Here is a 115343-nt window from a genome sequence, read left to right as displayed (position 1 = left end):
GATCGCGTCGACGCCGTTCGCGTCGAGCTCGTCGCCGAGCGAGACGCCGCCCTTCGACTTCGACATCTTCGAGCCGCCGGAGAGCACCATGCCCTGGTTGAGCAGCGCCGAGAACGGCTCGGTGAAGTCGAGGTAGCCGAGGTCGAACAGGACCTTCGTGACGAAGCGCGCGTAGAGCAGGTGCAGGATCGCGTGCTCGATGCCACCGATGTACTGGTCGACCGGCGCCCACTTCCGAGCGGCCTCGGGGTCGAACGCCTGCGTGTCGTCCTGGGCCGACAGGAAGCGCAGGAAGTACCACGACGAGTCGACGAAGGTGTCCATCGTGTCCGTGTCGCGGAGCGCCGGGGAGCCGTCCACCGGGTTCGGCACGTTCACCCAGTCGGTCGCTCCACCGAGCGGCGAGGTGCCCTTCGGCTTGAGGTCGAGGCCCTCGGTCGACGGCAGGCGCACCGGCAGCTGGTCCATCGGGACCGGGTGCTCGGTGCCGTCGGCGCCGTGGATGATCGGGATCGGGGTGCCCCAGAAGCGCTGACGGGAGATGAGCCAGTCGCGCAGGCGGTAGGTCTTCGCGGCCCGGCCGGTCCCGCGCTCCTCGAGCAGGGAGATCGCCGCGGTGATGGCGTGCTGCTTCGACATGCCGTCGAGCGGCCCGGAGTTGATCATCCGGCCCTGGCCGGTGAGCGCCTCGCCGGTCGAGACGGGGTCGAGCGCGGGCAGGTCCTCGAGCGTCGCCCCCTCGGGGATGACCGGGATGGCACCGGTGACCGGCTGGTTCGTGTCGACGACGACCTTGACCGGCAGGTCGAAGGCCCGGGCGAAGTCGAGGTCGCGCTGGTCGTGCGCCGGGACCGCCATCACGGCGCCGTGGCCGTAGTCGGCGAGCACGTAGTCGGCGGCCCAGATCGGCAGGCGCTCCCCCGTGAGCGGGTGGATCGCGGAGCGGCCGAGCGGCACGCCGGTCTTCGGCCGGTCGGCGTTCTGCCGGTCGATCTCCGAGGTCTTCTGCGTCGCGGTCAGGTACGCGTCGAAGTCGGCACGCACGTCGTCAGGGGCGGCGGAGACCAGCGACGCCGCCAGGTCCGAGTCCGGCGCCACGACGAGGAACGTCACCCCGTGGATGGTGTCCGGACGTGTGGTGAACACGGTGACGGGCTCGTCGTGCCCCTCGATGACGAAGTCGACGTCGGCGCCGACCGAACGGCCGATCCAGTTGCGCTGCTGCGCGATCACCTTCGCCGGCCAGCGACCCTCGAGCTGGTTGAGGTCGTCGAGCAGCCGGTCCGCGTACTTCGTGATCGCGAAGTACCACTGCGTCAGCTTCTTCTTGACGACGACGGCGCCGGAACGGTCCGAGGTGCCGTCGGGCAGCACCTGCTCGTTCGCGAGCACGGTCTGGTCCACCGGGTCCCAGTTGACCCAGCTGTCCTTCCGGTAGGCCAGGCCCTTCTCGTACATCTTGAGGAACAGCCACTGGTTCCACTTGTAGTACTCGGGGTCCGACGTGTGGATCTCCGTCGTCCAGTCGAACGACGGCGCGTAGCGCTTGAACGAGGCCTTCTGCTGCTCGATGTTCGCGTAGGTCCACTGCGCCGGGTCGACCCCGCGCTTGATCGCCGCGTTCTCGGCGGGCAGGCCGAAGGAGTCCCAGCCGATGGGGTGCAGGACGTTGAAGCCCTGCTGCCGCCAGTAGCGGGCCACGAAGTCGCCGAGTGCCCAGTTCTCGGCGTGCCCCATGTGCAGGTCGCCGGACGGGTACGGGAACATCTCGAGGATGTACTTGCGCGGGCGCGAGTCGTCGAGGTCGGTCGTGAAGAGGCCGAGCTCCTCCCAGCGGGGCTGCCACTTCTCCTGGATGCGGCGGAAGTCGTAGGCGTCGGGATCGACGGCTGCGGGTCCGGCGGGGTGCTCGGTTGCGTTCGCAGTGGAGTGCTCGGTGGTCACGATCACCAAGGGTACAAGGCCTGGAGGCCCGCCCCGGTCCCGCCGACGCATCCTCCGTCCGGCAGGCGGTCACCCCTCGGCGAGGCGCCCGTCACGCATCCGCAGGGTCCTGTCCACCAGGTCGGCCGGGACCGGCACGTGGGACACGACCAGCACGGTGCGTCCGGCCCGCCGCGCCGCACCGACGAGGTCGCGGAGCACCGCGTCGCCGAGGTCGGGGTCGACGTCCGCGGTCGGCTCGTCGAGCACCAGCACCGGGAACGCGTGCAGCAGCGCCCGGGCGAGCGCGAGGCGGTGCGCCTGCCCGCCGGAGAGCAGCCCGCCGCGCTCCCCCACCGGGGCGTCGAGCCCACCGCGCCCCGCGACCCACGGGCCGAGCCCGACCCGGTCGAGCACGTCGCTGAGCTCGGCGTCCGTCGCGGTGTCCCGCGCGAAGAGCAGGTTCTGCCGCACCGACTGGTCGAACACGAACGGGTCCTGCTCCACGAGCCCGACCCGTGCGCGCACCGCGTCCGGGTGCATCGACCGCGTCCCGACCCCGTCGAGCGTGTACGACCCCTCGTGGTCGACGAACCGCACCAGGGCGTCCACGAGGGTGGACTTCCCGGCACCGCTCGGCCCCTCGAGCACGACGACCTCACCCGGGTGCAGGTCGAACGACACCCGGTCCACCGCGGGCGCCGACGCGCCGGGCCACCGCACGGTCAGGTCCCGCACCGCCACCCGCACCGGCCCGTCGACGACGAGGTCCGACGGGTCGGCCGGCACGTCGGGCTCCGGCACGATGCCGGCCGGGAGCTCCGCGGGGACGACCTCCTCGACCCGTTCCGCGGCGGCGCGGACCCGGCGCAGCGTCAGGACGGCGAGCGGGACCCCGCCGACGACCTCGAAGAGTGCGAGCGGCACGAAGACGGCGAGCGCCCAGAGCGGTCCGTCCAGCGCGCCCGAGACGACCGCGGGAGCACCGACCGCGAGCACCCCGACGACGGCGCCGCCACCGACCAGGCCGACGAGGGCCCCGACGAGCGACTCGACGGTCGCACGACGCCGGACGGCGCGGGTCACGCGGGCGTCGAGCGCGGCGATGCCGGCCAGGCGGTCGGGCAGCGTGCCGTACGCGGCGAACACGTCGAGGGTCCGGACGGTGTCGAGCACCAGGTCCGCGACCCGTCCGCGTTCGGCCGCCGTCTCGCGGTCCGATCGCCGCGCGACGGACAGGGTCGTGACCGTCCCGAGCAGCGCGGCGACGGCGAGGGCGACGACGAGCACCACCGCCGCGGGCCACCAGACCACCGCGACCGCGACGACGGAGAGCAGGGCGACGACCCCGGCCGACACGAGCGGGCCGACGACGCGGATCGGCAGGTCCTGCAGCCGGTCGGTGTCCGTGACGAGCCGGGTGAGCAGGTCACCGCGCCCGGTCGCCCCGAGCCCGGCCGGGGCGACCGAGGCGAGCCGTCGGTACATCTCGGTCCGGACGACGGCGAGCTGCCGGAACGACGCGTCGTGCCCGGCGAGCCGGTCGACGTAGCGCAGCGCGGCCCGGCCGAGGGCGAACGCACGCACCCCGACCATGACGAGCGTCAGGTAGAGGATCGGCGGCTGCTCGGCCGCGCGGGTGATGAGGTAGCCGCTCGCCGCCAGGAGCGCCACCGCACAGACCGCACTGAGCGTGCCGGCGGCGACCGCCTTCGCCCAGCCGGCCCCGTGCGGGAGCGCCAGCCGCAGGACGGGGGTGGGACGGGTCTCCCGGCTCACGAGCGTGCCTCCTGTCGGTGCGTCACGGTCACCGCTCCGCCGGTGCGGAGGTCGACGCGGACGTCGGCGGCGGCCAGCACGGCGGGGCGGTGGCTCGCCACGACGACGACCGCGCCGTCGGCGGCGAGCGACCGGACGACGTCGACGACGATCTGCTCCGCGTCGGCGTCGAGGGCCGACGTCGGCTCGTCGAGCAGGACGAGCGGGGTGCGGGCGCGACGCGCCCGGTACAGGGCCCGGGCGACCGCGACGCGCTGCGCCTGACCGCCCGACAGACCGGCTCCCCCGGGTCCGACCGGGAGGCTCGGCTCGACACCCAGCCCCGCCTCGCCCAGGGCGCGGCGCACGTCGTGGTCGTCGGGTCGCGTGTGCAGGGCGACGTTCTCGGCGACCGTGCCGCGCACCAGGCGCGGACGCTGGTCACCCCACGTCGTGCGGTCGGCGCGGGTGGCGTCGGCCGGGCCGGGCACCGTCACCGTGCCGTCGTGGGCGAGGACACCCCGGATCGCCGCGATGAGACTGGACTTGCCGGACCCGCTGGGCCCGGCGAGGCCGACGACGGTGCCGGGCGCGACGCGCAGGTCGAACGGTCCGACGACGACGTCGGGGCGACGGACCACCACGCCCTCGAGCACCAGGTCGGTGGCCGCGGCGGCCGGGGTGCCGGGCGCAGGTGCGCTGGTCGACGTGTCGCGTCCCCGGTCGTCGAGGACGTCGAGCACGGCGCCGGACGCCTCGACGCCGTCCTGGGCGGCGTGGAAGTCGGCACCGACCTGGCGGAGGGGTGCGAACGCCTCCGGGGCGAGCACCAGGACGAACATCGCGGCGCCGAGGCCGAGCGAGCCGTCGACGAGTCGGACGCCGATCGACACCGCGACGAGGGCGACGGACAGGCTCGCGGCGAGTTCGAGGGCGAAGCCGCTGACGAAGGACAGACGCAGGACGCCGATGGTGCCGCGGCGGTACTCGTCGGTGACGGTGCCGATGCGGTCGACCTGGCGGCGGGCACGTCCGAAGACCTTGAGGGTGGCGAGGCCCTCGACCGCCTCGGTGAAGGCGCCGCCGAGGCGGGTGAGCGCGTCGGCCTGCCGCCGCTGCAGCGCCTGGGTCGCCAGACCGATGAGCACCATGAACACGGGGATCACCGGCATCGCGAGCACGATGACGACCGCGCTCGTCAGGTCACCGAGCCCGATCGCGACGAGGAGCGCCGGGGTCGCGACCGCCGTGAGCGCGAGCTGCGGGACGTACCGCCCGAAGTAGGCGTCGAGGGCGTCGAGCCCGGGGCCGAGCGCGGTGGCGAAGCCGGCGCTCGACCGGGCGGCGAGCCAGGACGGTCCGCGCTCGGCCGCCCGGGAGAGGACGGTCGCACGGAGCTCGCTCTTCACCGTCGCCCCGGCCCGCGCCGCCAGGTCGTCCGTCGCCCACGCGGCGACGGCACGGACGACGAACGCACCGGCCAGCAGCGCCAGCGTCGGGACGAACGTCTCCGGGAGCCGGCCGTCGCGCACCGCGTCGACGCCGAGCGAGACGGCCGCCGCGATCCCCCACGCGACACCGATCGTCGCGAGTGTGCGGACCAGGCCCGTCCCCGCGGACGCGACGACGGACCAGCGCGCGGCACGCGACAGGCGCAGCAGACGAGGATCGAGCGGCTTCACCGGGAGCCCCTAGTGCGCGGCCTGGTCGATGTGGGCCCGCGAGACGCGCTTGCGGAACACCCAGTAGGTCCAGGCCTGGTAGGCCAGCACGAGCGGGACGAAGATCAGCGCGACCCAGCTCATCACCGTCAGCGTGTACTGCCCGCTCGACGCGTTGACCACGGTCAGGCTGTTCGCCGGGTCGTTCGACGCCGGCATGACGTCGGGGAAGATCGCGGTGAACATCGCCAGGACCACGGCGGCGATCGTGACCGCCATCAGCGTGAACGCCCGCCCCTCCTTGCCCCACGCGGTGCAGAGCACGGCGAGCACGAGCGCGAGTGCCGCGACGACCGAGAGCACCAGGGACGCCGGCGTCGCCCGCACGAACGCCATCGCCACCAGGAACGCGGCACCGACGACGATCGTCAGCACGCCCGCCCGGGTCGCCAGGCGCTTCGCCCGCACGCGGATCTCACCCTCGGTCTTCAGTGCGACGAACACGACGCCGTGCGTGAAGAACACCATCAGGGTCGCGAGGCCGGTCAGCAGCGCGAACGGGTTGAGCAGGTCGAGGAACGTGCCCGTGAAGTTGTGCCCGGCGTCCATCGGGATCCCGCGGACGACGTTGCCGAACGCGACGCCCCAGAGGAACGACGGCACGGCGCTGCCGATGATGATCATGAGGTCGAAGCGACGCTTCCACTCCGGGTGCTTCCGCTGGTGCCGGTACTCGAACGAGACCCCGCGGGCGATGAGCGCCACGAGGATGAGCAGCAGGGCGAGGTAGAAGCCGGAGAACATCGTCGCGTACCACTCGGGGAACGCCGCGAACAGGCAGGCCCCGGCGACGATGACCCAGGTCTCGTTGAGGTCCCACACCGGGCCGATCGTGTTGATGAGCACACGGCGGTCGGTGTCGTCCTTGCCGAGGAACGGCAGGGACATCCCGACACCGAAGTCGAACCCGTCGAGGACGAAGTACCCGACGAAGAACAGTCCGACGATCGCGAACCACAGGACTGGCAGATCCATCTCAGTACACCGTCACTTCGTGCTCGACCTCGCCGGTGACCTCGTCGACCTTCGCAGGGGCGGCGGGGCCCTCCTGCGCGACCTTCTTGATGAGCCGGAACTCGACGACCGCGAGCGCGCCGTAGATCAGCGTGAACACGACCAGGGAGATGAGGACCTCGACCCCGGTGACGTTCGGCGAGACGCCGTCCGCCGTGCGGAGCAGACCGAACACGAGCCACGGCTGGCGGCCCATCTCGGTGAAGACCCAGCCCATGATCATCGCGGCCATCGGCAGCGGGACCGACCAGGTGGCGATGCGCCAGATCCAGCGCTGCGTCGGGAACCGGCCCTTGCGGGTCAGCCACAGGCCGACGACCGACACGAGCACCGCCCCGACACCGAGGGCGATCATCCAGCGGAACGACCAGTAGGTCACCCAGATGATCGGCTTGTAGTCGCCGGGGCCGTACACCTGCGTGTACTGCGCCTGCAGGTCGTTGATGCCCTCGACCGTGCCGGTGAAGGTGTGCGTCGACAGGAACGAGAGCAGGTACGGGATGCGGATCGAGAACAGTTCGTGCACACCGTCGGGGGTGCCGAGCGTGAAGATCGAGAACGAGGCGTCCTTGCCCGTCGAGGTGTTGTAGAGCGCCTCGGCCGCGGCCATCTTCATCGGCTGGGTGTCGACCATCGTGAGCCCGAGCTGGTCGCCGGACAGCACGGTCAGCGCGCCGGACGCCAGCATCGTCCACATGCCGAACTTGAGCGCCGGCATCATCGTCTCGAGGTTCTGGTTGCGTGCGAGGTGCCACGCCGCGACCGCGATGATCACCGAGGCGGCGACCATGAAGGCCCCGAAGAGCGTGTGCGGGAAGGCGGCCAGCGCGACCTTGTTGGTCAGGACGGCCCAGATGTCGGTGAGCTCGGCGCGGCCCTTCGCCTCGTTGATCGCGAAGCCGACGGGGTGCTGCATGAAGGCGTTCGCCGCCAGGATGAAGTACGCCGACATCATCGTGCCGACGCTGACGCACCAGATGCTCGCCAGGTGCAGCGCCCGCGGCAGGCGGTCCCACCCGAAGATCCAGATGCCGATGAACGCCGCCTCGAAGAAGAACGCGAGGATGCCCTCGAGCGCGAGCGGGGCACCGAAGACGTCGCCCACGAACCGCGAGTAGTTCGACCAGTTCATGCCGAACTGGAACTCCTGGACGATTCCGGTGACGACGCCCATCGCGAAGTTGATGAGGAAGATGCGCCCGAAGAAACGGGTCAGCTGGAGGTAGTGAGCGCGCCCGGTCCGCACCCACGCCGACTGGAAGACGGCGACGACGAGCGCCATGCCGATCGTCAGCGGGACGAAGAGGAAGTGGTAGATCGTCGTCAGACCGAACTGCCACCGCGACAGGATCAGGGGATCGAGGATGTCGTTCATGCGGCGTGTCCGAGCCGGTCCGCCGCGCGCTGTTCGTGCACGAGAGATGCCTCTTCCGGGAGGAGGAACTGGTACTTGTCACCCCATCGGGACATCTCAACGCTACCGCCGGGACACCTGCTTCGACAAGTTGTAGAGGGGCACTCTGCACGAACGTGCACGAGCATTGGTCGGCACAACCGTGCGGAACGACGGTGCCCGAGCGCCCTCCGCGTGAACGACGACAGGTGCCGGGCCGAAGCCCGACACCTGTCGTTCAGTGCTGATCGGCGCCGAGCGCCGACCGACTAGAGCAGACCCTCGTCCTGGAGGAACTGCTTCGCGATCTGCGAGGCCTTCTCCTTGTCCGTGACGCTCTTCTCGTTGAGCTCGATGAGCTTGTCGGTGGTGAGCTTCTCGTTCACCTCGTCGATGGCGTCCGCAGCCTTCTCGTCGACCTTGTCGGAGACCACCGGGATGACGTTCTGCGGCAGGATCAGGTTCTCCGGGTCCTTGAGCGAGACGAAGTCGTTCGCCTTGATGCTCGGGTCCGCGCTGTAGATGTCGGCGAGCTGGACGGTGCCGTCCTTGAGCGCCTTCACCGTCAGGGCGCCGCCGGAGTCCTCGACCGCCTTGAAGTCGACGTCCACGCCGTAGACCGACTTCAGGCCCTCGGGGCCGTACGGGCGGGTCTGGAACTCGGAGTTCGCGCCGACGGTCAGCTTCTCCTTGACGTCCTTCAGGTCGGCCAGGCTCGTGACGTCGTTCTCCTCGGAGAACTGCTTCGTCACGGTGTAGCTGTCCTGGTCGGTGGCGTCGGCCTCGTCGAGGACCCGCAGACCCTTCGGCAGGGCCTTCTCGAGCGCCTCGTCGATCTGGTCCGCGCTCTTGGCCGTCGACTCCTTGTCGAAGTACTGCAGCAGGTTGCCGCTGTACTCGGGCATGACGTCGATCGCGCCCTTCTCGAGCTGCGGGATGTAGACCTCGCGCTGCCCGATGTTGAAGTTGCGCTCGACGGTGAAGCCGTCCTTCTCGAGCACCTGCGCGTAGAGCTCGGCGATGATCTCGTTCGAGTAGTACTGCTGCGAGCCGATGACGATCGTCTTCGAGTCGGACGAGGCGCTGGAGCCGCTGCTGAGCGGGTCACCAGAGGAGCAGCCGGTCAGGGCTGCGGCGACGCCGAGTGCCGTTGCGGCGGCGAGGGCGACGCGGATCCGTGCTGTGATCACGATGGGTTTCCTTCCGGGATGGGATTGCGGGCTCGCTCGCGCGATCCCTGGCGCTGCCGCGCGGACGGGTCGAGGGTGCCCTTCGGCACCGACGCCCGCTGCAGCGCGGCGAACACGATCTCGAACGCGATCGCGAGCGCGATCACGAGGACGGACGCACCGAGCATCTCGGCGTAGTCCTGGGTCTTGAGGCCGAGGAAGAAGTAGCCGCCCAGTCCCCCGGCGCCGACGTAGGCGGCCAGGGTGGCGGTGGCGACGACCTGGAGCACGGCCGACCGGACGCCACCGATGAGCAGCGGCAGCCCGAGCGGGATCTCGACCTTCCAGAGCACCTGCCACCCGGTCATGCCCTGGGCCTTCGCCGCGTCGATCGTGACCGGGTCGACGGACTCGATCCCCGCGTAGGCACCGGCGAGCACCGACGGGACGGCCAGGACCACGAGCGCCAGCAGCGGTGCCTCGAGCCCGATGCCGAGCAGCAGGCCGAAGAGGGACAGCACGCCGAGCGTCGGCAGGGCCCTGATGCCGCCGGACAGCGCGATGGAGACCCCGCGTGCCCGGCCCGTGTGCCCGATCGCGTACCCGATCGGGACCGCGATCACGGCCGCGATCACCACGGCGAGCAGGGTGATCCAGACGTGCTCCCACAGCCGCTCGGGGATCGCGTTGACGCCGGTGTAGTTGGCCGGGTCGAACACCCAGCCGAACGCCTGTCCGATGATCACGAGGCGACCTCCGCTCGCTGCAGGACCCGACGCGCGGCGCGACGGCTCCGCGGCGCCCGCCGTGTCCACGGCATGACGAGCCGTCCGAGCAGCACGAGCAGGCCGTCGAGGGCGAAGGCGAGCACGAGCACCATGACGATGCCCGAGAGGATCTCCTCGTAGATGCCGCGCGCGAGTCCGTCGGTGAACAGCGAACCGAGGCTCTGGATGCCGAGCACCGCACCGACGGTCGTCAGCGAGATCGTCGACACCGCGATCACCCGCAGGCCGGCGAGCAGCACGGGACCGGCGAGCGGGAGCTCGACGCGGAAGAAGCGCTGTACGCCCGAGTACCCCATGGCGGTCGAGGCTGCCTTCGTGCCGGCGTCGACCGAGGAGAGGCCGTCCACCGTCGACCGGACCATGAGCGCGAGACCGTAGATCGTCAGGCTGATGATCACGTTGACCGGGCTCTGCAGGCTCGTCCCGATGATGCCGGGCAGGGCGACGAACAGCGCCAGCGACGGGATCGCGTAGAGGAGACCCGCGAAGGTCACGATGCCGCTGCCCAGACCGGCGGCGAAGCGGGATCCGCCCGTGCGCTGCAGTCGGACCACCACCCAGCCGATCGGGATGGAGAGCAGGAAGCTGATGATGATCGGTGGGATCGCGATCGCGAGGTGCGCGATCGTGGCGTCACTGATCGTGTCGAGGTTCGACAGGATCCAGTTCACCGCGGTCCCCCACCCTGCGCCGGAGCACCCGGGGCGGTGTCACGCGCCCCGGCCTCTGCTGCCTGTGGCACCGCGGCTGCGGCGTCGACCACCTGGACCGGACCGGTGAGCACTCCGGCTGCCCGGCCGTCGCCGTCGACCACGATCGGGCCGGTCGGCGTCTGCTCGACGCGCAGGGCACGCCGACCGCGGCCGGCACCGATGAAGTTCGCGACGAAGTCGTCCGCCGGTTCGGCGAGGATCTCGGCGGGGGTCCCGAGCTGCGCGATCTCGCCGCCCTTCTTGAGGATGACGACCTGGTCGCCGAGCTTGAACGCCTCGTCGATGTCGTGGGTCACGAAGACGACGGTCTTGCCGAGCTCGCGCTGCAACCGGATCAGCTCGTCCTGCAGGTCGTTGCGGACGAGCGGGTCGACGGCGCCGAACGGCTCGTCCATGAGCAGGACGTTCGGGTCGACGGCGAGGCCGCGGGCCACGCCGACGCGCTGCTGCTGTCCGCCGGAGAGCTGCGAGGGGTACCGGTCCGCGAACGCCCGGTCGAGACCGACGGTGTCCATCAGTTCGAGCGCCCGGGCACGGGCCTCGCCCTTCGGGACACCCGTCAGGAGCGGCACGGTCGCGATGTTGTCGGCGACCTTGCGGTGCGGCAGCAGGCCGGCGTTCTGCATGACGTAGCCGATGCGGCGACGGAGCTGCACGGGGTCGACCCCGGCGACGTCCTCACCGTCGATCTCGACGGTCCCCGACGACGGGTCGACCATCCGGTTGATCATGCGGAGCAGGGTGGTCTTGCCGCAGCCGCTGGAGCCGACGAAGACCGTGGTGGTCCGCGACGGGATGACGAGGCTGAAGTCGTCGACCGCGTTGGTGCCGTCCGGGTACGTCTTGCGCACCGAGCGGAACTCGATCATGTGGGTGCCCTTCTGTTCGGAGGTAGCCCGACTCCGCACGAGCGTACCCGCGCATCGAGGACAGCGTTCCACCGTGACCGGTCATGACGGCTCGCGGACAACGACGCCCGCACTCCCTGTTCGGGAGCACGGGCGTCGGTGGATGGTCCGGTGCGTCGGTCGGGCGCGTCGCGCGTCCGGCCGATCGCGGTTCAGGCGGCTGCGGCGACCGCCTCGAGGTGCGCCCGGCTCATCGTGCGGTACTCCTCGATGAGCGCGGTGTCGGGAGCGGTCCGGTCGCGGAGCGCCCGGGCGATCACGGCGTGCGCGGACTCGGCCAGGACGACCCAGGCGCGCTCCGCACGCTCGCCCAGCGGGTAGCCGAAGCGGTCGTGCAGGACCTGCGCGACGGCTGCCCCCAGCGCAGCCATGCGGTCCTCCGCGTCACCGGTGCCGGTGTCCGCGGGGTCACCGAAGCGGATCGCGCGGAAGCCCGGCTCCGCGCGGTACATCTCGACGGTCGCGTCGATGAGCGCGTCGTGCGCGTCCTGCCAGGTCGTGGCGTCGCTCTCGTCGAGGGCGGTGAGGAAGCGCTCGGCGAGCCGCTGGGTGCTCCGGATCGCCAGCGCCTCGACCACGGCGATGCGGTCCGGGAAGTACCGGTAGACCGTGCCGATCGACGCCCCCGCGCGCTCGGCCACCATCGCGGTGGTCAGTCGCTCGAACCCGATCTCGTCGATCACGGCAGCCGCGGCGTCGAGGAGTCCCGCGAGGCGCGCCGAACTGCGGGCTTGGACCGGCTCGTTCCTGAGCAGTGATGATCCCCCCGGCAGTGCGTTCGATACCTCGGTGACGAGCACGTGTTCTCCTCTTGCGCTCCCGGCGGAGCGCGGTCATGTGGGATGTGACGGGAAGGACTCTCGCACAGACCGGCTGGATCATCGCTGCGACTCACCCCGTCGTGGTCGTCCACCGCCCGCCGCCGGGGTCCCGCGCGTGGGAGGATGGGGCCATGCCCGACCCGACGCCCCACGAGCCGTCGTTGGCCGAACCGATCCTCCACCGGGCCGCTCGGATCGAGGACGCCGTCCAGGAGTTCCGCGAGCACCGGGCCCGGCGTCGCGGGCTCGTGCCGACCGTGATCCCCTACACGGGCTACGGCGCACCGGGCTGGATCCGCGTGCTCTGCCGTGTCCTGCTGACGCGACGCGGCCTGGCGTCCGACGCCTCCTACTACGGCGTGCGTGGCTGGCGGAGCTTCACGAGTGTCGCCGTCGACGACGCCGAGGTCACCGTGACGGCCGGCGGCACGACCCACGTGGTGCAGTCCGACCGTGGCGGCGTGGTCGACGTGAAGGTCCCGATCGACCTCGAACCCGGATGGCAGACGGTGCGCCTTTCGGCCGGTGGGATGCGCGACGTCGAGGCCGACGTCTTCATCGTGGACCCGGACACGCGCTTCGGTCTGCTGTCCGACATCGACGACACGGTGATGGTGACGTCGCTCCCCCGCCCGATGCTCGCGGCGTGGAACTCCTTCGTCCTGACCGAGCACGCCCGTCGCCCGGTCCCGGGCATGTCCGTGCTGTACGAACGCGTACTCGCGCAGCACCCCGGCGCTCCGACCGTGTACCTCTCGACCGGGGCGTGGAACGTGGCGCCGACGCTGCAACGCTTCCTGACCCGGAACATGTACCCGACCGGCACGCTCCTGCTGACGGACTGGGGGCCGACCCACGACCGCTTCTTCCGGAGCGGCCAGCTGCACAAGCAGCAGAACCTCCGGCGACTCGCGAGCGACTTCCCGGACGTGCAGTGGCTCCTGGTCGGCGACGACGGGCAGCACGACGAGACGCTCTACGGCGAGTTCGCCCGGGAGCACCCCGAGAACGTCGCCGGTGTCGCCGTCCGGCAGCTGTCCACGAGCGAGGCGGTCCTGGCCGGTGGTCGGTCGCGCGCGCAGGAACGGACGCGCGCCGGGTCCGCACCGTGGGTGTACGCCCCGGACGGTGCCGGCATGTGGTCGGAGCTCGCTCGCGTGGGCCTCGTCGACGCCGACCCGTCAGCCCCGCTCTGATCCCTGCACCGGCAGCTCCGTCGGCTGCGCTGTGCACACCTTCAGCGCTGCCGGGCCGCACGGCGGTCGCCGGTGCCAGGATCGAGCCATGAGCACCGTCACCCCGCCGAACCGCATCGAGGACCACGCCCTCATCGGGGACACCCACACGGCCGCACTCGTCGGCCGCGACGGGACGATCGACTGGGCGTGCCTGCCGCGCTTCGACAGCCCGTCGACCTTCGCCTCACTGCTCGGGACCGAGGACCACGGGCACTGGTCGCTCTGCCCGACGGACCCGGACGCCACGAGCACCCGGCACCACCACCCGGACACGCTCGTGCTCTCCACCGTGTGGACGACGTCGACCGGCGTCGTCGAGGTCACCGACCTCATGCCGATCGGCGCCCACCGCGCGGCGATCATCCGACGGGTCCGCGGCCTGCAGGGCTCGGTCGAGGTCGAGCAGACGCTCCGCATCCGGTTCGACTACGCCCGAGCGCTCCCCTGGGTCCGGCAGATCGGCGGTGACGAGGACCCGGCGCTCCTCGCGACCGCCGGCCCGGGCTCGGTGGTGGTCCGTGGCGTGCGCTTCCGGGCCGACGACCACCGGCACACGCACACCGTCACGGTGCACGACGGCGACGTCGTCGACACCGTGCTCACCTGGTACCCGTCGCACCGCGAGCCGCCGGAGCCGCTCGACGTCGACGCCGCACTGCAGGCGACGGAGCGCTGGTGGCGCGACTGGATGGCGACCGCGCACACCGAGGGCCCCTACGCCGAGGCGAGCCGACGGTCCCTGCTGCTGCTCCGTGCGATGACCCACGGCCAGACCGGCGGCGTCGTGGCGGCCGCGACCACGAGCCTCCCGGAGGACCCGGGTGGCGAACGCAACTGGGACTACCGGTACGTCTGGCTCCGCGACGCGTCCCTGGCGCTCGCGTCGCTCATCGCCCACGGCTACCGGGACGAGGCGATGCACTGGCGCGGGTGGCTGCTCCGTGCGATCGCGGGTGACCCTGCCGACGTGCAGATCATGTACGGCATCGCCGGCGAACGCGAACTGCCCGAGCGCACGCTCGACGAGCTCCCCGGCTACCTCGACTCGACGCCGGTCCGGCTCGGCAACGGCGCGTCGACCCAGTACCAGGGGGACGTCTTCGGCGAGGTGCTGGCCGCCCTGCACGACGCGCGCGAGCTCGGTGTCGAGGAGAACGCGGACTCGTGGGCCCTGCAGCGTGCCCTGCTCGGCTACGTCGAGGAGCACTGGCAGCACCCGGACAACGGCATCTGGGAGATGCGCGGACCGCGGCGGCACTTCACGCACTCCCGGGCGATGATCTGGGCCGCCTTCGACCGCGGGGTGGCGGCCGTCGAGGAGTTCGGCCTCGAGGGCCCCGTCGACCGGTGGCGCAGCCTGCGCGACGAGGTCCGCGCGGAGATCGAGGAGCACGGCTGGAACGCCGAACGCGGCAGCTACCGGCAGCACTACGACACCGACGAGGTCGACGCGAGTCTGCTCGTCCTGCCGCAGATCGGGTACCTGCACGCCGACGACCCGCGCATGACGGGGACGGTCGCAGCGATCGAGCAGGACCTCCGCGTCGGCGAGCACGGCCTGGTCCTGCGGTACCGGACCACCGCGGGCTTCGACGGGCTGTCCGGCTCCGAGCACCCGTTCCTGGCGTGCTCGTTCTGGCTCGTCGAGCAGTACGCCGCCTCCGGGCGCATCGCCGACGCCGAGCGGCTGATGGACGTCCTGGTCGGTTACGCGAACGACGTCGGCATGCTCTCCGAGGAGATCGACGTGGCGACCGGTCACCACATCGGCAACACGCCGCAGGTGCTGTCGCACCTGACGCTCGTGTCCGCGGCCGACGCGATCGCCCGTGCACGCGGAACCACGTCGGGCCACCGGACGCGGCTCGCCGTGCACGACGGCGGGACGCGGTCGTCGACCGGCGGTGGGCGGCGGGCCGGCGCCCCGTCCTGACCGGCCGGCGGCGCGACGCGCCGCGTCGTGCTGGGCGCACCTGGTCGTTCCGGGCGCTCCTGGTCCATCCGGGCGTACCTGGTCCATCCGCGCGTACCTGGTCCTGCTGATCCGGCAGGTACGCCCGGTTCCGCACGGCACGTCGCGCGTTCCGGGGAGGAACGGGCAGACGAACGGACGGGAGGCACGGTGCCAGCCGGCACCGCGCCTCCCGTCCGTCAGGTGGCTCCGTCAGGAGACGGCGTCGGTCAGGACGACGACTCCCAGTCCGCGGGACCGCGCGAGCCCGCGCGGTACTCCTCGAGCGGCACGTCGCCCGACTTCCAGGCGTCCACGACCGGCTCGACGATCTCCCAGCACCGCTCCGCGACGTCGCCGCGGATCGAGAGCAGCGGGTCGTCGTGGAAGATGCCGTTGAGCACCTCGCCGTAGGGGGTGAGCTCGCCGTCGTCGAACGACGAGGACAGGGTGACCTGCCCCATCTCGAACGGGTTGCCGCCGCCGTTCGCCGACACGCTCAGCTCGATCTCGTCCGGGTTGAGGACGATGCGCAGCGTGTCCGCCTTCGGTCGACCGGACAGGCCGGAGGGCAGGCGCGTCACGGGCTTGAAGGTGATGAGGACCTCCTTGCGGCTGGCGCCGAGCGCCTTGCCGGAGCGGAGGGTGAAGGGGACGCCCTTCCAGCGCGCGGTGTCGACCTCGACCTGGATCTCGGCGAGGGTCTCGGTACCGCGCGACTTGTCCACGCCGTCCTCGTCCTGGTACGACGGCAGCTCCTTGCCGTCGATGGTGCCGGCCGTGTAGACGGCGCGGCGCGAGGCGATCTTCGCGTCGTCGCCCTTGAGGCGGGTCGACCGGAGGACACGCGCGAGGGACGACCGGAACTCGACCGCGTCGATCGCGGACGGGGCGTCCATCGTGACCAGGCCGAGGATCTGCAGCAGGTGCGACTGGATCATGTCGACCAGGGCGCCGGCCTCGTCGTAGTACTGCGCCCGGTTCTCGAGCCCGAGGGTCTCGTCGTAGAAGACGTCGACCTTCTCGATGTTGTCCGCGTTCCAGATCGGCTCGAACAGGCGGTTCGCGAAGCGCAGACCGATGATGTTGAGGACCGTGGTGCGACCGAGGAAGTGGTCCGTGCGGTGCACGCGCTCCTCGGGGACGAGCTCGAGCACGGTCTTGTTGAGGGCCTCGGCGCTGGCGACGTCGGTGCCGAAGGGCTTCTCGAACGCGAGGGTCGTGCCCTCGGGGAGCTCGACGCCCTGCAGCGCCTCGCAGATGTCCGAGGCGATCTGCGGCGGGAGCGCGAAGTAGAGGATGGGCTCGGCCTCGGCCGCGTCGAGCAGCGCCTTGAGGTGCTCGGGGTCGGTCGGGTCGCCCTGGATGAAGGTCGTGGACTCGAGGGTCGCGTCGACCTCGGGACCCTTGACGTCCTGCGACGCGAAGGACTTCGTGACGACGTCCTTCCACTGCTCCGCGCTGCGGGCGCTGCGGCCCGTGCCGATCAGCTGGACGGGGACCGCTCGACCGCTCTGCAGGAACGTGCCGAGTCCCGGGAGCAGCAGGCGGGAGGCGAGGTCGCCCGTCGCGCCGAAGATGATGAGGGTGCGCTTGTCGGTCACCGGAGGTGAGTCCTTTCGCTGTGGTTGCGGGGTCCGCACGGGTCAAGCCGCGCGCGGGCCGGTTGATTCCCTGTGACTTCCGGGATACCCGCTCCGGGCCGAGAGCTCGGGCCGGGTGGGGTACGGGCCCCGGACGCACCACGGGCGGCACCGGATGTGGTGCCGCCCGAGGTGTCAGGTGGATCGGATCAGTGTCCGAAGTTGCCGCGGTAGTACTCGTAGACCCAGCCGACGAGCGTGACCGTCACGAGCGCGAGCCCGATCGGCACGATCCAGAGGCCGGCCGCGAGACCGAGGAAGCAGATCGCGGTCGAACCGGCGAGCAGGATCGGCCACCACGACCACGGGCTGAAGTGCCCGAGTTCGGCGTCGCCGTCCTCGATGTTCGCGTCGGGGCGGTCCTCGGGGAGGACACCGCCCTGCGAGGACATGACCTTCCCGAGGTAGAACGCGATGAACGCGGACATGATCCCGGTGAGGCCGATCGCCACGGTGCCGACCCACTCGGGCCGCCCGTAGTAGATGAGCGCCCAGATGGTGTACGCCGCGTCCGCGAGGACGAAGAAGACGAACAGGATCCAGAACAGGTTGGTGTTGGCGCGCATGGCGTTACTTCACCTCGCCCTTCGCGGCGTCGTAGGTCGGGGCGTCCGGAGCGTCCTTCGCCGGACCCACACCGATCGGCACACCGGCCTCCGGGTGGTTCAGGTCGAACGCCGGGGACTCGGAACGGATCCGCGGGATCGACGTGAAGTTGTGGCGCGGCGGCGGGCAGCTGGTCGCCCACTCGAGCGAGCGGCCGTAGCCCCACGGGTCGTTCACGGCCACCTTCGGGGCGTTCCGTGCGGTCACGTAGACGTTGAAGATGAACGGCAGGAACGAGATCGCGAGGATCATCGAGCCGATCGTCGACAGCTGGTTCATCCAGGTGAACCCGTCGTTCGGCAGGTAGGTCGCGTAACGACGCGGCATGCCGATGACGCCCAGCCAGTGCTGGATGAGGAACGTCGTGTGGAAGCCGATGAACAGCAGCCAGAAGTGGATCTTGCCGAGGCGCTCGTTGAGCATGCGACCCGTCCACTTCGGCCACCAGAAGTAGAAGCCGGAGAACATCGCGAACACGACGGTGCCGAAGACCACGTAGTGGAAGTGCGCGACGACGAAGTACGAGTCGGACACGTGGAAGTCGAGCGGCGGCGACGCCAGGATCACGCCGGTGAGACCACCGAACGTGAAGGTGATGAGGAAGCCGACGGCCCACAGCAGGGGGGTCTCGAACGTGACCGAACCGCGCCACATCGTGCCGACCCAGTTGAAGATCTTCACGCCGGTCGGGACCGCGATGAGCATCGTCATGAGCGAGAACCACGGGAGCAGGACGCCACCGGTGACGTACATGTGGTGCGCCCACACCGTGACCGAGAGGGCCGCGATGGAGATGGTCGCGTACACGAGGGTCTTGTAGCCGAAGATCGGCTTGCGGCTGAAGACCGGGAAGACCTCGGAGACGATGCCGAAGAACGGCAGCGCGATGATGTACACCTCGGGGTGGCCGAAGAACCAGAAGAGGTGCTGCCAGAGCAGGGCACCGCCGTTGGCCGGGTTGTAGATCTGCGCGTCGAACACGCGGTCGAGACCGAGGCCGAACAGCGCGGCGGCGAGCACCGGGAAGGCCATCAGCACGAGCAGCGAGGTCACGAGGGTGTTCCACGTGAAGATCGACATGCGGAACATCGTCATGCCCGGGGCGCGCATCGTGATGATCGTCGTGATGAAGTTCACCGCGCCGAGGATCGTCGAGAAGCCGGTCATGCCGAGGCCGAAGACCCAGAGCGTCCCACCGAGACCCGGTGTGAACGTCGTGTCACTCAGTGGCGCGTAGGCGAACCAGCCGAAGGACGCGGCACCCTGCGGGGTGAGGAAGCCGCCGACCGCGATGAGCGATCCGAAGAGGTAGAGCCAGAAGGCGAATCCGTTCAGACGCGGGAACGCGACGTCCGGCGCACCGATCTGCAGCGGCATGATCGCGTTCGCGAAGCCCGAGAAGAGCGGCGTCGCGAACATCAGCAGCATGATCGTGCCGTGCATCGTGAAGAGCTGGTTGTACTGCTCCTTCGTCTCCACCACGTGCAGGCCGGGCTCGAAGAGCTGCGCACGGATCACGAGCGCCATGACGCCCGCGAGCAGGAAGAAGACGAACGAGGCGATCAGGTACATGTACCCGATGGTCTTGTGGTCGGTGGAGGTGATCCACCGGACGATGATGTTGCCCTTCCGACCGACCTTGGACGCCTGGAAGTCCGGCGTCGTCGGCGCTGTCGGCTGGCCGACGAGTGACGTTGTCATCTGACGGACCCCTACTTGTTCTCGCTCGACGCCTCGACCGGCGCCTGGTTGTTCGGTTCGTTCGTGTTGGTGTCGTACTCGTTGCCGAGCAGACCGACCTTGCCCTGCTCGCGCAGCGTGTCGAGGTACTGCTGGTACTCGGAGTCGGAGACGACCTTCACCTGGAAGAGCATCAGGGAGTGGTACTCACCGCAGAGCTCGGCGCACTTGCCCTGGTACGTGCCTTCCTTCTGCGGGATGAAGTACTCGTAGTTGGTCTTGCCCGGGAGCATGTCCTTCTTGTACAGGAAGTCGATGACCCAGAAGGAGTGGTCGACGTCGCGCGAGGAGAGCTCGATCTCGACCTTCTTGCCGACCGGCAGGTACAGCGTCGGGAGCTGCGACTCGTCGATCGCGCCGTCGCCGTTCTCCTCTTCCTGGGCCTGGATGCCCTGGTAGTAGACGCTGTCCTTCGGGTTGTCCTTGTCGATGTAGTTGAAGTCCCAGGCCCAGCGCTTGCCGTACACGTGGATCGTGGCGTCCGGGTCGTCGAAGGGCTTCTCGATCGCGGACTGGTCCTTCGCGGTGAACGCGAAGAAGCCGAGCACGAGGATGAGCGGCACGATCGTGTAGAAGATCTCGAGCGGCATGTTGTACCGCATCTGCACCGGCAGGCCGGTCTGGCCCTTGCGACGGCGGTAGACGATCGCCGCCCAGATGATCAGGCCCCACACGATGAGACCCACCGCGAGCAGGACGATCCAGCTGGTGGTCCACAGGCCGACGATGCGGCTCGTGTGGTTCGTGACGTCCTTCGTCTCCTCCGTGCCGGGGAGCCATCCGTTCATCTGCTGCTGCGTGCAGCCAGCCAGTGCGATGACCAGACCGACGGCCACCGGGACGGCCGCCCAACGTATACGGCGATTCGAACGCACTGTTACCTCTCGGAAGACGTTGCTGAGGCACCGGCGGTGCGACCGTGCCGAGCACGGAGGCCGCTCATTGCTGGTTCCCAGCTTGATTGGAACACTCCTAGCTTACTCGCAGCCGGTGACGTCTCGCGCACACCGGGCGCGGTCCGGCGCGGCATCGTCGACCCCGGCGCACCGCTTTCCCCCGGTCGGGCGGGCTCGGGCAGCGCGGGGGACGACGAACGGGGAGCGACCAGATCGGTCACTCCCCGCTCGCGTGTCGGTTCGGTCGGCGGACAACCGCCCGCCGTGGCGTCAGTGGAAGCTGTCGCCGCACGCGCAGCTGCCCTGCGCGTTGGGGTTGTCGATGGTGAAGCCCTGCTTCTGGATGGTGTCCTCGAAGTCGATGGTGGCGCCGTCGAGGTACGGGACGCTCATCTTGTCGACGACGACCTCGACACCGCTGCCGAACTCGGTCGTGGCGTCCCCGTCGAGCAGGCGCTCGTCGAAGTACAGCTGGTAGATCAGGCCCGAGCAGCCACCGGGCTGGACCGCGAGGCGCAGGCGGAGATCGTCGCGCCCCTCCTGCTCCAGCAGGCTCGCCACCTTCGCCGCCGCAGCGTCGCTGAGCGCGACCCCGTGGGCACGTGCGTCCGTCGCCGGTGCGTTGTCGGTGATGGTGTCGCTCATCCGCGCGTCTCCCTCCGGGCGGTGTCGGTCACCGCGCCTGAGGTCGATTGTAAGCACGCGAGCCGACAGGACGGGCCGTCCGTCCACAGGGCGGGGCCGGACGACGGACGGGAGGCCCGTGGCGGCGTCGCCACGGGCCTCCCGTCCGGCACTCCCCCGGTCCCCACCAGCGGTGGGGACGCGTCAGGCGCGCGTCGCCAGGCGCGCCAGCAGGATCGTCTCCGATGCGATCGCGCGGTGCAGGACCCCGAGGTGCTGCGACTCGTTCGGGCTGTGCGCCCGGGTGTCGGGGTCCTCGACACCCGTCACCAGGATCTGCGCCTCCGGGAACTCGGCGGCCAGGTCGGAGACGAACGGGATGGATCCGCCGATGCCCTGCTCGACGGCGGGCGCGCCCCAGCCCTCGTGCATGGCCGTGCGGGCCTCCTGCACCGCCCAGCCGGCGGTGTCCACGAGGAAGCCGTCGCCGGTGTCCACCTCGGTGACGTCGAGCTTCGCGCCGAACGGCACGTGGGCGCGGAGGTGGCGTTCGACGGCCGCGTACGCGTCGGTCGCCGACTGTCCGGGGGCCACGCGGACCGAGACGCGGGCGGCGACGGTCGGCAGCAGGGTGTTCGACGCGTTCGCCACGCTCGGCACGTCCATGCCCGTCACGGTGATCGACGGCTGGAACCACATCCGGGACAGCACCGGGCCCGTCCCCACCGGCCGGACGCCCGCGAGCAGTGCCGCGTCGGTGGCGAGCTCGGCCTCGGAGCGCTCGGGCACGTCGGCGTCGTACGCGGTGAGCCCCTCGACGGCGACCGAGCCGTCATCGTCGTGCAGCGAGGCGAGCAGCCGGACCATGGGGATCATCGCGTCCGGCGCCGCACCGCCGAACATGCCGCTGTGGCTCGCGTGCTCGAGGGTCGTCAGCGTCGCGCGGAACGTCACGTTGCCGCGGAGCGAGACGGTGATCGACGGGACGTCGACCGACCAGTTGTCGCTGTCGGCCACGACGATGACGTCGGCCGCCAGGTGCTCCTTCTGCTCGCTGAGGAAGGTGCGGAACGAGCGGGAGCCGAACTCCTCCTCGCCCTCGACGAAGAGCACGACACCGAGGTCGAGGTCGTCGCCGAACTGCGCGTGCAGCGCGCGGAGCGAGGCGACGTGGGTCATCACGCCGGCCTTGTCGTCCGAGGCGCCGCGACCGTACAGGCGGTCGCCGCGGAGGGTCGGCTCGAAGGGCGGGGTCTCCCACAGGGCGTCGTCGCCCTGTGGCTGCACGTCGTGGTGCGCGTAGAGCATGACGGTCGGCTTCCCGTTCCGCGCAGGACGCACCGCCAGGACGGCGGGCTGCCCGAGCTCGCGGCCGGCCTCCTCCGCGCCAGCGGTCTCCCCCTCGACCGCGGAACGGACGATGCGGACGGCGTCGTCGGCGAAGACCCCCGTCGACCGGGCCAGGTCCGCGACCGCCTCGGCACTCGCCTGCACGTGCGCCGGGTCGAACGCCGACCAGGACACCGACGGCAGCCGGACCAGCGCGGACAGGTCGGCGATCGTCGTCGGCAGGCCTCCCTGCACGTGTTCGCGGAGGGCGTCGAGGAGCGCGGGGTCGGTCGCGGGGCTGTGCTGGTCGGTGTCGGTCATGTCCCGTAATCTAGAGGAGATCCAGCACGCAACCGCAGTCAGGAACGCACCGTGGCGAAGGCAGCCCCCAAGACCAACACGACCGTCAACCCGTCGGAGGAAGAACTCCTCGAGTCCGGCAAGGGTCGTCCGACGCCGTCGCGTCGTGAGCGCGAGGCAGCCAACCGTCGCCCGCTCGTCGGCAACAGCCCGCAGGACAAGAAGGCCGCTCGCGCGCGGCTCAACACGGAGCGCGAGAAGGCCCGTGTCGGCATGGCGAACGGCGAGGAACGCTACCTCCCGGTGAAGGACAAGGGCGAGCAGCGCAAGTTCGTCCGCGACTGGATCGACGCGCGCTGGAACGTGGGCGAGGTCATGATGCCCGTGCTCGTGCTGTTCCTCATCGTCGGGTTCGCCGCAGCGCAGACCGTCCTGGCGTCGTACTCGCTCCTGCTGGTGTGGGCGTTCGTCGCACTGTTCGTCCTCGACTGCATCGTGCTGTGGCTGTCGCTGCGCAAGAAGATCACCGCGAAGTTCGGCGACATGCAGCGCGGGACGTTCTTCTACATCCTGACGCGGGCGTGGCAGCTCCGCTTCCTGCGCCTGCCGAAGCCGCAGGTGCGCCGCGGGGAGTACCCCTCGCTGTAGGCGCACTGCCACGAGCGCCGTCCGGCCGAGCCGGGCGGCGCTTCGTCGTTCCGGGTTGCTCCGGGGTGTTCCGGGGTCGCGCGGTGCCTGACGGTGTTCGTCGACCGGGCCAGATCCGTCTCGGTCGGCGTCGCGCGCCGACGGATCACGCCCGAACGCCGAACGCGAGCGGCGTGTCCTGCTCGGTCGGCTCGGTGCCCTCCGGACGGCTGGCCTTCCGGTGCTCCGGGGTCCCGGTCCCGGGGTCCCGATCCCGCGGTGCTCCGGTCGCTCCGACGCTCGGCGGTCCCGGTCCTGGTCCCGGTCCTGCGGTCTCCCGGTCGCTCCGACGCTCGGCGGTCCCGGTCCGGCGGTCTCCCGGTCGCTCCGGCTCTCGGCGGTCCCGGTCCCGGTCCCGGTCCTGCGGTCTTCCAGTCGCAGGACATGCCGCACCGAGCGAACATGAGCGGCAGGTCGTGCGACGAGAGCGGCAGCGGGCGGCGGGTCCTGCGACGAGAGTGGGCGAACCGGCGGGCCGGCCAACCGGCGGACCGACGAACAGCCCGACGGGCAGTGGGCCGTGTGCGGAGCACCGACACCACGGTCGGCGCAGAGCGAGTGCCGCCTGCCGCTACCGCGCTGCGCGCCGCAGCCGCCGACGCCGCAGCCGGTTGATGCGCATCGCCCAGGTCGGCCCCTCGTAGAGGAACGCCGTGTACCCCTGCACGAGCGTGGCGCCCGCGTCGATGCGGTCCTGCACGTCCTGCTCGCTCGTGACTCCCCCGACGGCGACGACGCAGAAGTCCTGCGGCACCGCGGCACGGACCCGACGCAGCACCTCGAGCGACCGAACGGCGATCGGGGCACCCGACAGGCCGCCGGCACCCATGGCCTCGACCTCGGCGTCCGGCGTGGTCAGCCCGGTGCGGGCGATCGTCGTGTTGTTGGCGATGATGCCGGCGAGTCCGAGGTCCACCGCGAGCCCGGCGATCGCATCGATCTGCTCGTCGGTCAGGTCCGGGGCGATCTTCACGAGCACCGGGGTCCGCCCCGCAGCGTCGCGGACGGCCGTCAGCAGGGGTCGGAGCTGGTCGGCCTCCTGCAGCCCGCGGAGACCGGGCGTGTTCGGCGAGCTGACGTTGACCGCGAGGTAGTCCGCGAACGGGGCGAGCAGGCGCGTCGACTCGAGGTAGTCGTCGACCGCGTCCTCGACCGCGACGACCCGGCTCTTGCCGATGTTGACTCCGATGACCGGGCGACCCGGGTGCCGTCGTGCCCGTTCGAGCCGCCGTGCAGCCCTGGCGGCACCGTGGTTGTTGAACCCCATCCGGTTGACGAGCGCCCTGTCGCGGATGAGCCGGAAGAGCCGGGGCTTGTCGTTGCCGGGCTGCGCCTTCGCGGTGATCGTGCCGACCTCGACGTGCCCGAACCCGAGCAGCCCGAGTCCGGCGATGCCCTTGGCGTCCTTGTCGAAGCCGGCCGCGAGACCGAAGCGCGAGGGGAAGTGGATCCCCATCGTCGTGATCCCGTCGGCAGCTGCTGGCCTGGCGTAGCGCTCCACCGTGCCGTTCAGGAACGGCACCCTCGGCAGTGCGCGGATCACGGCGAACGCGACGTGGTGTGCGCGCTCCGGGTCCATGTTGGCGAACACCGTCCGGAAGACGACCGCGTACCCGTTCCGGACGAGGCGCTCCGCGACCCCGCTCACGCGCTGCTGCCCGAGCCGGCACCGCCGGACGCTGCGGCCCCGGCTGCGTGGTGGTCACGGCGCAGCTGCGCGATCGCGTCCTCGAAGTCCTCGAGCGTGTCGAAGGCCTGGTAGACGCTCGCGAACCGCAGGAACGCCACCTCGTCGAGCTCGCGCAGCGGCGGCAGGATGGCGAGACCGATGTCGTTCGCGTCGATCTGGCTGGACCCCGACGAGCGCACGGTCTCCTCGACGCGCTGTGCGAGCACGGCGAGGTCACCGTCGGTCACCGGGCGTCCCTGGCACGCCTTGCGCACACCGGAGACGATCTTGTCGCGGCTGAACGGCTCGGTCACGCCGTTGCGCTTCACGACGTTCAACGACGCGGTCTCCGTCGTCGAGAACCGGCGCCCGCAGTTCGGGCACTGGCGTCGGCGACGGATCGAGGTGCCGTCGTCGCTCGTGCGGGAGTCGACGACGCGGGAGTCCGGGTGGCGGCAGAAGGGGCAGAACATGTCGTGTCCCAGGCTATCGGCTCGACGACGCCCACAGGGCGCGGTGACGACCCTGTGGACGATCGGCGGCGCTCAGGACCGCCCGGTGCGTTCCGTCACCGCGGCACCGTGACCGGGCAGCTGTTCCTCGGTCGCGAGCGCCACGATGTGCGGCGCGACCTCGGCCAGCGCGGCGGACGTGTAGCGGATGACCTGCTGCGGTCGGAGGAACGTCGAGGCCGACAGTCCGGACCCGAACCGTGCCTGTCCACCGGTCGGCAGCACGTGGTTCGACCCGGCGAGGTAGTCGCCGAGGCTCACCGGGGTGCTCGGCCCCACGAAGACGGCTCCCGCCGCGTCGATGTCCGCCAGCACGGCGTCGTCGTCCGCCGTCTGGATCTCCAGGTGCTCAGGCCCGTACGCGTTGCTGACGGTCGCCGCGTCGGCCAGCGAATCGACGAGCACGATCGCGGACTGCGGGCCGTCGAGTGCGGTCTGGAGGCGCGCAGCCGTCCCCAGCGCCGCCACCCGTTCCGGGATCGCGGCCTCGACCGCGTCGGCGAACGCGGCCGAGGTGGTCACCAGGACGCTGCCGGCCTGCTCGTCGTGCTCGGCCTGGCTCACCAGGTCGGCGGCGACGTAGCCGGGGTCCGCGGTGTCGTCGGCGATGACGAGGATCTCGGTCGCGCCGGCCTCGGAGTCGATGCCCACGACCCCGCGCACCAGGCGCTTGGCCGCTGCGACGAAGTTGTTGCCCGGACCGGTGACCAGGTCGACCGGCTCGAGGCCGATCTCGGCGACGCCGTACGCCAGCGCACCGACCGCACCGGCCCCGCCCATCGCGTAGACCTCGTCGATGCCGAGCAGTCCGGCCGCGGCGAGGATCGTCGGGTGGACGCGCCCGCCGTGGTCGCGCTGCGGCGGCGAGACGAGGGCGATCGACCCGACGCCCGCGACCTGCGCGGGGACCACGTTCATCACGACGCTCGAGGGGTAGACGGCCTTGCCGCCCGGCACGTAGAGCCCGACGCGACGCATCGGCTGCCATCCCTGGTGGACCTCGGCGCCGTCGGCCAGGCACGTGACCGACGCAGCCGGGACCTGGGCAGCGCTCGCAGCACGGACGCGGCGGATGGCCTCGTCCAGGGCCTCGCGCAGCTCCGGCGTCAGGCCGGCGACGGCCGCGGCGATCTCGGCGGCGGGGACCCGGACGTGCTCGGGGGCTCCTCCGTCGAACCGCTCCGCCTGCTCGCGGAGCGCGGCTGCCCCGTCTTGCCGGACCGCGTCCACGAGGTCGCGGGCGGCGTCGACGGCGTGCGAGACGTCACCGACGGCGCGGGGCATCAGGCGGAGGAGGTCGGCACGGGCGGGCAGTCCGGCGCGGAGGTCGATTCGCTGCATCATCAGGCGTCAAGCGTACCGGCGGCACCCGACAGGATCGCCGTCGCGAGGGGGCGGTGCCGCTCGGCGTGGTCGTCGTCCCACACCCCGAGCACGTGCAGGACGAGGACGCGGAACGCCAGCGCCCGGACGAGCAGCTGTGGCCAGTCGGACACCGCGGCGAGCTGCCCGAGCGCCGGCAGCCGCTCGACGGGGACCCCGTGCCAGCAGACCGCGTCGACGACGGCGATCGCAGAGGCGTACCCGGCCGGGCGCCACGAGGGTGCCCAGTCGAAGACGGCTGGTGGCTCCCCGGCGGCGAAGAGCACGTTGCCGAGCAGGTCACGGTGCACGACCTGCGACGGCGCTCGGACCGGCCGGAACGCCGCAGCGAGCCGGTCGAGCAGCGGCCCCGACGGCCGCAGCGTCCCGGCCCAGACCATCCGGTCCGCCCGACTCCACGGGTCGTCGACGAGGTCGAGGAACGCCGGGCGGGGCAGGTGGGCGACCGCTCGGTGGAAGGCATCGCCGGCGGCGAGGACCTCGTCGACGCGGCTCGGGTCGGTCGCGCCCGGCAGCCACTCCCATGCCTCCCACCCGCCGACGAGCCAGGACCCGTCGGCCGACGCCACGGGACGCGGCGCGCGGAAGCGGTCGGAGTGCGCGAGGCGGGCCAGCGTGGCGGACCGCCACCGGGCTTCCCGGGCGTCCCCGTGCGGCCGCAGGACGATCCCGCCCGCGCGCCACGTCGTGCCCTGCCCGCCGGGCAGCAGCAGCGGGCGCCGCTCCCCCGCTCCGAACGCCCGGAGCACCACGGCCGACGGCCGCGGTGCTCCGGGAACGATCACGTCGACCGCCTCAGACCAGGCAGCGCGGTCCGAGCAGGCTCTTCAGCTCGCCGAACAGGTCGGGCGTCAGGCTGACCGGGAACGGCAGCTCGAAGGTCCGCGCGACGTCGTCCTTGAGCAGCTTGAGGCGGACCTCGGTCTCCCCCTGGTGCCGGCCGAGCACCGCGGCCAGCTCGGTCACCGTCGAGGTCGTCGCCCGGCGTTCCGGCAGGGACAGGGTCAACGGGCCGGACCCCATCGCGTCGCCGACGTTCGGCTGGAACATGCTCACGGCGTGCAGCGCCTTGCCGTCGTCACGCACGTTGACCCGGCCGCGCAGGACGACGATCGAGTCCGCCACCAGGGACGGACCGAACTCCTGGTACGTCTTGCCGAGGAACATGACGCCGATCTCGCCGCCGAAGTCCTCGATCTGGACGATGCCGTACGGGTTGCCGCTCGACTTCGCGACCCGGTGCTGCACGCTCGTCAGGAGCCCGGCGACCGTGACCGTCTCGCCCTCGATGCCGTCGTCTGCGGCGATGAGGTCGGCGATGGTGATCGACTGGTGCTTCGCGAGCTCGATCTCGAGACCGGCGAGCGGGTGGTCCGACACGTACAGCCCGAGCATGTCCCGCTCGAAGGCGAGCTTGTCGCGCTTCGCCCACTCCGGGCGGTCCGGCACCTGGGACACCGGCGCTGCAGCGGGGGTCTCCTCGGCCACCTCGGCGAAGAGCGAGTCGAAGTCGAAACCGATGTTGCCGTTGGCCTCGTCGCGCTTGACCTTCACCGCGCCCTCGACCGCGCCCTCGTGGATCTCGACGAGCGCACGCCGGGTGTCACCGAACTCGTCGAAGGCACCCGCCTTGATGAGCGACTCGACCGTCCGCTTGTTGGCCGACGAGATCGGGATCTTCCGCAGGAAGTCGTGGAAGGACTCGAACGCGCCCTTCTCGGTGCGCGCCTTCACGATGTCGTCGACCACGTTGAAGCCGACGTTGCGGATGGCGCCCATGCCGAAGCGGATGTCGTCACCGACGGCGGCGAAGAAGCCGATCGACTCGTTGACGTCCGGCGGCATCACCCGGATGCCCATGCGGCGGCACTCGTTCAGGTACAGCGCGAGCTTGTCGCGGGCGTCGCCGACGCTGGTCAGCAGCGCCGCCATGTACTCCGCCGGGTAGTGGGCCTTGAGGTAGGCGGTCCAGAACGACACCACGCCGTACGCCGCCGAGTGCGCCTTGTTGAAGGCGTAGTCGGAGAACGGCAGCAGGATGTCCCACAGCGTCTTGATCGCCGCGGCCGAGTAGCCGTTGTCCTGCATGCCCTTCTCGAAGCCGGCGTACTGCTTGTCCAGCTCGGACTTCTTCTTCTTGCCCATCGCGCGGCGGAGGATGTCCGCCTGTCCGAGCGAGAAGCCCGCGACCTTCTGCGCGATGGCCATGACCTGCTCCTGGTAGATGATCAGGCCGTAGGTCGTGCCGATGATGTCCTGCAGGGGCTCCTCGAGCTCCGGGTGGATCGGTGTGATCGGTTGCTCGCCGTTCTTGCGGAGCGCGTAGTTCGTGTGCGAGTTCGCACCCATGGGGCCGGGGCGGTACAGGGCGATGAGCGCGGAGATGTCCTCGAAGTTGTCCGGCTTCATGAGCCGGAGCAGGCCGCGCATCGGGCCGCCGTCGAGCTGGAAGACGCCGAGGGTGTCGCCGCGCTGGAGGAGCTGGTACGCGGCGTCGTCCTCGAGGCCCATGGTCTCGAGGTCGAGCTCGATCCCACGGTTCGTCTTGATGTTGTCGAGGGCGTCGCTGATGATCGTCAGGTTCCGGAGGCCCAGGAAGTCCATCTTGATCAGGCCGAGCGACTCCGCTGCCGGGTAGTCGAACTGCGTGACGATCTGGCCGTCCTGCTCGCGCTTCATCACCGGGATGATGTCGATGAGCGGTTCGCTCGACATGATCACACCGGCGGCGTGCACGCCCCACTGCCGCTTCAGGCCCTCGAGCCCGAGCGCCGTGTCGAAGACGGTCTTCGCCTCGGGATCGGTCTCGACGACCGTCCGGACGTCGACCGCTTCCTTGTACCGCGGGTGGTCCTTGTCGAAGATCCCGGTGAGCGGGATGTCCTTGCCCATCACGGGCGGCGGCATCGCCTTGGTGAGCTTCTCGCCCATGCCGAACGGGAAGCCGAGGACCCGCGAGGAGTCCTTGAGCGCCTGCTTCGCCTTGATCGTGCCGTAGGTGACGATCTGCGCGACGCGCTCGGACCCGTACTTCTCGGTGACGTACTTGATCGCCTCACCGCGGCGCCGGTCGTCGAAGTCGACGTCGAAGTCGGGCATGGAGACGCGGTCCGGGTTGAGGAAGCGCTCGAAGATCAGGCCGTGCCGGATCGGGTCGAGGTCGGTGATGCGCATCGCGTACGCCACCATCGAGCCGGCACCGGACCCTCGGCCCGGACCGACGCGGATGCCGTTGTTCTTCGACCAGTTGATGAAGTCCGCGACCACCAGGAAGTAGCCCGGGAAGCCCATCTGGTTGATGATCCCGACCTCGTAGTCGGCACGGTCCTGGACCTCCTTCGAGATGCCGCCCGGGTACCGGTACTGCAGCCCCTTCGCGACCTCCTTCTCGAACCAGGAGTGCTCGGTCTCACCCTCGGGCACCGGGAACTTCGGCATGTAGTTCGCGGCGGTGTCGAACTCGACGTTGCACCGCTCGGCGATGAGGAGGGTGTTGTCGCAGGCCTCGGGGTGGTCGCGGAAGACGTGGCGCATCTGCTGCGGCGTCTTGAGGTAGAACTCGTCGGCGTCGAACTTGAAGCGGTTCGGGTCGTTGAGCGTCGACCCGGACTGCACGCAGAGCAACGCTGCGTGCGACTTCGCGTCGTGGGAGTGCGTGTAGTGCAGGTCGTTCGTGCCGACCAGCGGGATGCCGAGGTCCTTCGAGATGCGGACGACGTCCTCGATGACCCGGCGTTCGATCTCGAGGCCGTGGTCCATGATCTCGGCGAAGTAGTTGTCCTTGCCGAAGATGTCGCGGTAGTCCGCCGCCGCCTTGAGCGCCTCGTCGTACTGCCCGAGGCGCAGGCGCGTCTGGATCTCGCCCGAGGGGCAGCCCGTCGTCGCGATGATCCCCTCGTGGTACTGGTCGAGGAGCTCGATGTCCATGCGGGGCTTGAAGTAGTACCCCTCGATCGATGCCCGGCTCGACAGGCGGAACAGGTTGTGCATGCCCGTCGTGTTCTCGGCGAACATCGTCATGTGGGTGTACGCACCCGAGCCGGACACGTCGTCACCGCCGCCGTCACCCCAGCGGATGCGGGTCTTGTCCGACCGGTGGGTCCGCGGCGTGATGTACGCCTCGGTGCCGATGATCGGCTTGACGCCACCGGCCTTCGCGGCCTTCCAGAACTCGAACGCGCCGAACATGTTGCCGTGGTCGGTGACCGCGACGGCCGGCATGCCCTGCGCGGCGGTCTCGGCGACCAGGTCGCTCAGCCGGGCGGCGCCGTCGAGCATCGAGTACTCGCTGTGCACGTGCAGGTGGACGAAGGAGTCGGAATCCGACACGGGACCTCCGGTTTCGACGGGGACTGCTGCGGGGCGGGACAACTCTAACCGCCGGCACCGACGTCCCCCGCGTGTCCGGCGTGCCCGCCGACCGGCGTCCGGCGGTGCCGCACCGCGAGCGGGCAGGACACGCCGCGCGTGTTCCGCCGGGCGGGCCGAACACGTCGGGCGAGGGCACCGAGCGCGACAGATCTGGCCCGCTCGGAACCCGACGCGGGACGCCACCCGACGGCGGACGGGAGGCTTGCGGCGGGCCCGCCACGCGCCTCCCGTCCCGACGCGCGCCGCGCTGGCCCCGCCCGAGCGGGCAGGACACGCCGCGCGTGTTCCGCCGAGCGGGCCGAACACGTCGGGCGAGGGCACCGAGCGCGACAGATCTGGCCCGCTCGGCGCGCCCGCCCGCGCCGCCGCCGGCCTACGCCGAGGCGGCGCGGATGCGGTCGAGCGCCTGCTGCAGGTCGTCCGGGTACTCGGCCCGGAACTCCACCCACGCGCCCGTCCGCGGGTGCTCGAACCCGAGTCGCACCGCGTCGAGCCACTGCCGCGTCAACCCGAGCTCGGACGCCAGCACCGGGTCGGCGCCGTACATCGTGTCGCCGACGAGCGGGTGCTTCGTCGCCGCCATGTGCACGCGGATCTGGTGCGTCCGCCCGGTCTCCAGGTGCACCTCGAGCAGGCTTGCCGACCGGAACGCCTCGAGCGTCTCGTAGTGCGTCACGCTCGGCTTGCCGTCAGCCGTGACCGCGAACTTCCAGTCGCTCGACGGGTGCCGTCCGATGGGTGCGTCGATGGTCCCCGAGGTCGGATCAGGATGCCCCTGCGCCAGCGCGTGGTAGACCTTCTCGACGGTGCGCTCCTTGAACGCCCGCTTGAGGTGCGTGTACGCGAGCTCCGTCTTCGCGACGACCATCAGGCCCGACGTCCCGACGTCGAGCCGGTGCACGATCCCCGCCCGCTCGGCGGCGCCGGACGTCGCGATGGTGAAGCCGGCCGCGGCGAGCCCGCCGGGCACCGTCGGCCCGTCCCACCCGGGCGACGGGTGCGCGGCGACGCCGATCGGCTTGTCGACGACGACGATGTCCTCGTCGTCGTGCACGACCCGCATGCCCGGGACCTCGACCGGCACGATGCGCGGGGGCTCCTTCGGGGACCACTCGACCTCGAGCCAGGAGTCGGCGTGCAGCCGGTCGGACTTGCCGACCTCGACGCCGTCCACGCGGACGCCGCCGGCCGCGACGACCTCGGCCGCGAACGATCGCGAGAACCCGAGGAGCTTCGCGATGGCCGCGTCGACCCGCTCGCCGGCGAGGCCGTCGGGCACGGGCAGGGAACGCTGCTCGCTCACGTCGCGTCGTGCCCGAGGACGTCACGACCGTCGCGCGGCGCGCGCGGGTCGGGCTCCGCCACCACCGGACGGGAGGCGCGGGACGGCTCCGCCCCGTCGGCGACCGAGGAGCGGGCCGCCCCCTCCGCAGCGCGCTGCTGCTTCGCCGAGAGGGCACGGGTGCCGTCGAGGTTCACGCCGACGATGACGAGCAGGACGAAGACGACCATGCTCACGCAGATGAACGAGTCGGCGATGTTGTAGATCGCCGGCATCATCCACGGCGTCGAGATGAAGTCCACCACGTGACCGCGGCCGAAGCCCGGTTCGCGGAAGAGCCGGTCGAGCAGGTTGCCGAGCGCCCCGCCGAGGAGCATGCCGAGCACGATCGCCCACCACATGGACCGGATGCGACGGGCGAACACGATGATGCCGACGACGACCGCGGTCGACACGATCGAGAACACCCAGGTCATGTTCACCGCGAAGGAGAACGCGGCACCGGGGTTCCGGACGTAGAGCAGCTGGAGCGCGTCACCGAGGACGGGGACCACCTGTCCGTACGGCAGGTGCGCGACGACGAGCGCCTTCACGCCCTGGTCGAGCGCCACCACGACGACAGCGGCGAAGGCCAGTGCCGCGATCGCGCGGACACTGACCTTCGCCGTTGGTGCTGGTCGGACCAACGTCAGTTGCCGAAGCCCTGCGCCGATGCCGGCGCGGGGGTGAGGCCGGACTCCTGCGAGCCGGACCCGTCGAGCTCGGCGAGCTGACCCTGGATGTAGCTCTTGAGCTGCGCACGGTAGTCGCGCTCGAACGTGCGGAGCTCGTCGATCTTGCCCTCGAGCTGACGCTGCTCGCCCTCGAGCACGGCGACGCGCTGGCGGTTGGTGTTCTCGGTGTCGGCGATGATCTGGCGCTGCTTGGCCTCGGCCTCGGAGACCAGGCGAGCTGCCTGCGCGGTGCCCTCGGCGATGAGCGCGTCGCGCTTCTCGATGCCCTCGCGGACGTGCTCCTCGTGCAGACGACGAGCGAGCGTGAGGAGGTTCGTGGTGCCCTCGGTGTCCTCGTCGGCCGGGACGGTCGACGGCGCCGGAGCAGCGGCGGCGACCGGCGCGGGCTCCGGAGCAGCGGCGACGGGGGCCGGCTCGGGCTCGGGGGTCGACTCGGGCTGCTGCTCGACGGACTGCTCGGCGGCGGCCGGCTTCGGCGCCGACTCGGCGGCCTGCAGGCGCTGGCGGAGCTCGTCGTTCTCGGCCGTCAGGCGGCGGAGCTCGACGACGACCTCGTCCAGGAAGTCGTCGACCTCGTCCTGGTCGTAGCCCTCGCGGAACTTCGTCGGCTGGAACCGCTTGTTGACTACGTCTTCCGGCGTCAAAGCCATTGCCGTCACCTCAATAGAACTGCTGAACGTGTGGAACCACTTGCGTCGCGACCGAATCTACCAGCCACCACGAGCGGTGCGGATGCCCGCCGGAGCGGACATCGATCCCGACCACCGTACACCGCGGCCGGAGGGGAACCGCGACGTTCGTCGCGGCGTGGCGCGTGTCGCGGTGGGCGCGGGCTCAGAACCCGCGTGCGAGACCGCCGACGATCACCCGGAGGATGATCACGACGAGCATGACGATCGTCCACCCGAAGTCGAGCGCCACCGGCCCCAGTCGGAGCGGCGGGAGCAGGCGTCGGACGAACCTGATGGGCGGATCGGTCAGCGTGTACACCACGTCGGCGACCACGAGCAGGGCGCCACGAGGACGCCAGGACCGGTTGTACGCCTGGACGATGTCGAACGCGAACCGACCCCACATCACGAAGAAGTAGAGCAGGAGGGCGAAGGAGAGGATCCCGAAGACCACGGACACGATGGGGCTCGCTCGGCTCGGGTGCGTCCGCTGTCAGGGCGACCGCACGGGGCGGGGTGAACCGGGGTACGGCTCAGGACTGGGCGAAGAAGGACGCCTCGATGTCGGACTCTACCTCAGCGGGCTCACCGCTCACCGCGACGTGGGCCGGCGACAGCAGGAAGACCTTGTTGGTCACGCGCTCGATCTTGCCGTACAGGCCGAGCGACAGGCCCGACGCGAAGTCGATCATGCGGCGGGCGTCCGACTCGGTCATCTGCGAGAGGTTGATGATGACGGGGATGCCGTCGCGGAAGCTCTCGGCGATGGACTGGGCGTCCTTGTACTCGCGCGGGTGGACGGTGAGGATCTCGTTCATTTCCTGGACCGGGGTCGCCTTCTGTGCGGTCGTGTGCGAGCGGCGGAGCGGGGTGACCTGGGCGCCGCGCTGGTGGGTGTGCGTCTTGGGCTCGGCGGGGACCGCTGCGGGAGCTGCTGCCGCCGGGGCAGCGGCTGCGGGCGCAGCGGCGGCCGGAGCCTGAGCGGCCGGAGCTGCAGCGGGAGCCGCGGCAGGGGCGGCGGCCTGGCGCGTCGGCGCGGCCTGCTGCTGCTGCTCGTCCTCGTACAGTTCCTCGTCGGCGAGGCCGAGGTAGACCATCGTCTTCTTGAGCGGGTTCGCCATGGTTCCTCCGGAGGTCGGTGCTCGTGGGTGCCCTGCAACGAGGCTAGGGCGCGGCCGGCCGGTTTCCCGTGATTGCGGTCCCGATCCGCAGGTGTGTCGCGCCCTCCGCGATCGCCTCGGCGTGGTCCCCGCTCATGCCGGCCGAGATGTCGGTCGCGTCGGGGGCGATCGCCGCGACCCGGTCGGAGACGTCGCGGAGCCGCGCGAAGGCCCGTCGGGGCTCCTCGTCGAGGGGCGCGACCGCCATCACGCCGCGGAGTCGGATCGTCCCGGTGCGCAGGACCCGTTCGACCATCGCCTCGACCGCGTCCGGGTGGACGCCACCACGATCGGGGTCGTCGGTCAGGTTGACCTGCACGAAACCGTCGACCACCCGGGGATCCGGCTCGGTCTCGGTCGGCGCGAAGGCATCGACGACGGAGTCGCGGTCGAGCGACTGCACGACGTCGGCGTAGCGGCGCACCTGCCGCGCCTTCTTCGACTGCAGCTGCCCGACGAAGTGCCACGTCAGGTCGAGGTCGGCCAGCTCGGCGGCCTTGGCCTGCGCCTCCTGGTGCCGGTTCTCCCCCACGTCGGTGACCCCGAATGCGGCGAGCTCGCGGACCAGCGACGCCGGGTGGTACTTCGTCACGACGACGAGCGTGAGGTCGTCGGCCGAGCGCCCGGCGGACCGGGCGGCGTCGGCGACGGACGCGCGGACGGACGCGAGACGCGCCTCCAGTCCGTCACGGTCGACGGTCTGGAGGCGCGCATCACCTGCCATGGGTCGGCTTACTTCAGGAAGTCGGGGACGTCGAGCTCGTCGTCGTCGTCGAACGCCGGGTCGGCGGCACGACGCACGGGCGCCTCGTGCTCCTGCGTCGACCAGGACGGCGCGCTGGTCGCGGTGTCCTCGATCGCGCCGGTGCCGGCCGACGACGCCGCGGACGACGTGCCGGAGTCCGCCTCGACCCAGCTGGAGCGACGCTCCTTCTGCTGCGCGCCCGGCTCGCCGCCGTCGAAGCCCGCGGCGATGACGGTCACGCGGACCTCGTCGCCGAGGGTGTCGTCGATGACGGCACCGAAGATGATGTTGGCCTCGGGGTGGACGGCCTCCTGCACCAGGCGGGCGGCGTCGTTGATCTCGAAGATGCCGAGGTTCGACCCACCCTGTATCGACAGGAGCACACCGTGCGCGCCGTCGATCGAGGCCTCGAGCAGCGGCGACGCGACGGCGAGCTCGGCCGCCTTGATCGCACGGTCCGCCCCGCGGGACGAGCCGATGCCCATGAGGGCCGAACCGGCACCCTGCATGACGCTCTTGACGTCCGCGAAGTCGAGGTTGATGAGACCAGGGGTGGTGATGAGGTCGGTGATGCCCTGGACACCCGCGAGCAGCACCTGGTCGGCGGTCGCGAAGGCCTCGACCATCGAGATGCCACGGTCGCTGATCTCGAGCAGGCGGTCGTTCGGCACGACGATGAGCGTGTCGACCTCGTCCTTGAGTCCGGCGACGCCGTTCTCGGCCTGGGACTGCCGACGCTTGCCCTCGAAGCTGAACGGCTTCGTGACGACGCCGATGGTGAGCGCACCGATCGACTTCGCGATCCGTGCGACGACGGGCGCACCGCCGGTGCCGGTACCGCCGCCCTCACCCGCGGTGACGAAGACCATGTCGGCGCCCGCGAGGGCCTCCTCGATCTCCTCGGCGTGGTCCTCGGCGGCGCGACGGCCGACCTCGGGGTCCGCGCCGGCGCCGAGGCCCCGGGTGATCTCACGACCGACGTCGAGCTTGACGTCGGCGTCGCTGAGCAGCAGCGCCTGCGCGTCGGTGTTGATCGCGATGAACTCGACCCCACGGAGGCCCAGCTCGATCATGCGGTTCACGGCGTTCACGCCGCCGCCGCCGACACCGACGACCTTGATGACGGCGAGGTAGTTGTGGTTCGTGGTCACGTCAGTCGGGCCTCCGGTCGAACCCTCAACCTCTACTTGAAGTTCAGGGGCAATGCTGGTAGTTGCGGTGCTTCCACGACGCTACGGGTGCGCTCCGCGGGCTGTCGCCCCGCCACGCCGCGTGTCGCGGATCGCGTCGCCGAGATTCCCGCCGCGAGCGGCTCGGCGGTGGTCGTCGGACCCGCCGCTCGTCACTGCGCCGGTCTGACGATGCCGTTGTCCGGTGCCGAGACGTCGAACTCGACCTCGGTGTCGGGATCGCGCGACGCGTGGTCCGCGACGAGGGCCGCGAGCAGCGACGCCTTCGCGTCGGAGGCGTCCGGGCTGCCCCAGACCACGGTCGACCCGTCGTCGAGCGTGAGCGTGACGTCGTCGGCGGTGGTCGCCCGGACGTCCGTGACCTGCCGACGGATTGTCGACGGCAGCGACAGCACGACCTCGGTCATCGTCCGGAACACCGGCGAGCCGAGCTCGGCGCGCTGCACGTCGGCGACCGGCACACCCTCCGGACGGTCCGGCGACGACTGCACCACGATGCCCGCCGGGTCGACCAGGTCGAACGAGTCCCCCGAACGGACGGCGACGACGGGCGTCCGCTCCGTGACGGTCACGACGAGGGTGTGCGGCGGGACCTCCTCGGTGACGTAGCTCTCGATCAGCGGGAAGCCGGCGATGTCGCGCTTGACCTCGCCGAAGTCGATGCGGGCCAGCGGGGTGCCCACCTGGTCGGAGAGCGCCCGGCGGAGCGCGGTCGCGTCGACGCGCTCGGTGCCGCGGACCTCGATCGTGCGCAGGGCCATCAGCGGCGAGTAGACGGCGACCAGGATCGACGCGCCGAAGACCACCACGACGGTGCCCGCGGTGATCCAGGCAGCACGGCGGTGTCGTGCACGCCGGGTGAAACGCCGGACCTCGGCCCGCTCGAGCAGCCGACGGCGACGTCTCGCCACCCGTGCCTCGCGCGCGGTCTCGGCAGCGCGGACGCCGGCACCGATCGGGGACCCGTGCTCGTCGTCGGCCGCCGGGCGCGCAGCACCGGGCGCGTCGATCACGTCGGTGACGGTGGCCGCACCGGTCGCGTCGTCCGGGGCCGGCTCCTCCGTCGTCGGGTCGGCCGTGGTCGCGCCCGCACCGCGGGGCGCGGTGTCCGCACCGGGGCGCGACGCGGCGCCGCCGTCACGGGCGCCGGCGGACGTCCTGCCCGAGTGCTCCTCGTCCGGGGTGTACTCGCGCAGGCGCTCGGCCACGGTCGACCAGCCGGCGCCGAGGCGGCGGCTGGCGGCGCCGGCGAGGGCGCCCGCGCGCTCGCGCTGCCCCTGTGCAGACGTCGGCTTCGACGAGGATCTCGGCGTGGCGGGGTGCTCGTCGGGGCTCGGCGCGGCGGTGGAGGCGACCGGCTCGTCGGCGGGGGGCGGCGGGGCGGTGGCGGGGCGCGCCTCCCGGCCGTCCGCCGCCGCGCCGCGTGCCGGTCGACGCGACGTCAGGGGACCACGGCGCTGCCGCGGGGCGCGGGCACCGTCGGCCGGGGCCTCCGGTTCCTCCGGACGCCCGTCGAAGCCCTCGGGACGCTTCACTGCGCGCGGTCCCCGTCGCCGTCGTGCCGCAGCGCGCCGAGCACCTGCGGGATGATCCGGTAGACGTCGCCGCAGCTGAGCGTCATGACGATGTCGCCGTCGCGGGCGACCTCGGCCGCGCGTGCAGCGGCGTCGTCCCAGTCCGGTAGGAACTCGACCCTGGACTGGTCCACGAAGCGCTCCTGCACGAGGGCACCCGTGACGCCGGGCTCCGGGTCCTCGCGGGCGCCGTAGACGTCGAGCACGACCGTGTGGTCGGCCAGCTCCTCGTAGACGCGGGCGAAGTCGCCGGCCATGAGCCGCGTGCGCGAGTACAGGTGCGGCTGGTGGATCGCGATGATCCGACCGTCGCCGACGACGTTGCGTGCTGCGCGGAGCGCGGCCGCGACCTCCGTCGGGTGGTGCGCGTAGTCGTCGTACACCGAGACCCCGCGCTCGACACCGTGCAGCTCGAAGCGACGCTCGGTGCCGCCGAACGCCTCGATCCCCCGGATCGCGTCGGCGGGTGCGACACCCAGCCCAGTGAGCACCGCGAAGGCGCCCACCGCGTTGACGGCGTTGTGGCGGCCGGGCACCCGGAGCGTCATGTGGTGCTGTTCCCCGCCGGCGCGGAGGTCGACCTCGACGCTCGCCGCCTCGACGATGCGCTCGATGCGGACGTCGGCGTCGGCGGCCTCGCCGAACGTGACGACCTCGGGCGCGTGCTCGCGTGCCCGCACGCCCTCGGTGACGCGCTTCGCGCCCGCGTCGTCGCTCGACACGACGATGCGCTCGCTCGCCTTCGCGGCGAACTCGACGAAGGCGTCGATGAAGGCCTGCTCGCTGCCGTAGTGGTCGAGGTGGTCGGCGTCCACGTTCGTGATGAGCGCGACCGCGACGTCGTAAAGTAGGAAGGACCCGTCGGACTCGTCCGCCTCGACGACGAACAGGTCGCTGGCGCCGGGGGCCGAACTCGTGCCGAGCGACTGGATGACGCCGCCGTTGACGAAGCTCGGGTCGAGGCCGAGCTCGACCATCGCGGTCACGATCATGCCCGTCGAGGTGGTCTTGCCGTGCGCGCCCGCGACCGCGACGAGGCGGTGCTCGGCGATCAGCGCGGCGAGGGCCTGGGACCGGTGCAGCACCGGGAGCCCGCGACGCTGCGCCTCGAGGAGCTCGGGGTTGTCCGGCCACAGCGCGCTCGTGACCACCACGGTGTCGGCGTCGGCGAGGTTCGCGGCGTCGTGGCCGATGTGCACCTCGGCACCGAGGTCGCGCATCGTGCCGGTCGTCGCGGTCTCGCGGGAGTCGCTGCCCGTGACCCGGTGCCCGGCGGCCAGGAACATCCGCGCGATGCCGCTCATCCCGGAGCCGCCGATGCCGACGAAGTGGACCGTGCCGAGGTCGTCCGGGATCGGCTGGGTCAGGTCCGGCTTGATGGTCATCGTTCCTCCGTGGTGCTGGTGCTGGTGCGCTGCGCGGCCTCGCGTACGAGGGCCGTCATCCGGTCCGCCCCGTCGCGGTGTCCGACGCTGCCGGCTCGGACGGCCATGTCGGCGATCCGCGCACGGTCACGCAGGATCGGCAGCAGCTGGAACGTCACCCACTCGTCCGTGAACGCCGCGTCGTCGACGAGCACCGCTCCCCCGGCGCCGACGACGTCCGCCGCGTTGTGCCGCTGCTCGCCGTTGCCGACCGGGTACGGCACGAGCACGCTCGGCAACCCGACGGCCGTCAGCTCGCACACCATGCCGGCACCCGAGCGGGACACGACGAAGTCGGACGCGGCGTAGGCCAGGTCCATGCGGTCGCAGTACGGCAGGACGTGGTAGCCGTCGAGGTCGCTCGGTCCGATGTCCGACTTGCCGCCGACGACGTGCAGGACCTGCCACCCGGCGTCGACGATCGCCGTCGCCGAGCGGTTCACCGTCGTGTTGATGCTCCGCGCACCGGACGAGCCGCCCGTGACGAGCAGCACCGGGCGGTCCGCGTCGAGGCCGAACTCGGCCAGGCCCTCGGCCCGCGCGGCACGGCGGTCGAGCGTCTCGACCTCCCTGCGGAGCGGCATCCCGACCACGCGTCCGTGGCGCAGGTGGGTGTTCGAGAACGTCAGGCCCACGTGCCGGGTCAGCAGGGCGGCGAGCCGGTTCGCGAGCCCGGGCTTGGCGTTCTGCTCGTGCACGACGATCGGCGTCCCGGTCCGCTTCGCAGCGATGTACGCCGGCGCCGCCGCGTAGCCGCCGACGCCCAGGACGACCTCGACGTCGTGCTCGCGGATGTAGCGCTCGGTGCGTCGGACCGCACCGAGGAAGCCGCCGGGGAACCGGAGCGCCCGGGCGTCGAGCCGGCGCGGGAAGGGCAGGCGCGGGATCGTCAACAGCTCGTAACCGCGCATCGGCACGAGTCGCGACTCGAGCCCCTCGGCGGTGCCGAGGACGAGCACGCGGGCGTCCGGGTCCTGTTCGGTCAGCCGGTCGGCGACCGCGAGCAGCGGGTTGACGTGTCCGGCGGTGCCACCGCCGGCGAAGAGGTAGGTGCTCACCGGAGCACTCCGTTCTGTGGTGCGGAGCCGGCGCGCGGTGCCGCGGTCCGGCCCTTGCCGGGCAGTTCGCGGGCGAAGGACAGCACGACGCCGATCGCCACGAGGGTCATGATGAGGGCCGATCCACCGGCCGAGATGAGCGGCAGCGGCACGCCGAGGACCGGCAGCAGGCCGAGCACCACCGCGATGTTGACGAGCGCCTGCCCGATGATCCAGGCCAGGATCGCGCCCGTGACCGTCCGGACGAACGGGTCGTCCGACTGGCGGATGACCTTGATCATGCTGACCGCGAGGACGATGAACAGCGCCAGCACGACCACGGCGCCGATGAGCCCGAGTTCCTCGCCGATGATCGCGAAGATGTAGTCGTTGTCCGCCTCGGGCAGCCACGACCACTTCGCCTTCGAGTTGCCCAGGCCGACGCCGAACACGCCACCGGACGCCAGGGCCCACATGCCGTGCACGGGCTGCCAGCAGAGGTCCTGGTACTGGTTCGAGTCGGTGCAGCCGGAGAGCCACGCGTTGATGCGGTACTGCCGCGAGGCCGACGCCATCGTGACGAACGGCAGCACGACGGCGACAACCCCGAGGATGACGAGCAGGTGCTTCGCCCGCGCGCCCCCGATGAAGAGCGCACCGAGCAGCAGGACCAGCATGATCATCGCGGTTCCCTGGTCACCGCCGAGCAGCACCATCCCGAGCGGCAGCACCGTCGCGATGCCGACCGGCACGAACAGTTCCTTCCACTCCCGCAGCCGGTCACGCTTCACGTAGATGATCGCGCCGACGGCCAGGGCGATGCCGAGCTTGACGGCCTCGGACGGCTGGGCGCTGAACGAGCCGAGCTTGATCCAGTTCCGGTTGCCCTGGATCTCGATACCGAGCGGCGTGTAGACGAGCAGCTGCAGGACCAGCGCCGCGGCGAGGATCCGCATCGCCCACTTCCGCCAGAGACGCGCGGGGACGCGGCTCGCGACGAGCATGAGCGGGACGCCGAGCACGGCGTACAGCCCCTGCTTGGACGCTGCGCCGAAGAAGTCGTGGGTGGCGGCGTACTGCTCGACGCTCGACGACGACAGCACCATCACGACGCCGAACACGACGAGGAAGAGCGTGACGCCCAGGATCGTGTAGAAGGTGCTCGACTCGGCGACGAAGACGTTCTTGACCGCGACGACGGCGCCCCGTGCACGGCGCTGCGGACCGGCGTGCTCGCCGCCCGCGGACGCGGTTCCCGTGTGTCCGGTGCTGCCCGTCGTGCGGCCGCCGCTACGGCCGCTCGGGAGATCCGTGGTCGCCATCGGCTGTGCCTCCCAGGTGTTCGTGGACCGCCGCCGCGAACCGGCGCCCCCGGTCCGCGTACGAACCGAACTGGTCGAACGACGCCGCCGCGGGGGCGAGGAGGACCGTGTCGCCCGGTCGTGCGACCGATGCGGCATGCCGGACCGCCTCGGGCATGACGTGATCAGTGTCCGTCGCCTCGACCTGCAGGACCGGGACCGTCGGCGCGTGTCGCGCGAATGCCTCGAGCACCGGTGTGCGGTCCGTCCCGATGACGACGACCGCTCGGGCCGTGGGGCCGAAGCGCTCGACGAGGCCGTCGATGTCGACGCCCTTGAACTGCCCGCCGACGATCCAGACGACGGTCTCGAACGATGCCAGCGATGCCGTGGCGGCGTGCGGGTTGGTCGCCTTCGAGTCGTCGACCCAGGCGACGCCGTCCGCCGTCGCGACGTGCTCGGTCCGGTGGTGGTCGGCGCGGAAGCCCTGCACGGCAGCGCGGATGTGCGCGGGCTCGACGGCGGCAGCACGCGCGAGGGCGGCCGCGGCGAGGACGTTCATGGTCATGTGCGGACTGGCGAGCCCGGCCTGCTCGAGGTCCGCCACGGTGGCGAACTCGAGCGCGCTGTTGCGCCGGTCCTCGGTGAAGGCGCGGTCGCAGAGCACGTCGTCCACGATCCCGACGTCGCCCGGCGCGGGGACCCCGGGCGTGAAGCCCACGGCACGGCACCCCTCGACCACGTCGGCGCCCTCGACCATGCGACGGGTCGCCTCGTCCGAGGTGTTGTAGACGCAGGCCGACACGGTGCGCTCGTAGACCTTGGCCTTCGCCGCGCGGTACGCCTCCGCCGACCCGTGCCACTCGAGGTGGTCGTCCGCGATGTTGAGGCAGGTGCTCGCGAGCGGCACGACGGCACCGTCGCCCGAGGTGGGCATGTAGTGCAGCTGGTGGCTCGAGAGCTCGACGACCAGCACGTCGAAGCCCTCCGGGTCACGGACGACGTCGAGCACCGGTACGCCGATGTTCCCGCAGGCGACCGCGCGGAGCCCGGCGGCCGCGAACATCGCGGTCGTCAGCTGCGTCGTCGTGGTCTTGCCGTTCGTCCCCGTGATGGTCACCCACGGTGCGGCGATCGGGCCACGGACGACCTTGTCGCGCACGCGCCAGGCGAGCTCGATGTCACCCCACACGGTGCTGTGCTCGACCGCCCAGCGGACCGTGGCGTTGTGTGGCGGCAGACCGGGCGACACGACGACGACGTCCGGGGCCTGGGCCACGAGGGCGGCCGGCGCGGTGTCGAGCGACGTGCGCTCGAACCGGGCGCCGATCACGTCGAGCAGCTCCACGGTGTCGGCGGGTCCGTCCGGCGCGAGGACGACCACGTCGCTGCCGAGCTCCACGAGCGTGTCGGCGACGGAGAAGCCGGTCGAGCCGAGGCCGAGCACGGCGACCCGCAGCCCCTTCCAGCCCTCGGCGTACCAGCTGTCGAGTCCTTCGAGGCGGGCGTCAGCCGACACGGGCGATCCACTCCAGGTAGAAGAGCCCGACACCGGCCGCGACGCAGAGCCCCGCGATGATCCAGAACCGGACGACGACGGTCACCTCGGCCCACCCCTTCAGCTCGAAGTGGTGGTGCAGCGGGCTCATCCGGAAGATGCGCTTGCCGTGCGTGATCTTGAAGTAGGCGCGCTGCAGGATGACCGAGCCGGTCACGATGAAGAACAGGCCACCGATGAGGATCAGCAGCAGCTCGGTGCGGCTGAGGATCGCCAGGCCGGCCAGCGCTCCGCCGAGGCCGAGCGATCCGGTGTCGCCGAGGAAGATCTGCGCCGGCGAGGTGTTGTACCAGAGGAACCCGATCAGGCCACCGCAGACCGCGGCCGCGACGACCGCGAGGTCGAGCGGGTCGGACGTGCTGTAGCAGGCGTGCGCGGTGCTCTCGTCGAGTCGGACGCCGCCGCAGATCTGGTTCGACTGCCAGAAGCCGATGATGACGTACGACCCGATCGCCAGGATGCTCGAGCCGGTGGCGAGGCCGTCCAGCCCGTCGGCGACGTTCACGCCGTTCGACGTGGACACCGTCAGCAGCACGATCCACGCGAGGTACAGGATCGTCCCGATGACGGTTCCGAGCACCATGAAGTCCAACCACGGGACGTCGCGGATCGCGGAGATCATCGTCGATGCCGGGGGCTTGCCGTTGCCGGTCGGCACCACGAGGGCGATCGTCGCGAACACGACGCCGACGATGACCTGCCCCAGGACCTTCGCCCAGCCGCCGAGCCCGAGGCTCCGCTGCCGACGGACCTTGAGGAAGTCGTCGATGAACCCGACGAACCCGAGCCCGACCATGAGGAAGAGCACGAGCAGCCCGGACAGCGTGACCGAGTCGCGGCCCACCAGGTGTCCGACGAAGTAGCCGAGCACCGCGCCGATGATCAGGACGATGCCGCCCATGGTGGCGGTGCCGCGCTTGGTGTGGTGCGACTGCGGGCCGTCGTCACGGATGAACTGTCCCCAGCCGAGGCGGTGGAACAGCTTGATGAAGAGCGGTGTGAGCAGCAGTGTGAACACCAGCGCCACGGCGCCGGCGACGAGGAGCGCGATCATGCGGTGACACCTCCGAGGCGGTCGCCGAGGAATCGCAGTTCGGCGGACTTCGAGGACTTGACGAGGACGACGTCGCCGGGGCGGACCATCTCCTGCAGGGCGTGGACGGCTGCGTCGACGTCCTCGATGTACACGGACTCGCCGTCCCACGATCCCTCGAGGGTGGCGGCCTGGTGGATCGGCGCGGCGCCGGGTCCGACGACCACGAGCTGTCCGATGCCGAGACGGACGACGAGCCGACCGATGCGGTCGTGCTCCTCCGTCGAGAACTCCCCGAGCTCCGCCATCTCGCCGAGCACGGCGACGGAGCGCTCCCCCGGACGCACGACCTGCGCCAGGGTGCGGAGTGCGGCGGCCGTCGAGTCCGGCGACGCGTTGTAGGCGTCGTTGATGACGGTCACGCCCTCCGGTCCGCCCTGGAGGAGCTCCATGCGCCAGCGCTCGGCCCGCGTCATCGACGCGAGCGCCTCGGCGCCGGCGGCGAGCGGGACGCCCCACAGGTGGGCGACGGTGAGGGCGGCCGACGCGTTCATCGCGTGGTGCTCGCCGAGGATGGCGAGGCGGACGTCGACGGTCTGCGGGACCGGGGACGTGCCTCCAGGACGGTCCGCGGCGGCCTCGGCCGGGACGGGAGGCGCGGTGAGCGTGAAGCGCGTACCGCTGCGGTCCGTCTCGATGCCGGAGACGCGGTAGTCCGCGCCGGCGGACGTGCCGAAGCCGACGACGGTCGCGTCGGTGAGGGCACGCATGGACGCGACGCGGTCGTCGTCCACGTTGAGCAGTGCGGTCGCGGTGGCGGGCAGGTCGGTGACCATCTCCGACTTCGCGCGCTGGGTCGCCTCGATCCCGCCGAACTCGCCGGCGTGTGCGAGCCCGACCTTCAGGACGACGCCGACGTCCGGCTCGGCGATCGCGACGAGCTTGGCGATGTGCCCCTGGCCGCTGGCACCCATCTCCACGACGAGGAACCGCGTGTCGTGGGTGATGCGGAGCATCGAGACGGGGGCGCCGACGTGGTTGTTGAACGATCCCTGCGGCGCCACGGTCGCACCGTGCTGCTCGAGGATCGTGCGGAGCATGTTCTTGGTGCTCGTCTTGCCGTTCGAGCCGGTGATCCCGACGACGCGCAGCGGCGCCGGCCGTCCCTGCTCGTCGACGCGGTGGGCGCTCGAGGCGCGGACCCGCGCCACGACCTCGTGCGCGAGGGCGGCGAGGGCGGCGTAGCCGTCGGACACGACGACCTGCGCGGTGCCGGCGCCGTCGGGCAGGTCGACGGCGCGCTCGGTCACGACCAGGGCCGCACCGGCCTCGACCGCGTTCGGCACGAAGCGGTGGCCGTCGGTCTCCTCCCCGAGCAGCGCGAAGAACACGCTGCCGGTGTCGACGAGGCGCGAGTCGGTCTCGACGCTGCCGTCGACGACCTGCTCCGGGGCACCGCTGACGAGCTCGCCGCCGATCGCGGCGGCGATCTCGGCGAGGGTCAGGGCGATCATCGGGTCTCCTCCGCCGGGCCGGAGTTCGGCTCCCAGCCGGCCTCGCGCAGTGCCTGCCGGGCCTCGTCACGCGCCGAGTAGGGCGTCCGGACGCCCGCGATGTCGCGGTAGTCCTGGTGGCCGGGGCCGGCCCAGAGGATCGAGTCTCCGTCGCCGACCAGGCTCACGGCCGTGCGGATCGCCGCCTCCGGCGGGCTGACCTCGTACGTCTCGTGGTCCGGGTAGGCCTCGCGCGCGGCGTCGACCAGGGTCTTCCGGATGGACGCGGCGTCCTCGAAGCGCGGGTGGTGGTCGGTGACGACGAGGATGTCGCTCCCCGCGGCGGCGACGCGCGCCATGTCGCCGCGCTTCGTCGTGTCGCGGTCGCCGTCGGCGCCGAAGAGCATGAGGACCTTGCCCGGCGTGAACTGCCGGACGGCCGCCAGCGTGTTCTCGAAGGCGTCGGCGCTGTGGCCGAAGTCGACGTAGACGCTCGGGCCGGCGTCCCCCGACACCCGCTCGGTCCGACCGGGCAGGTAGCACTCGATGGCGCTGACCGGCTGCTCGTCGGTCTCGTCCGCGTAGTGCCGGTGGTTCGAGCCGAGGGCGTGCGCGATGGCGCCGAGCTCGAACCCGCCCTCGACGAGCATCACGATCGCGAGCGCCGCGTTGGCCGCCATGTGCCAGCCGATGAGCGGCACACGGGTCGTGAGCTCGCGCCCCTCGGGCCCGGTGAGGCGGAACTCGGTGTAGGCGGCGTGCGCCTCGACGATGTCGACGTGCCACTCGGCCTCGACCTCGGGGTGCACCGTGATCGTCGTGACGGGGATGCGGGAGTCCTGCACCACGCGGTGCCCCCAGTCGGTGTCCAGCGAGACGACGCCGCGACGGGCGTGCTCGGGCTGGAACAGCGGGAGCTTCGCCTGGTAGTACTCCTCCATGTCGGCGTAGTCGTCGAGGTGGTCGTGGGACAGGTTCGTGAACCCGGCGACGTCGAACACGATGCCGTCGACGCGGTGGCGGCTCAGGGCCTGGGCGCTGACCTCGACGGCGACGGCGCGGACCTCTGACTCGCGCATGCGGGCCAGGAGCGCGTGCATCTCGCTCGCCTCGGGGGTGGTCAAGCGGCTCGTCACGCTGAGCGAGCCGATGTGGCGCTCCGCGGTCGAGCTGAGGCCGGTGACCAGGCCGAGCTGCTTGAGGATGCCCTCGAGGATGTACGACGTGCTGGTCTTGCCGTTCGTGCCCGTCGTCGCGAAGAGCTGCGGCAGGTCGGTGGCCTCGTCCGGGTGGGTGCGGTAGACCCACGCCGAGACGTCGCCGAGCGCGGCGCGCGGGTCCTCGACCACCAGCACCGGCAGGCCGGAGGGCTCGGCGAGTGCGACGCCGTCGGCGTCGGTCAGCACCGCGACGGCACCGCGTTCGGCGGCCTCGGTCGCGAACTGGGCGCCGTGTCGGTTCGCGCCGTGCACGCCGACGAACAGGTCACCCGGCTGCACCTCGGCAGCGCTCAGCGTGACGCCCGTCGTCTCGACGGCGTCGACGGAGCCGACCACGCGCATGCCGAACGCGTTCGCGAGTTCGGCGACGCTCCTCGGGGTCGGGTGTTCGGGTCGGAGGACCGGGGGGATCCGTGCGGACAAGTGCTCCTTCTTCCTCACCACGTGGACGGGTACAGCTGCGCCTCGGCCGTGGAGGGGGCTACTCGGTACTTCTCGAGCACCTGGGACATGAGAGTGCGGAACGCCGGAGCCGCTCCGCTGGACCACTTGTTGGTCTGCGGCTTCGTGAACGTCACCGTGACAACATACTGGGGGTCCTCGGCGGGTGCCATTCCGGCCACCGAGGTGATGCGCTGGCCGCCGTAGCCCTTCCCGCCCTCGGCGACCTCGGCGGTACCGGTCTTCGCCGCGATGTTGTAGCCGGAGATCGGCTTCATCCCGACGAGCGTGCCGCCCGTGACCACGCTCTGCAGCATCTTGACGGTCTGGTCGGCTGCCGCAGCGGACACGACGCGCGTGCCCTCCACGTCGGGCGCGTCGATCATCTTGCCGTCCGAGGTCTTGCAGCCCTTCACCATGTGGAGCGGGATCCGGACACCCTGGTTGGCGAGGGTCTGGAACACGCTCGCGACCTGGACGGCGGTCGTCGAGATGCCCTGCCCGAACATCGAGTTGATGTTCGTCTGCTGGTCCCAGTCCGGGCTCGCGCCGTACTGCATGCCCGGCTGGCCGGGGTACTGGATCGCCGACTCGGGCTCGAACAGGCCGAACTTCTTCATGTAGTCGTACCGCTGCTGGGTCGACAGCCGCTCGCCGAGCTCGGTGATGCCGACGTTCGAGGAGTTCTGCAGGATGCCGGTCAGCGTCAGGTTCTCGGTCGGGTGGAGCTCGGAGTCCTGGATCTTGCCGCCCCACGGGAAGGACCGCGAGTACGGCACCACCGCTCGGTCGGTCGGGCTCGACTTGCCCTGGTCGATGAGCGCGGCCGCGATCGCCGCCTTGATGGTCGAACCGGGCTCGTAGGTCGAGGTCAGCGCACGCGAGCCGTACGCACCCTTGTCCGTGGTCGCGTCGACGTCGTTCGGGTCCACGGTGGGCCAGTCGGCGACGGCGAGGAGCTCACCGGTCTTGACGTCCACGACGGTCGCGGTCGCGGACTCCGCCTGCAGCGACTGCGCCGCCGACGCGATCGTCTGCTGCGCCATGTACTGCAGGTCACTGTCGATGGTGGTCTCGAGCGTGCCGCCGTCCTTGGCCTGCTCCGTGGTCCGGGTGCTCCCGGGGAGCTGCACGCCGTCCTCGCCGCGCTCGTACGTCTCCGAACCGTTCTTGCCCGCGAGGCACTGGTCGTACGAGTACTCGAGGCCGGCCTGGGCGCCGTCGGTGCCCATGAACCCGGTCAGCGCACCGCCGGTGGCACCCATCGGGTAGACGCGGGCGGACTGCTGCTCCTTGTAGACCCAGGGGATGCCGAGGGCGACGACCGCCTCGTAGTGCTTCACGTCGAGCCCCTTGACCAGGTAGGCGAAGTCCGACTTCGGGTCGGCCGCGATCGCCTTCTGCATCGCCTGCACGTCACCGCCGGACGCCTTCGCCAACGCCTGCAGGGCGTCGTCCACCGAGACCTTCTTCGTGCGCTCGCCGCCGAGCTTGCCGTCGAAGCCCGCGACGAGTCGTGGCGAGGTGACGATGTTGTAGCGGTTGACGCTCTCCGCGAGTTCGGTGCCGTTGCGGTCGACGATCGCACCGCGGTTGCCGTAGATGGTGACCGGGATGCTCCGCTTCGCCTTCGACGCCTCGTTCAGCGCCGCTGCCTGCACCACCTGGATGTCGACCAGTCGGATCACGAAGACCGCGACGAGGGCGATCACGGCGATGATCACCACGCTGTAGCGCAGTCGAGGGTTGCGGATCGTCTTCGTCACGCGGTGCGGTCCTTCCCGGGTGGTGCGGCAGTCTGATCCCGCCCGCAGGTCACCGGGTGGTGGGTGCCTGGAGCGGGTTCGCGTCGGACTCTACGTCGGTGGTCGAGCCGGTCCGTCCCGACTCGCTGGTGCCTGCGCTCTTCTCAGTGTCGGCCGTCGCAGCACCCTGCTGGGCACCGGTCGCCGACGTCCCGCCCGCGCTGGTGTCCGTGCTGCCGCCGGTCGTGCTCGTGGTGCCGTCGGCCGGGGTCGCACCGGTGCCGGCGGCACCGTCGGTCGTGCTCGCCCCGCCGGCGGACGCGTCCGGGCCGGCGGCGAGCGGGACCGGGTCGAGGAGCGCGTTCGGCACCTGGTTGTCGCCGCTCGCGGTCGCCTCGTCGGGGGCCGCCGGGGTCGGCGTGCCGTACACGTGGCCGGTCTTCGGGTCGAGGTACACCGGGGTGGAGTTCGCGATCATCCCCAGCGCCTTGGCGTTGCGCGCCAGGTTCTGCGGCGAGTCGAGCACCCGCAGCTCCTCGGACAGCGACTGCTGCGTCCGGGAGAGCCCCGTCTGCTCGGCGCCGAGCGAGTCCAGCGTGTACGCCCCCTGGCTCAGCACCATGCTGATGCCGAGCTGCGCGAGGAGCAGCACACCGAGCGACACGACGCCGACCACCGCGTAGGCGATCTTCGGCCGTGCTCGGCGCTGCGCCCTGGACGGCGCGACCTCGACGAGCTCGGGTCGCTCCCGGCGCGGTGGGTGCGGGGCACGGGTCGGTGCGCCGACGGGGTCGACGAGTGCGAGGTTCGTGCTCATGTCACTTCCGGATCCGCTCGGCCGCGCGCAGGCGCACGGGGATGGCTCGGGGGTTGGCGGCGCGTTCGGCCTCGTCGGCCAGTTCCGCGCCCTTGACGACGAGGGAGTAGGTGGGAGCGTGCTCCGGCAGCTCGACGGGTAGTCCTGCCGGGGCGCTCGAGGTCGTGCGCTCGACCAGTGCCCGCTTCACGAGGCGGTCCTCGAGCGACTGGTACGACTCGACGACGATCCGGCCGCCGACCGCGATCACGTCGAGCGCGGCGGGGATCGCCCGCTCGAGCACGGCGAGCTCGGCGTTGACCTCGATGCGGAGCGCCTGGAACACGCGCTTGGCCGGGTGCCCCTGCCGCTGCACGGCCACGGGTGTCGCGTCGTGCAGCACCTGGACGAGGTCACCCGACATCGCGAACGGGCGCTCGGTGCGACGCTCGACGATCGCACGGGCGTACCGGCCGGCGAGCTTCTCCTCGCCGTACCGCTGGAAGATCCGGCGCAGCTCGCCCTCGTCGTAGGTCGCGAGGACGTCGGCGGCGGTCTGCCCCTCGGTCCGGTCCATCCGCATGTCGAGCGGGGCGTCCTGGCTGTAGGCGAACCCGCGCTCGGCACGGTCGAGCTGCAGCGAGCTGACGCCGAGGTCGAACAGCACGCCGTCGACCTGACGGAAGCCCTCACCCTCGACCGCGTCGACGATCCCGTCGTACACGGTGTGGACGAGGCGCACGCGGTCGCCGAAGCGAGCGAGCCGCTCCCCCGCGATGCCGAGGGCGTCGGTGTCCCGGTCGAGCCCGATGAGCGTGAGCTCCGGGAACCGTTCGAGCAGCGCCTCGGAGTGTCCACCCATGCCGAGGGTCGCGTCGACGACGACCTTGCCCGGGCCGTCGAGGGCCGGGACGAACAGGTCGACGATGCGCTGGAGCATCACCGGCGTGTGCGGGAACTTCGGCTGGTCTTCGGCCATGTGCAGCCCCTGTGACCGTCTGGGCCACGCACCCGGATCCCCATCCATGCGACCTGACACCGGGGAAGGTGTGTCAGGGCACCACGGCTGGGAGTCCCGATCCGCGGATCAGAAGATCCCCGGGATCACCTCCTCGTCGTTGTCGGCGAAGCCCTCTTCGACCTCGGCGTAGTAGGCCTCCCACGCGGGGGTCGACCAGATCTCGGCACGGTCACCGCTGCCGATGACCGTGAGGTCCCGTTCGAGCCCCGCGTACTCACGGAGGTTCTGCGGGATCGTCACGCGGTTCTGCTTGTCCGGGGTCTCCGCGCTCGCTCCGGAGAGGAACAGGCGCATGTAGTCCCGGGTGCGCTTCGACGTCATCGGAGCCGTCCGGATCCGTTCGTGCAGTTGCTCGAACGTGTCCGCACTGAAGACGACGACGCAGCGCTCCTGCCCACGGGTCATCACGAGTCCGCCGGACAGTTCGTCCCGGAACTTGGCGGGGAGGATCACGCGACCCTTCTCGTCCAGCTTCGGGGCATGGGTACCGAGCAGCACGTCGGGGCCTCCCCTCCGCTCCACCGGACCGTCGTTATCCCCACTTTACTCCACTTCGCTCCCCGCGGAACGGTCGGCGCTCCCGAATCTGCCCCGATCCCCCGATCTGGGGTGGTCACCTGAGCTCGTAGCTCGCCTCTCTGCGCGTCACTTCCCCGGAAGCACGCGGACGTGGAGCGGAGTGGAGGGGGTGGAGGGAAGTGGAGGACATTCGCAGGCTCGGGAGCAGCCGAGGGCGCGCCGGACGGGAGGCTCGGCGCACGACCGCCCCGCGCCTCCCGTCCGATGCGTGCTCACGCCCATCGCGCCCGTGGCGCACGTCGCGCCCCTCGCGAGATCGCGCCCCTCGCGCCGTCGCGCCGTCGCGCCCGTTCCTTCCCATCACACCCGCGATGGCAGGCGGAATCGGGCATACCTGATGGTTCCGTTCGACCCGGTACGCCCGGTTCCACCAGCTATGCCCGGTTCCACCAGGCACACTCGAGCGCGCCGGCACCCGCGAGCCCGGGACGCCCGGTTCGACCAGGCACGTCCGGATTCGCCAGGGACAGCGGCAGGAGCACGGGGTGCGAGGGCGGGCACGGGTGCCACGGGCGGGTGTCACTGGCGGGCGGACGGCGCGGAGCAGCGGCCCCGAGCACGACCGCGACCCCGGACACGACGACGGGGCCGGTCCCGAAGGACCGGCCCCGTGGAGGCGTGTGGAGGGCGTGCGGTGCGGCTACTGCTGCCCCGGGTCGTTGCGCTTGTCCCAGCGCTCGTTCAAGCGGTCCATGAAGGAGCCACCGGAGGAGGACGGGCGCGACGGCCGACCCGCGGACTGCCCCTTCGCCCGCGGCGCCTTCGCCCCGGACTTCGACATCCGCATCCCCGGACGCAGCGCGTAGAGCACACCGGCGAGCATCACCACGAAGCCCGGCAGCCCGAGCCACGGCTGCTTCACGACGAGCGCCACGATGACGATGGCGATCCCCACGAGGGCACCGAGCACACCGATCGTGATGGACGTGTAACTCGCACGTCCCTGGCGGCGCGTGACACGCGCCACGAAGTCGGAGTCGTTCTGGTAGAGGCTCCGCTCCATCTCTTCGAGGAGTCGCTGCTCTTGCTCCGAGAGTGGCATCTCGTTTCCCTCTTGTTCCTGGGGATGCTGTCTGACGACCGCTGGTGTGCCGCGCTGCCGCCGGGTTGTGGCATCGCTGAAGTGGACCGATTCTATGACTCGACCGCTCCACTAGGGTAGGAGTCGTGGCTGAGAGTACGCGATTAGTGGACCTCGTTTCGGCACGGGTCGGACGGGCACTCGACGAGCAGCGTGATCGGCTCCTCGCGATCAGCCCGGACCTCGCGCCGTTCGACCGGTACGCCCGTGACCTGCTGTCCGGCGGCAAGCGCTTCCGAGCGCTGTTCTGCTACTGGGGATGGCAGTCCGTGGCCGGCCGCTCGGGGTCCTTCGACCCCCTCGCCGAGGGCTCCCGTCAGACCACGGCCGAGGCCGTCGTCACGGTGGCCGCCGCGCTCGAGATCTTCCACGCCGCCGCCCTGGTGCACGACGACATCATGGACCGCTCGGACACCCGTCGTGGTCGTCCCGCCGCGCACCGGCGCTTCGAGTCCCTGCACGAGGAGTCCGGCTGGGTCGGCGACCGCTCGCTGTACGGCACGAACTCGGCGCTGCTGCTCGGGGACGTCCTGCTCTCGTTGAGCGACTCCGTCTTCGACGAGGGGCTCGCGCTCCTCGACCCGGCGCGCGCACGCATCGTCCGCCAGGAGTTCCACACGATGCGGCTCGACGTGACCGCGGGGCAGTACCTCGACGTGCACGAGGAGACGGCCTGGCCGACGATCGACGAGACCGAGCACCTGGTGCGGGCACAGCGGGTCATCGTCTTCAAGTCGGCGAAGTACTCGATCGAGGCGCCGCTCGTCATCGGAGCCCTGGTCGCCGGCGCCTCGGAGGCGCAGCTCGAGGGCCTGCGGTCCTTCGGCCTGCCGCTCGGCGTCGCGTACCAGCTCCGCGACGACGTGCTCGGTGTGTTCGGCGACCCCGAGGTCACCGGCAAGCCCGCCGGCGACGACCTCCGCGAGGGCAAGCGCACCGTCCTCATCGCCTCGGCCCGCAAGGCGCTCCCGCCCGGCCCGAGGCAACTGCTCGACGAGCTGCTCGGCGACCCCGACCTCGACGAGGAGCAGGTGCAGATGCTGCGCGCCACGCTCACCGAGTCCGGGGCGGTCGCCGCCGTCGAGCGCTCGATCGACCGGCACGTGCAGCGCGCGAAGGCAGCGCTCGAGGCCGCGCCGTTGACGCCGTCGGCGCGCGACCAGCTGCTGTCGCTGGCCGACACGGTCAGCAGCCGCGTCGCCTAGACGCCGACCACGACGACGGACGGGAGGCCCGTGGCGACACCGCCACGGGCCTCCCGTCCGTCACCCGATCGTCCTCACCGGGGCGGCTCCTGCTGCGCGGGCCAGCCCGCCGGGACGGGTCTCCGGTCCAGGGCGCCGGGTCGGCTCCCGGGCTCAGAGCAGGGACTGTGCGACGCGGCGCACCTCGGCCTTGCGGCCGGCGCGCAGCGCGGCGATCGGCGAGGTGCGGAGTGCGGGCTCCTCGGAGAGCATCCAGCGGACCGCCTCGTCGTCGGAGAACCCGTTGTCGCCGAGGACGATCAGCGTGCCGCGCAGCTCCGGCATCGGCTCGGAGCCGTCGAGGAACTCGCTCGGCACCCGCAGCACGCCGCCCACGCGGGCAGCCAGCAGTGTCTTCTGCTCGAACAGGCGGTGGATGCGCCCGGGGCTCACCCCGAGCAGGTCCACGAGGTCGGGCACCGTCAGCCAGCGCTCGGAGAGGGTCGTGTCGTCGGTGGGTCCATCACTCACCCGCCCCATGTTGCCAGAGCACCGGCCTGCGTCGTGCCGTCACGCTGATCACACGAGTCACACGCGCAACACGCGGCTCTCTGGTTGACTTGGGAATCACGCCATGTCAGCGTGGAGCCACCTGTGAGTACCCGCTCCCGCGCACGGCTCACCCAGGACAGGAGACAACCCGTGGACAACGCTGCAGACGACGCCGCCCGGCGCGCTCGATCCGCCCGGTTCGCCACCATGCCCATCGTCCTCGCGGGCACGATCGCCGTGACCGCCGGCCTCACCGGCCCGGTGGCGCACGCCGAGCCCCGGCACGACGACGCCGCGAAGAAGCGGCACGTGGACGAGGACCGGAACGTGGGCCAGCGCCCGGTGTTCGGCACCGCCGTCGCCCGCCCGTCGACCACCACCGTCACCACGGTCGCCGCGGTGTCGAAGGCCCCCACCACCTACACGGTGCGTCAGGGCGACACCGTCTCGGGCATCGCCGCGCGCTTCGGGCTCTCGGCGCAGGAGGTCCTGGTCCGCAACGGCCTCGGCTGGAACACGATCATCCACCCCGGGCAGACGCTGCACCTGTCCTCGACACCCGCCGCCCCCGCAGCAGCACCCGCGTCGTCGAGCACGAGCGGCAGCTACCACGTGAAGTCGGGCGACACCGTGTCCGGCATCGCCGCCCGCGTCGGCGTGTCGACCTCGGCGATCCTCGCCGCGAACAACCTCTCGCAGCGCTCGCTGATCTACCCGGGCCAGACCCTGACCATCCCCCGCGCCGGGACGGCACCCGCCGCGAAGCCGGCGCCTGCCGTGAGCACCGCGCCGGCCGCACCTGCCCGGGCGTCGAGCGTGAAGATCGTCGCCGGCGACACCATCGGGGCGATCGCGGCGAAGCACGGGGTGTCGGTGAAGGCACTCCTCGCGGCGAACGGCCTCAGCTACACGAGCACGATCTACGCGGGGAAGACCCTCGTGCTGCCCGCTGCGACCTCGAAGCCGACGACCACGCCGACCGGGGGTGCCGTGACCACGGCCGTCGGCAGCGTCAACGGCGTCGAGCTGACCGGTGAGCAGCGGCGCAACGCGGCCACCATCGTCAGCGTCGGCCGGACCCTCGGCGTCCCCGACCGCGGCATCGTGATCGCCCTCGCAGCGGCTCTGCAGGAGTCGAGCCTGCGCAACCTGTCGCACGGCGACCGCGACTCCGTCGGCCTGTTCCAGCAGCGTCCGAGCCAGGGCTGGGGCACGTCGGCAGCACTGCAGGACCCGGCCACCGCCGCCGAACTGTTCTTCGTGGGCAACCCCGGCAAGACCCGCGGCCTGCTCGGCGTGCGTGGGTGGTCGTCGATGGCCCTGACCGACGCCGCCCAGGCGGTCCAGGTCTCCGCGTACCCGAACGAGTACGCGAAGTGGGAGCAGACCGCGCGCGCCCTGCTGGCCTCGCTCTGAGGTCCCGCCCGTCTGGTCGGCCGGACAGCCGACTCATCCTCGAGATCGAGATTGGGTCACGGTCGGTGCGTCAGGTCGGACCGTACCGGCAGCCCTTCGTAGAATGCCGCCGATGACCACGAACGCCGCAACGGACCCGATGATCGGTCGCATGATCGACCAGCGGTACCGCGTGCGCTCGCGCATCGCGCGCGGGGGCATGGCGACGGTGTACCTCGCCACCGACGTCCGGCTCGAGCGTCGCGTCGCGATCAAGATCATGCACGGGCACCTGGCCGACGACCAGGCCTTCCGTGAGCGCTTCATCCAGGAGGCCCGCTCGGCGGCCCGGCTCTCCCACCCGAACCTCGTCGGCGTGTACGACCAGGGTGCCGAGGACGACACGGCGTACATCGTCATGGAGTACATCCCGGGCATCACCCTGCGCGACCTGCTGCAGGAGCACCGGGCGCTCACCCCGGAGCAGGCCACCGACATCCTGCGCGCCGTGCTCGCCGGCCTCGCGTCGGCGCACCGTGCCGGCATCGTGCACCGCGACCTCAAGCCCGAGAACGTCCTGCTCGCCGACGACGGGCGCATCAAGCTCGGCGACTTCGGCCTGGCGCGGGCGACCACGGCGAACACGGCCACCGGAGCAGCCCTGCTCGGCACGATCGCGTACCTGTCCCCCGAGCTCGTGACGCGCGGCGCCGCCGACTCGCGCAGCGACATCTACGCACTCGGCATCATGCTCTACGAGATGCTCACCGGCGAGCAGCCCTACAAGGGCGACCAGCCGATGCAGATCGCCTACCAGCACGCCAACGACACGGTCCCGGTGCCGAGCGCCGCGGAGCCGGGCGTCCCGCCGGAGCTCGACGACCTGGTCGCCTGGGCCACCGCCCGCGACCCCGCAGACCGTCCGCGTGACGCCCGCGAGATGCTCGACCACATGTCGGGCAACCAGCAGCGCGCGACCGGCCAGTACCGCACCGCGGTGCTGCGTCCGGAGAACGCCACCGCGATCCTGCCGGCCGGCAGCGCGTCGCCCTCCTCGGCCGATGCGTCCGGACGGTGGGACGGCCCCGAGCAGGACGACGCCACCCGGGTGATCGCCGACACGACCGGCGGTGCGCCCGCTGCTCCGGCCCGCCGCGGTGCGCCCGGCCCCCGACGCACGGGAGCCCAGCCCGGGACGCTCTCCCCGGCGGCGCAACGCCTCGCCGACAAGTCCGTCAAGCGTCGGAAGCGCGGGTGGATCCTGCTCGCGGTCGTCGTGGTCCTCGCGATCATCGCCGGCGTCGTCGGCTGGGCCCTCGGTCCGGGGCCCTGGGGCAACGTCCGCATCCCCGAGGTCGCCGGGAAGTCCGTGGCACAGGCCCGGCAGCTGCTCCAGGCACAGGGGCTCCAGCCCACCGCCGAGACCGACAGCCGGTACGACGCCGTCGTGGCGAAGGGGCAGGTGTCGACGACCAAGCCGGCGGCCGAACGCGAGGTCCGCAAGGGCACCCCGGTGCGGATCGTCGTGTCGGACGGCCCGCGGATGATCGCCCTGCCCGCGATCGTCGGGCAACCGCTGTCGACCGTGACGGCCGCACTGGACGACGACTTCCAGCTGCAGGACGACCAGTACGAGTTCTCGGCCGACGCTCCGGAGGACACCGTGATCGCGGCGAAGGGCCTGGGCACCGACGGGCAGACGGTCGACCTGTCCTCCGTCGGCGAGTACGCCGAAAGCGGGCCGGTCACGCTCACGGTCTCGCTCGGCGCCGTCCCGGACGTCACGGGCAAGACCCTCGACGGCGCGACCGCCGCGCTCGACGCCGTCGGTCTGGTCGTCGGGGCGCAGCAGGAGCGCTACAGCGACGACGTGCCGAAGGGGCAGGTCATCTCGTCCAGCGTCGAGGACTCCCCCGCCGTGCAGGGCTCTGCCGTCGACCTCGTGCTCTCGAAGGGCCCGACGCCGATCACGCTGCCCGACGTCGCCGGCAAGACCATCGACGAGGCGACCTCCACGCTCGAGAACCTCGGCCTCGACGTGAAGGTGCCCGACTGCACGAACGTGCTCTGCCGCTTCTACGACTGGAAGTCGGCGCTCCCGGTCACCGCGACGGACCCGGTCCAGGGTTCCACGGTGTACCGCGGCGACACGATCACGCTCTCCTACGAGCAGTAGCCGCCAGGCGGCCGCTCGGCTGCTCGACCGCTCGCCGGTTCCGGTCGCACGACGTGCCGTCCGCGGTCGCTGCGGTCGCGCGACGTGCCGTCCGCGCGGAACGTGAGCGGCAGGTCGTACGACCGGAACCGGGCAGGACGTGCGACCGGGGCCGGGCAGGACGGGCGGGCGACGAGCGGAGGGACGGGAGGCGCGGTGCCGGCTGGCACCGCGCCTCCCGTCCGGCGTGCGGTCGCGACTACGGCCGCTGGTAGGGGTGGGCGCTCAGCTCCTCCGCCACCAGGAAGGCGAGCTCGAGCGACTGCATGTGGTTGAGCCGCGGGTCGCACAGCGACTCGTAGCGCGTCGCCAGGGTCGCCTCGTCGATCTGCTCGGAGCCGCCCAGGCACTCGGTGACGTCGTCACCGGTGAGCTCGACGTGCATGCCGCCCGGGTAGGTGCCGACCTGGCGGTGCGCCTCGAAGAAGCCGAGGACCTCGTCCACGACGTCGTCGAAGCGACGGGTCTTGTAGCCCGTCGGGGTCGTCAAGCCGTTGCCGTGCATCGGGTCGGTCACCCAGAGCGGGTTCGCGTCCATGCCCTTGATCGCCTCGAGCAGCTTCGGCAGCTCGTCGCGGATCCTGCCCGCACCCATCCGGGTGATGAACGTCAGACGACCGGGCTCGCGCTCCGGGTCGAGCGTGTCGACCAGGGCCTTCATGTCGTCCACGGTCGTCGTCGGGCCGAGCTTCACACCGATCGGGTTCCGCACGCGGGACAGGAAGTCGACGTGGGCGCCGTCGAGGTCGCGGGTCCGCTCGCCGATCCAGATGAAGTGGCCGGAGGTGACGTAGGCGAGACCGGAGCGCGAGTCGATGCGGGTCATCGGCCGCTCGTAGTCCATGAGGAGCCCCTCGTGCGAGGCGTAGAACTCGGTGTGCTTCAGCGCCTCGAAGTCGGCTCCGCAGGCGTCCATGAAGCGGATCGCGCGGTCGATCTCCTTCGCGAGGTGCTCGTAGCGGGCGTTCGCCGGGTTCGACGCGAAGCCCTTGTTCCACGAGTGCACCTGCCGCAGGTCGGCGAACCCGCCCTGCGTGAAGGCACGGACCAGGTTCAGCGTCGACGCGGCCGTGTGGTAGCCCTGCACCAGGCGGCGGGGGTCGGCCTGGCGGCTCTCCGGGGTGAAGTCGTAGCCGTTCACGATGTCGCCGCGGTACGCCGGCAGCGTCACGTCGCCGCGCGTCTCGAAGTCGCTCGACCGCGGCTTGGCGAACTGCCCCGCCATGCGTCCCATCTTGATCACCGGTGTCGAGGCACCGTAGGTGAGCACGACGGCCATCTGGAGGATGGTCTTCACACGGTCACGGATCGAGTCCGCCGTGGCTCCGGCGAAGGTCTCGGCGCAGTCGCCGCCCTGCAGCAGGAACGCCCTGCCCTGCGCCGCTGCGGCGAGCCGGTCACGGAGCTTGTCGACCTCGCCCGCGAAGACGAGCGGCGGCAGCGTCGCGATCTCGGCGGACGCCGCCTCGGCCGCGGCGCGGTCGGGCCAGGTCGGCTGCTGCTTGATCGGCAGGGTGCGCCAGTGGTCGAGACCCTCGATCACGTCCGGATCCTGCAGGGCGACGACGTCGGTCGACTCGATCAAGGCGGTACCTCGGTGTTCTGGGTCGGGCGGGAGCGGGAGGCCTGCGCGCAGGCCGGTCCGGCCGGGGCCGGAGTCCTCAGATCCTACCGTCCGCGCCCGACCCGCCGCTCCCGCGTGACGCGGGGGCGACGACGGCGGTCGCCCGTCAGGCGGTCGGCGTGCGGCGGTCCTTCATGACCTGCTCACGAGCGCTGCTGGCACGCTCCTTGACGCTCGTCGCGTAGACGTCGACGTACTCCTGGCGGCTCAGTCCGGCGAGTTCGTGCATGACCTCGTCGGTGACGCTGCGCAGGATGAACCGGTCGGTCTCGAAGCCCTCGAAGCGCGAGAAGTCGAGCGGCCTGCCGAAGACGACGCCGACGCGCTTGAACTTGGGGAACTTCTGGCCGATCTGCTGCACCTCGCGCGTGCCGACCATCGCGACCGGCACGACGGTCACCCGGCCCTCGAGGATCATCCGGGCGATGCCGGTGCGGCCGCGGTAGAGCTTGCCGTCCGGGCTGCGGGTGCCCTCGGGGTAGATGCCGAGCTGCTCGCCGCGTGCCAGGACCTGGAGCCCGGTGTGGAGCGACGCCTCGGACGCCTTGCCGCCGGAGCGGTCGATGGGCAGCTGCCCGATGGCGTTGAAGAAGGTCTTCGTCGCCCAGCCCTTGAGGCCCCGACCGGTGAAGTAGTCGCTCTTCGCCAGGAAGGAGATCCGCCGGTCGAGCACCGCCGGCAGGATCACCGAGTCGATGAACGAGATGTGGTTCGACGCGAAGATCACCGGGCCCTTCGCGGGCACGTGCTCACGGCCGACGACCCAGGGTCGGAAGAGCGTCAGGATGAGCGGGCCGAGCAGGAAGTTCTTGAGCAGCCAGTAGGTCATCGTCGACTCCAGTTCGGGACGCGCGTACCGTCGGGGTGACCCTACGCCGTGCGGGCGTGGATGCGGGCGAGGTCGGCCGCGCCGACGACGCCGGCGTCGTTCACGAGCTCGGCGATCACGAAGTCGGGCTCCGGGTGGTACCCGCGCGCCGGCAGGTTGTTGAGGTAGGCCTGCTTGATCGGCTCGAGCAGACGGTCGCCGGCGCTCGCGACACCGCCGCCGAAGACGAACAGCTGCGGGTCGAGCACCGCGGACAGCGACGCGCAGGCCTCGCCGAGGTGGCGACCGAGGCGACGGAGCGCGGCGAGGGCGCCCGGGTCGTCGGCCAGGATCAGGTCGCCGACGATCGCGCCGTCGAGCTGCCCGCCGTTCTGCTCGCGCGCGTCGGCGAGTGCCGAACCGATGCCGCCGGCGTCGGCGACGTCGTTCGCCATGCGCTGCAGGGCACGGCCGGAGCCGTACTGCTCGATGCAGCCGCGGGCGCCGCAGCCGCAGGGCAGGCCGTTCGGGACGATCCGCAGGTGACCGATCTCGCCGCCGGTGCCGAAGCCGCCGCGGAAGAGCCGGTCCTCGGTCACGATCGCGCCACCGACACCGGTCCCGATCGTGAGCATCGTCATGTCGGACACGAGGCGACCGGCACCGAAGCGGAACTCCGCCCAGCCGGCGGCGTTCGCGTCGTTGTCGACGGTGATGTGCAGGTCGCCGAGGCGCTCCTGGAGCTTCTGCCGGAGGGGCTCGTTCCGCCAGCGGATGTTCGGCGTGTAGTAGACGATCGACTGCGACGCGTCGATGAAGCCCGGTGCCGCGACACCGACCGCTCCCACGTCGTGGGCGGCTCGCAGACGGGTGACCATCGTCACGACGTCGTCGAGCATGGCGTCCGGGTCCGCCGCGTTGGTGGCGACGCGGTCCTCGGCGAGGATCTCGCCGAGCTCCGAGACGACCGCTCCCGCGATCTTGGTGCCCCCGATGTCGATTCCGATGGCATGCACGAGGGTCGAGCCTACCGTCTCCGCGTGGTGACGCCGAACGCCGGCAACGCGACCGAGGTGGGCGCCGGGCACCGCTTGCCCGCACGGCGCCGGCCGACGACGCCCGACGGCTGACGAGGTGCTGCGAACCGCACCGCGGCCCGTCCGTCCGGTGCCGCTCCGCCCGTATGCTGGCGGTGACGTCTCATCGTCGAGGCGTCCTCGTATCGCACCGGCCGACAAGGGAGTCAACCGTGAACGATCAGCGGCAGCCCGCACCCAACTCCGCACCCGACCACGGCTCCGCCGCCCGACTGCTCTCCGACCGGGCGCGTCGGACGCCCGACCGGCCGATCCTCGCCCAGCGGCACGGCGACACCTGGACGACCGTCAGCGCCGCGGACACCCTCGCGCGCGTCCGCGGGATCGCGAAGGGCTTCGTCGCCGCCGGGCTCGCCCCGGGCGCGCACGTCGCCGTCCTCTCCCGCACCCGCATGGAGTGGACGCTCGTCGACTTCGCCGTCTGGACCGCGGGGCTCGTGTCCGTGCCGGTCTACGAGACGAGCTCCCCCGACCAGGTGCGCTGGATCCTCTCCGACTCGGAGACCGTGGCGATCGTGGTCGAGCAGGAGGAGCACGCACGCCGGGTGGCGTCGATCGCCCCCGACCTGCCGCACCTCGGACAGCACTGGACGATCGACGGCGGCGGTCTCGACGACCTGGTCCGCCTCGGCGAGACGGTCACCGACGCCGAGCTCGACGCCCGCACGGCGGACGTGCACGGGCACGACGACGCGACGATCATCTACACGTCGGGCACCACCGGACGCCCGAAGGGGTGCGTCCTGCGGCACGACAACTTCACCGGGACGGTCGAGGGCGCCACCGAGGCGATGCCCGAGGTCGTCGCCGACGGGTCCTCCACGCTGCTGTTCATCCCGATGGCCCACGTCTTCGCCCGCTTCATCGCGGTCATGTCGATCTCGACCGGGGTGCTCGTCGGCCACGAGCCGGACACCCGCGACCTCATGCGCGCCGTGTCGACGTTCAAGCCGACCTTCCTGCTGGCGGTGCCCCGCGTCTTCGAGAAGATCTACAACTCGGCCGAGCAGAAGGCCGACCTCGGCGGTAAGGGTCGGATCTTCCGTGCCGCGGCCGACGTCGCGGTCGCCCACTCCGAGGCGGTGGCCGCGGGACGGGTGCCCCTCGGCCTGAAGCTGCGGTTCGCGCTGTTCGACAAGCTGGTCTACGCCAAGCTGCGCGACGCGATCGGTGGACGCGTGCAGTACGCGATCAGCGGCTCCGCTCCGCTCTCCCCGCGCCTGTCGCACTTCTTCCGCTCGATCGGCGTGCACATCCTCGAGGGCTACGGCCTGACCGAGACGACCGCGCCCGCGACCGTGAACCGGGCGCGCGAGCTCCGCATCGGCACGGTCGGTCGAGCACTCCCGGGCGTCGAGGTACGGATCGCCGAGGACGGCGAGATCCTGATCCGCGGCGTCGACGTGTTCGACCGCTACTGGCACAACGACGAGGCGACCGCGAAGGCCTTCAGCGACGGCTGGTTCCGCACGGGCGACCTCGGGCGGCTCGACGCCGACGGGGTGCTCACGGTGACCGGTCGGGCGAAGGAGCTCATCGTCACCGCGAGCGGCAAGAACGTCGCGCCGGCGCCGCTCGAGGACGGCATCCGCGAGCACCCGCTGGTCGGGCAGGTGGTGGTCGTCGGCGAGGGCAAGCCCTTCGTCGCCGCGCTCGTCACGCTCGACCGGGAGATGCTCCCCGGCTGGTGCGAGGCCCGCGGCATCACCCCCGCGCTCACGCCGCGCGAGGCCGCCTACGACGAGCGCGTGCACGTCGCCGTGCAGGAGGCCGTGGACACCGCGAACCAGCGGGTGTCCCGGGCCGAGTCCGTGCGGTCCTTCACCATCGTCGACACCGAGCTGACGGAGGCCTCCGGCCACCTCACCCCGAAGCTGACGATCAAGCGCGCCGTCGTGCTGCGGGACTTCGCCGCGGACGTCGAGCACATCTACTCGGGGTCGAAGGTCCAGACCACGGCCACCCCCGTGGTCGCGTCCCGACGACGGGGCCGCGCGTAGGGACGACGGACGGGAGGCCCGGTGCCGGTCCGACGGACCGACACCGGGCCTCCCGTGTGTCGTCTGCGCGCGGGGCGCGACCCGTCGCCGGGTCCGCGGACGCGCTTCCGGATCAGGCCTCCGGGGCCTGCACCTCCGGCGCGTCGAGGACGGCGACCGACGACGTCGTCGGCGCGGGGTCGGGGCGGCGGTTGGTGCGGGTGCGGTGCGAGCTGAGCTCGTCGTTCTGAACGGTCATGCTGGGTGTCCTGAGGGTGTGGGAGCCGTGTCGGTGGGAAGCCGACGCGGACACGGTACCTCGCGACCGGGACGTTCGGACAATCCCGCGAAGGGGTGTCACGCCCTGGTCGCCGGAAGCGGCCCGACCGCGTGCGCCGTCGATCGCGGGAGCGGCCGGGGCGCGGTCGCCCGCGTGCACGGAACGCGGTCAGTGGAACCAGGACTGGGCGCGGACGTCACGCAGTGCGGCGCGACGGACCTCCGGGGCGAGGGTCATCACGTAGACGGTGCCGTCGAGGTGGTCGACCTCGTGCTGCAGCGCCTCCGCCATCAGCCCGGTGCCCTCGAGGACGACCTCGGCGCCGTCGACGTCGACGCCGCGGACCCTGGCCCACGGGTGGCGTGGGGTCGGGTAGGAGAGCCCGGGGACGGACAGGCAGCCCTCGTCCATGAGCTCGACCTCGCCGCGCACCTCGACGACCTCGGGGTTGAGCACGTACCCGACCTCGCCGTCGACGTTGTACGAGAACGCGCGCAGGCCGACACCGATCTGCGGAGCGGCCACGCCGGCACGACCGGGCTCGCGCACGGTGTCCAGGAGGTCCTGCACGAGGTCGCGCACGCCCGGCGAACCGAGGGCGTCCGGTGCGATCGGGTCCGCGGGGGAACGGAGGACGGGGTCGCCGAACAGGCGGATGGGACGGACGGTCACGTTACTGCAGCACCACCAGGAGGTCGCCGGCGTCCACCTGCTGGGTCACCGGGATCGCGAGACGGCCGACGGTGCCCGACACGGGCGCCGTGATGGCCGCTTCCATCTTCATCGCCTCGATGCTCGCCACGGGCTGACCAGCCCGGACGACGTCACCGACGGCGACCTTGAGCGTCACCACACCGGAGAACGGTGCGGCGACGTGCTTCGGGTCGGACGGGTCCGCCTGCTCGGCGACCTTCGTCGCGACCTCGACCGAGCGGTCACGGACGGCGACCGGGCGGAGCTGCCCGTTCAGCGTCGTCATGACCGTGCGCACGCCCCGCTCGTCGACCTCGCCGATCGCCTCGAGCCCGACGAGCAGCTCCACGCCGCGCCCGAGCGGCACGACGTGCTCCTGCCCGGGACGCAGACCGTAGAGGTAGTCGAGGGTCGGCAGCACCGAGAGGTCGCCGTACTGCTCCCGCACCGCGGCGAACTGCCGGGTCGGCTGCGGGAAGAGCAGTCGGTTGAGGGCCTGCTGCCGCTCGGGTCCGGCGGTCGCGAGCGCGGCGCGCTCCGACTCCGGCACGGGGGTCGTCCCGACGTGCACCTCGCGACCCTCGAGCACCTTCGACCGGAACGGCTCCGGCCACCCGCCGGGCAGGTCGCCGAGCTCGCCGGCCATGAAGCCGATCACCGAGTCGGGGATGTCGTACTGCTGCGGGTTCTGCTCGAAGTCGTCGGGGTCGGCGCCGACCGCGGCCAGCTGCAGCGCCAGGTCGCCGACGACCTTCGAGGACGGCGTGACCTTGGTCGGGCGGCCGAGGATGCGGTTCGCCGCGGCGTACCAGTCCTCGACCTGCTCGAAGCGGTCGCCGAGTCCCAGGGCGATGGCCTGCTGCCGGAGGTTCGACAACTGCCCGCCGGGGATCTCGTGCTGGTACACGCGGCCGGTCGGACCGGGCAGGCCGGACTCGAACGGGGCGTACGCGCGACGGACCGCCTCCCAGTAGGGCTCGAGCGCGCCGACCGCGGTCAGGTCGAGGCCGGTGTCGCGCTCGGTGTGCGCCAGCGCCGCCACGAGCGCGGACATGCTCGGCTGGCTCGTCGTCCCGGCCATCGGCGCCGCCGCGACGTCGACCGCGTCGGCGCCGGCCCGGCTGGCCGCCAGGAGCGTCGCGAGCTGCCCGCCGGCGGTGTCGTGCGTGTGCACGTGCACGGGCTGGTCGAACCGCTCACGCAGCGCGCCCACGAGCCGCTCGGCCGCTCCCGCACGGAGCAGACCGGCCATGTCCTTGATGCCGATGACGTGCGCGCCGGCCTCCACCATCTGCTCGGCGAGCCGCAGGTAGTAGTCGAGCGTGTAGAGGTCCTCTGCCGGGTCGAGGAGGTCGCCGGAGTAGCAGAGCGCCGCCTCGGCGACGGCCGTGCCGGTCGCGAGCACGGCCTCCAGGGCGGGACGCAGCTGGCTGACGTCGTTCAGCGCGTCGAACACGCGGAAGACGTCGACGCCGCTCGCGGCGGCCTCGGCGACGAAGGCGTCGGTGACCTCGGTCGGGTACGGGGTGTAGCCGACCGTGTTGCGCCCGCGCAGCAGCATCTGCACCGGGATGTTCGGGATCGCCCCGCGGAGTGCCGCCAGGCGCTCCCACGGGTCTTCGCCGAGGAAGCGCAGGGCGACGTCGTAGGTCGCTCCGCCCCAGGCCTCGACGCTCAGCAGCTGCGGGGTGAGCCGGGCCACGTGCGGCGCCACGGCGACCAGGTCCTTCGTCCGGACGCGCGTGGCGAGCAGCGACTGGTGGGCGTCACGCATCGTCGTCTCGGTGACCGCGAGCGCGGTCTGGGCGCGGAGCCGTCGCGCCCACTCGGCGGGGCCGACCTGCAGCAGCAGGTCGCGCTGCCCGGACGGCGGCGCGGCGGACAGGTCGACGGCCGGGAGCTTCTCGACCGGTTCGACGGTCTGCGGGCGACGCTCGCCGTTCGGCTTGTTCACCGTCACGTCGGCGAGCCACCCGAGCACCTTCGTGCCGCGGTCCTTCGACACGTGGCCGCCGAAGAGCTGCGGGCGCTCCTCGATGAACTGCGTCGAGACGTCACCACGGGCGAAGTCCGGGTCGTCGAGCACGGCCTGCAGGAACGGGATGTTCGTGCTCACGCCGCGGATGCGGAACTCGGCCAGGGCACGCTTCGCCCGGGCGACGGCCGCCGTGAAGTCCCGCCCACGGCAGGTCATCTTCGCGAGCATCGAGTCGAAGTGCGGGCTGATCTGCGCACCCGTCGCGACCGTGCCGCCGTCGAGCCGGACGCCCGCGCCACCCGGGCTGCGGTATGTCGTGATGCGTCCGGTGTCCGGACGGAAGCCCTGCGTCGGGTCCTCGGTCGTGATGCGGGTCTGCAGCGCCGCACCGTGCACGGCGACGGTGTCCTGCGCGAGCCCGAGGTCGGCGAGGGTCTCCCCCGCGGCGATGCGCATCTGCGACTGCACGAGGTCGACGTCCGTCACCTCCTCCGTCACGGTGTGCTCGACCTGGATGCGCGGGTTCATCTCGATGAAGACGTGCTGACCGGCACGCTCGCCCTCGGTGTCGAGGAGGAACTCGACGGTGCCGGCGTTGACGTAGCCGATCGACCGCGCGAAGGCGACCGCGTCACGGTGGAGCGCGGCGGCGATCGCCGGATCGAGGTCGGGCGCCGGTGCGATCTCCACCACCTTCTGGTGGCGGCGCTGCACCGAGCAGTCGCGCTCGAAGAGGTGGATCGTGCCGTCGTCCGTGCCCGTGGCGTCCGCGAGGATCTGCACCTCGATGTGCCGCGGACGCAGGACGGCCTGCTCGAGGAACATCGTCGGATCGCCGAACGCGCTGTCGGCCTCGCGCATCGCGGCCTCGAGCGCCTCGCGGAGCTCGGCCTTCGTCTCCACGCGGCGCATCCCGCGCCCACCGCCGCCGGCGACCGCCTTCGCGAAGACCGGGAACCCGACGGCGTCGGCACCCGCGAGCAACTCGTCGACGTCGCGGCTCGGCGGGGTGCTCGCGAGGACCGGGACACCGGCGGCGATCGCGTGCTCCTTCGCGGTGACCTTGTTGCCGGCCATCTCGAGGACGTGCTCGCCCGGCCCGATGAACGTGATCCCCGCAGCGGCGGCAGCGGCGGCCAGCTCCGGGTTCTCGGAGAGGAAGCCGTACCCCGGGTAGATCGCGTCGGCACCCGACTCGCGGGCGACACGGATGATCTCGGAGACGTCCAGGTAGGCACGGACCGGGTGACCCGGCTCGCCGATGACGTAGGCCTCGTCGGCCTTCAGCCGGTGCAGGGATCCGCGGTCCTCGTACGGGTAGACGGCCACCGTCCGGGCCCCCAGCTCGTACGCGGCACGGAACGCGCGGATGGCGATCTCGCCACGGTTCGCCACGAGGATCTTGCTGAACACGACGTCCCTTTCAGCCCGGGTTGAGGTGTCACAACCTTACTGGCGGTAACGTGGCTCACCGTGCATGTACTCAGCGTGAGCTCCCTCAAGGGTGGTGTCGGCAAGACGACGGTGACGCTCGGCCTGACATCGGCCGCGTTCGCCAAGGGACTGCGCACGCTGGTGGTGGACCTCGACCCGCAGTCCGACGTCTCGACCGGCCTCGACATCGACATCTCCGGCCACCTCAACGTCGCCGACGTCCTCGAGAACCCGAAGGAGAAGATCGTCCGCCAGGCGATCGCCCCGTCCGGGTGGACGAAGGGCTCGCAGGGCAAGGTCGACGTGCTCGTCGGGTCGCCGTCCGCCATCAACTTCGACGGTCCCCACCCCTCCATCCGGGACATCTGGAAGCTGGAGGAGGCGCTGGCGAACGTCGAGCAGGACTACGAGCTGGTCCTCATCGACTGCGCCCCGTCGCTCAACGCCCTGACCCGCACCGCCTGGGCTGCCTCGGACCGCGTGACCGTGGTCACCGAGCCGGGCCTGTTCTCCGTCGCCGCCGCGGACCGCGCACTCCGTGCGATCGAGGAGATCCGCCGCGGGCTCTCCCCCCGCCTGCAGCCGCTCGGCATCATCGTGAACCGGGCGCGCGTGCAGTCGCTCGAGCACCAGTTCCGCATCAAGGAACTCCGGGACATGTTCGGCCCGCTCGTGCTCTCGCCGCAGCTGCCGGAGCGCACGTCGCTGCAGCAGGCGCAGGGCGCGGCGAAGCCCCTGCACGTGTGGCCCGGCGAGTCGGCGCAGGAGATGGCGAAGAACTTCGACCAGCTGCTCGAGCGCATCATGCGCACGGGCAAGATCGGTCCGTACGCCGAGGGCGGCGCCGCCTAGGCGCTGCCGCCTCTCCGGGCCGGCTTCCTCCCCCGGACCGGCTTCGCGCTGGGCCGGCCGTCGAGCGCGCAACATCTGTCACGCTCGCCGTCCCCGGACCGGCTTCGCGCTGGGCTGACCTTCGAGCGCGCAACATCTGTCACGGTCGAGGTCCCCGGACGACGGATCCCGCCCGCGCCGTGACGACCCGGCGGCATGTCGTGCTCGCTCGGATCGGCGCGCACTGAAGCCGATGCGCACCGAGGCGAGCCCTCGACCGTTCGGGCCCGTCATCCGCTGAACGGCCGAGATGTCGCACGCTCGACTCGATGCAGTCGTCGACGGTCCTGGTCGCACGACATGCCGTCCGCACGGGAGCTGAGCGGCAAGTCGTCCGACCGAGACGGACACTCGCGGCAGTTCGCGCGACCGGAACCACCCGCCCGGGGGCCGGGGCCCGGGCTCGGGGCTCGCGTCCCGGGGGCCGGGGCTCGGGGTCGGGGCTCGCGTCCCGGGGGTCGGGGCTCGGGTCTCAGCAGCCGAAGGTCGGTGCTCGAACGCCGAGTGGGCAGGACACGCGGGCTGTCGGCCGCCGGGCGGGGTCTGCCGAGTGCCGAGTGGGCACGACACGCCGCTGGTGGGACGCCGAGTGGGTCCGGGACGTCGTCGGACGGCGCGAGCGTGACAGATCTGGCCCGGTCGAGGGCACCGACGACGCACCGACGACTCACCGGACGAGCCGGACGAGCGGGAGGGCGAGGAGCGGCTAGGACGCGCGGTTCGCCCGGCGGGCGGCGAGCTCGTCGGCGGGGTCCGCAGCGGGGGTGGCGTCGAGCTCGACCAGGGAGCTCTCGACCTCGCGCAGGACCTTGCCGACCGCGATGCCGAACACGCCCTGGCCGCGGGACACCAGGTCGATGACCTCGTCGTCCGAGGTGCACAGGTAGACCGACGCCCCGTCGGACATCAGCGTCGTCTGGGCGAGGTCGGACACGCCGGACTCGCGGAGCTGGTTCACGGCGGTGCGGATCTGCTGCAGCGAGATCCCGGTGTCGAGGAGTCGCTTGACGAGCTTGAGCACCAGGATGTCCCGGAAGCCGTAGAGCCGCTGCGACCCCGACCCGGCAGCGCCGCGGATGGTCGGCTGCACGAGCTCGGTGCGGGCCCAGTAGTCGAGCTGTCGGTACGAGATGCCGGCCGCGCGTGCGGCGACGGTGCCGCGGTAGCCGTTCTGCTCGTCGTGCTCGGGGAGGCCGTCGGTGAAGAGCAGGCCGAGGTCGTACCGAGTCATCTCGGACTCGGTACCGGGGGTGTCAGTCCCACTCATGTGCATGCCTTCCACGACGTTCGAGCTCCCACCAGAAGGTTCAACGACGGGTTGAGAGTTGTTCCGAGGTCCACGGTAGCGACTCGGACACGGTCTGCCCGGCACATCCGCACCGGCGCGTCCGGCGTGTCGAGGATACGCCCCGACCACCGACGGTCGACAGGGCGCAGCCCCGGTCCGGACACCGACCGGTCGCCGGTCATGCGTCGAGTCGGCCGATCGCCGTGCGGATCAGGTTCGACCGGACGACCTCGAGCTGCCCGGCGATCTCGCGCGCGAGCTCCGTCGCCTTGGCCCGCGAGGTGGCGTCACCCCGACGGGACACCGGCATGAGGGCCGACTCGATCAGGCCGACCTCGCGCTCGACGACACCGCGCATGGTGCGCAGGTGCCGCGGCTCGATGCCGGTGCGCTGCAGTTCGACGAGGGCCTTGAGCACCGCCACGGCGTCGTCGCCGTAGGTGTCGGCTGCGGGCAGCAACGACGCCGAGACCGCGTCGGTCAGCAGCATCGGCGAGGCACCTGCAGCGCGGACGGTCTCGTCCCGCGTGTACCGACGCTCGCGGCCGAGGATCGACGGCCTCGGGGCGTCACCGCCGCCGGGCAGGACGGGCTCGCGCCCCGCGTCGAGATCGGCGAGGTAGTCCTTGATGACCTTGAGCGGCAGGTAGTGGTCACGCTGCAGACCGAGCACGATCCGGAGCCGCTCGACGTCGGCCGCCGAGAACTTCCGGTACCCGCTGGCGGTGCGGATCGGCGTGACGAGCTCGCGTTCCTCGAGGAAGCGGAGCTTCGAGCTCGACAGGTCGGGGAAGTCGGGCTTCAACCGGGCGATGACCTGCCCGATGGTGAGCAGGTCCGGTACCGCAGCACCGGCCCGGGCTGCGGCGGACCGCGCAGCCACTACGCGGTCGCCAGGCGCGCCAGGTCGACCCGGGATGCGTAGAACGTGAGGCGGAACTTGCCGACCTGCACCTCGGCACCGTCGGTGAGGAGTGCCTCGTCGATGCGTACGCCGTCGAAGTAGGTGCCGTTCAGCGACCCGTTGTCCTTGACGCTGAAGGCCGTGCCGTGGCGGAGGAACTGCGCGTGCTTCCGCGACACCGTGACGTCGTCGAGGAAGATGTCGGCAGCGGGGTGCCGACCGGCCGTCGTGACGTCGGAGTCGAGGAGGAACCGCGCGCCGACGTTCGGACCACGCCGGACCACCAGCAACGCCGAACCCGAGGGCAGGGCGTTGATCGCCTCGCGCTCCTCGGTCGAGACACCGGACTCGGCCGTCAGGGCCGCTCCCATGTCCATGCTGAAGGTCAGGGTCGTGTCGACCAGCCGCTGTTCCGGAGTCTTCTGACCACCCGGCTGCGGGACCACTGGCTCTGGCATCGTGGACCTCCTCCTCTTGGCGCACCAGCGTATCGGAAACGGGTGACCTCGCGGGAGCCCCGAACGGGGCTGGGGAGAACTCAGGAGCACGCGCACAGCGAACACACCGCCGTGACCCAGCCGACGGACGGGAGGCACGGGGCGGACCCGCACCGTGCCTCCAGGCCGGACCGGATCACGGGGTGCGTCGTCACGGTGCCGGCGTCGCCGTCGCGGTGGCGGTCGGCGCCGGCTCGCCCGAGGCGAGCCCGTCGAGGATCCGACGCACCTCGGCATCCTTCAGACGGACCCAGGGCGACCCGTCCGGGTCGCTCGTGGACGCCTCGGGGCTGTCGCCGGTGTTCCACCACTTCGACTGGTACGGGATGCCGTGGAACAGGACGCGGGCGCCCGTGTCGTACTGCTTGGTCCCCGACCACGCGGCGTAGGTCCCGTCGGGCAGGGTCAGCGGTTCCACGGGCTTCTCCCCCGGCAGGACCGGGCCGATGATCTGCCACGGCGTCTCGTACGCGCTGAGCACCGGATCGTCCGGCAGGTCGCCCGACGTCCACCACTTCGCCTCGTAGACGTTGCGGTGCCACACCACCTTCGTGCCCTCGAGGTAGGACGCGTCCTGGTCCCAGACCGGGTAGGGACTGGTCTTCGGGTCGTCGGTGGGTTGCTCGGTGGCGGAGGGCTCGGCCTCCGTGACGTCGGAGGCCGCCGCGACGATCCCGCCGCCGAACCCCTTGCCGAGCACGTCGGCGAAGAGCAGTCCGTCCTGGTCGACGCCGGAGCACGAGTTCGAGACGGTCGACAGGTTCACGTAGTTCGACCCACACGTGGTGTCACGGTTGAGCGACCACATCGACATGCGCCCCAGCCCGCGGTCGCGCGCCCAGGCGTTGAGCTTCCGGGCATCGCTGAGCGAGAACACCTCGTCACGGACGTCGTTCTGCCCGATCATGGGCGTCGCCCCGACCTTGTGCCAGAGGGTGCCGTCACCGAGGGGCGTGCCCGCGCGCTGGTACAGGACACCGAGCTGTCGCTGGACCTCCTGCAGCGCCTGCACCGATGCCGAGTACATGCTCTGGCTCGACCCCTTGGCCTCGCCGTAGTCCATCGTCATCGCGTTCACCCCGGCGAGGTCCACGCCGGCGGCGAGGAACTGTGCGACCGCGGTGGTCCCGTCGGACGTCAGCCCCGAGGGCGCGGCCGGCAGGGTGAGCCACACCGCGAGCGGGTGACCGGCGGCCCGGCGCTCGTCCTGGAGCGCCGCCACCGCCTTCGCACGCCGCTCCCCCGCAGCGCGGTTCGTGAGGTCGTCGCCCTCGACGTCGAAGTCGACGGTCGACAGGTCGTAGCGCTGCACGACCTGCCGGTAGGCACCCAGCAGGGCGGACGCCTTCGTGCAGGTGGTGGCGAGCTCGTCGTTCGCCAGGCCGCCGAACGACACCCCGACCTCGCCGTGCTGCTGCTGCAGACGGGCGACACGGCGGTCGAGGTCGAGCTGGTCCGCCGCACCCTGCAGCGAGTAGTACGAGCCCCAGGTCGGCGAGCAGGCGTCGTCGTGGTCGGCGACGACGAAGGACAGCATGACGTTGCGTCCCTTGGCCGACTTGACGTCCTCGAACGCGAAGACCGGGGTCGCGGTGACGTCGGTGTACGCGGCGAACCACGCTGGTTGCCGTTCGGTCGCCTGCGCCGAGTGCCAGCGGTCGAAGCCGGCGTACCCGGCCACGGCGACGGCGGCGGCGACCACGACCGCGATGGTGACCCGGACCGGGGAGAGTCGTCTCGTCGTCGACATCAGGCTGCGCTCCGTTCCTGGCGCGGGCCGGTCGCGTCGGCCTGGGCGGACGCGGTGGCACGTGCGCCCGCCGCTCCGACGACGTCGGCGTCGTGCCGGACGGGCAGGTTGCCGCCGCCGTGTCCGAAGTACAGGACCGCGTGCCAGTCCTCGAGGACGGGCTCCGGGACCGGGCGGACACCGCCGCGACGACGTCCGCGCCGACGGTCGGTACGGGCGGCCGCACGAGCGGCACGACGAGCGGCACGACGGGCTGCGCGCGCCGACGGGTCGTAGTACATCCAGCGCGTGGCCCACAGCCAGACGTCGACCACGGAGTTCCACACGCCGATGTAGGCGACGATCGCGTAGGTGGCGAGGAGTGCGTTGAAGGCGGCGAAGACCGCGTTCCCCCAGTTCTGCGCGCCGTAGTCGCGGACGAAGGTGAAGACCGAGAAGGCGACGATCGCGTAGGGCGCGAGGACGTAGAGCGCCGGCGAGGCGGTGCGGTCCCGCACCTTGGGCGTCCGCGCGAACGGGATCTTCTTCGCCGTGAGGGCCTGCTGGATGCTCTTGAGCACGCCCGCGACGTTCACCGGCGTGAGGATGAGGTTGAAGCCGTAGATGCGGAAGACGTCCGTGCGCTTGTAGCCGCAGTACCGCAGGTCGCTCGACAGCAGCCAGAAGTAGGGCAGCGCCGCGAGCAGCACCATCGGGCTGAGCAGCCGCGAGTCGTACGGGTACGCGAGCAGGAAGACGAGCCCGAACGACGCCCAGGTGATCGACGCCATGTAGTTGACGCGCAGCGCCATCTCGACGAGACCGACCCGCTCGCCTCGTGCCCGGCGCTCACGGACCTGGCGGACGTACTTCGGCAGGATGAGGAGTCCGCCGTTCGCCCAGCGGCGGCGCTGGACGACGAGCGACCCGAAGTCCGGCGGCGTGGCGCTGTACGAGAGCCGCTCCGGGTAGTTGACGAGCGTCCAGCCGTGCATGCCGAGGTCGACGCTCGACTCGGTGTCCTCGATCACGGTGCGGTCCTGGACGTAGCGCTTCACCTCGAAGCCGCCGACGGTCTCGACCTCCTCGATGTCACGGAGCGCCTGGGTGCGGATGACGGCGTTCGCCCCGACCCAGAACGTCGCGTCGTACCGGGACATCCCCTGGTGGAGGATGTGCTGGATGTCGGTGGTGGCCCCCGCGAGCCGCTCGATGCGCGTGGCGGCACCGCGGAAGGACGAGTACGGGGTCTGCGTCACGGCGACCCGGGCGTTCTCCGGCTGCTCGAGGAAGTAGACCAGGCGCAGGCAGTAGTCGCGGAGCAGGACGGAGTCGGCGTCGAGCGTCAGGAGGTAGTCCGACGCCGGGACCACGAGGTCGGCCGCGTCGGCGTCGTCCACGGTGCGCAGGACGGTCCCGGACGCGGTCTCGTCGAACGCGTACGCCCCGCCCATCAGGCCGATGTAGGCGTTGAGGTTCATCGCCTTGTTGGCCTCGTCGGAGAGGTTCACGTACCGCTTCCGCTCGAACGTGGTCAGTTCCGCCGTGAAGGTCCAGGCGAGACGGCGCTGCAGCTCGAGCGCCCGCGCCGAGGTCACCTCGCTGAAGTCCTGACCGAGGGCGACGGCGTCGGCGATGGCCGCTTCGAGGGCCTCGGCGGTCAGCCGGAACTCGTCGGCGAGCCCGACGAGCACCTGGTCGTGGAAGAACCGGTCGACGTGGTCGGCGACCTCGTGTTCCCGGGCGTTCCGGCGGAGCCACGCGTCGGCCCAGCGGTGGTGCTCGACGAGGGTCCGGAGCGCGTGCGTGCTGGCGAACGGTGCGGCGTCCGCCTCGACCTCGGCCGAGAAGAGCGCTTCCTGGAACCGGCGCGAGGGGACCTCGAGCTGCGCCTGGATGCGGTCCGCGACCGCGCGCGTGCGCTCCAGCTTGTCGAGCGTCGCCGGGTCGGTCGGGAACGGCGCGTCGTCGACGAGCAGGACGACGCGCAGGGACGGGTACTCCTGGAGCGCTGCCGACCAGAGCGTGGTCGCGACGACGTCCGGCTCCTCGGCGTAGCTCGGGACGAGGACGGTCATCGGCGCCTCGTGGCCGGAGGCGAAGTGTCGGTCGAGCTCGGCGCGCGGGACCCGCACGTGGCTCGCGAACCGCTCCATCGCACCCTGGCGGGCCACCAGGTGCATGAGCGCGGAGAAGGTCAGGAAGGTGACGACGACGAGGTACGAGATCGCCTCGGTGGTGAAGCGGAAGCTCTCGGTGCCGTAGTCGAGGAACTGGCGGATCACGGTGTAGACGACGTACGCCAGCCAGAAGGCGACGGTCAGGATGATCGCCACGCGACCGGAGACGAGCTTCCGGTCGGAGGGGCGTGCGTGCAGGGTGTCGAGCGGACGGGTCCGGCGCTCGGCACCCCACTGACGACGGCGCGTCGGTGCGCCGGCAGACGGATCGGGCATGGCAGTCCTTCGTTCCTTCCGGACCAGCACTCCGTCGGGTCGGGCGCTGTCGGGGGTCCGGTCGGTCGGGACGACGGTACGAGAGATCCCGCAGGCCGCCGACACCCGAACGGGGGGTCCGGGCGGTTGTGTGCGGCATCACGCAGCGCGGTGCGGCATCGCGGGACCGCGCGCGGTTTCCCGCACGGGGCGGGGGGGGCACGCCCGCCGCTTCGGCCGGCACCGCCCCGCGTCACCAGCGCCACCAGCGCCGCCAGCGCAACCAGCGCCACCAGCGCCACCAGGGCCGCCAGGGCCGCCAGCGCGACCATGCGACGGACGGGAGGCGCGGTGCCGGCCCGCACCGCGCCTCCCGTCCGTCCGTTCCGTGCGCCCGTTCCTTCCCAGAACGGGTGGGATGCCTTGCGGGAACGGGCGTACCTGGTGGACCAGGACGATCAGGTACGCCCGGAACGACCAAGTACGCCCGAACCGACCAGGCATGCCCGGAACGACCAGGTACGCCTCGCAGGGCCGGGTACGCCCGGAACGACCAGGTACGCCTCGCAGGGCCGGGTACGCCCGGAACGACCAGGTACGCCCGGAACGACCAGGCACGCCCGGCAGGGCCGGGTACCGCGCCTACCGCCCGCGTGCGAGGAGCCAGAGCAGGTACGGCGCCCCGACCACGCCCGTGACCACACCGACCGGCAGGGCGTTGCCGGGGATCGCGAACTGCGCCAGCAGGTCGCTCGCGAGCGTGACGACCGCGCCGACGGCCGCGACGACGCCGAGCGCGACCCGCCCGTTGCCGACGAGACGGCGTCCGATGGGTGCCGCCATCAGCGCGACGAAGGCGACCGGGCCCGCCGTCGCGACCGCTCCCGCGGTGAGGCCGACGGCGGTGAGGAGCAGGAGCGACTTCGCGCGGTCGGGCCGGAGTCCGAGGGCGGCGGCCACCTCGTCCCCGAGCGCGAGGACCGTCAGCCGGCGGGACTGCGCGAGCGCAGCGGCCAGGAGCAGGACGACGGCGACCGCGAGGATGCCGACGAGGGTGCGGTCCACCGCGTTCAGGCTGCCCGAGAGCCAGAGGAGCGCGGTGCCCGCCTGCTGGACGGTGCCCGCGGTCAGCATCCAGCCGGTGATGCTGAGGCAGATCGCCGCCACCCCGATGCCGACCAGGACGACGCGGTTGCCGGTGATCCCCCGACGCCAGGAGAGCGCGGCGATGACGACCGACACGAGCAGGGCGCCGACGACGACGGACCCGAAGAGCACACCGCCGCTCGCCCCGAAGAGCACGATCGCCGTCAGCCCCGAGGCACTCGCGCCCGACGTGATGCCGATGACGTCGGGGCTCGCGATCGGGTTGCGGACGACGCTCTGCACGATGCCGCCGGCGGCGCCCAGCGCGGCACCGACCAGCACGGCACCGGCGACCCGGGGGCCGCGGAGCTGCCCGACCACGAAGTCCGAGACGGTGTCGCCGTGTCCGACCAGGGCGCCGGCGACCTGCAGCGGCGAGAGCGGGATCTCCCCCACCCCGAGCCCGACGAGCACGAGGGCGACCAGGAGCACGACCACCGCGCCGAGGACGGCGAGCTCGCGACGGACCGCGGTCACAGGCCGGTCACCACCCGCGACCGGACGAGCCAGATGAACACCGGGGCACCGATGAGCGCGGTCACGATGCCGACCTGCAGCTCCCCCGGGTACGCGACGACCCGCCCGATCACGTCGGCGACGAGCAGGAGCGCGGGTGCGACGAGGGCGGACAGGAGGATCGTCCAGCGCTGGTCGGGCCCGCTCAGTCGGCGGACAGCGTGCGGGACGGCGAGGCCGACGAACGCGATCGGTCCGGCGGCTGCCACCGCGGACCCCGCGAGCAGGACCGTCACGAGACCGCCGACGATGCGGACGAGCACGACCCGCTGGCCGAGCGACGCGGCGAGCTCGTCCCCGAGCGCGAGGGTGTTCAGGGAGCGTCCCAGCCCGGCGGCCACGACGAGTCCGACGAGGACGGGGACGGCCACGACGCCGGCGGTGCCGAGGTCCTTGCCGGCGAGCGCTCCGACCTGCCAGAAGCGCAGCTGGTCGAGCAGGCTCTGGCTCGACACGAGGACCGCCGTGGTGACCGACGACAGGGCGGCGGCGACGACCGCTCCGGCGAGCGCGAGGCCCACCGGCGACAGGCCCCGCCGGGCGACGGCCGCGATGCCGTAGACGAGCAGCGCCGCGAGCCCGGCCCCGACGAAGGCGAAGGGCAGGTACGCGGCGGTCCCGCTGATGCCGAACACCGCGATCCCGACGACCACGGCGAGGGCTGCTCCGGCGTTGATGCCGAGGATGCTCGGGTCGGCCAGCGGGTTGCGGGTCACGCCCTGCATCACGGCGCCGGCCACCCCGAGCGCGGCGCCGGCGAGCAGCCCCACGACGGTGCGCGGGACGCGGTTGCCGAGCACGATGAGTCCCACCTCGTCGTCCCGGTGCGGGTGCAGGACGACGTCGAGGACGGTGCCGAGCGGGATCGGGCGCGAGCCGAACGCCACGGAGAGCGCGACGGCCACCACGAGGACGGCGACGGCGAGCAGCGCTGCCCCGACGAGACGGGACCGCGAGGCGGGTGCCGGGCGGGGCCGGACTGCAGGGGTGACGGGTGAGGACGCGCGCATGGGAAGTGCGGCAAGCCTAATCCCGCCCCTCGTTCGGCGGCCCCCGAGGAAGCCCGGAGCCGGCACAGGGTCCGTTCATAGGGTCGTCATGGGTTCGGCTCCTGTACTGGTCTCCGTCGACGCCCGACCGGGTCGTCGAGGAACGAACCGCCACCCCTCGGGTGGTCGAGGGACGACCGGAGAGCACCCATGAACGAGAACCCCGCCGACGACCAGCGCGCGACCGACCGTCCCGGCTGGGAGGCCCCGCACGCCGACCGCGACACCCTCCGCCCGGCGTACGCCTTCGACGGCAGCGGCCCGTGGCTGTACGGCACCGACGGCTCGGGGCCGTACGCCTACACCCCGGACGGTCGCGGCCCGTACCTGCTCGGCAGCGCGGCCCTCGGCGGTCCCACGGACCCGCGTCCCGGTACCGCGAGCACGAGCACGGCGGCAGCAGGCGCGACGGCCGGCAGCACCCCCTGGGGCTGGACCTCGGGCGCGGCGGCAGCGAACCACCCCGGCGCGAAGCGCCCCCGGCGGCTCGGACTCGTCATCGGCTCGGGCGTCGCGGCGCTGGCGATCATCGGCGCGGCCGGCGGGACGGCGCTCGGCCTGTCCTCGCAGGGCACCACGACCACGTCGAGCCAGTCGCAGGGCACCACGACGCTGCCGGGCGGTGGCTCCGGCACGAGCGGTGGGACGAACGGTTTCACCGTGCCCGGGTACGGGAACGGCTCGGGCAGCGACGGCAGCAGCGGCAGCGGCAGCGGCAGCAGTACCGGCACGGGCACGGGCACGCAGACCGCCGCGACCCCGGCGACCGCGGCCCAGACGAAGGGCGTCGTGACGATCGACACCGTGATGAACTACGACACCTCGTCGCAGGCCGCGGGCACCGGCATGGTCCTCACCTCGGACGGCTTCGTCCTGACGAACAACCACGTGGTGCAGGGCGCCACGAGCATCGCGGTCACCGACGAGACGACCGGCAAGCAGTACCGGGCCGAGGTCGTCGGCACCGATGCCACGCACGACGTTGCCGTGCTCAAGCTGCAGGACGCGTCCGGCCTGTCCACGGTGACGCTCGACGACGACGGCGAACCGTCGACGGGTGACCCGGTGACCGACGTCGGCAACGCGGAGGGCACGGGCAACCTCGTCGCCGCCGCGGGCACGGTCACCGCCCTCGACCAGGACATCCAGGTGCAGAGCGAGTCCGGCACGGGCACGGAGTCGTTGCAGGGCCTGATCGAGGTCGCCGCGCAGATCGTCCCGGGCGACTCCGGCGGTCCGGTCCTGGACAGCGAGGGCGAGGTGGTCGGCATGGCCACCGCGGCGTCGTCGGGCTCCGCCGAGGTCACCGGGTACGCGATCCCGATCACGACCGCGAAGGCCATCGCGGACAAGATCCTCGCCGGGGAGTCCTCGGACACCGTCACGATCGGCCTGCCGGCGTTCCTCGGCGTCGAGGTCGGCTCGACCGCGACGACGCAGACCACCGCGGGTGTGCCGGTCGCCGGGACGGTCGACGGTTCGGGCGCCGCAGCAGCGGGACTGGTCGCCGGCGACACCATCACGAGCCTCGACGGCACGGCGGTCACGAGCAACGACGCGCTGACGTCCGCGATCCGCTCGCACGCCGTCGGTGACCGGGTGCAGGTCGGCTACACCGATGCCTCGGGCACGGCGCACACCGTGACGGTGACCCTGACCGCAGGCCCCGCCGCCTAGCGAGGGCGCCGCGCGAGCGCCAGCGACAGCAGCGGCAGCAGCAGCGGCAGCAGCGGCAGCGGCAGCGGCCTCAGCCGAGCAGCGCGCGCACCACGGACCGGTACACGTTCGCCGGGGAGTCGGACCGGAAGGCCGTCTCCCCGGCCTCCGTGCGTCCGACCCGGGCGAACCCGATGCCCTCAGCGTGCACGACGACGACGGGGGCCGGTCGACCCGGGCGACGGATCGACGAGACCGTCCACGGCGCGGCCCAGAAGCGCGCGAGCCGCGGGTCGGCCTCGGCGACGGCCACCGGCAGGTCCGGCGCGGTGTCGGCCGCACCCGTCCTGCGGGCCAGCAGGTCCGCGTGGAGCGACCCCGTGCGGAAGGGGAAGGTCCACGACGGGCGGATGCCGAGCCTCCCGGCCGCCAGCGCGACCACGCGCTCGACCGGCAGCCGGGCCACGGTGCCGCCCGTCTCGTCCGTCCCGTCCACGACGGTCTCCGACCAGGCCTGGAGGCGCGTGGTCCGCCCGTCGGGCAGGCGCTGTTCGAGGGTGACCGGCCGGGTGTCGTCGGCCCACGGCGCGAGGAGCTCCTGGGTGGTCTCGGGGAGCGTCCCGAGGCGGCCGACGAGCCCCGTCTGGACGAGCTCGCGACCGGCGGGCGAGCGCAGGAGCATCGGGTCCCACCGGCGTCCTGCCAGGCTGCGCAGGGTCGTGAGCGCGTCGGGCCCGACGTGCGTCCCGTCGAGCTGCGGGACCGGCGCCGCGACCGGCAGGGCCTCGAGCTCGCGCTGCGGGCGGGCGGGTGCCGGCTCGGTGGCACGGACCGACTCGAGCACGGTCGAGACCAGGTCGTCGGTCGCGAGCATCCGGGTGAGCGGCCGCTCGACGGTCAGGTCGACCCGGTGCCGACCGGTCACGAAGAGCAGGTGGGCGCCCGCGACGTCGCCGTCCTCGTCGGGGCGGACGTACTCGACCAGGCGTGCCGGGGCGCCCGCGGTCGTCCACGGGTCGCAGCCGATGAGCCGCAGGCCCTCGACCGACCCGGGCAGGCGTTCGAGCAGGCTGGTGTGCTCCTCGGCGACGGTGCGCTCCGAGGGGCGGGACCGGACGGTCAGGACGACGTCGTCACCGGTCAGCCGGAGGTCGGCCTGCGGGGAGTCCTCGCGGCGCCAGCGGTCGGGGCGGCGGAGCGTCAGGCGGGAGGTTCGGTCCTCGGTACCGAGCGGGACGGGGACGGCCATGGGTCGAGGCTACGTGGCGACGGCTGCGGGGACGGCGACGGCTCGCCGGTGCGCCGCGCGGGCGGAGCCTGCTCGCCGTCGGGCGAGGTGGGTGGAGCTGCGTCGCGGGCTGCGTCGCGAGGCTGCGTTGCCGGCCGCGTCGCGGGCTGCGTTGCCGGGCTGCGTCGCGCGGCTGCGTCCCCTGGCCCTTCAGGGGCGGCGCGTCCGCGGTGTCGGCGGCGGGGGCACGTGCTTCGCCGCGACCACGTCGGCGAGCGGGACGTCGACGTGCCCCCGTCGCGTCTCGATCGTGACCGTGTCGACGGTCCGTGCGGACAGGGTGCCGAGGGCGTCGCGAGCGCCGTCCCCGACCCGTGCCCGCACGACGAGCCGGTCGCCGGGGGACGCCGCACGCAGGACGCCGAGCGCCAGCGCCCGGGCGAGGGCATCCTGCTCGCTCGGAGCCCGGCCGTCCGGGTCCTGCTGCCGCGGTTCCTGCACCCGTCGAGCGTACGGCCCGGTCGCACGGCTCGGGTGTCGGCCCGCTCGGCTCCCCGGCGCGGGCTGCTCGCAGGGCTGCGCCGCCTAGGGTGGTGGGATGGAGAAGGCGCGCGTCGACAGCTGGATCTGGGCGGTGCGGATCACGAAGACCCGGTCCGCCGCGACCAGTGCGTGCAAGGCCGGCCACGTCCGGGTGAACGGGGAACGTGCGAAGCCGGCGCAGCCGATCGCCCCCGGGGACGAGGTGCGGGTCCGTCAGCACGGGTTCGACCGCATCGTCGTCGTGACGGGCATCATCCTCAAGCGGACGAGCGCGACCGAGGCGGCGAAGCACTTCGAGGACCGGACCCCGCCCCGGCTCCCCCGCGAGGAGGCCGGGTTCGTCCCGACCCGGGACCGAGGCGCCGGTCGTCCGAGCAAGCGGGAGCGCCGCGACCTCGAGAAGCTCCGCGGCCACTGACGCGACCGGGCGTCGCGCCGCCGTCAGACGAAGCGGACGGTCTGCTGCAGGCGGTCGCGGACGTCGAACACGTCGACCGAGCCCTCCGGGGAGAACACCCCGTTCAGGACCTGACCGAGCGCACTGCGACGGACCACGAGCGCGGTGGGCTTGCGCGCCGACCCGACGACCTGGACGTCCTCGTCGACGGCGGAGTCCGGCACGACCATCAGCCGTCCGGTGAACTTCACGCGGGTCTGCTTCTGCACCGCTCGGGCTGCCCGCACGAGCTCCTTGACCGGACGCTCGCCCGGCGCCAGGGTCTCGCCGGCGATGTCACCGTGCTCGATGCGCACGGGAGCGCCCCAGTCGATCGACTCGACGGCCCAGAGTCCGCTCGGGGTCAGCACGGCGTGGTCGAGCTTGCCCTCGGCACCGGCGTCGAGGTCGTGCCACACGGTCACACCGATGCCCATCCCCGCGATGATCGACGCCGTCGCCTCCTCCGCGAGGGCCTCGGCGAGCAGTCGGCGGATGTGCCGCGGCGCGGAGCGGACCAGCGCCGGGTCGTACGGGTCCTCGACGGGGTCGCCGAGACCGACCCACTCGCGTTCGGCCTGCAGGAAGACCTCGCGGGAACGACCACCCGGGTGCCCGTACGAGCGCGCCCGCGGCCGGGAGTCGCGCCGAGCCGTCGGGGGCGCGAACCCCTCGCCGTCGTGCGACCAGACCGAGGACCCGGACGGACCGGGCGCCGCGCTGGGGGTCGACGTGCGGGAGCCCGCGTCGTAGGCCCGGCGGGCAGCCGGGGTCCCGATGCGCTCCCACGCGATCTGCACCTGGCGGAAGCGCCGGGCGTCACCACCGAGGTCGGGGTGGGTCTCGCGGGCGGCACGACGGTACGCACGGCGGAGCGCGTCGTCGTCGGCGGTCGCGGGGACGCCGAGGACCTCGTACGGGGTGGCGTCGGCCGGGCTGTCGGTCATGGCCCTGCGACACTACCCGCTGGAGCATCGGAGTCCGCCGCGTGCGGGCTGGGAGCTGCCGGGAGGCCCGGTGCACGTCCGACGCGCGCGTCGCGCCCCGAGACGCCGGCGTCTGCGCGGGACGCCGCGGTCCGACGCGCGTCCCACACCGGCGAGACGACGGCGTCGGTGCGAGACGCCGTCCGCCGGTCGAGACGCCGCGGGATCCGGCGGCGTCTCGACGGCTCCGCGGCGTCCGGCACCGACGCCGGCGTCTCGACGGCTCTGCGGCGTCCGGCACCGACGCCGGCGTCTCACGTGCACGGCGGTGTCCCGCACCGACGCCGGTGCCCCGCGCAGCTCGTCCGCGCGGACGTCAGTCGGCGGTGACGGCCGCGCGGATGAGGTCCGCGTGGGACTCGATCCACGCCACGTCGGCCCGGTACAGGTCGGCGTGCCCGTGCTCGAGGTCGCTGAGGAACTTCGGGTTCCCCGCGGCGGCCTCGGTCTCCATGGTCGTGACGAGGGCGACGAGCGAGGCCGTGATCGTCTCGACGAGCACCCCGCGGGAACGGTCGTCGAGCCCGTAGGCGCGGCAGAACTCCGCCGCGCGGTCGAGGCGCTCGTCGAGTCCCGGCGCCGAACTGCCCTCGACGAGACCGGTGGTGAACGGCGCGAAGCGGTAGACCGCGCTCGCGACGTCCCAGACGCGCGGCCCGGGGTGCGCGGTGTCGAAGTCGATGAGCCCGACCGCGGCGATGCCGTCGTACACGCAGTTGTACGGCGCGAAGTCACCGTGCACGATCGTCTCGACCGGCAGCCGTTCGGCCTGCGACCAGACGTCGACCGCGTCGTCCCGCGGGTAGGTCGCCGCGACGTCGTGGTACTGGCGCAGCAGTCGCGCGGACGTGACGAGGGCCGCCTCGCTCGCGATCTCGGCGCTCCAGGGGTAGTTGCCCGCCGTGCCCGGCACGAAGCTCACCGTCTCGAGGGCGTCCCCGACGGCGATCGGTTCTGGTGCCGCGACGAAGCCCTGCTCGTGCAGGTGCGCGAGCAGCCGGTGCACCGTCGGTGTCCAGGGCCCCGCAGGGCGGTGCACACGGTCGTCGGCTCTGGTGACACGCTCCATCGTGACCTCCTGATCGGTACGTCTCCGTTGACGTGAGGGTCAGCGTAGCGACGCCGGGTGGGCGATGTCTCGATCCGGTCACGACGACCGCGTGACGATCTCGCTCCACAACGTGTGCAAGCTTGCATGCAAGGCGTAGGATCGGCTGCCGTGAGCGACACCAGCACCGAGGTCTCCGCCGCAGGACGGGCGTACGAACACGTCAAGCGGGCGATCATCCGCGGCGACCTGCCGGGCGGCACGGCGATCAGCGAGAACGTGCTCTGCCGGGAGATCGGCGTCTCGCGGACACCCGTGCACGAGGCGTTCCTGCGCCTGGCGGCCGAGGACCTCATCCTGCTCGGCGCCCGCCGGGGCGCCGTCGTGCGCCCGATGTCCCCGAACGAGGCGGCGGACGTGCTCGAGGTGCGTGAGGCGATCGAGTCGACCGCGGCGACCCGCGTCGTCACCGACGGCCGCGTGCCGGAACTGGCACCGCTCCTCCAGGCCGAGCTGGCGGAGCAGGAGGCGGCGGTGGCCGCCGGGGACGTCGACCGCTTCGTCGAGCGGGACGCGGCGTTCCACGGCGCCGTCGTCGCGGCGTCGCGGAACGCGATCGCCGTCCGCTTCGCGCGGACGCTCGGCGACCGGCAGCAGCGGCTGCGGCACCAGCTGATGCGCGTGCGACCGGAGCAGTTGCAGGCGTCGCTCGACGAGCACCGGGCGCTCGCCGCGGCCCTCGACGACGGGGACGCCGAGCGGTACGCGGCGGTCCTCCGAGCGCACGTCGCGTCCCACCGGGGCGCGCTGTGAGCGGCGCGACCGGGAGCATCCCGACCACCGGCTCCGTGCCGGTGCCGGCCAGCCGGGTGGCCCCGTGGGCGATGGTCTGGGGCGCGGTCTTCGTGTGCTCGTGGGGCGGCAACCAGTTCTCGCCGCTGCTGCTCATGTACGAGGAGCGGGCGCACTACTCGTCCGTGCTCGTCAACGTCTTCCTCGGGGTCTACGTCCTCGGGCTCGCACCCGCGCTGCTCGTCGCCGGGTCGCTCTCGGACCGGCACGGGCGGAAGCCGCTCATGCTCGTCGGCATCGCCGCGGCCGTCGTCGGCAGCGGACTCCTGGCACTCGGGCCGTTCGGACCCGGCTTCCTCGCGGCCGGCCGGCTGTTCTCCGGCATCACGGTCGGCATCGCGATGGCGGTCGGCAACAGCTGGGTGAAGGAGCTCTCGCAGGGCCGCCAAGACCCCTCGGCCGATGCCGGCTCCGGGGCACGGCGCGCGTCGCTGGCCTTCACGCTGGGGTCCGGGATCGGTGCCCTCGTCGCCGGTGGGATCGCGCAGTGGGGGCCGGTGCCCGAGGTCCTGCCGTTCCTCGTGCACATCTGCGTCGCGGCACCGTTCGCCCTCGTCGTGTGGCGAGCGCCGGAGACCGCGGTGAACGGTGGTCTCGCCGGTCCGTGGTGGCGGCAGCTGGCGATCCCGAGTGCCGGGCACCGACGCTTCACGCGGGTGGTCGTCGTCGCGGCACCGTGGATCTTCGGGTCCGCTGCGATCGGCTACGGGTACCTGCCGACCCGGCTCGCGGGAGCGACCGGTCCGTGGGGCCTGGTGTTCGCGACCGCCGCGACCGTCGTCGCCCTCGGGGTCTCGAGCGCGGTGCAGCCGCTCGCCAAGCGCGTGCACTCGGTGTCCTCGGCGCGCGGGCTCGTCACCGCCGTCGCCGTGATGACCGTCGGGATCGGGGTCGTGCTCCTGGCGGTGGAGCTGCAGTCGGTGTGGGTCGGGCTCGCGGCGAACGTGGTGATCGGCGTGGGGATGGGGACCGCGCTCGTGTCCTCGTTGCTCGAGGTCCAGCGCATCGCCGGGTCGCGCGACCTCGCCGGCCTGACGGGAGCGTTCTACGCGGTGGCGTACAGCGGGTTCCTGGCGCCGGCGGTCATCGCGGCGATCGCGGGCGGTGCCGGGGTCCCGGTGTCGGCGATCCTGGCCGTGGTGGTCGGGCTCGGGGTGGTGTCGTGGGTGGCGCTGCTGGTGTCGTCGAAGCGGTACGTGCCGGAGGGCTGACGCCGCAGCGGGCCGGCGCTGCAGTGGACCGCCGCAGCAGCGGACCGGCGCTGCGGTGGGCCGACGCAGCAGCGGACCGATGCAGCGGTGGCGGACTACTGCTCGCGGAACCAGCCGGGGCCGCGGACCTCGGCGCCCAGGGCCTCGACCCGGGTACGGAGCTCCCGGTCCGCCGTGACGACGACGACCGGTGCGTGTCCGTCGCCGAGCGCCGACCGGGAGGCCTCGACGATCGCGTCGTCGCCGGAGCCCTCGGCGCGGACGACCCCGACCGAGTCGGCCGCACCGCCGAGGTCGCCGGCACCGACGGCACCCGCCGCCGTGCCCGCAGCACCGGCACCCGCGCCGGCCGCCCGTGCCTCGCCCTCGAGCACCACCGTCCACCGCGGCCACCAGCGGGCGAAGGGCAACCCGAGCTCCCCCGCGCCCACGCCCCGTCCGGCGAGCGCCGCCACGGACGACAGCAGCCGCTCCGCCGCGCCCGCACGGTCCTTCCACCAGCCGTCCGGGACGCTGCCGACGACGTTCGCCGCGTCCACCACCACGTGCGGCACCGTCTCGATCGCGCCGCGCAGGGCCGGCCACGAGGCACCGAAGCCCGGGTGCAGGGGCAGCGCGTCGACCTCGGCGACGGGGACCCACGACAGCGCGAGGCTCTCGCGGTCCGCGATCACCGGCTCGAACGGGCGGCGGGCGCGACCGACGACGGTCGTGTAGGTCCAGAAGCCCAGGTCGAGCACGGCGGCGTGCCGCAGGTCGATGCCGTCCTCGGGCACCCCGGCCTCCTCCGCGGACTCCCGGAGCGCGGCGGTGACGGCGTCCTCGTCCTGGTGGCGTGCACCACCGGGGATCCCCCACGTGCCGCCGTGGTGGCTCCACTCCACGCGGTGCTGCAGGAGCACCCGTCCGGCACCGTCGTCGACGAGCAGGCCGGCCGCGCCGAAGCGTCCCCAGGCCTTGGTGCCGTCCGGTCCGACGGCCCACGCGTCGCCGGGGTCGCGGGGTCCGGGCGGCGGTCCGGGAGGGGTCACGTCAGGCACCCGTCAACACTGGCACACCGCACCCCCGGAGTGCCCGGAGGAGGTCGTCGGACGTCGTGTACGGTGTCGTCCGAGACACGGGGTGCCGCACCGAGCGGCTGAGATCACACCCGTCGAACCTGCTCGAGCTCGTACTCGCGAAGGGATCGTCCATGCACACTGCTGCGCCCGTACCCGGACCCGCCGGCTCCCCGTCCCCGGACTGGGCCGACCGCACCGCCACGCTGCTCGAGGAGGTGCGCGCCCGCAGCCCCCTGGTGCAGTGCATCACGAACACCGTGGTGCAGAACGTCACGGCGAACGTCCTGCTCGCCCTCGGCGCCTCCGCGGCGATGGTCGACGTCACCACCGAGGCCGGTCCCTTCGCCCGCGTCGCCGACGCCCTGCTCGTCAACACCGGCACCCCGCACCCGGAGCCGCGTGCGGCGTCGGTCGAGGCGGCATCCGCAGCCGTCGACGTCGGCACACCGTGGGTCCTGGACCCCGTCGCGGTCGGCGCGCTGCCGGTCCGCACCGCCCTCGCCCGCGAGCTCCTCGCGCTCCGGCCGACCGTGCTGCGCGGGAACGCGTCGGAGGTCCTCGCCCTGCTCGGCGACGCCGACGGCGGCCGCGGGGTCGACAGCACCGCCGGCACGGACGAGGCGCGGGCGGCAGCGCTCCGGGCGTCGGACGGGAGGCTCGTGGGTGCCGTGGCCGTGTCCGGTTCCGTCGACCTGCTGGTCGCGCCGGGTACCGGCGTGGTGCGGGTCGCGAACGGGTCGCCGCTGCTGACCCGCATCACCGGGGGCGGGTGCGCGCTCGGCGCGGTGGTCGCCGCCTTCGCGGCGGTGGTCCCGGACGACCCGGGCGCAGCAGCCGTCGCCGGGACGGTGGTGCAGACGGTCGCCGCCGAGCTCGCCGCGCGTGACGCCGGCGGCCCGGGGACCTTCCAGCCGCTGTTCCTCGACCGGCTGGCGACGCTGACCCCCGAGGACGTCCTCCGGGTGGCGCGCATCACCACGGAGTCCGCACCACCGACGATCCCGGGGTCCGCTGCAGCGCCGACGGTGGTCCGACCGTGAGCGCCCCGACGGACCTGGGCGTCTACCTGGTCACCGACCCGGTGCTCGTCGACCGGCACGGCAGGGGCGTGCTCGGCGTCGTCCGTGCCGCGGTCGACGCCGGGGTGCGGCTCGTGCAGGTGCGCGACAAGCAGGCACCGGTCCGCGACCTCCTCGCCCTCACCGCCGCGGTGGCCGACGCCGTCGGGGACCGCGCGACCGTCGTGGTGGACGACCGGACGGACGTCGCGCTCGCCGCCCGACGTGCCGGACACCGGGTCGCGGGCGTGCACCTCGGCCAGTCGGACCTGCCCGTCGCGGCCGCCCGCGCGCTCCTCGGGCCGGACGCCCACGTGGGGCTCACCGCGAACGCCCCGGCCCACCTGGCGGCCCTCGCGGAGCTGCCCCGCGGCACCGTCGACCTGCTCGGCGTCGGTGTCGTCCACCCGACCTCGACGAAGCCGGACCACCCGCCGGCGCTCGGCGTGGACGGCGTCGCCCGGATCACCGGTGCGGCGCGCCCGCTCGGGGTCCCGTGCGTCGCGATCGGCGGCGTGACCCTGGACGACGTCGCGCCGCTGCGTGCGGCCGGTGTCGCCGGTGTCGCGGTGGTGTCCGGGATCTGCGCCGCCGCCGACCCGCACGCGGCAGCGGCGGCGTACCTCCGCGCCTGGAGCGGGTCGTGACCGCCGCCGAGCCCGCCGTGGGCTCGACGTCGCCGCCGGTGCCGGTGCCGGGGCGGCCGCACGTGCCGCGGGTCCTCAGCATCGCGGGCACCGACCCGACGGGCGGCGCCGGACTCCACGCGGACCTCAAGGCGATCACGGCGCACGACGGCTACGGCATGGGCGTCGTGACGGCCCTGGTCGCGCAGAACACCCACGGCGTGCGGTCGGTGCACGTGCCCGACGTCGGGTTCCTCCGCGAGCAGCTCGACGCCGTGTCGGACGACGTGGTGGTCGACGCCGTCAAGGTCGGGATGCTCGGCACCGTCGACGTCGTCCGTACGGTCACGGACTGGCTCCGCGCACACCGCCCGCCCGTGGTCGTCGTGGACCCGGTGATGGTGGCCACGAGCGGCGACCGGCTGCTCGACCGGCAGGCGACCGCCGCGATGGGCGACCTGCTCGCGCTCGCCGACCTCGTGACCCCGAACCGCGCGGAGCTGACCGACCTCGTCGCGCTCGCCGGGGGCACCGCACCGACACCCCTCGAAGCCGCACGGCTCGTGGCCCGTCGGTGGGACGTCCTGGTGCTCGCGAAGGGCGGGCACGACACCGGGCCGACCGCCGACGACGTGCTCGTCCGGCCCGACGGCTCCGCCCGCACCTTCCGGGGCCCGCGCATCGCGACGACCAACACGCACGGCACGGGGTGCTCCCTGTCGAGCGCGATCGCGACGCTCGCCGCACGCGACGGCGACTGGGAGCTCGCGGTCGGCGGGGCGAAGACGTGGCTCACCGCCGCGCTCCGTGGCGCCGACGCGCTCCGGGTCGGGACGGGCAACGGACCGGTCGACCACGGTGCGCTCACCCGTGCCGCGCTCCCCCCGACGACCTGGACGGACCGGTGGTGGGCGGACGTCGCCGAGACCCTCGACCGGACGCTCTCGTGCTCCTTCCTGGAGCGCCTGCGTGACGGCACGCTCGACGGGGACGTGTTCGCCCGGTACCTCGCGCAGGACGTCCACTACCTGCGGGCCTACGAGCAGCACCTGCGACGGCTGGTCGCCACCACGGACGGCGACCCCGCGGCGTTCTGGGCCTCGGCCGCCGCGGGCTGCGCCGACGAGGCGCGCGACCTGCACCACCGCCGCCTGGCGGGCACGCACGCCGACGACCCGGTCCACCCAACGTGCGCCGGGTACCTCGCCCACCTGCAGGCCGCGGCCGACAGCGGGTCGGTCGCGGTGCTCGCCGCCGCCGTGCTGCCGTGCTTCCGGGTCTACGCCTGGGTCGGCACGCAGCTCGGCCGCGCCCCGGAGGGACACCCCTTCGCGGACTGGCTCGGCGCGTACGGCGACCCGGCGTTCGCTGCGGCGAGCGCCGAGGCGACCGCGCGCGTCGAGGGGCTCGGGGCCGCCGCGGACCCGTCCGAGCGGGGGCGGATGGCGCGGGCGCACCGACGGTCGACCGAGTGGGAGCTCGCGTTCTTCCGGATGCCGACGGAACAGGTGGACCCGTCGGCTCGGGTTGACCCCGCGGACGCGGCGGACCCGCCGGAACCGGCGATCCTGGAGGACCCGTCGGCCCCGGCGGACCCGCCGGCGCAGCGCGACTGACCGGACCACGGCCGTCGCACGCGGCACGGGACGGACGGGAGGCTCGGGGCGGACCCGAGCCGTGCCTCCCGGCCGGTGCATCCCCCGTCTGACGACTCGCCCGTCCGGTGGTCGTGCGGTCGCGTCAGCGCGCCGCCGGCGGCAGCCGGACCGTCTCGACCGTCAGCGCACGCCCGTCCACCGTTCCCCGCATCCACGTGAAGTCGGGCTGCCTGCGGCGGTCCGTCGGCGACCCGGGGTTGAGCAGGCGCATCCCCGACGGCGCGACCGAGTCCCACGGGATGTGCGAGTGTCCGAACACGAGCACGTCGGTGTCCGGGTACGCGGCGTCCGCCCGGCGCTCGCGTCCCGTCGCCGCACCGGTCTCGTGCACCAGGGCGAAGCGGAGGTCCTCCACCGTGAAGCGGGCCACCAGCGGCAGCCGGTCGTCGAACTCGGGGCCGTCGTTGTTGCCGCGGACGCCCTCGAACCGACGGGACCGACCCTGCACGGCGTCGAGGGTGGCGAGGTCGACCCAGTCCCCCGCGTGCACGACGAGGTCCGCCGCGTCGACGTCCGCCCAGAGCCCAGCCGGCAGGTCCTTCGCGCGCTTCGGCAGGTGGGTGTCGGAGAGCAGGACGAACGAGGTGGTCACGGGGCGTCGGGACCGTCCGTACCGGCGTGGCCGTCCGGCGTCGCGCGGGCGGGCATCGGCAGACCGGCCTCGTCGGCGGCGCCGAGTCGTTCGAGCAGCCCGGCGAGGAGCGCGATGTCGTCGTCCGACCAGTCGGCGAGTCGTTCCTCGAGCGCGTCGCGGTGCAGGCGCACCGAGCGGTCGAGGGCGGCACGGCCGGCGTCGGTCGCCTCGAGGGGCTTCGCGTTGCCGGAGCCACCGTCGGTGGTCCGCACGAGCCCCGCCGCGAGCAGGCCGGACAGCTGCCGCGAGATCGTCGAGCGGTTGAGCCGCAGGTACCGGGCGATGTCGATCGCCATGCACCCGGGGTGCTGCACGACGAAGTCGACGAGGGACTGGTCGACGACGCTGAGCACGAGGTCGTCGCCGCGCGCCCGGATGCTCGCACGTCGCGTGATGCGGGCGAGTTCGGTGTAGGCGCGTCCGATGTCGCCGTTGCGGACCTCGTCGTCGGGGCGTCCGCCGTCACGGACCGCCGAGCTCGGGCTGCTCATCGCGTTCTCCAGCCTGTCACTGCGTGCGCCGGGTGCTCGGCGCTGGTGGGTGCCGCCACCCTACCGGCGGTCACGGGCTGCTCCCCCTCAGTGACCGGCGGCTGCGGCCTGCAGCGCGGGGATGTCGAGCTTGACCATGTCCTGCATCGCCTTGAACACCCGGGCGTTGGCCTCGGGGTCACCGCCGCCGGTCATCAGGTCGCCCATCATCGACGGGGTCACCTGCCACGTCAGGCCCCAGCGGTCGTGCAGCCACCCGCACGCGAGCGGTCGGCCGCCGTCGGCGAGGAGCGCGTCCCACACCCGGTCGAGCTCGTCCTGCGTGTCGACGTCGACCTGGAAGGACACGGCGTCGGTGTGCGGGTGCCCCGGGCCACCGTTCATCGCCCGGTACGGCTGACCGAGGAGCGTGAACTCGACGACGAGGGCGGTGCCGTCCGGCGTCCGGGCGACGCTGTCGACCCGACTGTCCGGGAAGAGCGACGTGTAGGTCGTGGCGGCCTGTTCGGCCTGGTCGTCGAACCAGAGGAACGGGGTGATCGTGGGCACGGTGCCTCCGGGTGCTCGGGTGCGGCCGCGACGCTGCGGCCGGAGCGTGGGGTGGGTCAGTCCGCGGTGCCGCGGCTGAGCAGGTCGGCCTTCTCGGGGTGTTCGTCGAACCACTTGCCGACGAACCAGCACATCGGCACGATGCGCTTCGTGGTCCTCGCCTCGACGTCGGCGACGGCGTGCGCGACGAGCTCCGCCGCGTAGCCGTGCCCGCGGTGGCTCGGGACCGTGTACGTGTGCGGGAACGACACGGCGTCCTCCGCGGCCCGGTAGTCGAGCACGCTCACGAGCTCGCCGTCGACGTACATCGCGTAGCGGTCGCGGTCGGCTTCGTCGCGGAACTCGTGGGCCATGGCGCCATCATGCACCCGACGGGCAGCGGCCGCACGGCGACGACGGCCCGGGGCGACCGCCGGTGGGAATGCACTGCTCGGCGCCGCGTTGCACGACCGCATGACAACGATCGGCATCATCGGAGCAGGCAACATCGGATCCCAGCTCGCGCGCCTCGCCGTGCAGCACGGCCACGACGTCGTGATCGCCAACTCGCGCGGCCCCGAGACCCTGCAGGACCTGGTCTCGGAGCTCGGCGAGCACGCCCGCGCGGCCACCCGCGACGAGGCGGCAGCAGCGGGCGACATCGTCGTCGTGACCACCCCGCTCGCGGCGATCGAGACGATCCCGGTCGAGCCCCTGGTCGGCAAGGTCGTCATCGACACCAACAACTACTACCCGCAGCGTGACGGCCACATCGCGTCCCTCGACGAGGAGACGACGACCACCGCCGAGCTCCTGCAGGACCACCTGCGCGGTGCCCGGGTCGTCAAGGCGTTCAACCACATCGCCGCCACGGCGCTGACCGACGAGGCCACCCCCGCCGGCACGCCCGACCGCCGCGCCCTGGTGGTCGCGGGCGACGACGCCGACGCCAAGCGGGTCGTCGCCGACCTGATCGACGAGTTCGGGTTCGACGTGGTCGACGCGGGCCCCCTCGCCGAGGGCTGGCGCATCCAGCGCGACACCCCCGGGTACGTCACGCGGTACACCGCCGACGAGCTCCGGGCGAAGCTCGCCGAGGCGGAGCGCTACCGCGACATGTAGCCCCCACCTCCGCAACAGGCCACGAAGGCGGTTCCCCGCAGCGGTACAGCTCGGCGCGGAGCCGCCTTCGTTGCGTCTCGCGAGCCCCGGCCGCGAGGCATCCTGCGCGAAGTGGACTGCGCGACCCCGGAACTGGGGCTGCGCAGCGGTCCATGCACGCGGATAGAAATGACGATGGATCAGAAGAGCGAGGGAGCACGAGTGGCGTCGCACCGCATGCCGGACCGAGACCGGCCGCGTCGAGCGGTCCCTGCGTGGGTCGTCGCACCCCCCGAGGACACCGCCGTCGGCCGGGAGGCACCACTCGCCCCCGCTGCGCAGGCACCCGTCCTCGACGCGGTCGCGGCCGTCCCCGTGGTCGCCCCCGGGACGCCCGGTGCGGCGGGTCCGACGCTGCCACAGGACCCGACCGACGTGCTGCCCGCCGTCGACGTCGTCGTGCCCGACTACCCGCCGCAGGAGCACCTGCTCCCGCCGGCCCCGACCTCGCCCGCGGTGCAGGTGCCGCCGTTCGACACCGCACCCCTGCCGGTGTCCCCCGTCGACGCCGCCGAGTCGGGCGGCCCCCTCACTCCGCCGGTCGACCCGACGCACAGCGCCCACGCCCCGGCACCGGTGGAGCCCCCCGCTCCCGCCGCCCCCGTCGTCGGACAGCCCCGCTTCTCGGTCCCCGGACTCGAGCACGTCCTGGTCGAGGGCGCGGAACCCGAGCCCTCCGGACCGATCGGGTACCGCACGCCGGCGCGCTTCGCCCGGCAGCAGGCACCGCGGCCGACCGTCGTCGACCCCGCGCCGTCCGGCTTCGACGCCGTCATCGCAGCGCCCGCCGCGCCCACCGTCCAGGCACCGTCGGTCTTCCCGGGCGGACCCGCCGCCGCCTCCACGCCGGCGGCCGCCGTGCCCACGGCAGCGGCTGCCGCACCCACGGCAGCGGCCGGGCCGTCGGCAGCCGGTGCCCCGGTCGCCGGCGGTGTGTCCGCGCCCTACCGGCGGGGTCGCCGGTCGGGACCGGCCGCGGCTCGCACCGGCACCGACGCCGAGGTGGGCGGGCACGACGACGGTGAGCAGGGCCTCCAGGCCGACCGTCGGACGTCCCGCGACCGCAGCCGCACCGCGATCGGGGCGACCCCCGCAGCCGTGCTCGGCGCGGTGACCGGTGTCGCCGCCCTCGCCCTCGCCGCCTGGTGGTTCACGGCGCCGGCGACGGTGCACGCGACCGGACTGGTCCTCGGGGTGCTCGCACTCGCGCTGTCGGTGACGGCCCTGCGGACCCCCGCGGCGACGTGGCAGCGACCGGTGGCGCTCCTCGGGGCGGTGCTCGGCGGTGTCGGCACGCTCGTGCTCCTCTGGGCGGTCGCCGCGGCGCTGCTGGCACCCGCCGGCGTGACGCTGCCCGACCTCACCGGCACGGGGACGACGCCGACCCTCGCGCCGTAGCGCTCAGACGGCGCGGACGACCCCGCGGGACAGGATCGCGCTCGTCAGGGCGTCGATCGGCTCGCGCTGCACGGTCGGGTTCGCGATGAGCACGTAGTCGACGGCGGGCAGGTCGGGCAGCGAGAGCCGCTGCGACACCTTCACGAGGTCGGCCGGGATCAGCGAGTGCGGGAACACCGCGACCCCGATGCCCGCCCGGACCGCCGCGAGCACGCCGTTCACGTCACGGGTGTTGCAGGTGATCCGCCAGGTGCGCCCGGCGGACTCGAGGGCGTCGATCGCCATCTGCCGGCTGATGCTCGGCGCCTGGTACGCGATCAGCGGGACGGGCTCGTCGGCTTCGAGCGCGATGCCGTCCTGCGCCATCCACACCATCTGGTCGGTCGCGACGCGGGTGCCCTCGGCGGACTCCCCCGCGGTCTGCTTGATGAACACGAGGTCGAGCTGACCCGCGTGCACCCGGCGGAGGAGCGGCGCGGACTGGTTCACCGTCAGCTCGAGGTTCACCTGCGGGTGCAGCCGGCGGAAGTCCCGCAGGATGCGCGGCAGCTGGGTGATCGCGAGGTCGTCCGCCGCACCGAAGCGGAGCCGGCCGCGGGTCGCGGCCCCGGAGAAGTAGGCGTCGGCGGTCGCGTGCGCGGCGAGGATCGAGCGGGCGAACCCGGCCATCGCGTCGCCGTTGTCGGTGAGCGCCACCCCGCGGGTGTCCCGGGCCACGAGGGTCCTCGCCACCGCGGTCTCGAGCCGACGCACGTGCTGCGAGACGGTCGGCTGGCTGATGCCGAGGCGCTGCCCGGCGAGCGTGAAGCTGCCGGTCTCTGCGACGGCGAGGAACGTGCGGAGCAGCACCGGGTCGAGCACGTGACCTCCTCCGGCGGACGGGCCGCCGCCATTCGACATCGCAATGGAGTGATAGCCACCATAGGGGTGTCGAATGGGCCCGCGCCACGTAGTTTCGAACGGGTACCGACTCCACCCCCGACGATCCGGAGCCCCACCACCGTGAGTGCGTCATCGACGACCCTCCCTCCACCCACCGAACCACTCCCGATCCAGGCCGAGCGTCCACCGTGGCGGCACACCCTCATCGCCCTGTCGGTCCCCAACTTCCGGCTGTTCACCGCAACCAACCTCGTGGCGATGACCGCGGGCTGGATGCAGCGGATCGCGCAGGACTGGCTCGTCCTGCAGCTCACCGGCTCCGTCGCGCAGGTCGGCATCACCGTCGCGTGCCAGTTCGCGCCGATGCTGTTCTTCGGGCTCTGGGGCGGGGTGCTCGTCGACCGGTTCTCGAAGCGCGCGCTCATGATGCTCACCCAGGGCGCCTTCGCGGTGCTCTCCGCACTGCTCGCCGTCCTGACCCTCACCGGCGTGGTCGAGGCGTGGCACATCTGGGTCATCGCGTTCCTGGTCGGGATGGTCACCGTCATCGACAACCCCGCGCGGCAGGTCTTCGTCACCGAGATCGTCGGGCACCAGCACCTGCGGAACGCGATCAGCGTCAACTCGAGCGTGTTCCAGCTCGGCGGGATGATCGGGCCCGCGCTGTCCGGAGCGCTGCTCGTCGCCGTCGGGGCGGGGTGGTCGTTCGGGGTGAACGCGATCGCCTGCGTCGCCGTGGTCGTGACGCTCGGGTTCCTCCGGACCTCGGAGCTCCACCGGACCCCGCCGATGCCGCGCGCCAAGGGACAGCTCGTCGAGGGCCTGCGCTACGCCGTCCGGAAGCCGACGATCCTGGTGCCGGTCGTGCTCATGGCGTTCTTCTCGGTGTTCGCCCTGACGATGCCGGTGCTGCTCTCGGCCTTCGCGTCCGAGGTCTACGACGTGGGCGCGGGCGGCTACGGGGTGTTCAACTCCGCGGTCGCGGTCGGAGCCCTCGCCGGGGCGCTGCTCTCGACCAGGCGCGCGACCGTGCGGCTGCGGACGATCGTCGGCGGGGTGTTCTGGACGGGCGTGCTGCTCGTCGTGAGCGGCTCGATCCCGGTGATCGCGCCGTTCACCGTGGCGCTCGTCGCGGTCGGGATGTCACAACTGCTGTTCATGACGGCGTCGAACTCGCTCGTGCAGCTGTCGTCGAACGTCGCGATCCGAGGCCGGGTGATGTCGCTCTACGTGCTCGTGCTGCTCGGCGGCCAGGCCGTGGGCGGGCCGGTCATGGGGCAGGTCGTCGACCACTTCGGCGCGCACGTCGGCATGGTGGTCGCCGGGGGCGTCCCCGCGGTGGCGGCGGTCGTCGCCGGCGTCGTGCTCGCACGGCGGGGCGGGCTGCACCTGGCGGTGCGGATGCGGCACCACGTGCCGCTGCCCGCGATCGAGGCGCGGTAGCGCGCGGTAGCGCACGCGGCCCGCGGCGCGCGGGGCGCGCGGCTGCGGGGCGCGCGGCTGCGGGGCGCGCGGCTGCGGGGCGCGCGGCGCTGGAGCACAACCGAAAGCACGTCGCGCCACGGGAACACGTGGCACGACGTGCTTTCCGTTGTGCGGGAGCGCACCGCACCACGCGAGGGACGGGAGGCACGGGCCGACCCCGCACCGCGCCTCCCGTCCGGCAACGGAACACGCGCAGGGGCGCGGCACAACCGAAAGCACGTCGCGCCACGGGAACACGTGGCACGACGTGCTTTCCCTTGTGCGGAAGCACGCCGCACCACGCGACGGACGGGAGGCACGGTGCCACCCCGCGCCGCGCCTCCCGTCCGGCGACGGAACACGCGCGGGGGCGCGGCACAACCGAAAGCACGTCGCGCCGCGGAAACACGTGGCACGACGTGCTTTCCCTTGTGCAGGAGCACGCCGCACCACGTAGCGGACGGGAGGCACGGGCCGACCCCGCACCGCGCCTCCCGTCCGGCAACGGAACACGCGCAGGGGCGCGGCACAACCGAAAGCACGTCGCGCCACGGGATCACGTGGCGCGACGTGCGTTCCGTTGTGCGGGAGCACGCCGCACCACGCGACGGACGGGAGGCACGGTGCGAGCCCGCACCGTGCCTCCCGTCCGTCAGCCGGTCGCGCCGGCCGCTCGCGTCAGTACGCGACGCCGAACCGCGCGCGGTGGTGCGCCGGGTGCTCGATCTCGTCGACGATCGCGATCGCGTAGTCCGCACCGGAGATGTCCGAGTTGCCCGCGGCGTCGGTGAGGAGCAGGTCGTCCGTGGTGCGGTAGGTGCCCCGACGCTCGCCGGGGTTGTACCCGCCGAAGGCCGCGGCCGGGCTCACGTAGAACCAGTCGACGTCGCCGGTGTACCCACCGGAGCGCAGGCGGTCGAGGATCTCACCGTGGCTCTTCGCCTCGCCCTTGAAGGCGTCGGGGAACTCGGCGGTCTCGTAGAGCGCCGGACCGCCCTCGGCGACGAGCAGCGAACCCGCACCACCGACGATGCCGAGCCGGGCGCCGGCAGCAGCCGCTGCGTCGACGAAGTGCTGGAACTTGTCCTTGAGCTCACTGCCGTCCGCCTGGACCGCGTGCAGCGAGACCACGACGACGTCGGCGTCCTTCGTGACGTCCGCCACGAACGACGGGTCGAAGGCATCGCCCTGCGCGAGGGTGAGCCCCTCGGCGGCGTCGAGCTTGGAGGTGTCGCGAGCGACGGCGGTGACGGCGAGACCGCGGGACAGGGCCTCGCGGACGATGGCGGAGCCGGCGTACCCGGTGCCGCCGAAGACGACGATGTTGGTCATGAGAGTCCTTCCGTGACTGGTGCGACCGACGGTACTCGCGTTACTCTCTTCTGGGAAGTAGGCACCTCACAGTGCGTAACGGAGGTCGGGATGTCAGCACTCGAGTACAGCCCCTACGCGGCGGACTGCCCCTCGCGGCAGCTGCTCGACCGCATCGGCGACCGGTGGAGCGTGCTGGTGATCGGGTCGCTCGTCGACGGACCGCAGCGCTACTCCGCCGTCGCGAACCGGGTGCAGGGGGTGTCGCAGAAGATGCTCACGCAGACGCTGCGCGCGCTCGAGCGGGACGGACTGGTGACACGCACGGTCTTCCCCGAGATCCCGCCGCGGGTCGAGTACGAGCTCACCGAGCGGGGTCGCTCGCTGCGCGCGGTGCTGGCGCCGCTCGAGGACTGGGCGACGTCGCACATGGCGGACGTGCAGGACTCGCGCGACGTGTACGACGCGCGCTGAGCGCGTCGCCGTGTGGCGCTGTACCGCGCAGCACCGGGACCCGCACGGCACCGGTGCGGCGTCACGCGGCGCCGCGGACACGCGCGGCCGACCGCCGCTGACCGTCCGCAGGAAGACCCGGGAACCGGCGGTGGTTGCCTGGACACATGCGATCGATCGTCTACACGAAGCCCGGTGACAGCAGCGTCCTCGACCTGGTCGAGCGGGAGGTCCCCCAGCCCGGCCCCGGCGAGGTCCGCGTCCGCGTGGTCGTCTCCGGTGTGAACCCCACCGACTGGAAGGCCCGCGCCGGCGGTACCTACGGCGACGGCCTGCCCTTCCCCGAGATCACCCCGAACCAGGACGGCGCCGGCGTGGTCGACGCCGTCGGCGAGGGCGTCGAGACCCTGCACGAGGGCGACCGCGTGTGGCTGTACATGGCAGCCGCCAGCCGTCCCACCGGCACCGCGCAGGAGTACACCGTCGTCCCGGCAGCGCGCGCGGTCGTGCTGCCCGAGGGCACGAGCTTCGACGTCGGTGCCTCGCTCGGTGTCCCGGCGATGACCGCCCACCGCGCACTCACCACCCACGAGGACGGTCCGGACCGCCTGACCCCCGGTGCGCTCGAGGGCCGCACGGTCCTGGTCGCCGGTGGCGCCGGGGCGGTGGGGCACGCCGCGATCCAGCTCGCCCGGTGGGCCGGCGCGACCGTGATCAGCACGATCAGTTCCGACGAGAAGGCTGCCCTGGCGACCGCCGCCGGCGCGCACCACACCGTGAACTACCGCGACGAGGACGCCGCCGCGCGCATCCACGAGATCGCCCCGGACGGCGTCGACATCGTCGTGGAGGTCTCGATCCCGCAGAACGCCCAGCTCGTCGCCGACGTCCTGGCGAACCACGGCGTCGTGTCGATCTACGCGAACAACGGTGGCGACGACGCGACGCTGCCGATCCGTCCGAACATGTCGGTCAACGCGCGCTACCAGTTCCTGCTGCTGTACACGATCGGCGACCGAGCCCTGGCCGCCGCCGCCGAGGACGTCACCGCCGCGCTGCGCGCCGACGTCCTGCCCGTCGGCGAGGACGCCGGCCTCCCCCTGACGCGCTTCGCACTCGAGGACACCGCGGCCGCGCACGACGCCGTCGAGGGCGACGCGGTCGGGAAGGTCCTGATCGACGTCGCGTCCGAGTAGGGCCGGTCACCGACGCGACCGGGTGACGGACGGGAGGCGCGACCCGCGTCCGGACGCCGCGTCACCGAGTCGACCCGGTGACGGCCGGGAGGCGCGTGGCGGATCCGCCCCGCGCCTCCCGGCCGTCCCGCGCCCACCTGGTACACAGGACCCATGACCGACGTCTCGACGCCCGCGCCCGGAACCAGAGCACTCGTCCTCGGGGGTGGCGGCGTCGCCGGCATCGCGTGGGAGGTCGGGGTCCTCTCCGCCCTGCAGGACGCCGGGGTCGACCTCGATGCAGCGGACCTCGTCGTCGGGACGAGCGCCGGCAGCGTCGTCGGGTCGTTCGTCCGCGCCGGCGCCGTGGGCCAGGCGTACGAGCAGCAGCACGCGCCGCTACCGAGCACCTACGTCGAGCCGGAGCGGATCGCCGGCGAGGACTTCCAGGACCGCCTGCTGCAGGTGCTCGCGGGCGCGACCTCGGAGCAGGACGCCCGCGCGCGGCTCGGCGCCGTGGCGCAGCAGGTCGTCACCGGGCAGTCCGACGACGAGCGCACCGCGACCTTCACCGAGACCCTGCCGTCGACCGACTGGCCGGCGGAGCGGCTCGCGCTGACGACGATCGACGCCCTCGACGGGGCGTTCCGGGTGCTGACCGCGGAGTCGGGCGTGCCGCTCCCCCGCGCCGTGGCCGCGAGCTGCTCCGTGCCGTTCGTGTGGTCTCCCGTGCACATCGACGGCGTCCCGCACTACGACGGTGGCCTCCGCTCGGCCACCAACGCGGACGTCGCCGCCGGGTACGAGCGCGTGCTCGTCGTCGCGTGCGGGCCGGAGGGACCGTCGCCGCTCGGGCCGTGGCTCGACCTGGCGGTGGAGTCCCTGCGGGCCGGCGGCAGCTCGGTCGAGACGATCGTGGCGGACAGCGGGGCGCAGCACGCGTTCGGGGACAACTCGTTGTCGCTGTCGACGCAGGCGCCCTCGGCGACCGAGGGTCGTCGGCAGGGCGAGGCGGCGGCGGAGGCGATCGCGGCGTTCTGGGCCTGAGCCGTCGACGGTCGGCCGACGCGGTCGCCCCGGGCGGCGCGGATGGCGCGGATGGCGCGGCCGGCCGTCAGGTCTCGAGCGCGCCGTTCCCGACACCACACGCGTCGATCGACGGGTGCGGTGTCGCACGATGCACACGCACCAGGTGCGGTCGCATGCTCCGACGTTGCACGCGTCGATCGACGCGTGCAACGTCGCGAGGACGGGCGGCAGCCGTCAGACGAACGCGGCCTCGCCCGTGATCGCCCGGCCCACGATGAGCGTGTTCACCTCGCGCGTCCCCTCGTACGAGTAGATCGCCTCGGCGTCGGAGAAGAACCGCGCGACACCCTTGTCGAGGACGATGCCGTTGCCGCCCTGGACCTCGCGGCACCAGCCGACGGTCTCGCGCATCTTCGCCGTCGCGAACGCCTTCGCCATCGCGGAGTGCTCGTCGCCGCCGATCCCCTGGTCCTGCATCGCCGAGGCCTGCGTGCACAGCGCGATCGACGCGGTGATGTTCATCAGGGACCGCACGAGCAGGTCCTGCACCATCTGGTGCGCGGCGATCGGCTTGCCGAACTGCACGCGCTCGCGGGCGTAGGCGAGCGCTGCCTCGTAGGCACCGATCGCGATGCCGACGGCTTGCCAGGCGACCTCCGTACGGGTGAGCCGGAGCACCGCCGCCGTGGTGCGGAACGAGTCCGCGCGCTGGAGTCGGCGCGACTCGGGCACCCGGACGCCGTCGAGCACGATGTCGGCGTTCTGCACGGTGCGCAGCGCGATCTTGTCCTCGATCTTGGTGGCGGTGAAGCCCGGCGTGTCCGTGGTGACGAGGAAGCCCTTGACCTGCTGGTCGGCGACGTCCTTCGCCCAGATCACGACGACGTCCGCGAAGGTCGCGTTGCCGATCCACCGCTTCTCGCCGTCCAGCACCCAGGTGTCGCCCTCGCGCCGCGCCGTGGTGCGGAGCCCTCGCGCCGAGTCACTGCCCGACAGCGGCTCGGTGAGCCCGAACGCGCCGACGACCTCGCCGCGAGCCATCCGCGGCAGCCACTCCTGCTGCTGCTCGTCGCTGCCGCCGACGGCGATCGAGTTCATCGCGAGGCCGGACTGCACCCCGATGAACGTGGAGACGCCGGCGTCGATGCGACCGAGTTCGAGCGCCGCCCACCCGCGGTACACGGCCGAGTTCTCGAAGTGCCGCACGAGCGGGATGCCCGGGCCGTACATGCCGAGCTCGGCGAGCGGCGCGATGGTCTGCACCGGGAACTCCGCACGGGCCCAGTACTGGTCGGCGATCGGACGGACCTCGGCCTCGAGGTACGCACGCAGCTGCCCGAGCGACTCCCGCTCACGGGCCGTGAGCCCCTCCTGGAACCGGTAGAAGTCGGACTCGAGCAGAGGCGTGTCGGTGATCGACGTTGACATGGCACCAACGATGCATCATTCTCGAAAACGTTGCAAGATCGGCATCGGCACTCAGGGGGAACGGTGAGGAACGAACCACTCGGCACGCTCGGGTCGACGCTCGTCCCGAGCGCGCTCGCGGCCAGACTGGAGGCCCACGGCGACTCCCAGCGCGCGTTCCGGTCGGCGCGACGTGCGTTCATCGACGGAGCGCGCATCGACATGGGCTCGCTCGCATCGTCGCTCGGTGTCGACCGCACCTCGCTGTTCCGGTGGGTCGGCAACCGCGACCAGTTGCTCTCGGAGATCCTGTGGTCGCTCGCCGTACCGACGTTGGACGCCGCGGGGCGGGCGGCGGCCCCGTCCGGCGCGGCGCGGATCGTCGACGTGCTCGACCGCTTCACGGCGGACCTCATCCGCGCGCCGTACTTCCGCGCCTTCCTGACCCGCGAACCGAGCCGCGCCCTGCGCCTGCTCACGACGACCGACAGCGACGTGCAGCGCCGGTTCGTCGCCGTCGTGACCTCCGTCATCGCGACGGAACAGGAGGCCGGGGCGTTCGACCCGGCACCGCTGTCCGCTGAGGAGCTCGCACGGCTGCTGGTCCGCGTGTCGGAGTCGTTCACCTACGCGGACCTGATCTCCGGCGACGACCCCGATCCCGTCCGGGCGAGGACGACGTTCGCGTACATCCTCCGCCCGTGACGGCCGGGGCCCGTCGCCGTCCGGTCACTTCTGCGCGGCGAGCTCCAGGTTGATGTCGTCCGGGTCCTGCACCGAGAGGATGACCATGCCGGCGTCCCCGAGGTCGGTGACCTCGCCGTGCTCGATGCCGGCGGCGTCGAGGCGTTCGGCAGCAGCGTGCAGTTCGTCGACGGAACCCACGACGAAGCTCACGTGGTCGAGGCCGACGGTGTCAGGGTCGAAGCGCTGTCCGCTCGGCGCGACCGGACGCAGCCCGAAGAGCTGGTCGCCGACCGGGAAGATCGCGCCGCCGTAGAGCCGCTCACGGTCCTCGGTGATGCCGGGCTCGTCGGCGTGCTCGCTGAAGTCCATTGCCGGTGCCGTACCGAGCAGCTGCTCGTAGAAGGCCTTGCTGCGGTGGATGTCGGTGACGGTGACCCGCACGTGGGCGAGGCCGAGGGGCTTGACGATCTGTTCGCTCATGCACCCGAGCCAACGCCGGAGGGCTGAGCGACACCGGGCAGCGTGCGGCTACCGGCCAGCCCGGCGCACCCGGTCGGTCAGGCGTCCGACGGTCGCGGCGCCGCGAGCTCGAGGTTGATGTCGTCCGGGTCCTGCAGCGACAGGATGACGAGTCCGAACGGTTCGAGGTCCGTCACCGCCCCGTGCACGATGCCCGCCGCGTCGAGCCGTTCGACGGCGCGGTGGAGGTCGTCCACGGACCGGACCCGGAGGCTGAGGTGGTCGAGGCCCACCCGGTCGGGGTCGAAGCGGTCCCCCGCGGGAGCGACCGGTCGGAGCCCGAGCGTCTGCCCGTGGAACGTGAACGAGCACCCGCCGTACGTCCGCCAGGGGTCGTCGTGGATCGTGGGGTCGTCGATCTCGTCGCTGAAGTCGCTCCCGGGGGCCGTGCCGAACAGCTGTGCGTAGAACGCCTTGCTCCGTCGGATGTCCGTCACGGTCAACCGGACGTGCGCGAACCCCTGCGGATCGACGATGCCGCCGTCGGCCGTCCTCACCGGAAGCCCGCGGTGTCGAGGACGTGCCGAGGGAGCCCTCGGCCCGTGCAGCGATCTCGACGTCGGACGCCTCGGAAGACATCGCGCACGTGGTCGCCGCAGCCGGTCCACGAGGTCTTGCCGCACACCGGGCACTGGACGGACTCGCACATGCGTTCGACGGTACGCAGCGCGGCTGCCGGACGGTACGGCGCGCCGTCCCCCGCGCGTCCGACGGTCCGGAAGGCGCACGGATTGCCTCTCGCATCGAACCACGAATGCGACATCGAACCAGCGCCCGGTGCTGGTTCGATGTCGCTTCCGTGGTTCGACTCCCGCCGCACGCGCGTCGGGCGGCCCGGTCGAGCCGCCCGACACCGGTCAGATCAGCGCGTCGGTGAGGTGGTTCGGCGTGCCGAAGCGGTGCGCCGTGATCGACACCGCCTGCTCGCGGAGGAACGGGAGCAGCTCGATCCGCCCGGCCTCGGTCACGGTCTCCCCGTACACGGCGACGTCCGGACGGCCACCGATCGCGGTCGTCAGCGCCGCGGTGTCGCCGCCGACGAGCCGCACGCGGGTGGACTCGCCACGCTCGACGCGCTTCGCGAAGGCCTCGTCGGACTGCCCCTCGGCGACGGACCGGACGTTCGGGAGGGCGCGGACGGCCGATGCGACGACCGACGGCAGCGCGGCCACCGACGAGACGTCGATCGTCGTCCCGGCGCGGACCGCCGCGGCCACGACACGCACGAGGTCGGCGACCGCGGGCTCCTCCGCCGACGCCAGGCGGACGTGGACTCCGGGGTACGGCAGGTACCGCGCGATGTTCCGCTCGGCCGAGAGCGCCGAGACGTCGACCGCTGCACCGAAGAGCGACGACCAGGCCTGCTCGTCGGACGCGGCGGCCCGCTCGAGCGACCCCGACGTGACCCCGGCTGCGCTGAGGAACGAGCGCACGGGGGCGGACGTCGCCCCACCGGCCGACGCCGGTGCCGGCGACCACGAACCGAGCCCGAGCAGGTAGTTCAGCCCGCCCGCCTTGGTGCCGGCTCCGACGGCGGACTTCTTCCACCCGCCGAAGGGCTGCCGCCGCACGATGGCACCGGTGATCCCGCGGTTCACGTAGAGGTTGCCCGCCTCGATCCGGTCGAGCCACGTGCCGATCTCGGACGCGTCGAGCGAGTGCAGTCCCGAGGTCAGGCCGTAGTCGACCTCGTTCACGATGTCGATCGCCTCGTCGAGGGTCTTCGCGGTCATGATGCCGAGGATCGGGCCGAAGTACTCGGTGCGGTGGAACGCCGACCCACGCCGGACGCCGTCGCGGACACCGGGGCTCCACAGCTTGCCGGTGTCGTCGAGGCGCTTCGGTGCGATCGCCCACGACTCCCCCGAGCCGAGCGTCGTCAGGCCCTCGAGCAGCTTGCCGGCGGCGGGCTCGATGATCGGCCCCATCTGCGTCGTCGGGTCGGTCGGGTACCCGACGGTGAGCGAGGACACGGCGTCGAGGAGCTGCGAGCGGAAGCGGCGCGACGACGCGACGGACCCGACGAGCACGACGAGCGAGGCGGCGGAGCACTTCTGCCCGGCGTGCCCGAAGGCGGAGGCGACGACGTCCTTGACCGCGAGGTCGAGGTCGGCGGACGGGGTGACGATGATCGCGTTCTTGCCCGACGTCTCCGCGAGCAGCGGCAGGTCCGGACGGAACGACCGGAACAACTCGGCCGTCTCGTACGCGCCGGTGAGGATCACCCGGTCGACCTGGGGAGCAGCGACGAGCTGCTTGCCGAGGTCGTCCTCGGCCACCTGGACGAAGGCGAGCACGTCGGCAGGGACGCCGTGGGCGTCGAGCGCGGTCTCGATGACCGTCGCCAGCACGGCACCGCAGCGCTCGGCCGGCGGCGCGGGCTTCAGCACGACGGCCGAGCCGGCAGCGAGGGCGGCCAGGGTGGAGCCGGCCGGGATCGCGACGGGGAAGTTCCACGGCGGCGTGACCAGCGTCAGCGCGGCCGGCGAGAAGGACGCGCCGTCGACGTCGTCGAGCTGTGCGGCGAGCTCGCCGTAGAAGTGCGCGAAGTCGATCGCCTCGGACACCTCGACGTCGGCCTGGTCGATCGTCTTGCCGGCCTCGGCCGCCATGACCTCGACGAGGGCGGCGCGGTTCGCCTCCAGCGCGTCGCCGACGGCGTGGAGCACCGCGCCGCGCGCAGCACCGGACCACGAGCCCCACTCGGTCCCGGCGGCGCGGACGCGACCCAGGACGGTCTCGAGCTGCTCGGCGGAGGTGAGCCGGGCCTCCTGGACGGCGCGTTCCCCGAGCGTCGACGTGGCGACGCGCGACGTGATCGCCGCACCCCACTCGCGGACCGTCGCGACCGACGGGTCGCTGTCCGGCGTGTTCTCGAAGTGACCGGGGCGGGGCCGCTCGACCGCCGCGTACCGGTCGCCGACGCGGTGCGGCGCCGGGGCGTCCAGGCCGCCGGGCTGCGAGAGCGGGGCCAGGGAGTCGCGGAACCGTGCTTCCTCGCGGGCGAAGAGCGCGGGCGACGACGCCAGCGAGAAGACCGCCGACATGAAGTTCTCCTGCGACGCGCCTTCCTCGAGCCGTCGGATCAGGTAGGCGATCGCCACGTCGAACTCGCCCGGGTGGACGACCGGCGTGTAGAGCAGCAGCGAGCCGACCGTGCGACGGACCGCCTCGGCCTGCCCCTGCGCCATGCCGAGCAGCATCTCGAACTCGATGCCGTCACGGACGCCGCGCTCCCCGGCGAGCAGCCAGGCGTGCGCGACGTCGAACAGGTTGTGCCCGGCGACGCCGACGCGCACGTTCGCGATGCGCTCGGGCGTGAGGGCCCAGTCGAGCACGCGCTTGTAGTTGGTGTCCGAGTCCTGCTTCGTGTGCCAGGTGGCGAGCGGCCACCCGTGCACCGAGGCCTCGACCTGCTCCATCGGCAGGTTCGCGCCCTTGACGAGGCGGACCTTGATGTCGGCACCGCCGCGGGCACGACGAGCGGCCGACCACTCCTGCAGGTGCTGCATCGCGGCGAGCGCGTCCGGCAGGTACGCCTGGAGCACGATGCCGGCTTCGAGGTCGGTGAACTCCGGCTCGTCGAGGAGCTTCGTGAAGACCGCGATCGTCAGGTCGAGGTCCTTGTACTCCTCCATGTCGAGGTTGATGAACTTGCGCGGCGAGCTCTGCACGGCGCGACGGAAGAGCGGGCGGAGCTTCGCGATGATGTCCTCGACGGCGTGGTCGAACGCCCACGGCGAGTGCGGGTGCACGGTCGACGAGACCTTGATCGAGACGTAGTCGACGTCGTCACGGGCGAGGAGCCGCTGCGTGCCCTGGAGCCGGCGCGAGGCCTCCTTCTCACCGAGCACCGCCTCGCCGAGCAGGTTCACGTTCAGTCGGACGCCGTCGCGCTTGATCTTCGCGATCGCCGGCCCCAGCTTGGCGTCGGTCGCGTCGACGATGAGGTGTCCGACCATCTCGCGGAGCACCCGCCGCGCGATCGGGACGACGACACCGGGCAGCACCGGGGCCATGCCACCGCCGAGCCGGACGAGCCCGCGGAGCGCGGCGGGCAGGAACCCCGGCGCACCGGGCGCGATCTGCCGGAGCTTCCGGGCGGCCACCCCGAGGTCCTCGGGCCGGACGACGCCGTCGACGAACCCGACCGCGAAGTCGAGCCCGGCCGGGTCGGCGAGGACGCCTGCGAGCTGCTTCGCCGAGCCGTCGACCGGGTAGGTCTCGGCCTCGGCCAACCACTGGCGGACGAGGGCGACGGACTGGTCCGCCAGGTCGTCGTGCGGGGTCGGTGCGGCTTCGGCGTCGCGTGCCTGGAGGTCGGTCATGGGTTCAGTGTGGAGTTCGAGAAGCGTAAGCGGAAGCAACTCCTGCTGATGCGTACCGTGCAGGACAGCTACTGTTTCTGCATGCTCGATGTCCGTCGTCTCGTCCTCCTCCGGGAGCTCTCGATCCGGGGCACCGTGGCAGCCGTCGCGGAGGCCCTCAACTTCACGCCGTCCGCGGTGTCGCAACAGCTCGCCGTGCTCGAGCGTGAGGCCGGCGTGCCCCTGCTCCGCAAGGTCGGCCGTCGCCTGCAGCTCACCCCGCAGGCCGAGGTGCTCGTGCAGGCCGCCGGGCACGTGCTCGACGTGCTCGACCAGGCGCAGGCGCAGGTGGAGTCGTCGCTCCCCACGGTGCAGGGACGGGTCCGCGTGGCGGTGTTCCAGTCGGCCGCCCTCGCCCTCATGCCGAACGCGCTGCACGAGATGGCCGTCGCGCACCCGGACGTGCGCATCGAGATGGTCCAGCGCGAGCCCGAGACGGCACTGCACGAGACGTGGGCCCGCGAGTTCGACATGGTGATCGCCGAGCAGTACCCGGCACACACCGCGCCGCACCTGTCCGGGCTGCACCGGTCGGACCTGACGACGGACGAGGTGCGCCTCGCGCTGCCGCCGGTCGACACGGCCCTGGCGCCGGTGTCGTCCATCGAGGACGCCGAGGCGATGCCGTGGGTGATGGAGCCCCGCGGAACGGCGTCGCGGCACTTCGCCGAGCAGGTCTGCCGCCGGTGGGGCTTCGAGCCCGACGTGCGGTACGAGACCGCCGACCTGCAGACCCAGATCCGCCTGGTCGAGTCCGGGAACGCCGTCAGCCTCATGCCCGACCTGATGTGGACGGGTCGGACCACCACGTGCCGGCTCGTCGACCTGCCCGATCGTCCGCGACGGACGATCTTCACCGTGGTCCGCGCCGCAGGGTCGTCCTCCCCGGCGGTCCGTGCGCTCCGCGACGCCCTCGAACGCGCGGCGGCGTCCGTGCACCGCTGACCCGCAGCCTCCCGTCCGCCCCGTCACGCCGTGGCCGGCCGGGAGGCTCCTCCCGCGGCCCCGCCGTGTCCCTCGCGGACACGACGGGGCCGCTCCACGTCCACGGGGACACGGGCCGTCGGCTGCCCGTCCCACCGGGGCACGCGTCGGTAGCGTGGGCCGCATGCCCACGCTGCTGCACATCGACTCCTCCGCCGACCTCGCCCACTCGCGTTCGCGCGCCCTGACCGCCGCGTTCGCGGACGCCTGGCGCGCCCGCGGCCCGGAGTACACGGTGGTGCGCCGGGACCTGCACGTCGACCAGCTCCCGCACCTCGAGACCTCGGCACTGCACTGGGCAGCGTCCGACCGCACCGCCGAGGAGTCCGTCGCGCCCGAGGCCGAGGCACTCCGCCAGGAGGTCATCGACGAGCTCCTCGCCGCGGACGCCGTCGTCGTCGGGGCGCCGCTGTACAACTACACGGTGCCGTCGACCCTCAAGGCCTGGATCGACCGGGTCCACGTGCCCGGGGTCCTCGCCGGCGACGTCCAGCCGCTCGCCGGTCGGCCGGTCGTGACGGTCGTCAGCCGCGGCGCCACCTACGACGCCGGCTCCCCGACCGAGACCTGGGACCACGGCTCGCCCGTGCTGCACCTGATCCTCGGGACGGCGCTCGGCATGAAGCTGTACCCGGTGACCGTCAGCGCCACCCTCGCGGACCGGATCCCGGACCTCGCACCGCTCGCCGAGCACGCGTCGGCCGAGTTCGCCGACGCCCGGACCACGCTCGAACGACTCGCCGCGACGGTCGTCTGAGCCGGACCGGAGGCAGCCGGACCGGCGTCAGCCGGACCGATCTCAGTCTCGCCGGATCTCGTCCGCCCGGCCGAGCAGGTCCGCGTGGAAGGCCGTCTGCGTCAGCGCGCTCGCGAGCAGGAACCCCGTCATCGAGTCGATCCCCCCGCTGAACGGCACGCGCGAGGCGACCTCGAACAGGGTCGGGGACGTCAGGGTGTCGAGCGCCGCGGCGACGTGGTGCGAACGCTCCGCTCGGTGCCGGGCGAGCGTCCGGGCACGCGTGACGACGTCGCGGAAGCGGTACTCGTGCCCCGGACAGACCTCGAGGTCGCCGTACCCGTCGAGCCGTGCGAGGGAGGACAGGAGGTCGCCGAGCGGGTTCGTGGTCGTCCGGCCGCCGAGTCCGATCCCGGAGTTGATGCGCGGCAGCACGTGGTCGCCGGTGAAGAGCAGCCCGTCGCCCTCGTCGACGAGGCACAGGTGCCCGGCGGTGTGCCCCGGTGTCCACAGCGCCCGGACCTCGCGCCCGGGGATCGGCAGCACGTCGCCGTCCGCCACGAGCAGGTCCGCGAAGGGCTCGACCGCGCGACCGAGGCCGATCCGTCGTCCGCTCCCCCACGCGGCGACCACGCCGGCGACCAGCTCCGCGGGCAGCCCCCACCCGGCGATGTCGGCGTCGTTCGCGGCGGCGTCCTCGCGCTCCCGCCGCAGGGCCTCGACCTCGAGCCGGTGCATCGCGATCCGAGCCCCGCTCGCACGCCGGAGCGCGGCGGCAGCACCGAGGTGGTCGGCGTGCAGGTGCGTCACGACGACGAGTCCGACCTGGTCGACCGAGCGCCCGATCGCCGCGAGACCGGCGCGGAGCACTGCGAGCTCGTCGTCCTCCGCCCAGCCGGGGTCGATCACGGCGAGGGTCCCGTCGGTCCCCTCCACCACGTAGGACAGGGTCGCGTCCGGCACGCCCCCGCGGAACGGCACCGCGAGGGTCCAGACGCCGGGGCGCACCTGCTCGACGGGCGGCAGGACGCCGTCGCGGAGCGCGGCGGCCTGCACGGGGCTGATCGGTTCCGGTGCCGGCGCTGCCGGCGGGGGCACGGTCGTCACGCGACCACCATAGTGACGACGCCCGCGCGCCGGGGTGGGCCGTGCCTCCCGGTCGGGACCCGTGCGCGTCGCGACGGACGGACGGCGCCGAGCCGAGCCTCCCGTCCGCCGGAGCGACCGCGAGTAGACAGGCCACATGGAGATCGCACCGATGCTCGCCAAGGCCGTCGCCACCGTGCCCGACCCCGACAGCGTCCGCGGCGGACTGCGGTACGAGCCGAAGTGGGACGGCTTCCGGGGGATCGTGACGGTCGACGGCGACGACGTCACCATCGGCAGCCGCGGGGCGAAGCCGCTCACCCGGTACTTCCCGGAGCTCGTGGAGGCCTTCCGCGCGCAGTTCGGCGGACGCGGCCACCCCGTCGTGCTCGACGGCGAGGTGGTCCTGCGGAGCGGTGAGCGGGGCGCCGAGCACCTGGACTGGGAGGCCCTCTCCCAGCGGATCCACCCCGCGGAGTCGCGCATCCGCACGCTGAGCGTCGAGACCCCCGCACAGTTCGTCGCGTTCGACCTCCTCGCCGTCGACGGGACGGAACTGCTGGACCTGCCGTTCGACGAGCGGCGCGCACAGCTGGAGGCACTCGCCGACGGCATGACCGACCCGCTGTTCGTCACCCGCACCACGCTCGACGTCGACCTCGCCCGCGAGTGGCTGACCACGTTCGAGGGCGCCGGCCTGGACGGCGTCGTGGCCAAGCCCCGGGCGAAGGCGTACGAGCCGAACAAGCGCACCATGCTCAAGGTGAAGCACCACCGGACCGCCGACGTCGTCGCGATCGGGTACCGCGTGCACAAGAGCGGCAGCGGCGTCGGCTCGCTGCTCGTCGGGCTGTACGACGCGGACGGTGACCTCCGCCAGGTCGGCGGCGTCTCCGCCTTCACCGACCGCCGGCGGCAGCAGCTGGTGGAGGAGCTCGAGCCCGTCGTGCTCCGCGATGCGGACGGGAGGCCCGTCACCGGTGACGGGGAACGGTCGCGGTTCTCGTCGAGTCGCGACACCTCGTTCGTCCGGCTCGCGCCGGAACGCGTGCTCGAGGTGCGGTACGACCAGATGGAGGGCGACCGGTTCCGGCACACGGTGCAGTTCGAGCGGTGGCGGCCCGACCGCGACGCCCGGTCGTGCGGGTTCGATCAGCTCGATGTCCCATCTGCGTACGACCTGCGCGACGTGTTGTCCTAGCGCTTGCACCGGCCGCCGCGCGTCAATATGCTCGCAGTAGTTAGGCTAACTAGTGACTTCCGGACGGGGATCCGGGGGCGCGGTGGAGACGGGAGCGGGACATGATCATCGACGGCATCAGCGACGCCAACCGAGGCACCTGGTCCCGCCTGACGCGACTGCACACGGCGAGCGTCACGCTGCCGATGCACACCAGCCGGGTCGCGAAGCCCGAGCACCGCGCCGAGGACGTCGCCGCGGCCTGAGCCGGCCCGGTCAGGGCCGGTCCGTCTCGCACGGTCCGTTCCGCGCTTCAGGCCTTCTTGGCCCGGGACGGCTGCACGCGCGGCGGCTCCCCCGGCATCTTCGGGAAGTCGGGCGGGAACGGCAGCTCGCCGAGCCCGGACGCCAGGTCCCGTTCCCACCACCCGAGCAACGGAGCGATGTCCCCCGGCTCCGCGTGCATCGACTCCCACGGATCGCCGAGGGTCCGCAGCCGTTCCGGGACGGCGATCACCGTCAGGGTCGTCGGGTCCACGCTGTCGAGCTCGTCCCAGGTGATCGGCGTCGAGACGCTCGCATGTGCCAGGGCTCGCGGGCTGTAGGCGCCGGCCATCGTGCGGTCGCGGTTCGCCTGGTTGAAGTCGACGAAGACGCGCTGCCCGCGTTCCTCCTTCCACCACGCCGTCGTCACACGGTCGGGCATCCGCCGCTCGAGCTCCCGCGCCGCCGCGATCACCGCGTGACGGACGTCGAGGAAGTCGTGCTCGGGCCGGATCGGTGCGAACACGTGCAGGCCGCGGTTGCCGCTGGTCTTGATCCACGCCGTGAGCCCGACCTCGTCGAGCACCTTCCGGAGTTCGTGCGCGACCGGCACCGTGTCGTGGAAGTCGGTGCCCGGCTGCGGGTCGAGGTCGATGCGCAGCTGGTCGGGGTGGTCGGAGTCCTCGGCGCGGCTCGCCCACGGGTGGAACACGACGGTGTTCATCTGCGCTGCCCACACCGCGACCGCCGGCTCGTCGACCACGAGCTGCGGGTGTGACCGGCCGCTCGGGTAGGTGACGACGACGTCGCGCACGTACTCGGGAGCACCCTTCGGCGGGTTCTTCGAGAAGAACGAGTCCCCGTCGATGCCCGACCCGAACCGCTGCAGCGAGATCGGTCGGTCCCCGTTGGCCCGGACGAAGGGCTCCCCGACGGCGACCAGGTACTCGGCGAGGTCGAGCTTCGTGATCCCGACCTCGGGGAAGAGCACGCGGGACGGGCTGCTGATCCGCACCTCCCGGTCGCCGTCCGGACCCGGGACCGTCAGCGTCGTCGCCTCGCTCGCCATGCAGCGGACCGTACACGGCCGGCGCTCCGGGCGCCCCCGGCCCCGGCCTGCCCTCGGCCCCGCCCTCCCCGCCCTCCCCGCCGAGCGGGCCAGATCTGTCACGCTCACCGCCGTCGGCCGACGAGTTCCGCCCGCTCGGCGCACCACGCGCGGCGTGTCCTGCCCGCTCAGGCGCGGCTGCGGAGGGCCGGCGAGCGGCACGGCAACGGGCGTGGAGCGTCGACCGAGCGACGCCGGGCACGATGGACCGGTGACGGCGTACCTCGGGGTGGACCTGGCGTGGGGCCTCGGCAGCGACCGGAAGCCCGCGAACGAGACCGGTCTCGTCGCGATGGCCGACGACGGCACGATCACGGACGCCGGGTGGGCCCGCGGGGTCGACGCCGTGACGGACTGGATCGCGGCGCACCTCGGGCGACGGACCCTGGTCGCTGTCGACGCCTCGCTCGTGGTGACGAACCCGAGCGGCATCCGCGAGGCCGAGCGGCAGGTCGGGCAACGCTACGGCCGGTGGAAGGTCGCGGCGAACCCGACGAACCTCGCCTCGGCGGCGAGCGCCGGGGCACGGCTGCTCGACCGGCTGACGGACCTCGGGATCGGCTACGTCAGCGACACCGCGGCGATGCGGGAGCGCACCGAGCCGGCGGCGTTCGAGTGCTACCCGTACACGACCCTCGTGGGGGTCGAGGAGCTCGGCTACGACGACGAGCGTCCGCGCTACAAGCGCCTCGACCTGAAGCTCCCGGCCGCCGTCGCCCGACAGCGGCGCGCGGAGGCGTTCGACGACCTGGTGCACCGGCTGCGCACGACCCCGCTCGACCCGCCGCTGCTGCTGGACTCCCATCCCCTGACGGCCGGGCTCGCCGACCCGTCGGTGCTGCACGGGCCGACACACAAGCACCGGGAGGACCTGCTCGACGGAGCCCTGTGCGCCTGGACCGCCGCGTTCTGGGAGCGGCACGGCGACGAACGGGTGCAGGTGCTGGGAGGTGACCCGGGCCTCCCGTCCGACCCACCGGACGAGGCGGGCCGCAAGCCCGTCGTGGTGGCACCCGCGCGTGGGTCGCAGCGGCGGCCGCGCGGCTAGGCTCGACGCCGTGAGCACCACGAGCGAACCCCTGCGCATCGGGCTGGTGTCGCTGCACACCTCCCCCGGCGACGAGCCCGGCTCCGGCGAGGTCGGCGGCATGAACGTCGTGGTCCGACACCAGGCCGAGGC

Annotated in this window: 100 protein-coding genes and 1 riboswitch (2 of these 101 only partly in view); of the genes, 28 read left to right on the top strand and 72 right to left on the bottom strand. The window is 72.3% G+C overall.

Annotated elements, in window-relative coordinates:
- The 10 genes from leuS to M3666_RS07755 all read right to left on the bottom strand — a co-directional run.
- Window positions 1-1950, bottom strand: partial view of a leucine--tRNA ligase gene (gene leuS, locus M3666_RS07800; protein ID WP_374109573.1) — the 5' portion only. 642 nt of this gene lie to the left of the window's left edge; the window shows 1950 of its 2592 coding nt (coding positions 1-1950); its start codon is at window positions 1948-1950; its stop codon lies beyond the left edge, outside the window.
- Between the two features lie 63 nt (window positions 1951-2013).
- Window positions 2014-3702: a thiol reductant ABC exporter subunit CydC gene (gene cydC, locus M3666_RS07795; protein WP_251154947.1), complete on the bottom strand. Its 1689-nt coding sequence runs from the start codon at window positions 3700-3702 to the stop codon at window positions 2014-2016.
- On the bottom strand, window positions 3699-5363 hold the full coding sequence (cydD, locus tag M3666_RS07790; RefSeq protein ID WP_251154946.1) for a thiol reductant ABC exporter subunit CydD: 1665 nt from the start codon (window positions 5361-5363) through the stop codon (window positions 3699-3701). The genes cydC and cydD overlap by 4 nt, the downstream gene beginning before the upstream one ends.
- Window positions 5364-5372: 9 nt before the next feature.
- The gene (gene cydB, locus M3666_RS07785) at window positions 5373-6377 is read right to left on the bottom strand and encodes a cytochrome d ubiquinol oxidase subunit II (RefSeq protein WP_251154945.1); all 1005 of its coding nucleotides are present in this window, start codon (window positions 6375-6377) and stop codon (window positions 5373-5375) included.
- 1 nt (window position 6378) lies between these two features.
- Window positions 6379-7791, bottom strand: a complete 1413-nt coding sequence (locus tag M3666_RS07780; RefSeq protein WP_251154944.1) for a cytochrome ubiquinol oxidase subunit I — start codon at window positions 7789-7791, stop codon at window positions 6379-6381.
- Between the two features lie 287 nt (window positions 7792-8078).
- The gene (locus M3666_RS07775; RefSeq protein ID WP_209683050.1) at window positions 8079-8999 is read right to left on the bottom strand and encodes an ABC transporter substrate-binding protein; all 921 of its coding nucleotides are present in this window, start codon (window positions 8997-8999) and stop codon (window positions 8079-8081) included.
- On the bottom strand, window positions 8996-9724 hold the full coding sequence (locus M3666_RS07770; RefSeq protein ID WP_066658076.1) for an ABC transporter permease: 729 nt from the start codon (window positions 9722-9724) through the stop codon (window positions 8996-8998). Before M3666_RS07770 ends, M3666_RS07775 begins: the two co-directional genes overlap by 4 nt.
- Window positions 9721-10437 (bottom strand): ABC transporter permease, encoded by a 717-nt coding sequence (locus tag M3666_RS07765; protein WP_066653814.1) that lies wholly within the window; start codon window positions 10435-10437, stop codon window positions 9721-9723. Before M3666_RS07765 ends, M3666_RS07770 begins: the two co-directional genes overlap by 4 nt.
- Complete coding sequence (locus M3666_RS07760; protein WP_066653812.1) at window positions 10434-11348, bottom strand: ABC transporter ATP-binding protein; 915 nt, start codon at window positions 11346-11348, stop codon at window positions 10434-10436. Before M3666_RS07760 ends, M3666_RS07765 begins: the two co-directional genes overlap by 4 nt.
- A 191-nt stretch (window positions 11349-11539) precedes the next feature.
- Window positions 11540-12187, bottom strand: a complete 648-nt coding sequence (locus M3666_RS07755; RefSeq protein WP_066653809.1) for a TetR/AcrR family transcriptional regulator — start codon at window positions 12185-12187, stop codon at window positions 11540-11542.
- 152 nt (window positions 12188-12339) lie between these two features.
- Between M3666_RS07755 and M3666_RS07750 the strand changes: the two genes are divergently transcribed.
- Both M3666_RS07750 and M3666_RS07745 read left to right on the top strand, forming a co-directional pair.
- Window positions 12340-13404 carry an App1 family protein gene (locus tag M3666_RS07750; RefSeq protein ID WP_066653808.1) on the top strand — a complete coding sequence of 355 codons (1065 nt, stop codon included), beginning with the start codon at window positions 12340-12342 and terminating at the stop codon, window positions 13402-13404.
- Between the two features lie 88 nt (window positions 13405-13492).
- Window positions 13493-15379 (top strand): glycoside hydrolase family 15 protein, encoded by a 1887-nt coding sequence (locus M3666_RS07745; protein WP_251154943.1) that lies wholly within the window; start codon window positions 13493-13495, stop codon window positions 15377-15379.
- 248 nt (window positions 15380-15627) lie between these two features.
- On the opposite strand, the gene M3666_RS07740 is transcribed toward M3666_RS07745, so the two are convergent.
- From M3666_RS07740 to M3666_RS07715, 6 genes are all read right to left on the bottom strand, one after another.
- On the bottom strand, window positions 15628-17001 hold the full coding sequence (locus tag M3666_RS07740; protein WP_066653802.1) for a glucose-6-phosphate dehydrogenase: 1374 nt from the start codon (window positions 16999-17001) through the stop codon (window positions 15628-15630).
- A gap of 188 nt (window positions 17002-17189) precedes the next feature.
- Entirely contained in the window at window positions 17190-17606 is a 417-nt protein-coding gene (locus M3666_RS07735) for a cytochrome c oxidase subunit 4 (RefSeq protein ID WP_066653799.1), read from the bottom strand.
- A gap of 4 nt (window positions 17607-17610) precedes the next feature.
- Window positions 17611-19347: a cytochrome c oxidase subunit I gene (gene ctaD, locus M3666_RS07730; RefSeq protein WP_066653797.1), complete on the bottom strand. Its 1737-nt coding sequence runs from the start codon at window positions 19345-19347 to the stop codon at window positions 17611-17613.
- Between the two features lie 11 nt (window positions 19348-19358).
- Window positions 19359-20261: a cytochrome c oxidase subunit II gene (coxB, locus tag M3666_RS07725; RefSeq protein WP_066653795.1), complete on the bottom strand. Its 903-nt coding sequence runs from the start codon at window positions 20259-20261 to the stop codon at window positions 19359-19361.
- A gap of 291 nt (window positions 20262-20552) precedes the next feature.
- Window positions 20553-20927: an iron-sulfur cluster assembly accessory protein gene (locus tag M3666_RS07720; RefSeq protein ID WP_066653793.1), complete on the bottom strand. Its 375-nt coding sequence runs from the start codon at window positions 20925-20927 to the stop codon at window positions 20553-20555.
- A 183-nt stretch (window positions 20928-21110) separates the two neighbouring features.
- Complete coding sequence (locus M3666_RS07715) at window positions 21111-22556, bottom strand: dipeptidase (protein WP_066653791.1); 1446 nt, start codon at window positions 22554-22556, stop codon at window positions 21111-21113.
- Window positions 22557-22607: 51 nt separating this feature from the next.
- Between M3666_RS07715 and M3666_RS07710 the strand changes: the two genes are divergently transcribed.
- Window positions 22608-23183 (top strand): DUF3043 domain-containing protein, encoded by a 576-nt coding sequence (locus tag M3666_RS07710; RefSeq protein ID WP_066653782.1) that lies wholly within the window; start codon window positions 22608-22610, stop codon window positions 23181-23183.
- 610 nt (window positions 23184-23793) lie between these two features.
- On the opposite strand, the gene M3666_RS07705 is transcribed toward M3666_RS07710, so the two are convergent.
- From M3666_RS07705 to M3666_RS07585, 25 genes are all read right to left on the bottom strand, one after another.
- Entirely contained in the window at window positions 23794-24801 is a 1008-nt protein-coding gene (locus M3666_RS07705) for a quinone-dependent dihydroorotate dehydrogenase (protein WP_066658063.1), read from the bottom strand.
- Between the two features lie 65 nt (window positions 24802-24866).
- On the bottom strand, window positions 24867-25364 hold the full coding sequence (gene nrdR, locus M3666_RS07700; RefSeq protein ID WP_066653777.1) for a transcriptional regulator NrdR: 498 nt from the start codon (window positions 25362-25364) through the stop codon (window positions 24867-24869).
- A gap of 72 nt (window positions 25365-25436) precedes the next feature.
- Window positions 25437-26747, bottom strand: coding sequence for a histidinol dehydrogenase (gene hisD, locus M3666_RS07695; RefSeq protein WP_251154942.1), 1311 nt, complete (start codon window positions 26745-26747; stop codon window positions 25437-25439).
- The gene (locus M3666_RS07690; protein WP_251154941.1) at window positions 26747-27571 is read right to left on the bottom strand and encodes a hypothetical protein; all 825 of its coding nucleotides are present in this window, start codon (window positions 27569-27571) and stop codon (window positions 26747-26749) included. Before M3666_RS07690 ends, hisD begins: the two co-directional genes overlap by 1 nt.
- 10 nt (window positions 27572-27581) lie before the next feature.
- Window positions 27582-31064, bottom strand: a complete 3483-nt coding sequence (gene dnaE, locus M3666_RS07685; RefSeq protein ID WP_066658059.1) for a DNA polymerase III subunit alpha — start codon at window positions 31062-31064, stop codon at window positions 27582-27584.
- 466 nt (window positions 31065-31530) lie between these two features.
- Window positions 31531-32460 carry an RluA family pseudouridine synthase gene (locus tag M3666_RS07680; protein ID WP_066653773.1) on the bottom strand — a complete coding sequence of 310 codons (930 nt, stop codon included), beginning with the start codon at window positions 32458-32460 and terminating at the stop codon, window positions 31531-31533.
- Window positions 32457-33125 carry a signal peptidase II gene (gene lspA, locus M3666_RS07675; RefSeq protein ID WP_251154940.1) on the bottom strand — a complete coding sequence of 223 codons (669 nt, stop codon included), beginning with the start codon at window positions 33123-33125 and terminating at the stop codon, window positions 32457-32459. The genes M3666_RS07680 and lspA overlap by 4 nt, the downstream gene beginning before the upstream one ends.
- A 2-nt stretch (window positions 33126-33127) precedes the next feature.
- The gene (locus tag M3666_RS07670; protein ID WP_066653770.1) at window positions 33128-33823 is read right to left on the bottom strand and encodes a DivIVA domain-containing protein; all 696 of its coding nucleotides are present in this window, start codon (window positions 33821-33823) and stop codon (window positions 33128-33130) included.
- A gap of 184 nt (window positions 33824-34007) precedes the next feature.
- Window positions 34008-34304, bottom strand: coding sequence for a YggT family protein (locus M3666_RS07665; protein WP_235426555.1), 297 nt, complete (start codon window positions 34302-34304; stop codon window positions 34008-34010).
- 73 nt (window positions 34305-34377) lie between these two features.
- Window positions 34378-34965, bottom strand: coding sequence for a cell division protein SepF (locus M3666_RS07660; protein WP_251154939.1), 588 nt, complete (start codon window positions 34963-34965; stop codon window positions 34378-34380).
- Window positions 34966-35008: 43 nt separating this feature from the next.
- Window positions 35009-35728 carry a YggS family pyridoxal phosphate-dependent enzyme gene (locus M3666_RS07655; RefSeq protein ID WP_251154938.1) on the bottom strand — a complete coding sequence of 240 codons (720 nt, stop codon included), beginning with the start codon at window positions 35726-35728 and terminating at the stop codon, window positions 35009-35011.
- Window positions 35729-35736: 8 nt separating this feature from the next.
- A complete protein-coding gene (ftsZ, locus tag M3666_RS07650) occupies window positions 35737-36900 on the bottom strand; it encodes a cell division protein FtsZ (RefSeq protein WP_066653758.1) in 1164 nt (387 codons plus the stop codon).
- A gap of 191 nt (window positions 36901-37091) precedes the next feature.
- On the bottom strand, window positions 37092-38474 hold the full coding sequence (locus M3666_RS17040) for an FtsQ-type POTRA domain-containing protein (RefSeq protein WP_251154937.1): 1383 nt from the start codon (window positions 38472-38474) through the stop codon (window positions 37092-37094).
- On the bottom strand, window positions 38471-39898 hold the full coding sequence (murC, locus tag M3666_RS07640; protein WP_251154936.1) for a UDP-N-acetylmuramate--L-alanine ligase: 1428 nt from the start codon (window positions 39896-39898) through the stop codon (window positions 38471-38473). Before murC ends, M3666_RS17040 begins: the two co-directional genes overlap by 4 nt.
- The gene (locus M3666_RS07635; protein WP_251154935.1) at window positions 39895-40995 is read right to left on the bottom strand and encodes a UDP-N-acetylglucosamine--N-acetylmuramyl-(pentapeptide) pyrophosphoryl-undecaprenol N-acetylglucosamine transferase; all 1101 of its coding nucleotides are present in this window, start codon (window positions 40993-40995) and stop codon (window positions 39895-39897) included. The genes murC and M3666_RS07635 overlap by 4 nt, the downstream gene beginning before the upstream one ends.
- The gene (gene ftsW / locus M3666_RS07630; RefSeq protein ID WP_251154934.1) at window positions 40992-42296 is read right to left on the bottom strand and encodes a putative lipid II flippase FtsW; all 1305 of its coding nucleotides are present in this window, start codon (window positions 42294-42296) and stop codon (window positions 40992-40994) included. The genes M3666_RS07635 and ftsW overlap by 4 nt, the downstream gene beginning before the upstream one ends.
- Window positions 42265-43794 carry a UDP-N-acetylmuramoyl-L-alanine--D-glutamate ligase gene (murD, locus tag M3666_RS07625; protein WP_251154933.1) on the bottom strand — a complete coding sequence of 510 codons (1530 nt, stop codon included), beginning with the start codon at window positions 43792-43794 and terminating at the stop codon, window positions 42265-42267. Before murD ends, ftsW begins: the two co-directional genes overlap by 32 nt.
- Window positions 43784-44887 (bottom strand): phospho-N-acetylmuramoyl-pentapeptide-transferase, encoded by a 1104-nt coding sequence (gene mraY, locus M3666_RS07620; protein ID WP_066653744.1) that lies wholly within the window; start codon window positions 44885-44887, stop codon window positions 43784-43786. The genes murD and mraY overlap by 11 nt, the downstream gene beginning before the upstream one ends.
- The gene (murF, locus tag M3666_RS07615) at window positions 44884-46380 is read right to left on the bottom strand and encodes a UDP-N-acetylmuramoyl-tripeptide--D-alanyl-D-alanine ligase (RefSeq protein ID WP_251154932.1); all 1497 of its coding nucleotides are present in this window, start codon (window positions 46378-46380) and stop codon (window positions 44884-44886) included. Before murF ends, mraY begins: the two co-directional genes overlap by 4 nt.
- On the bottom strand, window positions 46377-48002 hold the full coding sequence (locus M3666_RS07610) for a Mur ligase family protein (protein WP_251154931.1): 1626 nt from the start codon (window positions 48000-48002) through the stop codon (window positions 46377-46379). The genes murF and M3666_RS07610 overlap by 4 nt, the downstream gene beginning before the upstream one ends.
- Before the next feature lie 14 nt (window positions 48003-48016).
- Window positions 48017-49786 (bottom strand): penicillin-binding protein 2, encoded by a 1770-nt coding sequence (locus M3666_RS07605; RefSeq protein ID WP_066653741.1) that lies wholly within the window; start codon window positions 49784-49786, stop codon window positions 48017-48019.
- A 49-nt stretch (window positions 49787-49835) separates the two neighbouring features.
- Window positions 49836-50582, bottom strand: a complete 747-nt coding sequence (locus M3666_RS07600; protein WP_251154930.1) for a hypothetical protein — start codon at window positions 50580-50582, stop codon at window positions 49836-49838.
- 1 nt (window position 50583) lies between these two features.
- Window positions 50584-51540 (bottom strand): 16S rRNA (cytosine(1402)-N(4))-methyltransferase RsmH, encoded by a 957-nt coding sequence (gene rsmH, locus M3666_RS07595; RefSeq protein WP_251154929.1) that lies wholly within the window; start codon window positions 51538-51540, stop codon window positions 50584-50586.
- A gap of 108 nt (window positions 51541-51648) precedes the next feature.
- Window positions 51649-52080 carry a division/cell wall cluster transcriptional repressor MraZ gene (gene mraZ, locus M3666_RS07590; protein WP_058729729.1) on the bottom strand — a complete coding sequence of 144 codons (432 nt, stop codon included), beginning with the start codon at window positions 52078-52080 and terminating at the stop codon, window positions 51649-51651.
- A gap of 721 nt (window positions 52081-52801) precedes the next feature.
- The gene (locus tag M3666_RS07585) at window positions 52802-53203 is read right to left on the bottom strand and encodes a DUF3040 domain-containing protein (RefSeq protein WP_251154928.1); all 402 of its coding nucleotides are present in this window, start codon (window positions 53201-53203) and stop codon (window positions 52802-52804) included.
- Between the two features lie 125 nt (window positions 53204-53328).
- Here M3666_RS07585 and M3666_RS07580 point away from each other — a divergent pair, with 125 nt between their 5' ends.
- Window positions 53329-54447, top strand: coding sequence for a polyprenyl synthetase family protein (locus M3666_RS07580; RefSeq protein ID WP_066653733.1), 1119 nt, complete (start codon window positions 53329-53331; stop codon window positions 54445-54447).
- 153 nt (window positions 54448-54600) lie between these two features.
- Here M3666_RS07580 and M3666_RS07575 read toward each other — a convergent pair whose 3' ends face one another.
- The gene (locus M3666_RS07575) at window positions 54601-54966 is read right to left on the bottom strand and encodes an Rv2175c family DNA-binding protein (RefSeq protein ID WP_209683092.1); all 366 of its coding nucleotides are present in this window, start codon (window positions 54964-54966) and stop codon (window positions 54601-54603) included.
- Between the two features lie 162 nt (window positions 54967-55128).
- On the opposite strand from M3666_RS07575, the gene M3666_RS07570 reads away from it, so the two are divergent.
- Entirely contained in the window at window positions 55129-56394 is a 1266-nt protein-coding gene (locus M3666_RS07570; RefSeq protein WP_251154926.1) for a LysM peptidoglycan-binding domain-containing protein, read from the top strand.
- A 112-nt stretch (window positions 56395-56506) separates the two neighbouring features.
- Window positions 56507-58549 carry a Stk1 family PASTA domain-containing Ser/Thr kinase gene (gene pknB / locus M3666_RS07565; RefSeq protein ID WP_251154925.1) on the top strand — a complete coding sequence of 681 codons (2043 nt, stop codon included), beginning with the start codon at window positions 56507-56509 and terminating at the stop codon, window positions 58547-58549.
- A 238-nt stretch (window positions 58550-58787) separates the two neighbouring features.
- On the opposite strand, the gene M3666_RS07560 is transcribed toward pknB, so the two are convergent.
- The 3 genes from M3666_RS07560 to M3666_RS07550 all read right to left on the bottom strand — a co-directional run bounded on the left by M3666_RS07560 (window position 58788) and on the right by M3666_RS07550 (window position 62036).
- Window positions 58788-60131: a class II 3-deoxy-7-phosphoheptulonate synthase gene (locus M3666_RS07560; protein ID WP_251155000.1), complete on the bottom strand. Its 1344-nt coding sequence runs from the start codon at window positions 60129-60131 to the stop codon at window positions 58788-58790.
- Window positions 60132-60318: 187 nt separating this feature from the next.
- On the bottom strand, window positions 60319-61041 hold the full coding sequence (locus M3666_RS07555) for a 1-acyl-sn-glycerol-3-phosphate acyltransferase (RefSeq protein WP_066653708.1): 723 nt from the start codon (window positions 61039-61041) through the stop codon (window positions 60319-60321).
- A gap of 41 nt (window positions 61042-61082) precedes the next feature.
- On the bottom strand, window positions 61083-62036 hold the full coding sequence (locus tag M3666_RS07550; protein ID WP_066653706.1) for an ROK family glucokinase: 954 nt from the start codon (window positions 62034-62036) through the stop codon (window positions 61083-61085).
- Between the two features lie 233 nt (window positions 62037-62269).
- On the opposite strand from M3666_RS07550, the gene M3666_RS07545 reads away from it, so the two are divergent.
- On the top strand, window positions 62270-64117 hold the full coding sequence (locus tag M3666_RS07545; RefSeq protein WP_066653704.1) for a long-chain fatty acid--CoA ligase: 1848 nt from the start codon (window positions 62270-62272) through the stop codon (window positions 64115-64117).
- A gap of 112 nt (window positions 64118-64229) precedes the next feature.
- On the opposite strand, the gene M3666_RS16685 is transcribed toward M3666_RS07545, so the two are convergent.
- The 3 genes from M3666_RS16685 to M3666_RS07535 form a co-directional block, all read right to left on the bottom strand.
- A complete protein-coding gene (locus tag M3666_RS16685) occupies window positions 64230-64355 on the bottom strand; it encodes a hypothetical protein (RefSeq protein WP_268746771.1) in 126 nt (41 codons plus the stop codon).
- Window positions 64356-64544: 189 nt separating this feature from the next.
- Window positions 64545-65048 (bottom strand): peptide deformylase, encoded by a 504-nt coding sequence (locus tag M3666_RS07540; RefSeq protein WP_066653701.1) that lies wholly within the window; start codon window positions 65046-65048, stop codon window positions 64545-64547.
- Between the two features lies 1 nt (window position 65049).
- A complete protein-coding gene (locus M3666_RS07535) occupies window positions 65050-68460 on the bottom strand; it encodes a pyruvate carboxylase (protein ID WP_251154924.1) in 3411 nt (1136 codons plus the stop codon).
- Between the two features lie 60 nt (window positions 68461-68520).
- Here M3666_RS07535 and M3666_RS07530 point away from each other — a divergent pair, with 60 nt between their 5' ends.
- Window positions 68521-69333 (top strand): ParA family protein, encoded by an 813-nt coding sequence (locus M3666_RS07530; RefSeq protein WP_058729211.1) that lies wholly within the window; start codon window positions 68521-68523, stop codon window positions 69331-69333.
- A 745-nt stretch (window positions 69334-70078) separates the two neighbouring features.
- Here M3666_RS07530 and M3666_RS07525 read toward each other — a convergent pair.
- The 7 genes from M3666_RS07525 to M3666_RS07495 form a co-directional block, all read right to left on the bottom strand.
- Window positions 70079-70639: a MerR family transcriptional regulator gene (locus tag M3666_RS07525; protein WP_066658032.1), complete on the bottom strand. Its 561-nt coding sequence runs from the start codon at window positions 70637-70639 to the stop codon at window positions 70079-70081.
- A gap of 199 nt (window positions 70640-70838) precedes the next feature.
- The gene (locus tag M3666_RS07520) at window positions 70839-71543 is read right to left on the bottom strand and encodes a MerR family transcriptional regulator (RefSeq protein WP_066653699.1); all 705 of its coding nucleotides are present in this window, start codon (window positions 71541-71543) and stop codon (window positions 70839-70841) included.
- Window positions 71543-72022, bottom strand: a complete 480-nt coding sequence (locus M3666_RS07515; RefSeq protein ID WP_066653698.1) for an FHA domain-containing protein — start codon at window positions 72020-72022, stop codon at window positions 71543-71545. The genes M3666_RS07520 and M3666_RS07515 overlap by 1 nt, the downstream gene beginning before the upstream one ends.
- 190 nt (window positions 72023-72212) lie before the next feature.
- Window positions 72213-73811, bottom strand: coding sequence for a chitinase (locus M3666_RS07510; protein WP_251154923.1), 1599 nt, complete (start codon window positions 73809-73811; stop codon window positions 72213-72215).
- A complete protein-coding gene (locus tag M3666_RS07505; RefSeq protein WP_251154922.1) occupies window positions 73811-76246 on the bottom strand; it encodes a glycosyltransferase family 2 protein in 2436 nt (811 codons plus the stop codon). Before M3666_RS07505 ends, M3666_RS07510 begins: the two co-directional genes overlap by 1 nt.
- A gap of 621 nt (window positions 76247-76867) precedes the next feature.
- Window positions 76868-77848, bottom strand: coding sequence for an iron chelate uptake ABC transporter family permease subunit (locus M3666_RS07500; RefSeq protein WP_251154921.1), 981 nt, complete (start codon window positions 77846-77848; stop codon window positions 76868-76870).
- Window positions 77845-78897 carry an iron ABC transporter permease gene (locus M3666_RS07495; RefSeq protein ID WP_209683112.1) on the bottom strand — a complete coding sequence of 351 codons (1053 nt, stop codon included), beginning with the start codon at window positions 78895-78897 and terminating at the stop codon, window positions 77845-77847. The genes M3666_RS07500 and M3666_RS07495 overlap by 4 nt, the downstream gene beginning before the upstream one ends.
- Before the next feature lie 189 nt (window positions 78898-79086).
- Here M3666_RS07495 and M3666_RS07490 point away from each other — a divergent pair, with 189 nt between their 5' ends.
- On the top strand, window positions 79087-80613 hold the full coding sequence (locus tag M3666_RS07490) for a S1C family serine protease (RefSeq protein WP_251154920.1): 1527 nt from the start codon (window positions 79087-79089) through the stop codon (window positions 80611-80613).
- Between the two features lie 70 nt (window positions 80614-80683).
- Here M3666_RS07490 and M3666_RS07485 read toward each other — a convergent pair whose 3' ends face one another.
- Together M3666_RS07485 and M3666_RS07480 are read right to left on the bottom strand one after the other, a co-directional pair.
- The gene (locus M3666_RS07485; RefSeq protein ID WP_251154919.1) at window positions 80684-81841 is read right to left on the bottom strand and encodes a hypothetical protein; all 1158 of its coding nucleotides are present in this window, start codon (window positions 81839-81841) and stop codon (window positions 80684-80686) included.
- A 189-nt stretch (window positions 81842-82030) separates the two neighbouring features.
- The gene (locus tag M3666_RS07480; protein ID WP_235426549.1) at window positions 82031-82321 is read right to left on the bottom strand and encodes a hypothetical protein; all 291 of its coding nucleotides are present in this window, start codon (window positions 82319-82321) and stop codon (window positions 82031-82033) included.
- Between the two features lie 97 nt (window positions 82322-82418).
- On the opposite strand from M3666_RS07480, the gene M3666_RS07475 reads away from it, so the two are divergent.
- Window positions 82419-82781, top strand: a complete 363-nt coding sequence (locus M3666_RS07475) for an RNA-binding S4 domain-containing protein (protein ID WP_066653687.1) — start codon at window positions 82419-82421, stop codon at window positions 82779-82781.
- 23 nt (window positions 82782-82804) lie between these two features.
- Here M3666_RS07475 and M3666_RS07470 read toward each other — a convergent pair whose 3' ends face one another.
- On the bottom strand, window positions 82805-83746 hold the full coding sequence (locus M3666_RS07470; protein WP_251154918.1) for a DnaJ domain-containing protein: 942 nt from the start codon (window positions 83744-83746) through the stop codon (window positions 82805-82807).
- A 355-nt stretch (window positions 83747-84101) separates the two neighbouring features.
- A complete protein-coding gene (locus M3666_RS07465; RefSeq protein ID WP_209683121.1) occupies window positions 84102-84854 on the bottom strand; it encodes a phosphotransferase enzyme family protein in 753 nt (250 codons plus the stop codon).
- Between the two features lie 150 nt (window positions 84855-85004).
- On the opposite strand from M3666_RS07465, the gene M3666_RS07460 reads away from it, so the two are divergent.
- Both M3666_RS07460 and M3666_RS07455 read left to right on the top strand, forming a co-directional pair.
- Complete coding sequence (locus tag M3666_RS07460) at window positions 85005-85646, top strand: GntR family transcriptional regulator (protein WP_066653683.1); 642 nt, start codon at window positions 85005-85007, stop codon at window positions 85644-85646.
- Complete coding sequence (locus tag M3666_RS07455) at window positions 85643-86896, top strand: MFS transporter (protein WP_251154917.1); 1254 nt, start codon at window positions 85643-85645, stop codon at window positions 86894-86896. The genes M3666_RS07460 and M3666_RS07455 overlap by 4 nt, the downstream gene beginning before the upstream one ends.
- 95 nt (window positions 86897-86991) lie before the next feature.
- Here M3666_RS07455 and M3666_RS07450 read toward each other — a convergent pair whose 3' ends face one another.
- A complete protein-coding gene (locus M3666_RS07450; protein WP_209683127.1) occupies window positions 86992-87936 on the bottom strand; it encodes an NUDIX domain-containing protein in 945 nt (314 codons plus the stop codon).
- Between the two features lie 68 nt (window positions 87937-88004).
- Window positions 88005-88100, top strand: a riboswitch (TPP riboswitch).
- On the opposite strand from M3666_RS07450, the gene thiM reads away from it, so the two are divergent.
- The 3 genes from thiM (at window position 88089) to thiD (ending at window position 91257) form a co-directional block, all read left to right on the top strand.
- Window positions 88089-88997 (top strand): hydroxyethylthiazole kinase, encoded by a 909-nt coding sequence (gene thiM / locus M3666_RS07445; protein WP_251154916.1) that lies wholly within the window; start codon window positions 88089-88091, stop codon window positions 88995-88997. (Overlaps the previous riboswitch by 12 nt.)
- Entirely contained in the window at window positions 88994-89662 is a 669-nt protein-coding gene (gene thiE / locus M3666_RS07440) for a thiamine phosphate synthase (RefSeq protein ID WP_209683133.1), read from the top strand. Before thiM ends, thiE begins: the two co-directional genes overlap by 4 nt.
- Window positions 89659-91257 carry a bifunctional hydroxymethylpyrimidine kinase/phosphomethylpyrimidine kinase gene (thiD, locus tag M3666_RS07435; protein ID WP_251154915.1) on the top strand — a complete coding sequence of 533 codons (1599 nt, stop codon included), beginning with the start codon at window positions 89659-89661 and terminating at the stop codon, window positions 91255-91257. The genes thiE and thiD overlap by 4 nt, the downstream gene beginning before the upstream one ends.
- A gap of 124 nt (window positions 91258-91381) precedes the next feature.
- Here thiD and M3666_RS07430 read toward each other — a convergent pair whose 3' ends face one another.
- The 4 genes from M3666_RS07430 to M3666_RS07415 all read right to left on the bottom strand — a co-directional run bounded on the left by M3666_RS07430 (window position 91382) and on the right by M3666_RS07415 (window position 93326).
- Window positions 91382-91891, bottom strand: coding sequence for a metallophosphoesterase (locus M3666_RS07430; RefSeq protein WP_066653676.1), 510 nt, complete (start codon window positions 91889-91891; stop codon window positions 91382-91384).
- Window positions 91888-92424: a MarR family winged helix-turn-helix transcriptional regulator gene (locus M3666_RS07425; protein WP_066653673.1), complete on the bottom strand. Its 537-nt coding sequence runs from the start codon at window positions 92422-92424 to the stop codon at window positions 91888-91890. Before M3666_RS07425 ends, M3666_RS07430 begins: the two co-directional genes overlap by 4 nt.
- A gap of 87 nt (window positions 92425-92511) precedes the next feature.
- Window positions 92512-92973: a VOC family protein gene (locus M3666_RS07420; protein ID WP_066653671.1), complete on the bottom strand. Its 462-nt coding sequence runs from the start codon at window positions 92971-92973 to the stop codon at window positions 92512-92514.
- A 56-nt stretch (window positions 92974-93029) separates the two neighbouring features.
- Entirely contained in the window at window positions 93030-93326 is a 297-nt protein-coding gene (locus tag M3666_RS07415) for a GNAT family N-acetyltransferase (RefSeq protein ID WP_066653669.1), read from the bottom strand.
- Between M3666_RS07415 and M3666_RS07410 the strand changes: the two genes are divergently transcribed.
- Entirely contained in the window at window positions 93325-94074 is a 750-nt protein-coding gene (locus tag M3666_RS07410; RefSeq protein WP_251154914.1) for an NADPH-dependent F420 reductase, read from the top strand. The two genes, M3666_RS07415 and M3666_RS07410, sit on opposite strands and share 2 nt — an antisense overlap.
- 174 nt (window positions 94075-94248) lie before the next feature.
- The gene (locus M3666_RS07405) at window positions 94249-95511 is read left to right on the top strand and encodes a hypothetical protein (RefSeq protein ID WP_251154913.1); all 1263 of its coding nucleotides are present in this window, start codon (window positions 94249-94251) and stop codon (window positions 95509-95511) included.
- A 3-nt stretch (window positions 95512-95514) separates the two neighbouring features.
- Here the strand turns inward: M3666_RS07405 and M3666_RS07400 are convergent, their stop codons facing one another.
- Window positions 95515-96372 (bottom strand): LysR substrate-binding domain-containing protein, encoded by an 858-nt coding sequence (locus tag M3666_RS07400; protein ID WP_066653658.1) that lies wholly within the window; start codon window positions 96370-96372, stop codon window positions 95515-95517.
- 141 nt (window positions 96373-96513) lie between these two features.
- Between M3666_RS07400 and M3666_RS07395 the strand changes: the two genes are divergently transcribed.
- Window positions 96514-97836 (top strand): MFS transporter, encoded by a 1323-nt coding sequence (locus M3666_RS07395; RefSeq protein WP_066653656.1) that lies wholly within the window; start codon window positions 96514-96516, stop codon window positions 97834-97836.
- Between the two features lie 699 nt (window positions 97837-98535).
- Here M3666_RS07395 and M3666_RS07390 read toward each other — a convergent pair.
- Window positions 98536-99189: an NAD(P)-dependent oxidoreductase gene (locus tag M3666_RS07390; RefSeq protein ID WP_251154912.1), complete on the bottom strand. Its 654-nt coding sequence runs from the start codon at window positions 99187-99189 to the stop codon at window positions 98536-98538.
- 90 nt (window positions 99190-99279) lie between these two features.
- Here M3666_RS07390 and M3666_RS07385 point away from each other — a divergent pair, with 90 nt between their 5' ends.
- From M3666_RS07385 to M3666_RS07375, 3 genes are all read left to right on the top strand, one after another.
- Window positions 99280-99642 carry a helix-turn-helix domain-containing protein gene (locus tag M3666_RS07385; RefSeq protein ID WP_251154911.1) on the top strand — a complete coding sequence of 121 codons (363 nt, stop codon included), beginning with the start codon at window positions 99280-99282 and terminating at the stop codon, window positions 99640-99642.
- A gap of 146 nt (window positions 99643-99788) precedes the next feature.
- Window positions 99789-100817 (top strand): NADPH:quinone reductase, encoded by a 1029-nt coding sequence (locus tag M3666_RS07380; protein WP_251154910.1) that lies wholly within the window; start codon window positions 99789-99791, stop codon window positions 100815-100817.
- Between the two features lie 153 nt (window positions 100818-100970).
- On the top strand, window positions 100971-101843 hold the full coding sequence (locus M3666_RS07375; protein WP_251154909.1) for a patatin-like phospholipase family protein: 873 nt from the start codon (window positions 100971-100973) through the stop codon (window positions 101841-101843).
- A gap of 216 nt (window positions 101844-102059) precedes the next feature.
- Here the strand turns inward: M3666_RS07375 and M3666_RS07370 are convergent, their stop codons facing one another.
- Complete coding sequence (locus M3666_RS07370) at window positions 102060-103253, bottom strand: acyl-CoA dehydrogenase family protein (protein ID WP_066653643.1); 1194 nt, start codon at window positions 103251-103253, stop codon at window positions 102060-102062.
- A 63-nt stretch (window positions 103254-103316) separates the two neighbouring features.
- Between M3666_RS07370 and M3666_RS07365 the strand changes: the two genes are divergently transcribed.
- On the top strand, window positions 103317-103937 hold the full coding sequence (locus tag M3666_RS07365) for a QsdR family transcriptional regulator (RefSeq protein ID WP_251154908.1): 621 nt from the start codon (window positions 103317-103319) through the stop codon (window positions 103935-103937).
- Window positions 103938-103961: 24 nt separating this feature from the next.
- Here the strand turns inward: M3666_RS07365 and M3666_RS07360 are convergent, their stop codons facing one another.
- The 3 genes from M3666_RS07360 to M3666_RS07350 form a co-directional block, all read right to left on the bottom strand.
- Window positions 103962-104399 (bottom strand): VOC family protein, encoded by a 438-nt coding sequence (locus M3666_RS07360; RefSeq protein WP_209683155.1) that lies wholly within the window; start codon window positions 104397-104399, stop codon window positions 103962-103964.
- A gap of 77 nt (window positions 104400-104476) precedes the next feature.
- Window positions 104477-104935, bottom strand: coding sequence for a VOC family protein (locus tag M3666_RS07355; RefSeq protein ID WP_251154907.1), 459 nt, complete (start codon window positions 104933-104935; stop codon window positions 104477-104479).
- A 360-nt stretch (window positions 104936-105295) separates the two neighbouring features.
- Window positions 105296-108766, bottom strand: coding sequence for a bifunctional proline dehydrogenase/L-glutamate gamma-semialdehyde dehydrogenase (locus M3666_RS07350; RefSeq protein WP_251154906.1), 3471 nt, complete (start codon window positions 108764-108766; stop codon window positions 105296-105298).
- Between the two features lie 81 nt (window positions 108767-108847).
- Here M3666_RS07350 and M3666_RS07345 point away from each other — a divergent pair, with 81 nt between their 5' ends.
- Together M3666_RS07345 and M3666_RS07340 are read left to right on the top strand one after the other, a co-directional pair.
- Complete coding sequence (locus M3666_RS07345) at window positions 108848-109750, top strand: LysR family transcriptional regulator (protein ID WP_209683161.1); 903 nt, start codon at window positions 108848-108850, stop codon at window positions 109748-109750.
- Between the two features lie 163 nt (window positions 109751-109913).
- Entirely contained in the window at window positions 109914-110546 is a 633-nt protein-coding gene (locus M3666_RS07340; RefSeq protein ID WP_066653625.1) for an FMN-dependent NADH-azoreductase, read from the top strand.
- Window positions 110547-110588: 42 nt separating this feature from the next.
- On the opposite strand, the gene M3666_RS07335 is transcribed toward M3666_RS07340, so the two are convergent.
- Window positions 110589-111632, bottom strand: a complete 1044-nt coding sequence (locus M3666_RS07335) for an MBL fold metallo-hydrolase (protein WP_066653618.1) — start codon at window positions 111630-111632, stop codon at window positions 110589-110591.
- 136 nt (window positions 111633-111768) lie between these two features.
- Between M3666_RS07335 and M3666_RS07330 the strand changes: the two genes are divergently transcribed.
- Both M3666_RS07330 and M3666_RS07325 read left to right on the top strand, forming a co-directional pair.
- The gene (locus M3666_RS07330; RefSeq protein ID WP_251154905.1) at window positions 111769-112812 is read left to right on the top strand and encodes an ATP-dependent DNA ligase; all 1044 of its coding nucleotides are present in this window, start codon (window positions 111769-111771) and stop codon (window positions 112810-112812) included.
- 101 nt (window positions 112813-112913) lie between these two features.
- Entirely contained in the window at window positions 112914-113057 is a 144-nt protein-coding gene (locus tag M3666_RS07325) for a hypothetical protein (protein WP_153257421.1), read from the top strand.
- 47 nt (window positions 113058-113104) lie between these two features.
- On the opposite strand, the gene ligD is transcribed toward M3666_RS07325, so the two are convergent.
- The gene (gene ligD / locus M3666_RS07320; protein ID WP_251154904.1) at window positions 113105-114124 is read right to left on the bottom strand and encodes a non-homologous end-joining DNA ligase; all 1020 of its coding nucleotides are present in this window, start codon (window positions 114122-114124) and stop codon (window positions 113105-113107) included.
- A 250-nt stretch (window positions 114125-114374) separates the two neighbouring features.
- Between ligD and M3666_RS07315 the strand changes: the two genes are divergently transcribed.
- Window positions 114375-115211, top strand: coding sequence for a DUF429 domain-containing protein (locus M3666_RS07315; RefSeq protein WP_081984775.1), 837 nt, complete (start codon window positions 114375-114377; stop codon window positions 115209-115211).
- Between the two features lie 10 nt (window positions 115212-115221).
- A protein-coding gene (locus M3666_RS07310; protein ID WP_251154903.1) for a glycosyltransferase crosses the window boundary here: on the top strand, window positions 115222-115343 show its 5' portion. Its footprint extends 1081 nt past the window's final position; 122 of the gene's 1203 nt are visible here — the first part of the coding sequence; it begins with the start codon at window positions 115222-115224; the stop codon falls past the right edge of the window.

Source organism: Curtobacterium sp. ODYSSEY 48 V2 (assembly GCF_023712625.1).
Taxonomy (GTDB): Bacteria; Actinomycetota; Actinomycetes; order Actinomycetales; family Microbacteriaceae; genus Curtobacterium.
Note: the sequence above shows the minus strand (reverse complement) of the source record. Positions and strands in the feature narration are given on the sequence as shown.

Coding starts and splice junctions, on each gene's coding strand:
- cydB (WP_251154945.1), bottom strand. CDS start 6,377: ATGGATCTGCCAGTCCTGTGGTTCGCGATCGTCGGACTGTTCTTCGTC.
- M3666_RS07780 (WP_251154944.1), bottom strand. CDS start 7,791: ATGAACGACATCCTCGATCCCCTGATCCTGTCGCGGTGGCAGTTCGGT.
- M3666_RS07760 (WP_066653812.1), bottom strand. CDS start 11,348: ATGATCGAGTTCCGCTCGGTGCGCAAGACGTACCCGGACGGCACCAAC.
- M3666_RS07750 (WP_066653808.1), top strand. CDS start 12,340: ATGCCCGACCCGACGCCCCACGAGCCGTCGTTGGCCGAACCGATCCTC.
- M3666_RS07745 (WP_251154943.1), top strand. CDS start 13,493: ATGAGCACCGTCACCCCGCCGAACCGCATCGAGGACCACGCCCTCATC.
- M3666_RS07735 (WP_066653799.1), bottom strand. CDS start 17,606: ATGCGCGCCAACACCAACCTGTTCTGGATCCTGTTCGTCTTCTTCGTC.
- ctaD (WP_066653797.1), bottom strand. CDS start 19,347: ATGACAACGTCACTCGTCGGCCAGCCGACAGCGCCGACGACGCCGGAC.
- M3666_RS07720 (WP_066653793.1), bottom strand. CDS start 20,927: ATGAGCGACACCATCACCGACAACGCACCGGCGACGGACGCACGTGCC.
- M3666_RS07715 (WP_066653791.1), bottom strand. CDS start 22,556: ATGACCGACACCGACCAGCACAGCCCCGCGACCGACCCCGCGCTCCTC.
- M3666_RS07705 (WP_066658063.1), bottom strand. CDS start 24,801: ATGGACCCGGAGCGCGCACACCACGTCGCGTTCGCCGTGATCCGCGCA.
- nrdR (WP_066653777.1), bottom strand. CDS start 25,364: ATGTTCTGCCCCTTCTGCCGCCACCCGGACTCCCGCGTCGTCGACTCC.
- hisD (WP_251154942.1), bottom strand. CDS start 26,747: ATGATGCAGCGAATCGACCTCCGCGCCGGACTGCCCGCCCGTGCCGAC.
- dnaE (WP_066658059.1), bottom strand. CDS start 31,064: ATGCTCGACGGCGCCGCCCGGCTGAGCGACCTGGTCGCCGAGACCGCC.
- M3666_RS07670 (WP_066653770.1), bottom strand. CDS start 33,823: ATGGCTTTGACGCCGGAAGACGTAGTCAACAAGCGGTTCCAGCCGACG.
- M3666_RS07660 (WP_251154939.1), bottom strand. CDS start 34,965: ATGGCGAACCCGCTCAAGAAGACGATGGTCTACCTCGGCCTCGCCGAC.
- M3666_RS07655 (WP_251154938.1), bottom strand. CDS start 35,728: ATGGCAGGTGATGCGCGCCTCCAGACCGTCGACCGTGACGGACTGGAG.
- murC (WP_251154936.1), bottom strand. CDS start 39,898: ATGACCATCAAGCCGGACCTGACCCAGCCGATCCCGGACGACCTCGGC.
- ftsW (WP_251154934.1), bottom strand. CDS start 42,296: ATGGCGACCACGGATCTCCCGAGCGGCCGTAGCGGCGGCCGCACGACG.
- mraY (WP_066653744.1), bottom strand. CDS start 44,887: ATGATCGCGCTCCTCGTCGCCGGCGCCGTGGCGCTGGTGTTCACACTG.
- murF (WP_251154932.1), bottom strand. CDS start 46,380: ATGATCGCCCTGACCCTCGCCGAGATCGCCGCCGCGATCGGCGGCGAG.
- M3666_RS07600 (WP_251154930.1), bottom strand. CDS start 50,582: ATGAGCACGAACCTCGCACTCGTCGACCCCGTCGGCGCACCGACCCGT.
- rsmH (WP_251154929.1), bottom strand. CDS start 51,540: ATGGCCGAAGACCAGCCGAAGTTCCCGCACACGCCGGTGATGCTCCAG.
- M3666_RS07585 (WP_251154928.1), bottom strand. CDS start 53,203: ATGCCACTCTCGGAGCAAGAGCAGCGACTCCTCGAAGAGATGGAGCGG.
- M3666_RS07575 (WP_209683092.1), bottom strand. CDS start 54,966: ATGGGGCGGGTGAGTGATGGACCCACCGACGACACGACCCTCTCCGAG.
- pknB (WP_251154925.1), top strand. CDS start 56,507: ATGACCACGAACGCCGCAACGGACCCGATGATCGGTCGCATGATCGAC.
- M3666_RS07555 (WP_066653708.1), bottom strand. CDS start 61,041: ATGACCTACTGGCTGCTCAAGAACTTCCTGCTCGGCCCGCTCATCCTG.
- M3666_RS16685 (WP_268746771.1), bottom strand. CDS start 64,355: ATGACCGTTCAGAACGACGAGCTCAGCTCGCACCGCACCCGCACCAAC.
- M3666_RS07525 (WP_066658032.1), bottom strand. CDS start 70,639: ATGAGTGGGACTGACACCCCCGGTACCGAGTCCGAGATGACTCGGTAC.
- M3666_RS07515 (WP_066653698.1), bottom strand. CDS start 72,022: ATGCCAGAGCCAGTGGTCCCGCAGCCGGGTGGTCAGAAGACTCCGGAA.
- M3666_RS07510 (WP_251154923.1), bottom strand. CDS start 73,811: ATGTCGACGACGAGACGACTCTCCCCGGTCCGGGTCACCATCGCGGTC.
- M3666_RS07505 (WP_251154922.1), bottom strand. CDS start 76,246: ATGCCCGATCCGTCTGCCGGCGCACCGACGCGCCGTCGTCAGTGGGGT.
- M3666_RS07495 (WP_209683112.1), bottom strand. CDS start 78,897: ATGCGCGCGTCCTCACCCGTCACCCCTGCAGTCCGGCCCCGCCCGGCA.
- M3666_RS07490 (WP_251154920.1), top strand. CDS start 79,087: ATGAACGAGAACCCCGCCGACGACCAGCGCGCGACCGACCGTCCCGGC.
- M3666_RS07485 (WP_251154919.1), bottom strand. CDS start 81,841: ATGGCCGTCCCCGTCCCGCTCGGTACCGAGGACCGAACCTCCCGCCTG.
- M3666_RS07475 (WP_066653687.1), top strand. CDS start 82,419: ATGGAGAAGGCGCGCGTCGACAGCTGGATCTGGGCGGTGCGGATCACG.
- M3666_RS07470 (WP_251154918.1), bottom strand. CDS start 83,746: ATGACCGACAGCCCGGCCGACGCCACCCCGTACGAGGTCCTCGGCGTC.
- M3666_RS07465 (WP_209683121.1), bottom strand. CDS start 84,854: ATGGAGCGTGTCACCAGAGCCGACGACCGTGTGCACCGCCCTGCGGGG.
- thiM (WP_251154916.1), top strand. CDS start 88,089: ATGCACACTGCTGCGCCCGTACCCGGACCCGCCGGCTCCCCGTCCCCG.
- M3666_RS07425 (WP_066653673.1), bottom strand. CDS start 92,424: ATGAGCAGCCCGAGCTCGGCGGTCCGTGACGGCGGACGCCCCGACGAC.
- M3666_RS07410 (WP_251154914.1), top strand. CDS start 93,325: ATGGCGCCATCATGCACCCGACGGGCAGCGGCCGCACGGCGACGACGG.
- M3666_RS07415 (WP_066653669.1), bottom strand. CDS start 93,326: ATGGCCCACGAGTTCCGCGACGAAGCCGACCGCGACCGCTACGCGATG.
- M3666_RS07405 (WP_251154913.1), top strand. CDS start 94,249: ATGGATCAGAAGAGCGAGGGAGCACGAGTGGCGTCGCACCGCATGCCG.
- M3666_RS07390 (WP_251154912.1), bottom strand. CDS start 99,189: ATGACCAACATCGTCGTCTTCGGCGGCACCGGGTACGCCGGCTCCGCC.
- M3666_RS07385 (WP_251154911.1), top strand. CDS start 99,280: ATGTCAGCACTCGAGTACAGCCCCTACGCGGCGGACTGCCCCTCGCGG.
- M3666_RS07380 (WP_251154910.1), top strand. CDS start 99,789: ATGCGATCGATCGTCTACACGAAGCCCGGTGACAGCAGCGTCCTCGAC.
- M3666_RS07375 (WP_251154909.1), top strand. CDS start 100,971: ATGACCGACGTCTCGACGCCCGCGCCCGGAACCAGAGCACTCGTCCTC.
- M3666_RS07370 (WP_066653643.1), bottom strand. CDS start 103,253: ATGTCAACGTCGATCACCGACACGCCTCTGCTCGAGTCCGACTTCTAC.
- M3666_RS07360 (WP_209683155.1), bottom strand. CDS start 104,399: ATGAGCGAACAGATCGTCAAGCCCCTCGGCCTCGCCCACGTGCGGGTC.
- M3666_RS07350 (WP_251154906.1), bottom strand. CDS start 108,766: ATGACCGACCTCCAGGCACGCGACGCCGAAGCCGCACCGACCCCGCAC.
- M3666_RS07345 (WP_209683161.1), top strand. CDS start 108,848: ATGCTCGATGTCCGTCGTCTCGTCCTCCTCCGGGAGCTCTCGATCCGG.
- M3666_RS07340 (WP_066653625.1), top strand. CDS start 109,914: ATGCCCACGCTGCTGCACATCGACTCCTCCGCCGACCTCGCCCACTCG.
- M3666_RS07330 (WP_251154905.1), top strand. CDS start 111,769: ATGGAGATCGCACCGATGCTCGCCAAGGCCGTCGCCACCGTGCCCGAC.
- M3666_RS07325 (WP_153257421.1), top strand. CDS start 112,914: ATGATCATCGACGGCATCAGCGACGCCAACCGAGGCACCTGGTCCCGC.
- ligD (WP_251154904.1), bottom strand. CDS start 114,124: ATGGCGAGCGAGGCGACGACGCTGACGGTCCCGGGTCCGGACGGCGAC.